The organism is Mesobacillus maritimus, from assembly GCF_019749255.1.
Classification (GTDB): domain Bacteria; phylum Bacillota; class Bacilli; order Bacillales; family Cytobacillaceae; genus Mesobacillus_B; species Mesobacillus_B maritimus_A.
Genome location: NZ_JACWFH010000014.1, coordinates 1 through 96,197, shown reverse-complemented (window position 1 = coordinate 96,197; position 96,197 = coordinate 1). Strand labels below are relative to the sequence as shown.

Here is a 96,197-nt window from a genome sequence, read left to right as displayed (position 1 = left end):
GATTCCAGCGTGCCCAAAATAAGGAGAATCATGCAAAAGGGAACGGTGGAGATTCCAGCGTGCCCAAAATAAGGAGAACATCATGCAAAAGGGAACGGTGGAGATTCCAGCCCAATTATCATTACTATAGGCACTGTCCCGACTTCTCGTTTCCCTTACTTCATCCTTTTTCATCACAATCGCCACTAGATGCTCTGAGCCTTCCCCATTGTTCGCAACCTTTACGGATTAGGCAAAAATAAAAAAAACAGAGGTTAGTCGTATACGACTTCCTCTGTTTCGTTATTTTCTGCTTCAGAATCACTCTCTGATGGTTCATTTGCAGTTTCTTTGTTATCGTCACTTTTCTTCTCCGACTCTTTAGCTTCAGTTTGCTGAAGTGGAGTGCTAAGCTCTACAATTAAATACTCCCCGCCACTTACAATCGTTCCTGGCTTAATACTTTGTTTTGTGACAAAGCCATTTCCAGCTTTGTTCAATTTTAACTCTGCAAGTTTAGCGAACTTCATTACATCTCTAAACGACCAATCCGTCATATCGGGAACCTTGATTTCATTCCCTGATGTTCTTAACAAGATCCGTTCGCCTTCAAGCGTGTTAACACCTGCTTCTGGAAGCTGGCTAACTATTTTGTCACCATTGCCAACTACAACCGGATTTAACCCTGACTCTTGAAGTTGTTTGACTGATTCGTCGATTCCCTTTCCTTTGACATCAGGAATCTCATCTGAGGTAACCTTCCCTTGGGAAGCAGGTTGAATATTTAAATATTGCAAGCTGCTTTTCATAACTGGATTAAAGATCATTGAAACAGGAACGGAACCATTTGTACTTTCATCAAGTTTGGGCTGCTGGACAGCCACGTAGACAATCAGTTCCGGATTTTCTGTCGGAGCCATCCCTAAAAAGGAGAACAGAAAATTCTCACGACCTGTTAAGTATTTTCCATCATCCCCTGGAATCTGTGCGGTACCAGTTTTTCCAGCAACATTATAGCCTTCGATTCGATAATTTCCCCCGGTACCATGGTCTTCATTTGTAACCGTAGTTTCGAGAATCTCTCGGACCTTTTTCGCTGTTTCAGGAGAAATAGGTGTGCCTGCAACTTTAGGTTCACTCTGTTCAATGACCTTTCCAGTCGTAGAATCAACAATCTTGTCAATGATTCTAGGCTTCATCATTTTTCCGTTATTCGCAATAGCTGTAGTTGCCTGAACTAGCTGCAAGGGGGTCATCGTTGTCCCTTGTCCAAATGATGTGGTTACTTTCTCAATCGGCCATTCATATTGAATCTTTCCAGTTACTTCATTGGGAAGTTCAATACCTGTCGTTTTATCAAATCCAAATTCCGTTAAATAGTTTCTAAAGGTGTCTACACCCATTTTTTCATTTACCAATTTTGCAACAGCAACATTGGACGAACGTTGAATTCCTTCTAGGTACGAAATCTCACCCCAACCTCTCCCATAGTTGTGATCACGAATGGGGACTGATTTAGGCGTTACTCGATAAGAACCCGATTGAAACGTTTCATTTGGGTTAAAGACATTTTCCTCTACAGCAGCAGCCAACGTAAAGGTCTTCATGGTTGACCCCGGCTCAATCGTGGTTTCAATAATTTCATTATGCCAGCTATTTTCGATCCCCTCCCTTGTTTGAGGGTGAAATGTCGGCCTTTGGCCCATTGCTAGGATATCTCCCGTTTTCGGGTCCGCAACAATCGCAATGATTTTTTCTGGCTCATATTCCTCATCGACCCGGTTCATTGCATCTTCAAGAAACGTCTGTATTTTTTTATCAATTGTTAAGTAGAGGTTATCGCCATTTTCTGCAGGTGTTACTTTCTTTTCCGCATCTGGTAACAAGAACCCCCAGAGGTCACTTTCAACTTTCAAAGAGCCATTTTTTCCTGTCAGGAGTTTATTGTAACTTTGCTCTATCCCAAGTTTCCCACTCGTTTCGGACCGACCATCCTCGTTTTCCTTTTTCTCCACAAAGCCAATTAAATGGGAGGAAAATACACCGTTTGGGTAAAACCGTTTAGATCCTTTAGTAAAAATAATGCCCGGAAGTTTCTCTTTTTCTATTTCACTCTTAATTTGATGAGAGATATCCCTGCCTGCGACACCAAATTCGACCTGGAATGCTCCATCCTTCGATAAGCGCTGTAAGATCTCTGACTCATCCATATTAATATATTTCGCTAAAACCATCGCTGTTTTTTCTGGATCGACCACATGTTTTGGTTCTTTTGGATTCGTGGTCATATCTTCATCGAGGATGGCTACGAGTGTATAGGCGCTTGCATCCTCTGCTATTACTTCATCATTTCGGTCGAAAATTGTCCCTCTAACAGCCTCAATCACTGTCTCATTTGAGTACTTTTGTTGAGCCTTCGCTGCAAGTACCTGACCATCGGCCTCACCAGTGATTTGAATAGATAAGAAACGATAAATTAAGATAAAAAAGAGCAGGCTGAATACTAAAAACAATCCAGCTGCTCCCACATTCATATTTGGTTGCTTCTTGTTCATTGTCACTGCACAACCTTAACATTGTTTTCATTTAGGCTTAAGCCAAGTTTTTCAGCTTGTTCCTTAATCCGTTCATAGCGGCTCAACTCGCTGATTTGCATTTCTAAATCACTATTAACTTTATGTTGGTCTTGAATAGTGCTTTCTACAAGCTGAATTTCTTTATTCACTTGATAAACGTCAGCTTGTTTAGAAATGATAAAGGCTGCTCCAATACAGAACAAAACACCAAATGAAAAAATTAAGATTCTTTCTCCAGGGGACAGCCAGTTGAATTTTCTTGGTGCGACCGGTTTCGGTGCAATTGATGGTTGCTGATGCGAATGGTGCTGTTCTTCCTGCTGAATTTTTTTAGCAAGATTGCTCATCCTATTTCCTCCTGTTTATTGGTTTTGTTCTGTCGTTCCGCACAATAGTTACAACTTTTCAGCAATTCTTAACTTCGCAGATCGCGCTCGATTATTGGCTTCGAGTTCTTCCTCAGAAGGTAGAATTGGCTTTCTTGTGATTAATTTTACCGTTGGCTTAAATTCCTCAGGAATAATTGGTAAACCCGGTGGCAGTGGTGGTGTCTCACTGGCTTTCTTCATGGTTACCTTGCAAATTCTGTCTTCTAAAGAATGGAAAGTAATTACGCTAATTCTTCCACCTTCGCCCAATATTTCCATGGCTTGTTCCAAAGAATCCTCAAAGACTTGAAGCTCATCATTAACAGCGATTCTAATCGCTTGAAAGGTTCTCTTCGCAGGGTGTCCACCCGTTCTTCTAGCCGGGGCAGGAATTGCGTCTTTGATTAACTCCACCAGTTCACCGGTTGTCTTAATCGGTTGTACTTCCCGTGCCGCTTCGATTTTCCTTGCTATTTGTTTCGAAAACTTCTCTTCTCCATATCGAAAGAAGATTTTCACTAACTGCTCATACGTCCATTTGTTGACTACATCATAGGCTGAAACCTCAGCATCTTGATCCATTCTCATATCTAGAGGGGCATCGTGATGATAACTAAATCCACGTTCGGGATTATCGAGCTGTGGCGATGAAACACCAAGATCATAAAGCACCCCGTCAACCTTATAAACTCCCCGTTGTTCTAATTCTCTTTTTAAATGAAGGAAATTACTTTTGATGATGGTTAACCGATCACCAAATCTCGCCAACTTTTCTCGGGCATTTTGGATCGCTGTATCATCCTGGTCAAATGCATATAACTTTCCATTGTCAGAGAGCCTCGACAGAATCAACTCGCTATGCCCAGCACCTCCGAGAGTACAATCCACATAAATTCCATCCGGCTTAATATCTAGCCCCGAAACGGCTTCTTCAAGTAAAACTGTTGTATGTTTAAACATGTCTTTCCCCTTTCCAATCGTCAGGTGATATTATCAGAATAATATTACCTTTAAATATCGAACCCAATCATATTTTCCGCAATTTCAGCAAAAGATTCCTCTGATTGTACGAAATATTCTTCCCAAATGGCTTTGCTCCATATTTCAATCCGATTGGAAACACCTAAAATGACACATTCCTTTTCCAGTTTGGCATATTGAAGAAGCGTAGATGGTATATTGATTCTTCCTTGCTTGTCAATCTCACTCTCGGTAGCACCTGAAAAGAAAAATCGGGTGAATGCACGTGCATCTTTTTTTGTTAGTGGGAGGCCTTTAAGCTTGTCCTCAATCACAGCCCATTCAGAGACGGGATACCCAAACAAACATTGGTCTAGTCCACGAGTAATAATGAACATTTCACCTAGACCATCTCGCAGTTTCGCGGGAACGATTAGGCGACCTTTGATATCAATGTTATGATGGTATTCGCCCATGAACATACCCATTAACCCCACTTTCTAAAACAAATGTACCACAATCCCCCACTTTCCTCCACATATTTTTAAATATTCTCCCCCACTATCCTGATTCCTGCAAAAAGGCCCTATTTCTCAAGGGATTTTTCATCTACAAATCCATTGGTTTTTCAACAAAAAAAAGACTCCAATCAGGAGTCTAAACTTTGATAACCTTATGGGTACCGTCAAATTTAAAAGATAATGTCAAAACAGCAGAGAAAAAGTCAATCCCATGCTTATTTAAATAATAGAAGGGATTCCATAATCTTTCTTGCGGCGATCCATTTGGTCTAAGTGCATTTTCCACTCTAGAGAACTTTTTCAAAACATGATCATGTTTTCGGCAGACAGATTCGTAAACCTTTTTCTCCATAAATTCAATCTGCTTTAAAATGATTTTTTCGTTCTTTTCAACTAATGGAAGCAATGCCTTGTCAACATGTGCAGATTTCGAACGGATTAACTCATATTGAGTCTTGAGTTGATTCTTAGCTTCATTCAATAAGTCTTCTAGTTCTCGGTCCTTCATCGAATCAATAAACTTCAACTCATGTTGATTAGTACCGTGTTCTAAAACCTCCTGAAGGTCTAGGTCTAATTCATCTAAATCCGTTTCAATTGAACGGTCCAAGATTGTAATATTTAGTCTTGGTACTAAAGGTGGCATTTTCATATTAAAATGCTCAAAGACTGTTTTAAGTTCCGCCCAATAAGCTATTTCTCCAGGTCCCCCAATAAAAGCTATGGTTGGAAATAACCATTCTTGCATTAAAGGTCTAGTGACAACATTGTTACTAAGCCTTTCAGGAAACTCTGTTGCGATTGTGAGCAATTCATCTTTCGTTAACGAAACTTCACCATTTTTACCAAAGAAAACCCCATTGATAGGCTCATACTGAAGCAATACTCGTTCATTTGTAATCGGATCTGTGTAAAACAAATTCGCTGCATCTTCACCGATATCAATTGCAGGCTTAAAACCAGCCTTGGAGATGATTTGTTGCTGATTCTTAACTTTAATTGTAATTTCTGCGTGTTGATTTAATTGCTTAATAAAAAATTCACTCTCGTACCGCCGAAGCTCCCTATCTCCTGAATCAATGATGAGCAACCCATGGTCTTTAAACATTTCCATAATAATCATGGCAAAAAAATCGACAAAGGTTTCTGATACGTCCAAAGCCTTCTTGGTAAATTCCCGAATACTATTGGTATAGTGTGTTTCCCCAAACGACTCGATAATATCCTCAACCCAAGATAAACACTTTTCGCGATTTAACATGGTATCAGAAATCATACATTTTTGAAGATTTTTTTCAGGGTAGAGGATCTTTTCTGGCTTGTCATTTCTTAATGCATAAACGTGATTGACCTCTTGGTAATCATGATCTTCGCCTGCAATCCAAAATACGGGGACCACTGGTACTCCAAGCTCCTGTTCCTTTTGTTCAGCAAGTTTAATGATGGAGATTACCTTATGAACAGAATAAAGAGGACCTGTAAGCAGACCTGCTTGCTGTCCGCCTATTACAGCAACACTATTTTTGAGCTTTAGTTTTTCAATATTTTTCATTACCTGATCTGAAGAAGGAAAACGAGACATGAAATGTTCAATATGTTGAGCTATTTCTTGTCTATAGAATTTTCTAGTTGATAATTCTTCTAAACGGGTTTTATAATCCGAATCCATCTGATAATTATAATGAAAGAAGCTCTGGATTTCTGCATCACCTTCAAGATAACCTGTAGCAAATCGGTTAGCTGCCGGGAGCGAGAGATTCAAAATCTCCATGTAAAAGTCTTCCTTTCTCGTTAACAGTTTTCACTCTTTGTAGTATAGCATTGTTAGTTTCGAAAAGAAAAAGACTTTGATTGAAGAATGTGGGAATAATGGACAAATTACAATATTGCCACTACCCCAGAGACCCGTTGTACAATCCCATAAATAATTAGGACAACATAGGATAAGAAGAAGAGTAAAAAGTTCATCCGCCAGTAGCCTTTAAATACACGAGTGTATTCAATTTCCTGGCGAACCTTCCAATGATAAAGAACAAAAATAATCGCTAAAGCAATTAAAATAAGGAGAATTAACCAAAGAAATGATTTTCCCCAAATAACCATGATTAGAAAATGATTCGAAATAATGAATAAAAAAGTGCTGAAATCTATCGCTCTTTGAACAGAGCGCTTATGATTTTTAGTAAGTTGTTTGCTGAAAATAAACATGAGAAGATAGCCAACCAATGGCAATGTCACAAGTGTAGCTGCAGCAACAGAAAGGATACCCGTCACCTAAAATCCTCCTCTTTGAATTCTTTCCCTTTAATTAGATTGTAGTAGTTGTGGGTTAACGGAGCTTGCATTTGTTTTCGATTTGCCTCCTCTAGGACATATCCTAAAATGGCATCGATTTCTGTCTCCCTACCAGCCGCTATGTCCTTTAACATCGAAGATTGATTAGCCGTTGTCTTTTGACAGACAGAGAGTACATTTGCAAAGTGTTCCTCCCGATTATGTATGTTTAGAATATTTACAATTTCTTCAAAAAGACTAGTCACAATTAGATAATAATAAGGATTGCTTACAAGTGTACCATTTGTAACCTGAAAGGTAGCTGTTAATGGATTGATAATACAATTGACAATCAGCTTGGTAAGCAAAATCGCTTGATAATCATCCTCTAGGGATATTGGAAAACGAGCTTGAGTTGCACCGACTAATGACCTTAAGTGATCTTCACTCCCACGATAGACCGCAACCTTCGTTAAACCATACCCATTATGGGAAACTGTATGCTCATTCAATCTTGCAGCACCATGTTCAACAGATCCAAGATAGATTCTAGGTGCCTTAAGTTCAGAAAGCCACTTAAGGTGCCCCATTCCATTTTGTAGAAACAATAAACTACCCCAATCGTTAATCTGATTAGTTAATACTGGCAGAATTGTTGGAAGGTGATACTGCTTTACCGTTATGATTGTTAGGTCTTCTGAGCCTGTCCAAAGTTCAAATGGAACAGCCTCCACACGAACTATATTTGTTGTTTCCCCATCCATTAAACAGATTCCTTTTGATTGGATGAGTTCAGCCTGCCTTTTTGAACGGGTATAAATGGTTATTTGATTTTTCTCACTAAGATAATATGAAAATAATAAACCAATTGCCCCTGCTCCAATAATCCCGATTTTCATCTTTAAACCCCTATTTTAGACTTTAGTTATATTTTAACAGATACCTATTCCCCTTTGGGATTTTTTCAGCATAGAAGGATAGAATTTAAAAGAGACAATTGAAGCGAAGGCTCTTAGTATGTGATATTTTTATACTAGGAACATCGAACCATATATTAATGCTCCCTCATTCTCCACACGAGAGATGGACCTTGATCATAATTTCTATCTATTAAGAACTCTAATAAAACGAGACTAGTACTGACAAGCATACTAGAGTAGAAGATTTGAAGTGTATCCCTTCTTTAAAAAAGTCCAGCTTAATGTTGCAAGCACGACTCTACAATCGAAACGTACTACATACGAGAACATAGCGAATTCCCCGAGAGTCTCCAGCTGTTATCAATGACTGTTCAAGTACCTTGCATATGCATGTCCTAGTGGATAATGTTTATGTTCAGGAACATTTCATGAAGGAAGAGTTGTATACCTTAGAAGGGTTTTCATGAGTAGAAAGTCATAACTTTATTACGGAGGTTGAAAGAAGGACAGGAGTGTAATTGTACCTTTTCTTGTGAAAATATTGGAAAGCGCTTTCTGAATGATAAATGCAGAACTTTTCCTTTATTTATAATATAATAAAAATAGGCACTTAAAAACCGCTATAATTTAGGGAGGAGACCTCTGAATTAGCGGAAAGCAGTAAAATAGGGGGATTGACTGTGACGCATAAAGTAGTAAAACTTAAAATAAACTATAAAACTCTTGAAGAGTTTAAAAGGTTTAAACAGTATGGTCGTCAGGAGTTGTCCATGTTAGAAGATTTAGAAGCAAATATGATTGAAAACGATAGTGACTCGCCATTTTATGGCGTCTATTTTGGTGATAGGCTTGTTGCTAGGATGAGCCTCTATCAAATTGATGCAAAATTTGACCGATATTTTAACCCTCCTCAGGATTATTTGGAGCTATGGAAACTCGAAGTTCTACCTGAATACCAGCAGAAAGGGTACGGTCGAGCACTAGTCGAGTTTGCAAAATCCCAAGGGCTTCCAATTAAAACAAACGGAAGAATCAATTCTTCTGATTTCTGGACAACCATGGGGTTTGCAACAGCAACCTATGAGGTTGAACGAGATCGAGGAGAGAATCCGTTTGTCTGGTTTCCAGACGGTGTAACTGAGCAAGTACATGATGAATGAATAGTGTAGCGCCTATGGTGGTTTGCCATAGGCGCTTTTTTTCCTTTTCCCCATCATGTTTTCATCTACCTAACAGCCCCTTTAATTTTCCTTACTCCCCACCATTTTTCTCGCTCGATCCATAATGTCGACTAAAGCACGATGATCGCCTTCTATGGTTTTTAATTCTTCCTTAAGCCTTTCATTCTCAGTAGATAAGTAAGTGACCTTCTTCTCAAGTTCCTTTACTCGTTGATCATACTTGGAAAGATCATCCTGATGAACACTGGCCCTTTCTACCTTTTCTTGTAAATCATCTAGGAAGCTTTTTACAGCCTCAATTGTAAGGCTTTCTACTTCATTAAGGTCTGCAGCATCTTCAATTGCCTTTTCAATAACCGGCTCATCTTCTACTTTCTTGGACTGCTTTTTTAATTCTTTTCGTTGTTTCTTTGCAAGTTCAATACCGGATTGATATTGTTTGCGCACAAAAGAATTCCACCGGAAGCCACAAGCTGCACCTGTCCGAGAAAGTTTTTTTCCAACCTCTTCAAAAGCCCTAAGCTGAGTTCCACCTTCTCTTATATGTCGTAACACCGTTTCAGCGAGCATTAAATCTTCATCATCGGTCCAAGCATCTTGACGAGTAATAGGCATATGAATATCCCTCCTAGTTTTTTATTCATTCATATGCATCTACTAGGAAAGATAGAATATAGCTTTTATTTTTTATCTGTTACGATTTATTTAAAAATTCCTCCACTTTCTGATGATGTATTTCTTTTCCCCAGAGGATTGCACATTGTACAGCCTCTTGTTCTATTCTTTCTATGAGAGATGCCTCCGACCATTTTCTCCGCAAGATTGCGACATAAGCTGACAAAACTCCTACTTCTTTTTCAAGTAATTTACCAAGAAACTCAGTACAATTGCGATATGGATCCCCCTCATAAACGTGGTCAAGATAGCCCATATTTAATAGCTCATCAGCAGATAGCATAGACCCATCCGTTAGCATTTTTAATGCCGTGGAAGCTGGGAACTTTTCACATAAAATTGAACCACCTCCCCAGCCAGTTGTGATGGCCAAGTTTCCTTGAACAAAACCTGCTTTCATCCCCTTTCTCCCAAGACGAAAGTCACAAGCAGTCGCAATTTCACACCCTCCTCCAATCGCAACTCCGTTCATTAGAGCGACAGTTGGTTTCGGCATTAAGAGCAATTTACCAATAATCTTTGCCATTTTAGAAAGCATCGGATATGCTTCCTCCTTCGTCTTTAACCGATGAAAAACGGATAGATCCCCACCAGAACAAAACGCCCTGTCACCTGCACCAGTAATAACAAGGGCTTTAACATCCTCCGCTTCAGCCAGTGAAATGGCCTTTTCAAGACCGTCCATGATCTCATCATTCACAGCATTTCTTTTTTCTGGTCTGTTGATAGTATAAAATAATAAACCGCTTGCATCTTTTGATATAAGGTATGACTCCATTTCTTCACCTATCCCCTTGGTCATTATATAAATCCAATGTTCATAATTATTTTACCAATTTAAAAGGCTCTTTTCTCATACTTTATTGAAATAGTGAATAATAAAGAACGGTTGCTTGACCTCTACTCAAAATAGCGTAAACCTGGGATAAAGGAGCTTGTAAACTACTTATTTAACGCAAAAAAGCACAGGAGCTAGTCCTGTGCTTTTTTAGGAAAAAATTAGTCGTTTACGACTTCTTTCCCTTTGTATGTTCCGCATTCTTTACAAACACGGTGAGCTAGTTTCATTTCACCGCAGTTTGGGCATGCAACCATGCCTGGAACTTGCAATTTGAAATGAGTACGGCGTTTTCTCTTCGCAGTTTTAGACGTTCTTCTAAATGGTACAGCCATTCTTCCCACCTCCTTAAAGAGAGTTAAAGGTAGTTTTAGTCAAACCCCACATTGGAAGTCTCACCTTATCAAGCCAGTCAGAACTGAGCTTCATAATTTTGTTTAGATGATTTACTTTTCACTTGAATCATCTTGTTCAAAAAATTTCGCGAGGCCAGCAAGTCTAGGATCTACCTTTTGTTGCTTTTCTTCACCGTGAATTACTTCCCAGTCCTTACCTGACTGAGGAGCTCCATCCTTGCTTTGGACATCCTCACAATAAACTTGCATCGGAACCTCAAGCAAGAGGATTTCTCTTATCACAGGCATCAGGTCAATCACATCACCTTGTACTTGATGCATTTCCTCCTCTGTTTCATACTCTGGAGTATCAAGTAGGAAGGTTTCAGTTGTTTCGACATTCACTGGATATTTGACATCAACCAATGTACGAGAACAAGGAAGGATAAGATAACCCTCAATACGAATATGAAAGGTCACTTTCGTTGCACTGATGTCAACCCGGCCCTTTATATGCATCGGTGACACCTCACGAATAGATGGATCAACTTCTTTAATCTCATCTACTCTGATGATTTCGTCAACCGAAAAGTCCTTGTTTCGATATTTTTGTAACTGACTCATTGTCCATTTCATAGAATCACCCCAAGGCAACAAAGGTAATTATAGCTTTCGCTTACCTATTTGTCAATATTTTTTCTTTACAGTATAATGTAGACGTTGTCACATGAATTTAAACCCTTTGTACGGGTTGTTCAATTTAGTATAAAGCATAATGTTCCTCTTAGGAACCAAAATCAATTCGGGATCTCCCGTTAGATAAAAAGGTGAAAAAATGAAAGCAGTCGGGGTAATTGTTGAATATAACCCATTTCATAATGGTCACAAGTTTCATCTTGATCAAACAAAAAAACAATCTGGTGCTGAAGTAGTCATTGCCGTGATGAGTGGGAACTTTCTCCAGAGAGGGGAACCAGCACTAGTATCTAAATGGGCAAGAACAGAAATGGCTCTAAACGGTGGAGCGGATATTGTTTTTGAACTTCCCTACTTTTTCGCAACCCAAAATGCAGACATCTTTGCAACCGGTGCAGTTTCACTTCTGGCAGCCGTCAATTGTCACTCCTTATGTTTTGGCAGCGAAGCCGGTGATATACATACCTTTAGAGAAACTCTAGACTTTCTAAATGAAAAAAATGATGAATTTCAAGAAAAAATTAAGGAATTTAGTAGCCAAGGTGTAAGCTATCCGAAGGCCTTATCTTTAAGTTTTGAAGCTCTTTCACCCGGAAAACATTTACTTGATTTATCAAAACCAAATAATATTCTAGGCCTACAATATGTTGCCGCAATTCAGCAGCAAAAGTTCGCTATTCAACCGCTAACAATTACCAGAAAAAATGCAAATTATCACGATCAGCATTTTGCTTCGTCCTCTATCGCAAGCGCAACCAGCATCAGAAAAGCCCTATTTTCTGTAAACGGTTCGATTGAAGGAATACATTCGTATCTTCCACAAACAACCTATGATTTACTCCATAACTATAAAAAAGAGTACAGACAATTTCATACATGGGAAGATTACTGGGACCTATTAAAATATAAGCTCCTTCTGAGCAGTCCCGAGGAATTGAGAGGGATTCACGAAGTTGAGGAGGGCCTCGAAAATAGATTGCAGCATGCTGCACTTAAAGCTAATTCGTTTCAGGATTTTATGGAACAAATCAAAACGAAGCGCTATACCTGGACAAGGTTACAACGTGTATCTCTCCATATTTTAATGAATGTAAAAAAAGCTGAAATGACACCTAAAAAACAACCCGAATATTTAAGGCTACTGGGAATGAGCGCAAAGGGTCGAGAATATTTGCGAAAAGAGAAAAAGAACCTTCACCTTCCGCTTATCTCAAAGTTGTCATCTAATAAACAATTACTTGAACTCGATCTTCGCGCTGCCAGACTGTATGCATTAGGATTAAAAAGCAAAAATGAACAAGAACGTTTACTATCTCTTGATTTCAAACAACACCCTATACAACTTTAGCGAAGGCTGTTTTCGTAAAAGATTGGGTTTTAGGACCTAGTTGATGGTTTTTACGCAAGTGCGAGTGAAATAGTCTACACGCTCTTTTTTCACAAATTACTCCGAAGTAACAACAAAAGCAACTAATGATGTAAAAAAAGCCAAAAACAAACAAACCCCGAAGACAGCTCCTCAGCCTGTTTTCGGGGTTAAGTTTTCTAAATAGTGCACGGCATCTTCAAACGTATCGATTGGAATAATCTTCATCCTTGTATCGATATCCTCCGCTGTTCGAACAGCTGCTTGATAGTTCGAATCTTCGGCTCCCTTTTCATTTGGAGCTAAAAAGAATTCTGCTCCAGCCTTATCTGCTGCTACCACTTTCTTTTCAATTCCACCAATTCGACCAACCGTCCCGTCGGGAGAAATTGTCCCTGTTCCCGCAATTTCATACCCTTTTGTCAAATCTGTTTCAATTAACTGATTGTAAATTTCAAGTGAAAACATTAAACCAGCTGATGGTCCACCAATTTCATCTGTTTCGACATCCACCTTAGGAGAAACTTTTATTTCTTTGTCATCAACTAGAGAAATGCCAATTCCTACTCTTTCGCTCAGCTCATCAAACTGCTTAATTCCCAGAATAACTTTGCTTTCTTTCTCTTTTTTCTCAACTGTTAAGGTTACTTCATCTCCTGCTTGTTTCTCTCCTACATATTCAATAAATTCTGCCGAGGAATTAAACCTTTGCCCATCAATTTCAACAATTCGGTCTCCAGGGGTCAACTTCCCCTCTGCAGGCATACCTGGAACCACTTGTAATACATATACGCCGTTATAGTCATAATCGATTGGATAACCGGCTTTCTTATACGCAACCTCTATTGCACTGGTTTTTGAACTATCCATCATATGAAGCTGTCTCATCGTGTATTCTTCATCCGTTTCGTTTTCTCCCCTAATTTCTTCAACAGGGTGGATTTCTTGATAATCACTTAAATGAGCTAGTAAATAGGAATAAATATTGGCCCTTCCCATTCTTATTGTTGTGAGCATAAAGCTTCCTTCTTCCTCAAACCCACCCTCTACCTCAATTATTGGCTCTAGTTCCTTTGCCATTCCTGGCTTAGATACATAAAAAGGTAAATAATAAAAAGAACTTGCAAATAGGAGAATCGCAATTAAAAGAGTTAGTCGAAAAGATCCTATTTTTTTCATGGTGATTGGGGCTCCTTCCATTGCTCAATAACTTGCTTGATTTTTACGATTTGTTTTTTTGCTTCTTCCTCACCAATTGCAATAATTTCATCAATATTCGTAAATGCTCTTGAACTATAGCTTTCAACTCTGGGTCTTAACATGATATCAGAGGCAACTTCCCGATTTGTTACAAGTTCCATTTGCATAATATCAATACTTTGCATGATAACGTCAAATATAGATGTGATTTCCGAGTTTGTATTAACATGCGAAACATCCACGGCAATCACAATATCTGCTTCCATTTCTTTTACAACTGAAACAGGAATTCGGTCTACGACACCGCCATCAATTAATAACCGACCATTTAATTTCTCGGGGGTAAATATTCCTGGGATTGCGATACTTGCCCTAACTGCATCCGCAGCTGGGCCGTCTTTAAAAACGACCTTCTCGCCTGACACTAAATCGGTCGCGACTACTGCAATGGGAATGTCTAACTCTTGAATTTGCTTTCCATGTGTGAAAATCCGGATTAATTCCTTAACCCTTTTTCCAGCGATAAACCCCATTTTGGGAACTGTGAAATCTAAATAATACTTTCGTTTAAATGCCTTTGAAAGCTTATAAAGCCGGTCAATATCCAGCCCAGCTCCATAAAAACAACCAACCATAGCTCCCATACTACTTCCAGCTATCATATCAATAGGGATTCCTTCATCCTTCAACACTTTAATGACTCCAAGGTGGGCAAACCCTCGAGCTCCTCCAGACCCTAGAGCTAAACCTACTTTTGGACGCCGCAAACGATTTCCTCCTTTGTTTAAATCAAACATATTGATTTTCATCCCCCATCTTCCAATTAACCCGTGAATCCTAAAGTGAGGAGATAACACGATAAAGTGAAACTTCCATCAGTGGGGGGGGGCTATCCCCCACTGATGGTTAGTTGAACCAATCGGGCATTTACGGGCAGTTAACCGGCCACTTTTCCTTCGCGATTCCTCTAAGTCTTGAATTCGGGTTTTACTGCCCGTTAATCTGCGATAAACTTTTGGTCTAATTTCCATACTTGTTAGCATATTGATTTTATATGAGGACAAGGTATTACGTGGTTTAAACAGCTTTGTTGTTTATATATGGTTGACCTTACTTCAACAGAACAACACATATTGCCAAGCAACCAAACCCAATATCGTATGATGAATATTCCTTATTTTATCACTGTTTAATTAGGTTTTACAGCAGTAGACCTGCGGAGGGAGGATTTACGTGCTAAAGTCAAAAATAAAAACGGGGGTGCTCGCGACTTCCGTTACAGGTATGGCCGTCTCAATGATTATTTTTCCGCAGGAATCATTAGACGCTTCAATAAGAGGCTTAAATATGTGGTGGGAAATAGTATTTCCCTCTTTGTTGCCTTTCTTTGTCGTATCGGAACTGCTAATTGGCTTTGGGGTGGTTAAATTTATTGGGGTTCTACTTGAACCACTTATGCGCCCCTTGTTCCGAGTACCAGGAGTAGGCGGCTTTGTCTGGGCAATGAGCATGGCTTCTGGGACACCATCTGGGGCCAAGTTGACAGCGCGACTCCGGAAGGATGGACAGATTACAAAAATAGAAGCAGAAAGACTCGTTTCTTTTACCAATGCTTCAAGCCCTATCTTTATCTTTGGAGCAGTAGCGGTAGGTTTCTTCCATAATGCACAACTGGGTGTACTTCTAGCCATTGCCCACTATCTAGGGATCATAACAGTTGGGTTAGCAATGAGGTTTTATGGAAAAAACGAGGTACCAAAGGCACAAGATAAGAAAAAACGAATCACCATTGGCGATGCTTTTGCAGCCCTACATAATAGCCGTATCAAGGATGACCGTCCAGTTGGGCAACTACTTGGGGATGCCGTTATGTCGTCGATTCAAACTCTTTTAATGATAGGCGGCTTTATCATTATCTTTTCAGTCATCAATAAATTGTTATACTTACTAGGAGCTACCGCGTTTCTCGCTAGCTTTATTGAGTATCTTTTAAGTTTAATTGGTCTTGACAGGACATTGAGTATGGCCACAATTTCTGGACTTTTTGAAATAACAATGGGCAGCCAAATGGCGAGTCAAGTGCAAGATGTAACCTTGCTTCATCAGGCTATCATTACAAGCTTCTTCCTTGGCTTCAGCGGTTTTAGCATTCAAGCTCAAGTGGCAAGCCTACTTTCACAGACGGACATCCGATTTCAACCATTCTTTTTTGCGAGAATTCTACACGGGCTTACAGCCGGGATTTATGCACTGCTATTATGGGAACCTATCTATCTTAGACTTCTACAAAATGAACAGCCGTCCAACGCAATGCCTGTCATGAACAGAATCTATGAAGAAGGGACAAAGCTAGCTGATTTCCATTTTTCAATCACCCAGGTTGGTCCACTGATTACAATTGGTTTTCTTTGTCTATATATCTTTATTTATTATAAGAGAATAACGAACAAATAAAAGCGAGCCGCTTTAGGCTCGCTTTTGCTTATTTTGGAAATTTGCTATTTAACGCTTCTTCCACCTCAGGTGGAACTAATTCAGAAATTTCACCATGGTACTGCGCAACTTCTTTTACAATACTCGAGCTTAGGAAAGAGTATTGGTTATTCGTCATGATAAAAAAAGTCTCTATCCCTTTATCTAATAATCGGTTCATTGAAGTAATCTGCATCTCATATTCAAAATCCGAAACTGCCCTTAATCCGCGGACAATCGCACTTGCATTAACTGTTGCAGCATACTCGACTAGTAGACCATGGAAAGTATCTACTTTTACATTTGGGATGTCTTTTGTAACTTGCTTAATAAGTTCCATTCTTTCTTCTACAGTAAATAATGGGCTCTTAGATGAGTTATTCAAAACAGAAATATAAATCTCATCAAAAACCTTAGCTGCTCTTGTAATGATATCCAAGTGCCCATAGGTAATTGGATCAAAGCTCCCTGGAACGACGGCAATGCTAGTCATTTAAATTTTCCCCCTCATTGTTCATGTTATATGTAAATACTGTAATTCCAATAATACCATATTCTTCATGCCTCTTTTGCTTAAATCTACCAATTTTAATAGGGAGTTGTGTTTCAGAACCATGTTCGCAAACGATGACCCCATTGTCACTCAACAAGGTGGCGGAATCCATCATTTCCATCAGCTTAATTAATTGTTGTTTTTTATAAGGTGGATCTAGAAAGATATAATCAAAGCAAATATCTCTTTTACTCACTGCCTTAAGTGCTCTAGACGCCTCATTTCGATATACTTCAGCCTGATCTTCTAACTGACAATCACGTAAGTTTTCTTTAATCGTCTGTATTGCCTTTCGGTCTAAATCGACGAAAATAACTTTTTCTAAGCCGCGACTGAGCCCTTCTATTCCAAGACCACCGCTACCTGCAAATAAGTCCAAACCGATTCCACCATTAAAGTACGGTCCAATCATATTAAATATCGCTTCTTTTACCTTATCGGTAGTTGGTCTTGTAGAGTTCCCCGGGACTGCTTTCAATCCCCGTCCTTTTAAGACGCCTGATACAACCCTCATTTACTAAACCCCTTCATTCCTTAAGTCATTTCTACCTTATCCTACCACATGTGAAAAAATATAATCAAAAAGTGTATAAGCTGGTCCTTTATGGAAATAATGTAAGTAACAACATCAATTTGAGGATGTTGTTGCCAACCGCGGAGAAGACTTACGTTTCCCCATAAGTTCTTCCTCCGGTTTCTCCTCTCCCTTTGCCTTCTATCCCAATAGAGGGATATAGAAGGACCCTGCAGATTATGCAGGGTTTCTTTTTTTTCTTTAAATATCTCAACAAACGTCGACAGGAGAAGTGTCATCAGTAAAAAAGCGCAAGCTCTTCGTCTATTGGACGAACGCCTAGCGCTTCATTAGATTCCCATCTTATAGTCATATTCTTTTGCTTTGTCTGGAGCCTTGTTTTCAAACTGTACCTTTAAATAGGGCTTATAGGATGGCTCAACCTTTTTAACAAAGGAGTATGCACTAATTTTCTGTATAAGTGCATCCGTGTCCTCAAGATCACAATATAATACAACATACTTAAGCTTTCTCGACACATAATGAACATTTCCAAATCTTCTTAACATCTTGGCTTGTTTTAACGAATAAAGCCAGACGATAATTCCTTGTCTTTGACCTATCATATTCTTTCCCCTTCAGAACACGCTTTTCCATAGTTTAGCATACAGGACCTTACTTTTACAATCACTCTAAGGAAGAATACGATCATACAAAGAAGAGCGGTAACGCCCTGTTCAGCGCATATATCCTAGAGTATCTCAACTGAGAAAGCCCGAACCGGACAAAAAAAGAGTATGGAAATAATCCATACTCAAGAACAACCACAGCTTCCGCCACTTCCGCAGCCACCACCGCATGAGGAGCCTGTGTCAAAAAATGGATTCCCCGTAGGGACCTTAACACTTTCAGACACAGAGCGACCAACAAGAACACTAATTTCATCTAATAGGCCTTGTAGATCATTTTCTGCTCTCTTAAATTCGGCCACAGCATCATCCAAATCTACTTCTCGTTTAAGAACACGGATTTGGCCCATCACCTCTTTATAATCAGGATGATATCTACCGAATCTCTGAACCTCTTCATAGCGTTCTTTCATCTTAACAAAAGCTTTCACTTTTGCTTGTGTTTCCTTGCTTGATTTTACTCTATATAAACATTGCCGATAGTTCTCAGCTATATCCGAATCTAGGACCATTTGAACAAGCTCTTCTGCTTTTTCCAAAAGTTCAATTCTTTCGATTGTAGCAAGCACGATTCGCCCACCTCCGTTTCATATTTTACCATGAAAGAGTATGAAAAGCGAAGGTTTCAATTAAAAGATAAACCTATTCACCCATAAACCGATATTAATAAAAGAAATAAGCTTCTTTTGCAGCAAAGAAGCTTAAGATTGTGAATTCATATTGGCAAACATATGCATCATCATGGAAGCCATTTGAACACTATTAGTAAATTTTTGTACTTGATGAGGAATCGTCTTTTCATAAAAATGGAGTGATGCAATTTCCATTGTATAGAGCTCCCTCGGGTCTCTTGCCAATTTCCGATACCAATTCGGATGTATTCGGATAAATTCATGTAAATCCTTTTGTTTTTGGATATGTTCAAGCACATCTTTTCTCATTTCGGACTCCTTTAATCTTTTCTAAACGAAAATGGGCTTTGAGGAGCATCACGTTTAGCTGGAGGTTTAGATGGCTGATTTCCCTGAAACTGCGAGAGCACCCCTTGTATTGCAGCAATCGCTTGACTAATGTTTCCAATTTGGCCTTGGAGTTGCTCTTGATCCATGTTTTTAACTGTATTGATAATTTTCGACATCCACTCTCCGCTTTTTTCCTGTTCCTTGGTGTCTTCTTGCTTTTGACTTACCTGATTCCCCTCACGGTATGAGTCCCACTTAGAATCCTCTTCTCCTAGCAAATACCATTCTTCATAGAGCTCTTGCCAAGTCACATTTCCATTTCTTACTTCCTTTATTAGCCCAGGATTTTCTTTGACAAACATTTTAAATTGCTGAATAGATGGATGTATCACTTTACCTTTATTGGTCATGTTCGTCACCTCACCTCGTTACACTTGCCTACCATAATTTATGTGTTCCTGTAAAAAATGTGAATGTAGACCCTTTTTTCTTCACTATGAGTTTTACCTACCCGTGAATCTAGGATAAAATGTTCAATGAGTTTTGTACAAAAGTACATATAAGAAAGAGGGTATCAGATGAAAAATCAAGCGTTACATCAACTTTTAGACGATTGCTTGCAAATAGCAGATGAAAATGATACAAAAATCATTGAGGACATCCTTTCCGGTGTCAAAAGAAAACTTGAAAGTGAGAACGGAACTTACATCGGACATATTTTACAAATGAAGCGGAATCCTGAAAGAGATACATTTGAACTTACCCTTCCACTTTCATCACTAGTGAACAACAATCTTGATATTCTCCATGGGGGAATCACTGCAACTGTCCTAGATACAGCAATGGGAATAATGGTTAATAAGGTACTACCGGAAGGACAAGCGGCTGTCACGAACCAACTAAACATCCATTACCTTGCTCCCGGTATCGGAAGCCATATTACTTGTAAGGCTAGAATTGTTCATCGCGGGTCTAAGACAATGGTTATGGAAGCCGAGGTAGAACGTGATGACGGGAAGAAGATTGCACATGCTACAGGAAGTTTTTTTATCATAAAAAAATAGCGAATGGTTTAACCATTCGCTTCACTCATTTCTATGCAAGAACCCATCCTAAAGGAGTAACCCCACTTAGCACTCGTCCCTTGTGGCCTTGCCTATTTCACCACTTTCTACTACGCTTGCCCTTCAACATCATGAGCTACACCTTATTAGAAGGCAAAAGAACAACTTTCTTCAGGAGTTTAAGCCGAACCGTCCAGAGTGTTAAAGAACCGCTTTCTAGACGTATCGTCTAATCCTCCGCACACGGAACAGCACTATTTCATCTACTGAAGCTGGTTTTGATCATGTTCGGATATCTCAGATAGTGCGACTTCAGCTTGATTATCCATTTTAGGGTTAATGGCAAAATCACCAAGAGCGACTATGCCCACGAGTTTATCTCCTTCAACAATTGGTAATCGGCGAATTTGATGCTCTGCCATTACCCTTCCTGCCTCTTCGGTAGACGTATCAGGAGTAATCGTCACTAAGTGTTCACTCATGACTACTTCAACCTTAGAAGACGGTGGCTTCTTTTCAGCAATTCCGCGAAGTACGATATCTCGATCTGTGATCATCCCCACTAATTTTTCTCCATCCACAATTGGGATAGCTCCTACGTTATTTTCTTTCATTTTCACTGCAACTTCATATACATTGTCAAGTAATGTGCAAGTTTCCACATCCGTGGTCATAATCTCACGAATTTTACCCATTTCTATCATCCCCTCGCATAATATTATCTACTTCTTTTAGATTCTCCGTTAAAAAACGATTTATGCCCGCTTAATACATTGCAACTTTTGATTATTTTTACTATTATTGATAAGGAGATGGGTTTACCATTATGTAGCATATTGCTTCTATGTGTTTTAGGAGGGTTGAGGATGATTTTTGAAAAGACCGGATTGGAAAATTTAAAAGCCGATCTAAACAGGTTAGACGAAGTATTGCCTGATTATGGACTAGAGCGTCATGGGCAATGGGATTATGAAAGAGTCACTTATGACCGTAGGTTTGATTTAAAAGAGGGTACATACTATCTTCGCCTGCAAGGGTATGCAGTTGAAGGAGATGTTGGTGCTCATAAAGCTGTCATTCAGTTAATGGAGCCACTTCTTGGGAAACATTATTACCCACACGGTGTTGAGTATGGAGAGAACGAACACTTCCCTAAATCACTTGTAAGTCAGTGTGAAAAGGTCCTTAAGGACGTAAAAGAAGCAGTAGAGAAATTTGCTCTTTAAACTCAAAAAGAAAGACGCAGAGATGCGTCTTTCTTTTTGAGTTTTTCAGATAATGTATGCTTATCTGAAAAGTTCATGGCGTATTAATTAAAATAATACTATAATAAAGGTACTCATAAAATTTTATAAAAGTTAACCTATCGTTTAGAAAGGGGTCCAACTTGACTAGATTTGTTACAAAAAGGAATATATCCATTCTAATCGCTATTATCCTAATAGCCTTACTTTTCTACATTATACTCCCTGTTTCTGTTCCATTGATTAGTGCGTTATTTACAGCAATCATTCTTGAACCACTGGTTCGTTTTATCAAAAGGAGAACAAATATCGGCCGCAAGTTTGCCGTTATCATCATCTTTATTGGTTTTCTAATCTTGATTGGTTTATCAGGGTATTTTATTACAACCAAAGTTATTACCGAGGCAATAAATATTGTCGAAAATGCACCAAGGTACATCAATGATATTACGAATGCTTGGTTTGATGCACAAGATCGATTTGTTGAAGCAGCTAAAGATTTCCCAGATGAATTGGTACATGAGGTTAACGACCGTGGCGAGGAATTTTTACTGAATGCAAGAGATGATTTACTTGCCTTTATTAACATCAATAATTTGAAAGCTCTTCTTACAAACATTCCGAACTTTCTAGTTAGCTTTTTAGTTTATTTAATTGCCCTATTCCTGTTCCTTCTTGACTTACCGAGACTTAGGAATGGTTTCTATAGCTTTTTGTCAGAAAGAACTGCTGAAAAGGTTAATTTCATGACATCGCGTCTCTCCAATGTAATTACCGGTTTCTTTAAAGCTCAATTCCTAGTGAGTGTCATTATCTTTGTGGTGTCTTTTTTAGGACTTTTATTGATAGTCCCTGAACTCGCTTTATTTATGTCACTGATTATTTGGCTAATAGACTTCATTCCTATCATTGGGTCCATTGTTATACTGGGTCCTTGGGCTATATTCCATCTTTTAGCTGGAGACATTGTGATTGGTACCAAGCTTGCTATCTTGGCTGCCGTTCTTTTAATTATTCGGAGAACTGTAGAACCTAAGGTAATGGGAACACATATTGGTTTATCTCCACTTGCAACTTTAATTGCGATGTACCTAGGTTTAAAACTGATAGGTATGGCTGGATTTATTGTCGGTCCACTATTGATTATTGCCTTTAACACAGCCAGAGAAGCCGGCATTATCAAAATGAATTTTAAAATATAAAACCGGACTTAATGTCCGGTTCTTTTTTATGCAAAAAAAAAACTGCCATTTGGCAGCATTTTTAATAACCACACTATTCTATTAACCACCCAATATCGCTTTAATAAGAGAGGTTGTCTCTCCTCCATGATAAAAAACATACAATAGTAAATAAACCGCAACACCTGTGATTCCAGTAAAAAACCAGACAATGCTCGTCACTGGTCCTAATTTTCGGTGGAAGCCAAGTCGCTGTTTATACCCAGTCCAAAGGGAAGTAATACCTAAGACCGCCCCCACAGTAGCAAGCGAAATATGGAAAATTAGGAACACCGTGTAATAGATTTTTATATCATCTGGACCCCCGAAGGAAGTATTGCCTAAGAACAAGGTTCTAGAAGCGTAAATTATAAAGAAAATGACCGCAAAGATTCCTGCTAGTGTCATTGTTTTCCTGTGCTTCTCTATTTCTCGCTGTTTAATTTGCCACCAGCCAATCGCGACTGTGATCGCACTTAACACAATAAACGTAGTGCTAATAGTTGGAAGAATTGGAAGGTTCCCCATACTTATTTTCCTCTTTCTTTCGTTGTAATATTTTTCTTTCTGATTTACTCTGTTGGCTGTGGATGCTGTTGACGGTATAGTGCTAGTTCCTCTTTTTCCTTTTCCTGTTCACTGTTGTACCAGTTAAAGAAGGCATACGCAAGGACAACTCCATACACGATTTCCTGAATAATCTTCATCACAACTCCGCCAAGACGCTGGTCCTCTAGTAAGGAGAGTGAACTAAACATCTCCGGACCACTAAGGTTCAACATAGATAGTGTCGAAGCAGGTACGCAGAGAGCCAGTGCTTGTGCCCATGCATTGGGATCTGAAAAAGTTGCGTATATTGGTGTATCAGCAAAGATAATTAATGCACATGCAGGTGTTAATAGAATGCCATCTGCAAAAATATACCCTACCTTCTTCAAGCCTGATAGAGATTGTTGTTCAGGTAAAACATTAAGCAATGGCCACCACATCACAATGGCTAACACAAATAACAGCGTAGTATAACCGGCATGCAACCACATATCCGTTTTTATCACATCAAATATTAACGGAATATGATAAAAAGAAAATATCCCATTAAACAATACCAGTGCTATCAAGGGCTTAGTCATAAGCGAAAATAATGGTTTTATAATAGGTTTATTGATAATTCCTCTCCAAATCCAGTTAGGCAAACCAAATATGAGCAATGGCGGAATAACAAGATATAGTGTAGCCATTTGAATCATATGAGCATAAAAGGTGATATGCCCTAGTAAGTCTAGTGGAGACCCTTTCACTCCGTAGAGTAGGATAATTCCAGTTGTAAAGAACAAAGACTGTTTCAATGTTCCTCTTTCGCTATCTTTAAAACGTGGATAGTATTTAAACACCAGTAGGTAATAAATAGCCAAAATAATTATTAGACTAGCTAAATAAAAAGGGCTCCAGTTTGCTCTAAAACCAAACAAATCAAGAGAAAACATTATAAATCACCTCATAATTAATAGAAAAGCTTTTTCATTCATTATACCTGTTCTAACTAAGTAACCGCAATGAAACAGAGTTGTTTTTCTTTTTCAAGAGCGTAAGTCAAGGTAATGAAAAAAAATCGGCATGGTTGCCGATTTTTTTCCTATTTTCCCTATTTACCACCAAATGATTGTCATAAAAGCTAGGACCGTAATGAACCCTACAAGTACTCCTGAATAAAGGAATAGTTGTGGAGCTTCATGACCCTTATGGCTCATATGCATAAAATAATACAGTTGAAAAATTACTTGAACGACCGCCAAGAGCAGGATGAATGGTACTACGAACCAGTTGGATAGATCACCAAATCCGACTGCTGCGAACGCAATTAACGTTAGAAAAATCATTAGAGAAAAGGTAATAACCTGGTATCTCATATCCTCAGCATTTTTTTTGCGTCGATAGTCAAGGTCAACTCTTGGGTTTTCTGAAGTAGACTGTTGATTTGCCATCAGTTTATCCCACCATTCCCATTAAGTATACGACTGTAAAGATAAATACCCAAACAACATCGATAAAGTGCCAGTAAAGACTAGCTAAATAAAATTTTGGTGCATTGTATAAGCTTAATCCTCGCTTCGAGTTGCGAATCATTAAGACAATAATCCATAACAAACCGAAGGCAACGTGACCACCGTGGAAGCCTACTAGTGTATAAAATGCCGATCCGAATGCGCTACTAGTAAAGCTATGATGATATTCATGTACGTAGTGATTAAACTCATAAATCTCAAAACCAAGGAAAGCAAGCCCTAACAGAACAGTAATACCTAACCAAAGCTGCATTTTCTTAAACTCAAAGTTTTTCATATGGTGCATTGCATAAACACTTGTTAGTGAACTTGTTAAAAGCAACATGGTCATAAGAAAAACGAGTGGCATCTCAAACAAATCTTTGGAAAGTGCGTGATCTGCTGTAGGAACCTTATCCTTTAAGGCTAGGTAGGTTGCGAAGAGAGAGGCGAATAATACTGTCTCTCCCCCCAAAAAGAACCAGAACCCTAAAAATTTATTTTTCGCTTCAAGGGTTGCTTTCTCAGGCGACGCAGGCCATGTTTCATTTGTCATTTTTTCTTCAGCGTGCATTATGCCTTCCTCCCCTTATCTTCATCAATCAGGTCTTCTTTATGAATATGAAAACCGTGGTCATCCTTGATTGAACGTGTGAACATAGAAAGCAATGTAACTAGCAATCCAAGGATTAAAACTGGAAGTCCCCATGAATAATCCAAACGGTACATCGCTCCAAAGGCAGCAATGAATAATCCAAGTGAAATCATAAATGGAATAAAGGAGTTATTTGGCATATGAATATCCCCAAGTGGCTCTGCGGGAGTCATCTCTTTCTTCCCTTCCATTTTTTCAATCCAATACGGATCCAATCCACGAACTAACGGAAGCTGCTTGAAGTTATAAAATGGTGGTGGTGAAGCAATCGCCCATTCAAGCGAACGTCCATCTCCCCATGGGTCATTTCCTACCTTAACGTTCTTAACACTAGTAATAACAATATTAATTAACAAGATGATAACTGCAATGGCCATGAAAAAGGCACCAACAGTTGAAACAACGTTTCCTACCTCAAGTCCTTGATTCGGAAGGAATGTAAAAATACGACGTGGCATCCCCATCAATCCAAGGAAGTGTTGAATAAAGAATGTCAAATGGAAACCAATTAGGAATAACCAGAAAGTAATTTTTCCTAAGAATTCATTTAACATTGTTCCAAACATCTTTGGCCAATAAAAATGGGTTGCAGCAAGGATCGCAAGAACAACACCACCTACAATAACGTAGTGAAAGTGAGCTACAACAAAGTAAGTATCATGGTATTGGTAGTCTGCCGCAGCAACAGCAAGCATAACACCTGTTACTCCCCCCAATAGGAACGATGGTACAAATGAAACAGCGTACAACATAGGAGTGGTGAATCTAATACTGCCTCCCCACATCGTAAACAACCAGTTAAAAATCTTAATTCCAGTCGGTACAGCAATTGCCATTGTCGCTACTGCAAAAATGGAGTTTGCAATCGGACCTAATCCAGTTGTAAACATATGGTGAGCCCAAACCATGAATCCTAAGAATCCAATCAATACTGTCGCAAAGACCATTGATGAATATCCAAACAGACGCTTTCTAGAGAATGTTGAAATAATCTCAGAAAAAATACCAAATGCTGGTAAAATTAGAATGTAAACTTCTGGGTGACCGAAAATCCAAAATAGATGCTCCCAAATGACTGTGTTTCCACCCATAGTCGGGTCAAAGAAATTTGCCCCAAACAAACGGTCAAAGGTTAAAAAGAAAATTCCGACTGTTAGTGGCGGGAACGCAAATAAGATTAATGCAGATGCCACAAAAGTAGTCCATGTGAACAATGGCATCCTCATATAAGTCATACCTGGTGCACGCATATTAATAATGGTTACCAGGAAGTTGATTCCACCAATCAAGGTCCCAAAACCTGAAATTTGCAAACCAAGTGCATAAAAGTCAATTCCGTGTCCTTCGGAAGCAAGTGATAAGGATGCATATGACGTCCAACCTGCATCCGGTGCTCCACCTAGGAACCACGAAAGATTTAGGAATAACCCTCCAAATAAAAACAGCCAAAATCCTAATGCATTTAGGAATGGGAACGCAACATCACGTGCCCCAATTTGCAATGGCATAACTGCATTCATAAATCCAAGTAGAATCGGCATTGCAGCAAGGAATATCATTGTCGTTCCATGCATGGTTAAAACTTCATTATAAAAACCTGCACTTACAAAGTTATTATCTGGTATAGCTAACTGGATTCGGATTACCATTGCTTCCAATCCACCGAGCACAAAGAAAAATCCACCAGCTATCAAATAAAGGATAGCAATTTTCTTATGGTCGACAGTGGTTAAATAGTCCCATAAAACAGCGCCTACCCCTTTTTTCTGAGCATAGGTACTCACAGTTTTACCTCCATTTCTTCCTCTGTTATTCTTGGACCTTCAAGCCCATTAAGTATTGAGTTACCGCATCAATTTCCTCATCAGACAAGTTATATTTGCCAGTCATCTTATTCCCCGGCTTCACACTTTCAGGATCTTTCAGCCAATTTTTAATGTTTTCTTCATTATGCTCTAGAATTCCCGCCACAAGGGTACGATTACCAAAGTCAGTTAAGTTAGGACCCATACGAGCTTGTTCTGGAGTAGTGTTTGCAGGTGTTACAGCGTGACACCCAATACAGCTGTTATTAAAGATCTCTTGTCCTGCTTGTGCATCTGCAGTTTCCGCCTGAACTGGCTCTGTAACGGATTGCATATCTGCTATCCATTGATCAAATTCCGCACGTGGAAGAGCTTTCACTTTAAAATCCATCAATGCATGTGAAGGTCCACAAAGTTCAGCACATTTACCATAGAAGATGCCTCCAGCTTCATCAGCCTTAGCAGGGTCAAATTCAAGCCAGAACTTGTTTACATTATCAGTATTTGTATCCATTTTCCCACCAACAGGAGGAATCCAGAATGAATGCTTAACATCTGATGCTTTTAGATTAAAGTAAACCTTTTCACCAGTTGGCACCACTAAATCTTGACTTGTGACAATTTCCTCATTAGGATATTCAAATTCCCACCAATAAAGATTCGCACGCACATTCACAACAAGCGCATCCGATTTTCCGTCTTCGTTCTTTTTCTCCATTGAAGAAACATCAGCAAGTTTAAATGTTGCCGATACAGTAGGAACAGCCAGAACTAATAATAATAAGATTGGAATAACCGTCCAAAGAATCTCCAATGTGTGACTTCCCTCAACCTGTTTAGGGATTTCATCTTTACTTTTCCGACGGAAACGTACCATTACAACAATAAATATTACAGTTACAATTGCAATTACTCCTACCATGATTAAAGTACTTAGCACCATTAAATCATATTGCATTTGTGCAACTTCACCTGCCGGCTGTAGTGCGGACAGGAAAGGTTCACCGCACCCGGCTAGTAGTGCTATGACCGCAATCAAAGGTAGCAAACGCCATTTCCCAAGCCTTTTCATAGCTTTTTAAACCCCTCTTTCATAAATAATTCATTAAATGATTCTGAAAATAATATATGGATAAATTCTCCCCGTCCCACAACGAGGAAAATGTCCCAGCAAATCTGACTAGTCCCTTAATTGGACTTAAATACCATTATATGAGTGTGACAATTACCATAGCTACGAATAAAATCGTCAGGTATTGTAATGAGTAGACAAACATTAGTTTTGCCCATTTAATGTCATCTTTAAATTTACGAGCGTAAAAACCTAAGACCAACCAACCAATATTCAATGCCGAAGCCAATATCAGAAATGGTACTCCTAATTCCGATAGAAGAAACGGTAGTGGTAGGAGAGCTATAATCCAAAGGATGATCGACTTTTTGGTTCTCGCAAACCCCTTGACTACTGGCAACATAGGTATACTAGCAGCACGATATTCCTCTGCTCTTCTCATAGCAAGCGCATAGAAGTGTGGAGGTTGCCAGAAAAACATAATTAAAAACAACACCCATGCCATCATACTAAGGTTACCATCAACAGCTGCCCATCCAATTAATGGCGGAACAGCACCTGAAATGCTCCCAACAATTGTATTAGAGACATATAGACGCTTAGACCACATACTATAAAGAACTACATAACTGAAAACCCCGATTAAGCCAATAATCCCGGCTGTTATCGTGGTCATAAACAATAGAACTGATCCAATCCCAATAAACAAGAACCCTAGGATAGCCACTTTTGCAGGCTGTATTTTCCCTGTAACAGTGGGTCTTCCTTTCGTCCTCTCCATTAGGGGATCGATGTCCCGGTCTATGTAATTATTTAAACTACAAGAACCCGCAATAATTAATGATGAACCAATCAATGTTAAAAAAACAATGTCTAGGTTCCCCAAAAAGCGCATCCCACTGAAATGTAGAGCGAGCCATAGTCCAGTAAATGTCGTAATTGCATTTGAGTTAACAATTCCAACTTTTATTAGAGCTAGAAAATCTTTAACTACTGATGTTTCGCCCACACCAGCGTTAAGAGATTGCTGATTCCCATCCATGACAGCCCCATCATAAGCTTTTGGACTCGACATTCCCTCTCCTCCTTCTTTATTAAATTCTTATTTTAATCGAATTGGCAAAATTAATCCAGAAAAGACTGTTTCTCGAAACTTAGTTTATACTATTTACACCGTAAAAAAGGTGTTAAATGTTTGTGTAGGAAAGTAAAGTCTCTTTGTGTATATTAAATCACACTTTGGACTTTTTTTGTGTACTTTTTTTGAACAAAATCAATTGATTTAAGAAAAGTGTGGTGAAAAGTCTTTATTTTACAGGGTTTTCCTTTTTCGAACGTTTTTTTGAAAATTATCCCTCGCTATAAACCTCAAACCATATAGCTCTTAGGTTATCCCGAGTATTATTATTCTTTAGAAATTTTTGAATCGATAACTTCCTCTATATTACTAACAAATACTTGCTCTTGAAGCAATCTTTTTGCCCAGATTTAGGTAGTTTTCTTTTCATATTGAATAATAGGATTAGTTTGTGTAGTATCATTTAGGGGCACAGTGTGGCTTTCTATCTTTTTATTCTTAAATCAGCTATGATAGATTTGAATTACTCAAATGTGATCATTCATCACCAAATTATACTCGAGTAATAATTATATGACAAATTTGAATATTTAAACAAGCAGGTGAATGTATTGAAACGCTCTTTAAAATGGTTGGCAGTCTTAACGACGATTGGTATGCTTTTCGTTTTACTAGGTGGTGCACTTGTTACAAAAACAGATTCTGGAATGGGTTGCGGCCGTTCATGGCCTTTATGTAATGGAGAGTTTGTTCCCACTGATATCACTCCGGAATTAGTGATTGAATTGGCACACCGTTTAGTATCAGGCGCACTCGGATTCATGGTATTAGTTCTTGCCATTTGGTCTTGGAAGGCTATTGGACATATACGAGAAACAAAGTTTTTAGCCTTTTTATCCTTCTTTTTTATTCTCCTTCAGGGCCTTATTGGAGCAGCAGCTGTAGTTTGGGGCCAAAATGACTTTGTGCTTGCTGCACATTTTGGGATTTCATTAATTTCTTTTGCTGCTGTATTCCTTTTAACACTATTGATTTTTGAAATTGATAAAAAGTTCAATGCAGAAAAAGTAATTATTGATAAAAGGATGAATTTTCACATTATCGGAATCACTATTTATAGTTTTATTGTTGTATATACCGGGGCCCTTGTTCGACATACCAACTCTAGTTTAGTTTGTCCTGACTGGCCACTATGTGTAAACACCTCGCCTAGCCTACCAGATAATTTATATCAATGGGTCCAAATGGGGCACAGGGCTGCGGCGGGTTTAATATTTATTTGGATCGCATATGCAACCTTCGTGGCCGTCCGGCATTATAAACACCAACCTGTTGTTTACTGGTCATGGATTTCGTCTTTTGTTCTTGTATCCCTGCAAGTCATCGCAGGCGCATTGGTTATCTTTTCTAGACTAAACTTGTATATCGCACTTGCACACGCCTTTTTCATCTCTTGTTTATTTGGAGTTCTCAGCTACCTAATCTTGCTCGTCTCTCGTAACAAGAAAAACGCAATCGCTTTATTGAAACAAGACAAAGTCGATGCTGAATCACGCAAATATATACCACCAGCGCAATAAAAGATCATTAATGCGACATTGGCTCGTTATACACAATGTTAGTGATAAGACATAACAATACGCAAAAAGCTGCAGTCCATAGACTGCAGCTTTTTATTATGATTTAAAATTGAATTTTTGTCCCGACGCCTCAGTTTGCACTGAGGTGGTAGCTTGTGTTTTTTTAGGTTTGTACTTTTCTTCGTATTGAACGAACATAGACACATTTACCAGAATTCCCATTGAAATCGCCATTTGTAGAAGCGATGAGCCTCCGTAGCTTACAAATGGAAGAGGTACCCCCGTTAATGGTATTACGCCTGTTGCACCACCGAGATTAATAAATGCCTGAATCCCAACCATACTCGATATCCCAATCGCTAACAAGCTTCCAAACGGGTCCTTACACTTCAGACCAATAAAAATCCCTCTCAAGACAATATATCCTAAACACAATAAGACAAATCCAACACCAAATATCCCCAGCTCTTCTGCAATAATCGCAATGATAAAATCAGTATGCGCTTCTGGTAAGTACCCAAGCTTTTGAACACTTTGTCCAAGACCTAACCCTGTTAATCCACCAGAACCGATAGCATAATAGGAATTTGCCAGCTGATATCCAGTGTCTAATTCATCAGCAAATGGATCGCTGTATGAAGTCAATCGATTGATTCTTGTTTCTGAGAAAATCTCATCTTTCATCACTAGCGATACTGGAGCAACTAAACAAGCAGCAATAATGACGAGTTTCATGATATTCTTCATACTCATTCCTGAAGACAAAATAATGGTTGAAGCAATTAAAAAGATAATACCTGCTGTTCCAAAATCAGGCTGTACCGCGACCAGGATGACCACTAGCGCTAGGTACACTAATGGTGGAGCGACACCTTTATCAAACTCATTGATATACGATTGTTTTTTGGCATAAACAGCAGACAAATAGATTATGACACCAAGTTTAGCAAATTCTGCAGGCTGAATGCTTCGCGCACCCACCTCGATCCAACTTAACGCATTGTTAGCTACCTTTCCCACTATAAACAACCCTGCAAGACCAAAAAGAGACAGAACCACCATCGGCAAAAGAAATTTGGTGTTTTTCATTATTTTGTAAGGGAACAGTGCTGTTATAATGAAAAACATCCCAGCAACCAATAAGTTCAATCGTTGTTTGTCAAAGAAAAAATCACTTGGAACCTCGTAGCGCGTCACAAGGCTAGCACTATAAACCATCACTAGTCCAAATATAGACAAGAGGGCAACTACTATGATTAAAGAATAATCATAGGACTTAATAATTTTTTTTACCATTATCTCTTCCCCATCTTCTATGTTGTAATATGTATTCTAATTATCCCTATGAATATCCTGCTTACGGGAAGGAAAGTTTAAAAAAAACTCAAACAATTCTCTAGAACTGTTTGAGTTTTTAGCTATCTTATTTTCTCGTGGAAGCTTCATGAAGAGCAGATAACTCTCTCTCAAGCTCACCGAGGATTGTTTTCCCTTCCGCTTCCTCTATTAAGCCGAGTCTAACTGCAAAATCTATCTCCCTCGATAACCCAAACATTTGCGTGTCCAAAACTTCTTCATAGAGAGGACATTGAGGCATAGTTAGGTTATCCATTTGCACTTTAATCAGCTTTAATATCTTATCAGCGTCAGCCTTCAATAAGGCATGGGCTTTTTCTTGGTGATTAATTATCATTTCAGACGCCAACATTGATCCCCCCGTTTCCGAGCATTAACCAATCTATCTATAAATTTTACCCTTAAGCATCCAAAAATGCAAGAATAATAAGGATTCAGAAAACTTATTCCCTCATTCTAGAAATAGAGATATGACATTTACAAAGATTAAAGATATACTTGGGAAGAACATTTTTTTATAGGGGGAAAAGGCGTGGAATTAATCATTCATATCACTGGTAAAGTAAACTATCAAATCACCCTAGATCCTAGTGTCTGGATTTTTGACGACCGAAAAGTGGATTTAGATACATATTTCCAAGAGAACAAAGATAAAAAAGATGAACTTGAGGAGTATACCAAATCTATTTCTAAACATTGGGATAGAGAAATCATGGAAGGTGCTGTGTTTCCACCGACCCTTAAAAGTGAACGGAAGTACGAAAAGCAAAGAATGATGGAAGGTACTTTCGGAATTCCTTTTGAGCCCTTCATTCTAAATGCAGAGCCACAAGAAGGCGCAAAGACACTCTTGATTGAACATAGTGAAGGAGCTACAGAATTACCTCTCAATGAAGCTTTAAAACTAATTCTTGGCTTCTCTAAAAATGGGAAACAGCTGACCGATGGTGGTCCTGTCCATGTTTATTACGGGGATGGTACAAACCAGCAAAGCCCACTAAAAGGGATAAAGCAATTTATTATAAAATAACTCTCACTCGTTTTTGTAATTCAAACTGGCTTGCTGATATCCGTTTCAAACAGCCATGTATTAAGAGAGCTAAAATAAAAAACAGGCGAGGAAATCGCCTGTTTTTTATTTTAGAATGTCTGCTGCTAATTGTGCTAGTGCAGACCTTTCTCCTTTTATTAATTTAACATGGCCTGCAATCTGTTGGTCTTTAAACTTTTCGACCACGTATGTAAGGCCATTATTATACGCATCAAGATAAGGATGGTCTATTTGATCGGGGTCTCCCATTAACACGATCTTACTTCTCTCTCCGACTCGTGTTAAAATGGTTTTTACTTCATGCTTGGTTAAATTTTGGGCCTCATCGATGATGATGAACTGCTCCGGAATGCTACGTCCTCTTATATACGTCAGAGCTTCAACCTCAATAGACCCCATCCCTGCTAATATAGCATCCAGTTCCCCTGGTTTTTTCGTATTAAATAAAAACTCAAGATTATCAAAAATAGGTTGCATCCACGGTCGAAGCTTTTCCTGTTTTTCTCCTGGCAGAAACCCTAAATCCTTTCCTACTGGTACGATAGGCCGTGCAACAACCAGTTTTTTATATTCTCCTAAATCCTCTGTTTGAAAAAGTCCCGTTGCTAGGGTTAGTAACGTTTTTCCTGTTCCAGCTCTTCCTGTCAACGTAACAAGTGGAATGTCATCACGTAACAATAGCTCTAACGCCATAATTTGTTGGACATTTCTCGCCCTAATTCCCCAGATTTGTTTTCCTTCTTGATCGAAAACTAGCTTTTTTACAAATTTCTTTTTCTTGTCCACCATTCCAATAGCGGAAGAAGAACTACCTAAACTGTCTTTAAGAATGACAAATTGATTTGGATATAACTTTGGTCCACTAATCTCCGTTAGCTCTAGTTCTCCTTTTACATAAAAACGGTTTAATAACTCTCCTGCAACGTATATTTCCTCAAACCCCGTATACAAATCATTCACTTCTATCACTCGATCACTCAGAAAATCCTCCGAGGCTAGCCCGATTGCATCTGCCTTTACCCTGACAAGCGCATCTTTACTTACCAAAATAACTGGACGACCGTCCTCTTTCGTTTGTTCCTCTAAAGACAAGTTTTTCGCAACAGCTAGGATTCGATTATCATTTGTCTTTTCAACAAAGACCTCTTGAAGCTGATGGAAGGAACGATGATTTAATTCAATTCTAACTGATCCGCCGTTATCGAGAGGGATTTTTTCATGCAATTTACCGGTTTCCCTAAGCCCATCAATAATTCTAGATACCTGCCTAGCATTACGCCCAATCTCGTCCATATTACGTTTTTTAGAATCAACTTCTTCTAGAACTACGGCAGGAATAACTACCTCGTTGTCTTGAAATGAAAAAATGGAATATGGGTCCTGTAGCAGGACATTTGTATCAAGTACATATATTTTTGTCAAAATCTTGCCTCCCACCTTCTTGTTTTTCTGGCGCCGCCAAATCACCATCAGCAGAGACTTTGGTAAAATATATGTTTTCCTGTATAAAGATAGAATTTATTTTACACAATACATGTAAGCAATACTTTTTTATTGTTGATTTTCGGGCGGTATTCCTACACCAAATGCTTTAAACAACTAAGAATGTACTGCCCGTTAATTACCTAGGGGCATTAGCCCCTAGAACTTTTCAACACCTTGCATCTGCGGGGTTGCAAGTACCTAAAGATAAAAAGGATCAAATTTAACTTTAAAAGGTTCTTATCCATCACATCTTTCACAAAGTAAATTTTTTCGGGGGTGTTCTAACAAGTGAAAAAAATCATTAGTTTGTTTTGTTTACTTTTTGTAATCACAGGCTGTGGGGCAGGGAACAATGCCTCCCAAGATGAACAAGACGATAGAGTCAAAGTGCAAAACAGCACAGAAGAAACCGTTAACCGCAAAGAAAGTGAAGACAAATCTAATCACCTTGCAGAATTGGCTGAACGGATACCTGAAGTGAAGGATGCCACTGCACTAGTCATTGGGGACTTTGCCGTTGTAGGAATTGATGTTAAAGATGATTTAGAACGTTCTGAAGTTGGGTCGATTAAATATGCTGTTTCAGAGAGTATGAAGGATGACCCACATGGTGCGAATGCAATGGTAGTTGCAGATCCCGACCTAACAGCTAGACTAAAGGAAGTTGCAAAAGACTTTCGAAATGGCCACCCAATCAAAGGAATAATGAATGAACTTGCTGATATAACCGGAAGGATTATCCCTGAGGTTCCTGCTGATAATCTTGAACCGCTCCCTAAAGATCCAGAGCCAACTGATAGTTCTAACGAGAAACTATCTGAAAAGGAAGAGAAACAGCTTGATAAAACCCAGAATCGTCAGTCTAATTATGAAAAAGAGAAACGGGAAAATTAATTTTATATGCCAACGTGGATTTTAACGCAAAATAAGCTGTTTCGTACGGTTTTCACGCTCTTTTCCATTATCAAACGGAAATCAGTAGTGAAACTGAGGGAAATCCCACTTATCTAAGCAAACGTTCAAGAAAAGAGACATTAAAAAGGCTTAGTCGCTGACTAAGCTTTTTTTAATGTCTCCATTACTTGTTGATCTAATTTTGTAGCTGCTGTCGGATCATAAATTTTATCATACATTGGCTCTGTAACAATTTTCGACCCATAGAACATGACGTCTCTCACTTCATCAATTTCCAGTTTAACCATTGATAGTTTTAGCGGGATTCCATCTATTCTTCCTGTGGTCACTTCTGCTTTTCCTTGAATGGAATAAGTGGACTCATTCGCAACAAGAGTGATGGCAACAAAACGATTCCCTTTAATATTTTCGATGATCCGCGAACGACTATCGGCAGCAAATAATATTGTTTTTTCATCCTTCGCTAACAGCCATGAAAGTGCACTGACATTTGGCCCACCTGTTTCATGGTCTATTGTAGCAATCGTAACATAACGCTCGGTTTGTAATTCTTCGAACAACTCTTTAATTAATTGTGGTTCGACTTCGTTTGCCATAAAACCATCCTCCTTACACTATCATCATCTTACTATGTATGCATTATCAGAGCAAATAGACAACTATAACTTCAAATCCAATCCATGATATACTATAAAGAATCATACGAAAGATAATTTGAGGTGTGAACATGAGAGTTAAATGTGTAATCTGTGACAAAATTGAAACCATTAATGATGAAACCCTTCAAGCAAAGCAACTAAGAAATCGCCCGATTCACACATATATGTGCAATGATTGTCATATACGAATTGCTGAAAATACTAAGAAACGAATTCAAACCGGACAGTTTCGTCTTTACAAGTCACCAGTCGAGAAGGATGATTGGTAGAAAGAAATGACTAACTAGCTACCTCAGGGAAATAGGAAAGGCCGCCTAAAAAGAGGCGGCCTTTCCTTTTTTGATGATTGAAACAAGTGTTGAATGGAAGAAAGCCACATAATGTACGCTTACCTTTTTTCCATCCCCTTGTCCATTCTATTTTTCTGGATAATTCACATATTTCTCAGGCTCATCGCTAATTTGATCTAACATGACCTCAATTAATTCACGTGGAAACCGATATGTTTTCTGTTGTTCATCACTTTTTACTGCAATATAGTACATGTCCTCATCCACCGTAACTTCAGGGCTCTTGATACCATTTTCATCTGCAAGAAGTTGCTCAAACATATTCATTGTATCCCTAGCCGCAGTATCCTCAGGTCTGGCATCGACAACTACCTTAATAGTTAGCCAGTTATAAAGTTTGTCTTGTAAAGACATCATCATCCTTCACCTCAGCTAACATCCATTTCTTGTTTTTGATGAAAGTGCCGACGAATCTTATAAATAATTAAAATTAACGCCGCGACAACAAGACCCTCTGCTATCGGAAGAAAAATACCAAGAAAACTCAAAAATGTACATCCAAAACCAAGAAACAAATAGATTAGAATTGATTTTCCGATTGGTAGCTTCTTAGCAAAGCCCATTTTATAAACGGCTATACTTAATAGAAGAATAGTCAAGTAGAGCATCCACATACCCAAGTCTGGATTTTCATCCACTTTGAAAAGTGCTGCAAAAAAAGTCAACCTCTGGCTAACATCTATACTACCCATCCTACTTCCCCCTACTTCTGCTCATATAAAAAACTTTTCATGGATAGGAAGGAAAAAACCTTCCCTTCCATGAAACGACTCTTATAATTCTGCGTATTTCTTTTTCTTAGCAACCCGTTCGCGCTCACTCTTATCAAGAACTTTTTTACGCAGGCGAATGGATTCTGGTGTCACTTCACAATATTCATCATCATTTAGGTATTCAAGTGATTCCTCCAAAGTCATAATTCTTGGCTTTTTAATGACATTGGTTTGATCCTTATTAGCAGAACGAATATTGGTTGCATGTTTTACTTTCGTAATGTTAACGGTGATATCATTTTCACGTGTATGCTCGCCAACAATCATACCTTCGTATATTTCCGTACCTGGATCAACAAAGATTGTTCCACGATCTTCTACTCCCATAATACCATAAGTTGTCGCTTTTCCGGATTCCATGGATACAAGAACACCTTGTCTTCTTCCACCCACTTGACCAGTTGCCATTGGCTTATAGCTATCAAATGTATGGTTGATAATCCCGAAACCACGAGTAAGTGTTAAAAATTCAGTCGTATATCCAATTAACCCACGAGCCGGTACATTGAATATTAAGCGGACCTGACCTGTACCACTGTTAATCATATCAAGCATTTCGCCTTTCCTAGCACCGATGGACTCCATAACCGCCCCAGTATTTTCCTCAGGAACATCAATTTGAACCCGTTCTACTGGTTCACAACGTACACCATCAATTTCTTTTACAATAACCTCAGGTTTTGACACTTGGAGCTCATAACCCTCACGACGCATGTTTTCGATTAAAATAGATAGATGTAGTTCTCCACGACCAGACACAATCCAAGCATCAGGAGAATCTGTGTTATCAACACGAAGACTGACATCCGTTTGTAATTGTGCACGAAGTCTTTCTTCAATTTTTCTTGAAGTCAAGTACTTTCCTTCTCTACCTGCAAATGGACTGTTATTTACAAGGAATGTCATTTGAAGGGTTGGCTCATCGATACGAAGAATTGGAAGAGCATCCTGATGTTCGATAGGACAAACTGTTTCCCCAACGTTAATATCTTCCATACCGGATACGGCAATTAAATCGCCCGCTTTTGCTTCTTGTATTTCTTCACGTTTTAATCCAAAGAAACCAAACATCTTTGTTACCCTAAACTGTTTAATAGAACCATCTATTTTCATCAAGGCAACCTGTTGTCCAACCTTCATTGTCCCACGGAACACACGACCAATCCCGATACGACCTACATAATCATTGTAATCAAGTAGTGCCACTTGGAATTGTAATGGCTCCTCACGGTTATCCACTGGCGCTGGGATATGCTCAAGAATTGACTCATAAAGAACTTGCATGTTTTCATCCTGCTTATCAGGCGATAAACTTGCAGTACCATTGATTGCTGAAGCATAAACAACTGGGAATTCTAATTGATCTTCATTCGCACCTAATTCAATAAACAAGTCAAGAACCTCATCAACCACTTCTTCTGGTCGAGCAAAGTCACGGTCAATTTTATTTACTACTACAATTGGTGTGATATTTTGTTCTAGGGCTTTTTTCAGAACGAAGCGTGTTTGTGGCATACATCCTTCATAAGCATCTACCACAAGGAGAACACCATCTACCATTTTCATGATTCGTTCAACTTCTCCGCCAAAATCCGCATGTCCCGGAGTGTCAAGAATGTTAATTCGAGTGTCTTTATATTTAATCCCTGTGTTTTTGGCAAGGATGGTAATTCCGCGTTCTCTTTCAATATCATTTGAATCCATTGCTCGTTCTTCGACATTTTCATTTGCTCGGAATGTGCCGGCTTGTCTTAGCAGCTCATCCACTAGTGTCGTTTTCCCATGGTCAACGTGCGCAATAATTGCTATATTTCTTATATCTTCTCTTAATTTCAAAAAAGTCAACCGCCTTTATCTTAAATATGTTATCATTTTTTTATAACTGAGTTATTATAACACAACAATAGGTGAAACCGTATATTTTCAAAAAATATAATGCAAGGGGATTGAAAAATCAAATGGGAACAATTAAATGGCCACTATTATTTTTAGCAATTGCGGCTGCAGTATGTATTATGGGGCTTGGAGTTGCCATCGGCGAGGAAAGTCTCTTAGGGGCTGTAGCATCCATAGTTGCTACGATTATAACAATGGGCTTTGGGTTTAAAATAAAGAAAAAACTTCGCGAAAGCGGAGAACTATAGAGGGCCGCCAACGCGGCCTTCCTCTTTTTACCATCTTCCATCCTTCAAATACCGGTGCATGATTTCGCTATGCACACCTGGTCTAGCCACAAACACTGAACTTTGATTCAACAAATCAAGAGCCTCTCCTCTTAAATCGGTTGCAATTCCACCCAATTCTTCAATCATAATGATTCCCGCAGCAAAGTCCCAAGGAGCCAGCCTAGGGGTGATATAGGCATCTATTCTACCTGATGCTAAATACACCATTTCTAAAGCTGCTGAACCATACGACCTTGTACCGCGAGCTTCCTTAACAAGTGGTGAGAGTAATTCAGGAGGGAGTCGACGATTCTCCGTTACCCAAGTAGCATTTAAGGCGATTATGGATTCTGAGACTGACTTCGATTCTAAGATTTGCAACTCCTCACCATTCACAAATACACCTTGCCCTTTCACTACATGATAGAGTTCATCTAGAACAACATCATAAATAAGGCCAATTTTCCCTACACCATCTTCATAAATACCAATTGAAATTGCAAAGTTCCGCTGTTGATGGATAAAATTCATGGTTCCATCAATTGGATCAATGATCCAGACCACTCCAGAAAGATCGGTTAGTTTATCTCCATACCCTTCTTCGCCGAGAATTTTATGGTCTGGATAGGTTGTTTTTATTTTTTCAATAAAATATTGTTCTGTTTCTTGATCAATATTCGTTACGAGGTCATTGGGATTCGATTTTGTCTTGATGTTTAATGTGTTGGGAAAGGAAGCGCGAATTCGTTCCCCAGCTTCTTTAATCCATTGCTTTGCATATGTATCAATCTCGTGCATATTCGCCATCATTCTTCCCCCTATTTTTTCATTTTCAATTCGGTTCTTAAGGTTAAATTTAGCTTATAGGAATTGTTGTGCCGCTTCAAGTATTTCCCTCTATTACACCCTATTATTAGCACAAAAACGAACTCCTTTATATATAGGAGTTCGTTTTCATTTTCCCCTGATGTTTGTTTTATCATGAATCATTTCACTATACCTTCGCATTTCACCTTGGCGTTAAAGAGCCTTTAATGCTACTAGCTCTTTGCGAATTCGTTCAAGATTCTTTTTACAAGCGGTTATCTTTGTTTTATTGGATTCTCCCATTGCTTCAAAAAGAGTTGCTAATTCATAATCCATTTCCAATCTTAAAACAGCTTTTCTTTGCTTTTCTCCTGGCTTTCCCTCCATAAAATCCATTAATTGTTTCAATTTTATACACTCCTTGGGTAATTTTCAAAATATTTTTATTTTTTATATTCTATGAAAAGATAATGGACGTTGCAACAAATATGTGCTAAAACCTAAAAGCAAATTCCTCGTACTTCAACATTTACTTCTTGTTTGTTACAATACTTACAAAGGTCTAGGAGGTTATAGAGATGGCATTTTCAGGTTTTACAAACGAAGACTTTAACGTTTTTACAATAGAGGGATTAGACGAACGTATGGAGGCCCTTAAACAACATATTCGACCAAAACTAGAGGATCTCGGAAAACAATTTACTCCAGAGTTATCAAGTCTAACCGGAGATGAGATGTTTTACCATGTTGCCAAACATGCTCGTAGAACAAAAAATCCTCCAAAGGATACATGGGTTGCCTATGCCGCCAATCCCCGCGGTTATAAAATGATGCCCCATTTTCAAATCGGGCTTTGGGAAACGCACGTATTCATTTGGTTCGCTTTAATATACGAAGCGCCTAATAAAGAAGAGTTCGGAAAAGTACTAGAAAGAAATGTCGAAAAGCTACTTGTTGAAACTCCTAAAGAATTTGTCTGGTCTACTGACCATACAAAGCCTGATGTGGTCGAACACAATGGATTATCTAAGACTGAACTTCAAAAGATGTTTAACCGTCTGCAAACTGTTAAAAAAGCAGAAATTCTATGTGGATATAATATTCCCCGGGAAACTGCAGTCCAAATGAGCCCACAGGAATTCGTGGATAAAGTAGACTATGTGTTTAAAACTTTAATACCCCTATATAAATTATCCTAAACGTTAAAAAACGGCCTTTGGCCGTTTTTTTAACGTTTACCTATAAGGCAAGAGAGAGTCATTGAGGCTTTCTTGTTCTGCCGGGTGTTTTATCCTATTTCATCTTTACTTTCTCGCCTGCGGGCGCCTCTTTGGCCTTTTTTACAGTTTGATAAGATGAGTATCCACTTTCCTCTTCAAATTGATTAAATAGTTTTTTCTCCTCAGACTTACTAGGAACAATTTCCTTAAAGCGACGGTAGGAGTCCATTAACATCTCCCGACTAACCCCTTTTTCATATGCATGTTCTACATGCTCAAAAAAATGAATGACGTCGATAATTTCATCCGTTGTCCAAGTATGGTCAATTGGGTATTGATATTCCATTTTATAAACACCTGCTTTTAATAGACTATATTTTTTGATTGTACACATAGATGCACTGCAGGTGCAAATAAGAAAATTATCTCATAGTCCACTTTTCTCTTATTCCTTCACCCTGTAGAATAATCCTTTCCACTAATTCCTTAACTGTTGGCACATCATTGATGAGACCCATAACTTGTCCAGCCCAAGCAAACCCTTTCTCTTCGCTTCCTTTATAGATATATTCTTTATTTGCCTCTCCACTAATAAAGTCTTTCAAAGATTCATAGTCTCCATATCTCTCTTCTAATTCCAAAATTTTCGATGTCCACTCGTTCGCAATCGCACGAGCTGGAGCGCCAATTGAACGTTTGATAATTACCGTATCATTTTCAGTTCCACTTACTAGCCTTTGTTTATACGCATGATTCGCATGAATACATTCCTGCGTAGCAATAAACCGTGTCCCCATTTCAATTCCTTCTGCTCCTAAGCTAAGAGCAGCCATTAGTCCACGACCATCTCCTATTCCGCCTGATGCAATAACAGGGATATTAACAGCATCGACAACACTAGGAATCAGCACCATTGTCCCAGTATCATTTTTCCCAAGATGTCCTCCACCTTCTTGTCCGACAACCATTACGGCATCAGCACCTAGTTCTTCTGCTTTTTGTGCTTGTCTTTTTGCAGCCACCAGCACTAATTTTTTTACATCCACTCCCTTTAGTTGATTAAATATTGGAGCAGGATTCCCTCCTGTCATTGTAATAACAGGTACATTTTCACTGATAGCTACATCGAGGAATTCAGAATATGGTCTTCCATGTTGACCAATCGCAAAATTTACCCCATAAGGTTGATTCGTTAATTCCTTTAGCCTTCTGATTTCTTTTCTCAACGCATCTGGACTTTCTAGTGACATAGCCGTAATTTGCCCAAGCCCTCCAGCATTACTAACGGCTGCAGCCAAATCGGAATAAGCTAGATAAGCTAAGCCCCCCTGAATAATCGGGTATTTAATTCCTAATAATTTTGTAATTTTCGTTTCCCAATTCATCCTTCCATCTCCTCTCTCGAATAGATATTCTCGATTTATGTGAAGTTTCCTTTTTATTCATCCACAACTTGGGAATAGATAAGAAAGAAGTTTGTTAACTCAACTAGTCGATTTTCTTTTCTATGCAAAGGATATGAATAATGCTATAATTCTTTTGTTTTTGGTAAAAATACGTAAAGTAATATGAAGTAAAGAGGTGTACCTGCTATTGTTGTCTCAGAATGAAACACCATTATTTAGTGCATTAATCCAGCATGCTAAAAAGAACCCCGTTCAATTCCATATACCTGGACATAAAAAAGGGACTGGAATGGACCCAGAATTCAGAGAATTCATTGGGGACAATGCTTTATCAATCGATTTAATAAACATCGGTCCACTTGATGATTTACATTCCCCTAAAGGAATCATTAAAGAAGCTCAAGATTTGGCAGCAAAAGCTTTTGGCGCTGATCATACCTTCTTCTCTGTCCAAGGGACAAGTGGAGCCATTATGACGATGATTATGACAGTTTGTGGACCTGGGGATAAAATTATCGTTCCAAGAAATGTCCATAAATCCGTTATGTCTGCCATTGTCTTTTCAGGAGCAGTGCCTATTTTTATCCACCCGGAAATCGACTCAAAACTTGGAATTTCTCACGGGATTACCACTGATTCCGTGGAAAAGGCATTAGAGCAGCACCCTGATGCAAAAGGTGTGCTCGTCATCAACCCGACCTACTTTGGAGTAGCTGCCGACCTGAAGAAAATTGTTGAAGTGGCCCATTCCTATGATGTTCCCGTTCTGGTGGATGAGGCACATGGTGTTCACATTCATTTTCATGATAACCTCCCGTTATCTGCGATGCAGGCAGGAGCAGATTTGGCCGCGACAAGTGTTCACAAGCTTGGCGGTTCAATGACGCAAAGTTCCATCCTGAATGTAAGGGACGGACTTGTTTCCTACAAGCGTGTTCAGTCGATCATTTCGATGCTTACAACAACCTCTACCTCCTATCTCCTGCTTGCGTCTCTTGATGTAGCAAGAAGAAGGCTAGTGACGGAGGGAAGGGAATTAATCGACCGAACCATTAACCTTGCTAATTCTCTAAGGGAACGCATCAACAAGATTGAACATCTTTACTGTGTTGGAGAAGAGATTCTTGGGACGAAGGCAACTTACAACTATGATCCAACAAAGCTCATTATTTCCATTAAAAACCTCGGTATTACGGGTTATGATGTAGAAAAATGGCTGCGTGAGAAATATAATATTGAGGTTGAACTTTCAGATTTATATAACCTCCTTTGCTTAATTACACCTGGGGATACACAGGCAGAAGGCGATTTGCTTGTTAAAGCGCTAGAAGAGCTTTCAGCGGAGTTTCATGAACGTGCAGAAAGAATCCACGCACAGGTCATGCTCCCAGATATCCCTTTGCTGGCATTAACGCCTAGGGATGCCTTTTATTCCGAAACCGAAGTCATCCCATTTGCTGAATCAGAAGGTAGAATTATTGCAGAATTTGTTATGGTCTATCCTCCAGGGATTCCAATTTTTATTCCTGGTGAAATTATTACGGAAGAAAATCTTCGTTATATAAAAATGAATATGGAAGCGGGTCTCCCTGTTCAAGGTCCAGAAGATGACAGTCTAAAGATGATCCGTGTGATAAAAGAACATAAAGCGATTAGGTAATTAGTTAATTTCTGAGTTACTACGAATAACAAAAAAAGAGGGTATGCGGACGAACATCCGCATACCCATTTTATATGGTTACTTTTCTTGTTTATAATCTTTTTGGTGGCAGCTACAATTGTTTGAATAAAGAACCGTAACTTTTTCATCCTCAAAATGTTCAATTGTTGAGTTGCAAGTTTGACATACGATTGTTCCCATCATTTCAAACCCCTTTTCCCACATTTTTAATTAGTTGAAAGCGCTTATAAAGTATCTAAATCAATAATAATATAACACTATTAAAAATTCAAGCCTTATTTGTATAACACATTAATGTTTTTTTCTTTATTATTAGACAAAAATCATAAGAATATATCTATTTATTACTCATAAGAAAAACCAGGCCTAAACAAGACCTGGTTTCTTTCTACTCATATTGTGGTTGAAACGGAATAATCGGAAGTTCAGACTGAAAAAATTCAGCTAGATCAGCTGCTTGTTTGGTTTCCTTAATGTGGAATGCCTTTTGTAGATACTCAATATTATCAAGGTCGGCCGGGTCGAGGAGGGCTGACCGTCCAGTTTGCATACAGACGATTAGCGGTTTACCGAAGAAAAAATTTGTATAAATGACACCAAAATCATAACGTGTATCTTCTGTAGTGAATCCTGTGAATCTTACTTGTACCTTTTCATGTTCATCATATAATTTTTCGAACAAACCCATCAATCATCTCCTCCTTTATTTGAATCTTAAGAAAATTATAAACTAAGTGATTTTATTATTCAAGGTGACTCACCTTTAAATTGTTACAATCTGTTGTCGCTTATTTTCCCAGATGCTATCATGATAGTGATAGATTAGAATATTAGGGGGTTGGACCATGGCTGAAAATGCGTATATTAAACTAGTCCCGTCATCGAGTCAACAAACAATTACTACTGACGAGATTAAATCTTTGTTTTCCTACTATAAAGAAATAACAGCAAAAACAGGAACCCAATTAGATTGGGACTATGAGTACTCCGCTTTCCCTTATGAAATAAAGGAAACAGCAGATGGTGAAGGCATCTGGTTTTACCTTAAATCAGATCATGATCGCTACAATGCGATTGCTTTAGGAATTGACCGCGAAACGATTGTTGATGAAGATGGAAATCAACGAGATCAAATGTACATACAAATAACACTGCCTGATAGTGCAACACACGGAGACAAAGGAAAAGCAAATGAGTTCTGCAAATTTCTGGGTAAAAAACTCAAAGGTGAACTTCATCTTTTCAATGGGAGAATTATGTATTACTACCCAAGGAAGTGAAAGCAAATGACCTCACAGTGAGGTCATTTTTTATGCCTTTAATAAGGAAAATTAAAATAGAGCCATCACGAGGTAAAAGGAAACATATATACTCAAACTCATTAATGTAGTAAATAAGGTTTTTGGGATTGATTTTATAATATAATTTCCACTTTTGATTGCAAGATAAAGAAATATCATAAACATCATTCCATTATATAAAGGATGGTCATGCTTTGATAACCATTCTGTAAAAGTATAGCCACTCCAAATTCCCCATTGGAGTAAAAGGACCAAGTAAATTTTCAAATTTCTCCACCACCATTTAGCAGATGCCATCCCTTCATTTATACCCCTTCATTAACAGTATATGTTAGGAATTTGGGGTTATTTTTCATTTCTATAACATTTGAATGACAGACCGAATTTTCGGAAAATCCTGTGATAAAATGACGTTAACAGATATGGATCGTTCTTTCATTGCAGCTGAATTAAAGAAATCTCGTAAAGTGAGGGAAGAAGATGAAAGGCCTGTCAATGATTTTAACAGCTACTTTCCTGATATTCACATCTTCCTGTAGCAGTACAAACAAATACGAGGAATTAGGATTGGAGTATGATGTAAAACAAATTATTTTCTTTTCCGATGATGCAAATTACAATTATGAAGCACCTTATTATGATGCTATTATTGAATTAAAGCGGGAATTCCCCGAAGAGTTTAAGGATATGATGGTTTTATCAGGGAATAAAGCTAGCAAGTACGACAGTCTTCTAAAAGTAGAAAAACAACCAGCTTTAGTTATTTTTTATCAAGATAAAGTGGCAGTAAAGATTCATGGATTCGTTTCAAAAGATGAAATCATCAAGCCGATAACCGATTTTCTTTCGAAAGATGAGCTTGCTACAACACACTAAATTTAGGTACAAAGAAAAGCCCTTCCCGATTTACGGGAAGGGCTTTTGGTTAAAAATTATTTAATGATATGGATTGGGTTCCCCAATGCTACTTCAGCAGCTTCCATCGTAATTTCACCTAAAGTTGGATGAGCGTGGATGGTCATTGCTAAGTCTTCAGCTGTCATACCAGTTTCAATCGCTAATCCTAATTCAGCAATCATATCAGATGCCCCTGCTCCGGCAATTTGAGCACCAATGATCAGGCCATCTTCTTTTCTTGTAACAAGTTTCATAAATCCATCAGATTCATTCAAAGAAAGAGCGCGTCCGTTTGCTGCAAATGGGAATTTAGCAGCAACTATATCGATGCCTTCTTCTTTAGCCAACGCCTCTGTATATCCAACTGAAGCCAATTCAGGATCAGAGAATACAACAGCAGGAATTCCAAGATAATCAATCTCTGAAGCATGTCCAGCAATCGCTTCTGCCGCAATTTTACCTTCATAAGAAGCTTTATGTGCAAGTGGTGGTCCAGGAACGATATCACCAATAGCATAAATATTGCTGATATTGGTTCTGCATTGCTTATCCACTTTAATAACGCCGCGCTCACCAATTTCGATTCCTACCTGCTCAAGACCCATTTCTTCAGTATTCGGCTTACGTCCAATCATGACAAATACATAATCAGCATCAACGCTCTTCGCTTCGCCTTTTACCTCATAATTAACAGTTACGCCATCTTCTCTTTCCTCTACATTCTTAGCAAGGGCATTCGTGATAACTTCTGCACCTTTCTTCTTAAGCTTACGCTTAACAAGGGATGACATTTGCTTCTCAAATCCATTAAGAATCTCGTCAGTTCCTTCAAGAATGGTTACCTTAGTACCAAAGCTTGCATATGCACCACCAAGTTCAGTACCGATATATCCACCGCCAATGACCACAATACTCTCAGGAAGCTCTTTTAGGTTTAAAGCACCTGTAGAATCAAGGATTCGCTTAGAATATTTGAATGCAGGTATTTCTAAAGGAGTAGAACCTGTTGCGATAATTGCATTCTTAAATGTATAAGATTGAGATGAGTTATCATCCATTACGCGTAAAGTGTTAGCATCTACGAAAAATGCTTCTCCCTTAACGATATCTACCTTATTCCCTTTTAGCAAACCTTCAACGCCGCCAGTTAATTTCTTAACAACGCCTTCTTTAAACTTTTGAACTTTAGAAAAGTCTAAAGTAACATTCTCAGCAACGACACCCATATCCTCTGAATGCTTTGCATTTTCAAAGCGGTGGCCAGCAGAGATTAGCGCTTTAGAAGGGATACATCCAACATTTAAACAAACTCCTCCAACTGTACCTCTCTCAACGATTGTTACTTTTTGACCTAATTGAGCTGCACGAATTGCTGCTACGTACCCACCAGGGCCCGCACCAATTACTATAGTATCTGTTTCAATCGGAAAATCTCCAACTACCATTTTTTTACGCCTCCATTAGCAATAATTCTGGATCGTTCAATAAACGTTTAATATGATTCATTGCATTTTGAGCTGTTGCACCGTCAATCATACGATGGTCAAAGCTTAAAGATAAAGCAAGAACTGGAGCAGCTACAATTTCTCCATCTTTTACAATTGGCTTCTCAGCAATACGGCCAATACCAAGAATAGCTACTTCTGGATGGTTAATAACTGGAGTGAACCATTGTCCACCAGCAGAACCAATGTTACTAATTGTGCATGATGCACCCTTCATTTCATCTGGAGCTAATTTACCATCACGAGCTTTCACTGCTAACTGATTAATTTCATCAGAAATTGTAAAGACAGATTTTCTATCTGCATCTTTTACAACTGGTACAAGTAAACCTTTTTCAGTATCTGCTGCAATACCAATATTATAGTAGTGCTTATGAACAATTTCACTTGTTGCATCATCTAGTGAAGTGTTTAATGCTGGGTACTCACGTAATGCACTTGTCAAAGCTTTTACTACATATGGTAAGAATGTAAGCTTAATTCCTTTTTGAGCAGCCACTTCTTTGAAATTCTTACGATGTGCCACAAGCTTTGCCACATCGATTTCATCCATTAGAGTAACGTGTGGAGCTGTGTGTTTAGAATTAACCATCGCTTTAGCAATTGCCTTACGAATTCCACTCATTTTTTCACGAGTCTCTGGATATTGTCCTTGTGGAATTGGTTGTGGTGCTGCCGCTTTTTCAGCCACTGGAGCTTCTGTTTGTTGAGCAGCTGGTGCCTCAGTTGCAGCTCCACCATTTTTGAACTGGTCAATATCTTCTTTTAACACTCGACCATTTTTCCCAGAACCTGATACTTGACGAATATCCACACCATTATCACGAGCATATTTACGTACAGATGGCATTGCGATCACTCGACGGTTTGGATCTACTTCTACTTCATCTCCTGATGTTGCTTCGCCTGTTGGTACTTTTGGCTGTTCTGTTGCCGCCTCAGTCTTCGCTTCTTCAGCAGGGGCGTCCTCGTCATCACCCTTGAACTTCAAGTTTTCATAACCTGGTGCATCAAACGAAATCAAGGTTTGTCCTACAGTTGCAACAGTACCTTCTTCAACATGAATTTCTTCTACTGTTCCCGCAACTGGAGAAGGAATTTCTACGACTGCTTTATCATTTTGCACTTCACAAAGAACGTCATCTTCCTGAACTTTGTCACCGGCTTTTACAAACCACTTGACGATTTCTCCTTCATGAATACCTTCACCGATATCTGGCATTTTAAATTGGAATGACACTGATATCACCCTCCTATTAGTTAGAGTGTAAGCACCATAAAAAAGGCTATCGGATTCTAGTCCTAGCAAACCTATTCATGGTACTGACACTTGATAAATCTAAGTTGTATTGTATTTACATTATTCGCGTTTACGTATTAAAAAGTTAGGACTTTCTTTGCTGTTTCAATAACATCTTTGTAATTTGGTAACCAAACTGTTTCCGCTTGTGGGAACGGGAAGACAGTATCAGGTGCAGCTACACGTAATACAGGTGCTTCCAATGTAAGAATGGCACGATCATTAATTTCTGCAACAACATTAGCTGCAACACCAGCTTGTTTTTGTGCTTCTTGAACAACAATTGCACGGCCTGTTTTTTCAACAGAAGCAATAATTGTCTCCATATCAAGTGGACTAACTGTACGTAGGTCAATTACCTCAGCGGAATAACCTTCTTTTTCAAGCTCTTCTGCAGCTTTTAAGGATTCATGTACCATTGCACCATAAGTGACAATCGTTACATCGGTTCCTTCACGCTTCACATCCGCTTTTCCTAGTGGAATTGTATATTCTCCCTCAGGAACTTCTTGACGGAATGAACGATATAATTTCATATGCTCAAGGAAAACGACCGTGTCATTGTCACGGATTGATGAAATAAGAAGTCCTTTCGCATCATATGGAGTTGAAGGAATGACAACCTTAACTCCAGGTGTTTGAGCCATAAGTCCTTCTAAACTATCCGCGTGCATATCAGGAGTATGTACTCCTCCACCAAATGGTGAGCGAATGGTTACAGGAGAAGTATATCTGCCACCAGAACGATAACGCATACGAGCTAACTGACCGGCAATAGAATCAAACACTTCAAACACAAAACCAAAGAATTGAATTTCAGGTACTGGACGGAACCCTTGTAGAGCTAGTCCAACAGCTAATCCACCAATTCCGGATTCTGCTAGTGGAGTATCAAACACACGATCTTCTCCGAATTCTTTTTGAAGGCCTTCAGTTGCACGGAATACGCCGCCATTTACGCCCACATCTTCACCGAATACTAACACATTCGGATCATTTCCCAATTCTGTGCGCAGTGCATCAGTAATTGCTTGAATCATTGTCATTTGCGCCATGGCTTACTTCGACTCCTTTGCTTTGTACATTTCATATTGTTCTTTTAAGTTTTGAGGCATCTCTTCTTCATACATAATTGACATTAAATCCGTAACCTTTTGCTTAGGTGCGGCATCAGCCGTTTTAATAGCTTCTTTAATGTCTTCTTTAGCCTTTTCGATTACCTCAGTTTCTTGTTCTTCGCTCCAGATACCTTTCTTCTCAAGGAACTTACGGAAACGAACAAGTGGATCTTTCTTCTCCCATTCATTATCAAGGTCTGCCGTACGATAACGAGTTGGATCGTCACCAGCCATTGTGTGTGGACCATAACGGTATGTTAACGTCTCAATAAGTGTCGGTCCTTCACCATTAATTGCACGTTCACGAGCTTGACGAGTCGCAGCATAAACTGCTAACGGGTCCATTCCATCAACTTGAACTCCCGGGATTCCAGCAGCAACAGCCTTTTGAGCCAATGTTTTTGCTGCAGTTTGTTTTTCTACAGGCGTAGAAATTGCAAACTGATTGTTTTGCACAACAAAAATGGCCGGAGCTTTGTATGCACCCGCAAAGTTGATTCCTTCATAGAAATCACCTTGAGATGTACCACCATCACCTGTGTAAGTAATTGCAACCGATTTAGCTCCACGCTTCTTCATTCCAAGTGCAACTCCAGCAGTTTGTACATACTGAGCACCAATGATGATTTGCGGATGAAGTACATTTACACCCTCAGGAATATTCATTCCTTCAAAATGACCTCTTGACCATAGGAAAGCTTGGGACAATGGGAGACCATGCCAAATGATTTGTGGAACATCACGATACCCAGGAAGAATAAAGTCTTCTTTCTCTAAAGCAAACTGAGTAGCCAATTGGGAAGCTTCTTGTCCAGCAGTAGGAGCATAGAAACCTAAACGCCCTTGACGGTTTAAGGAAATAGAACGTTGATCTAAAATCCTTGTGTATACCATTCTCTTCATTAATTCTTGGAGTTGTTCATCCGAAATATCCGGCATTGCAGCTTCGTTGACTACTTCTCCTTCTTCATTCAAAATTTGCAGTGTCTCAAACTGGTCTTCAATTTTACTTAGATTCGCAACAGAATCAAGTGGAGTAGTTTTTGTTTTCGATGCCATCTATCGTCACCTCTTCCTTTCTTATACACAATTTAATTATTATCCATAATAGAGTACCCAAAAGCAGGTGAAACTTCCCTTTTGGAGTTGAAATTATTTTGTTCGAGTTCAATAAATGAACGGCTGTTGATTTGGTCGGACAGAACTCGCTGCACAACTAAATAATCAATACCTTTATGTAGTTTCCCCATAGCATCAGTTCTAAAAACAAGTTTTTTTATTCCCCATACTATTGAGCTTAACACAAAACTGTATTAATAATTTATTTCGCTCGATTGATACAATCAACTCTTACATTACTCAGTTTACAACACATAAAAAGATTACGTCAAATACTATGTTTAGTATTATCATAAGTTTTTTTACTATCGGGGTATTATAAACCATTTTTCTTCTGTACTATAAAAATAGAGTGTCTGTACCATAACATTCTTCTATACCCGAAATATTCAACCCTAAAATACTTTTTCGATAAAATAAAAAACCGACCTCTACCTGGATCGGTTCTCTCCTCAATCTATTACTCTTTATTGTTAATCTCTATTCCTGCTGCTTCATAGAACTCTAATTTTTTTTGATTATATTCTTCGGTTACTTCATTGAATTTGTTGTTCAAATCAATCACTTTTTCATAAGCAGCATTCACTTTATTAATTTGTTCTCCTAACTGATCGAGTTCCAGTTCTTTGTCCTTGAATAAATTATATAATTGGATATCATTTTCAAGGCCATCAGAATAGGCATTATATAATTCTTCGTGAATCTTATACCGATCTTGCATTAGATTGTACAGATTTGTCGCCTTCTCTTTTAATTCTACTTCATCTATTTCATCAACGATATCTGGTATCGTCTCAAACGCTGCCTTTGATTCATTCATACTCTCCCGTTCTTTATTGATATGTTCTTTTCTTTTCTCAGTAATCGTAATCGCTTCATCTGCTAATCGAACCACTTCATCATATTCCTGCATATTTAATTCAATGATGGATTGATAAATTTCTTTTTCCTTCTTCTCTAATTCAATTAAGGGGGTTTGTTGGGCTTCAAAGGTTTTTTCAATCTGTACCACTTCTTCTAATTTATTGAACATTTCTTCAGCAGGTGATTGTTTATTCATACAACCAGAAAGGAACAACCCCCCAAAAAAAATCAAGAAAACTAGGGGGAAATTTCGTGAATTCAACAAAATAAAACCTCCTCTCATCATTCTATTTCACTATAGCGATTCCTTATATCATTTACAATATTTCCTAGACCTTTTAATACAATAGTCCACAGACTTACATTTATAGATTAGGCTAACAGCTAGATCTTCATCCACCTTCCTTCATAAGTAATCGTAAAAAACCTTATGAAGAAGTGAATTATAGGTATGTTTAATTACCTAATTAACTTTTCGATATACTTTTGATAGACTATTGAATAGAATAATAAAAAAAATGAAATTAGAGGTGACCCTGAAGATGTTAACAATGGATGACATCGTTCGTGACGGACACCCTTCACTGCGCAAGCCAGCTGATGAGGTTATCCTACCCGCTTCGGATGAAGATAAAGAGATTCTTAATAAAATGTTAGAATTTGTTAAAAACAGCCAAAATCCCGAGCTAGCTGAAAAATTCGGATTACGACCTGGTATAGGTCTAGCTGCACCACAAATCAATGTCTCGAAAAGAATGATCGCTGTTCATGTTCACGATGACAAAGGCAATCTATATAGCTATGCACTATTCAACCCAAAAATTATTAGCCATTCCATCGAGCGCGCCTACCTTCCTGGGGGAGAAGGGTGTTTGTCTGTCGACGAACAAATCCCTGGTTATGTCCCAAGATATGCAAGAATTACGGTTACCGCCACGAATGTGGATGGCGAAAAGATAAAGCTTCGATTAAAGGGGCTTCCTGCCATTGTCTTCCAACATGAAATTGACCATTTAAACGGCGTCATGTTCTATGACCACATAAACAAAGAAGATCCATTTGCAGAAATTCAAGATGCGAATCCACTGTCTAATTGAATTAATAAGAAGACGTTGGTGGCAATACGAATAGCACATCTTAACGAAAAGAGCAGCTAATAGGTTTTGATACCCTTAGCTGCTCTTTTCATATAATTGGTTTGGCTTAGAAATGCCTTTCTCTTCAATCTGGAAAAGTGCCAACGACGAAACTCCTAGGACTGAGTGTGTTAAATAAGAGCTAGATGTTTTAAGCCCTTAAAAATCCCATCTTCCCCAACATCAGCAGTGATGTGGTCTGCATGTTGCTTTAATACATCTGGTGCATTTCCCATTACAACACCAGTGCCCACTGTTTTAATCATTTCCATGTCATTTAAACCATCCCCAAATGCATATACATCCTTCAAATTAAAACCGAGTTTCTTAATCAATTTCTGTATCCCTACCGCTTTAGAACCGTTTGCAGGTAATATGTCTGTTGAAACAGGATGCCATCTAATAAATTTAAATTCAGGATAATTTCCTACGTAGTTTTTTTCCTGATTTTCATCGCAAAATAATAGTGTTTGAAAAACTGGATGTTTTTTAAAAAATTCTTTATCTTCTTCTGGGTGTGGGAATTCTAGGCTTCCCAAACTAGTCTCAATATGTTCATGATGATTTACAGACGCTTTCATGGTTTGGTTGTTCATGAAAACCAATGGATGACCATTTTTCTCACTCACCGTAAGGAGCCTTTCGAGCTGATTTGGAGCTAAAGGATTCTGGTAGATCACTTCATCCTCGAAAACAACATACTGTCCATTAAAACTAACAAATGTATTAATACCTAGTTCTTCTCTTAGATTTTTGAACATAAATGGGGCACGTCCCGTCGCAATTGCTACATACATCCCTTTTTCTTGAAGAGATTTAATCGCTTGCTTTGTAGAATCAGGTAGTTTCTTATCATGATTTAATAAGGTACCATCAATATCAAAAAAAATAATTTTACTCATAAAATAACCCCTTGTATCCCTTAATCTTCACCTCATAATTCAGAGATGTATCTACAATTTAACACTAAGCGTTTCCTATATTTATGTCAATTTGGCAGAATAAAAATCCCATATTTATCCACGAGGAAATCTAGAAACCTTACACATAATACTAATATATAAAAGGGGTTAGCAGGATTCTGTGATAAAGTTTTCCAAGTCTGCTTTCCCTTTGGACAAGTATAGAGTAAAATAAAGGTAAGGAGATGATCCACAATGTTAAAGAAGCTAAGACGGAAGCTTTTTAGACAGTGGAAAGATATGCTTCGAAAAAAAACAATCGCTTAAATTTTGGGCCCTTCAAACTTGCGAAGGGCTCCTTGCTTATTGTACATTGGTAAAAGCGGAAAAAATCGGCATTTATATCCTAACACCTTTAATTCATTCATGAAAACAATGAAAAAAATGCAAATTTTTAATATAATAAAAAAAGTTATGTTAATTAAGGAGAGAGAGTTTAATGATTTATAAAGTATATTATCAAGAGAAAATTACGGAAGTACCTGTTAGAGAGAACACTCAAACATTATATGTTGAGGCTAATTCAGAGCGAGAAGTACGTAAGAAACTTTCTGATCGCCCTATTAATATTGAACGGATTCAATCAGTAGAAGGGCAGTATCTTGAATATGAGCGCCAGAAAGAATATTTTGAAGTATTGGAGATTGAGTAATTTATGAAATTTGTTAAAAATGATCAAACAGCTGTTTTCGCCTTGGGAGGATTAGGCGAAATAGGGAAAAACACGTATGCTGTGCAGTTCCAGGACGAAATTATCCTTATTGATGCTGGCATAAAATTCCCAGAAGATGAATTACTTGGCATAGATTATGTCATTCCTGATTATGCCTACCTTGTAAAAAACGAGGATAAAATTAAAGGTCTATTTGTAACCCACGGACACGAAGACCATATCGGCGGGATTCCTTACCTATTAAAACAAATTAATGTCCCTATCTATGGTGGTAAGCTCGCGCTCGGATTGATTCGTAATAAGTTAGAAGAGCATGGGTTATTGCGTCAAACAAAACTTATTGAGATTAAAGAAGATGACATCATTAAGTTCCGAAAGACGTCTGTAACTTTCTTTAGAACGACTCATAGTATTCCTGATTCTTATGGAATAGTTGTAAAAACTCCTCCAGGACAAGTGGTGCATACTGGAGATTTTAAGTTTGATTTCACCCCCGTTGGTGAACCAGCAAACCTAACAAAGATGGCTGAGATTGGTAAAGAAGGAGTCTTATGTCTTCTTTCTGATAGTACGAACGCAGAAGTACCTAATTTCACGATGTCTGAAAGACGTGTCGGCGATAGCATTCATGATATTTTCCGGAAAGTTGAAGGACGAGTTATCTTTGCTACCTTTGCTTCAAACATTCACCGTCTGCAACAGGTAACAGAAGCTGCCGTCTCAAACGGTCGGAAAATTGCTGTTTTTGGACGAAGCATGGAAGCTGCCATTTCTATCGGACAAGATCTAGGCTATATTCGCGCTCCTAAGGATACTTTTATTGAGCCACAGCAGATTAACCGACTTCCAGCTAACAAAGTAACGATTCTTTGTACTGGTAGCCAAGGTGAGCCAATGGCTGCCTTGTCAAGAATTGCAAATGGTACACATCGACAAATTCAAATTATCCCTGGCGATACAGTTGTATTTTCTTCTTCGCCAATCCCAGGTAATACACTTAGTGTAAACAGAACAATCAACATGCTTTCCCGTGCTGGGGCAGAGGTTATCCATGGAAAGCTAAGTGACATTCATACTTCTGGGCATGGAGGACAAGAAGAACAAAAGCTGATGCTTAGACTCATTAAGCCCAAGTTCTTTATGCCGATTCATGGTGAATTCAGAATGCAAAAGGTACATGCTAAACTTGCTGTAGATTGTGGTGTCCCAGAGGAAAATTGCTTCATAATGGATAACGGTGATGTTCTTGCTTTAAGTGATAGCGAAGCACAGGTTGCAGGGAAAATCCCATCAGGTTCAGTCTATATTGATGGAAGCGGTATTGGAGATATCGGTAATATCGTACTCCGAGATCGCCGAATCCTTTCTGAGGAAGGTCTCGTAGTGGTCGTTGTCAGCATTAATATGAAGGAATTCAAAATCTCTGCTGGGCCAGATTTAATTTCTCGTGGATTCGTTTATATGAGGGAATCTGGAGACCTGATTAATGATGCGCAAAACCTGATCTCTAAACATTTAAACAAAGTGATGGAACGCAAGACAACCCAGTGGTCTGAAATCAAAAATGAAATTACAGATACTCTTGCTCCATTCTTATATGAAAAAACAAAACGTCGTCCAATGATTTTACCTATCATTATGGAAGTCTAATTCCAGATCGATGTGATAAAAAAGACCAGCTGAAAGTTCAGCTGGTCTTTTAGTGTTCATTAAAACAAGGATGTTTAAGGTTTAGTAGCATAGTCAGCATTTTTATAATGCCTTTTTCTCAAAACGATTAATATCCGCATCTGCTCCAATAATAATGAGGATATCTCCATTTTGAATGATTTCATTGGCTTGTGGAGATACCAAGATGTCGTTCCCTCTTTTAATTGCAACGATATTAATACCGTATTTTGCTCTTATATTCAAATCTATAATTGAATGACCACCAAGCTTATTGCTCGCAACAACCTCAGCGATACTATGTTCATCAGATAACTCCAGATAGTCTAAGACATTATTGGAGACCATATTATGCGCAATCCTTCTGCCCATATCTCGTTCTGGGTGAACAATTACGTCTGCTCCTATTTTCATCAAAACTTTTTCATGATAATCATTTTGAGCTTTCACAGTAATTTTGTTCACACCAAGCTCTTTTAAGATAAGAGTCGTTAATATACTTGCTTGGATATCATCACCTATCGCCACAATGACATGGTCAAAATTTCTGATTCCTAATTCTTTTAACACCTTTTCTTCGGTTGTATCTGCACATACAGCATGAGAAGCGATGGCAGCAAATTTATTTACGCGGTCTTCCTTATGGTCAATGGCGAGCACAGGCATCCCTAACTCTGCAAGTTCCTGACAAATACTTCCTCCAAACCGACCAAGACCAATAACAGCAAATTCTTTTTTCATAATGCTCCCCCTAAAACGCGCCAGTTTCATTTCCTATTTTAGCATAATCCTTTGGTTTGAACTTAGTTTCTTTGGAACGATTCCCCTACTCCATTACTTTTTTTCTTCATTACGGACGTTTCTTCGTTTTCTCAGGATAACGAGTGGTATCCCTATCACCAAAGCCAAAAGGATAATAATTGGTAAGTTCCCAGCTATTAGCACGATTGAGCCTGAGAGAAATGATAAGAGCCAATTAATATTAACTACGAGCTGTTTTTTAACCTTCTGCCAGGTATTTAACTCTTTATTATCTATTCCAGGGACAAGGATGCTATTTTCTTCTAGTGTAATGGTAACCGTTGAATAAGCAGTTTGATTTTGTAAATAGTTCATTCTGCCAGTTAGTTGCTCAATCTCTTCTTGAACTTTGGATAAGTCTGATGAAATTTTTAATAAATCCTCTGTTTTTTCTGCTTCTTCTAAGAAGCTCTGAAGTCTAGCTTCAACAGCCTTTTTTGATCGTAGCCTTGATTCTAAGTCAACAAATTCCTCGGTAACATCCTGCCCACTTACATGTCTATTAGTCACTTCTGCAGCAGCTTCCTCCGCACTCTGTAAAAAGGAGGAGAAATGTTGTTGTGGAATTCTAAAAACCATCATTCCACTCAGTTGTTCCTCACCGTATCTATTTGTAGTATCCTCAACAAGGTATCCTCCTATTTCAGCTGCTTTACGCTCTAGTTCTGTCCGTGCTTTTTCGTAGTTTTTAACAGTTAACTGAATGTCTGCATTGTAGATAACCATTCGTTCAGAGGGTAGCGATGTTGAAGAATTAATTGCCTGATTATCGCTATTTTGATCTTGTTTTTCTACATTTTCCATTGATGATTTGTTCTCTGTAAACCCGAATGAAGCTTCGGTATTTTCAGAATTCTGATCTAAAGCCATCTCAGAGGTAACATCACCTGCTGAACTATCCTTTGACTCCCCTTGCCCACTGCAACTTATTAACACAAAGCAGGCGAGAGTAAACAACAAAGTAAACATCCCTTTTACCTTCATAAACAGACACCCCTTTTCTATTTAATTAATTGGACGGGAAATGGTGAAAAAGGTTACTGAAGTTCCCTTTCTCTAAGACGAAGGGAAGGAAAAACAGCACTATCTTTCTTGTCACTCAATCAATAAAGAACAACAAAAAAACACGACCTCCTATCGGAAAGGCCGTGTTTTCATATTGACAGCTTACTTTCTGTTATTCTGATTTCCCCTCTTCATTGAACATCCGAATGACCCGCTTCTCAAGCATGTTCATGCCACTTCCACCTATCTGGAAATGACGAAGCTTGCCTTCTCGATCAAATAAATAATAAGAAGGTACATATTGATTTTCAAACCGATTTGTAACCGTATGGTTATCACCATCAACATAGATTGGTTGAGTCATATCATGCTCGACTGCTTTCTGTTTTATTTCCTCGAGGTTACGGTCCTCTTCGGACCTTGGCATATGAATGGCAATGACATTTAATTTCCCTTTATACTTATCACGTAATTCATTTACCTGTGGCATCGCCTTTTTACACAAATGACAGCTGATGGACCAGAAATGAATCAAGGTCGGAATTTCCCCAACAAGGTCCTCTCTCGTTACTTCACCGTTAAGCCAAACTGTTGCATCTGATAGGTCTGGCATGGGCTCACGTAATTTCATTATGTACACCTCATCATAAAGGGTCTAAGAAAGTTATTCCTTTCCCTTATATTCAATATATCTTATCAGTAGAGCAATAGCTGTTTCAATGGCACGCTCATTGGGTTTCAGCTTCGAGTGATGTAGACCATATTCAGAACTCACTCCTAGCCAAAACATCAACCCTGGGATTTCTTTTAACATATACCCAAAGTCTTCCCCCGTCATAGCCTCTTTACATTCAACCAATTCGACCTCATTCATCCTACTAACAAATTCCATAAATTCTTTTGTTAGAGTGGATTCGTTGTATACCTGATGATACATCGCCCCATAATCAATGCTGGCTTTACATTCATAGCCAACTTCAATTCCATTTACGATTGCTTCAAGGCGCCTCTTCACTTTTATCATAGACTCTGGGGATAGTGTACGGATGGTGCCCTCTATCCTCGCATTCTCAGCGATAATATTCTGCACAGTTCCTCCAGTAATCTTCCCTACGGTTACAACAGCACTGTCTAATGGGTCAACATTCCGTGCAACAATCGTCTGTAACTGGGTAACGAGACTGCAAGCAGCTACAATCATATCATTTGTTAGATGAGGATAAGCCGCATGGCCACCTTTTCCCTTTAAGTCAATATATAGTTCAGACGTATTCGCAAACAATAAGCCCTCTTTCGTTGCAATGGTACCCACCGGATACTCAGGAGCAATGTGTAAAGCTAGTACGAGGTCAGGTTTCCATTCCTTCATAATATCAGTACGTAGCATCGGTTCCGCACCACCAGGTCCCTCTTCGGCAGGCTGAAACATAAAAACAAGGTCATCCATAACAGGGTGTTGAGCAAAATGAGTAATCAAGCCCAAAGCAATGGTCATATGAAAATCATGACCACAAGCATGCATTTGCCCAGCATGTTCTGATGTAAATTCATATCCGGTTTCTTCCGTTATCGGTAATCCGTCCATATCTGCTCGGTAGCCAATTGTTTTACGTGGAGATTGTCCTTTGATTTTCACAAAGATCCCTGTTTTCCATGTTCGAATCTCAAGGTTCTCTTGAGGAAGATTTTTTAGATAAGCTAGCAAATACTTTTGTGTTTTGTATTCTTGATAACCAAGCTCTGGGATTTTATGGAGATCCCTTCTGACTTGTATAAATGAATCCATCAATATAATCCCCCTTATAAAATAGCAAGAAAGCGCGGAGTTTATCCACGCTTTACTAAAGGTACTATAATTGTCTAAGCTCTTGTTTGATCTCAGTTTTTGATTTTGTCTTCTCATCAATTTCTTTGATTACACGTGCTGGCGTTCCTGCCACTACAGTATATGGAGGAACATCGTCAATCACAATTGCTCCTGCAGCTACAACTGCTCCTTTTCCAACCGTTACTCCTTCAAGAACTACCGCATTGGCACCGATCACAACATCATCTTCTACGATGACTGGCTTCGCGGACGGTGGCTCGATTACTCCCGCTAAAACCGTTCCTGCACCAATATGACAGTTCTTCCCTACGGTAGCACGACCACCAAGGACTACATTCATATCAATCATCGTACCTTCTCCGATAACAGCTCCAATATTGATGGAAGCGCCCATCATAATAACAGCGTTATCGCCAATTTCTACCTGGTCGCGGATGATTGCACCTGGCTCAATACGCGCCTTAATATTTTTCATATCTAATAAAGGAATAGCAGAATTTCTGCGGTCATTCTCAACCACATAATCTTCAATTTTTTCTTGATTTGTTTCAATGGCTGCTTTGATTTCAGACCATTCTCCAAAAACTACCCCAGTATTCCCTGTAATAAAAGTTTTAGCGCTTGACCCAAAATCCACTCCATCAAGGTCACCTTTCACATAAACCTTAACAGGTGTTGATTTTGTACTATTTTGAATAAAAGAGATAATTTCATTCGCATCCATCATCTTCATTATTTCCCCTCCAACAATATGTATTTTCACTGAAATTACTTTACCAAACAAAGAAAGGCAAGACAAGTAATAGAACATTATAATTTAAAATTTTCAATATTTTCCTTCACCACATCGATAAAAGCCTTAACTTGTTTTAGCTGGAATGCCGATTCATATCCTATCAACCACGTATCCCTTTTAAGGGGGATCCCTGACTCATCAAGTAGTGGTATTTTAGAAATTTTTTCACCTATGCCATTTAAAGTGATTTCCGGTAGTATTGCGTACCCTATTCCATTAATCGTCATCTGCTTACAGGTTTCAATTTGGTCCACAATAATGGTTCGTTTAGGGGATGTTTGGAAATTACGCATCCACCAATCCTGTATTTCTTGATAGTAATTAGAATCACTTTTAAATTGGATAAAAGGTCGATCGGTTTCTAGCACTTGTTCTGGTCGGGAAATGACTGTATCTACAAGATATAAACCATCCTCAAACAAATGCATTTTTACACCCTTCCAATCGGGTGTTCCTCTAACAATGCCGATATGTGCTTGGTCCTCATAAAGTGATTTTGAAATTTCACTACTCCACCCTGTAACTAAGGAAATTTTAGCTTGTGGGTGCTTATGAACAAATTCTTTTAAAACTTGCGGAAGCCAATTTTGTCCCACAATGGAGGCTACAGCGATTTTAAGCGTCCCATACACCTCTGAATCCATGGCTGAAATCGTTTCCCGAACCTTTTCTTCCTTCACAAGCATCTCATTCGCAAACTGAACGACCAACTCCCCCGCCGGTGTTAAGGAAAGCCCTTTTTGTGATCGAATAAATAATTTTGTTCCCCATTCTTTTTCTATCGTTTGCAAGCGTTGTGATAAAGCAGGTTGTGAAACGAATAGGCGCTCGGCAGCCTTTCTCATATTCATCTCCTGAGCAAGGATCGAGAGTAGATGGACCTCTGATAAAGCAGACATGAACGCCCTTCCTTTCATTATTGAATCATGAGTTACAAACAACCAAACCTCACTTGAAACTAGTCTTTTTTTGGCAACATAGCCACGAGTAACATACTTATAACAGCAAAGACAAGGACGACTATATACACAGTGTGTAAGGATTCCGTCAAAGTACCTTGGAGGAGCACCTTCACATTATGAGTTAATTGGTTCCGCTCTGCCTCGCTTAAAAGAATATTGAGAGAATCTAGTGATAGATTATCCCCAAACTCGCTATGTCCTGTTAAATTTGCTTTTATCGTACTATTTAAGACTCCTCCTAAAAGGGCAGCTCCAATCGTATTGCCAAGGTTTCTCATAAACGAATTACTTGCCGTTGCAACACCTCTTTGCTCCCAAGAAACAGTGCTCTGAATGGAAACGATAAAGGCTGTGGTAGTTAACCCCATCCCTATGCCAATCATAAAAGAACCTAAAGCCGCCCATAGGGGGCCCGCTTCTGGGGAAAGCGTTGCAAACAGGATACTCCCAAGGATCAAAGCTCCACCACCGATTAAGGAAGTCGTTCTGAACCCAATTGTTAAAAGTAGCTTTCCAGAAAACGTACTCGCAATCGGCCAACCTATCGACATTGCTGTTAGCGTAAACCCTGCAATGATTGGCGGTCTTTCCATCACACCTTGAACAAAGGCGGGCAAGAAACTAGAGATCCCAATTAAGATGATACCTGTCGTTAGCGATGTGAGATTTGCAATGAGAATAGACTTTTCCTTCCAGACTGAAAAGGGCATCATCGGTTCAACAGCTTTATTCTCGATATAAATAAATATGCTGAAAGCAAGTAAACAGGTTAGCCCAAGACCCACAGCGACCGGTGATAACCAGGCAATGTTCACGCCACCTTCTACCAAAAGAATCATTAGCGAAGTAACCGAGATCGTTAATAATATGGCACCTTTGTAATCAATCTCATGTTTCTTCTTTTCAATCTTTTCATGTAAGAAAGTCATTATACCCAAAATGGCTAAAATTCCGAGGGGAAGATTAATCCAGAAAACATACCGCCAGCTCACATACTCCACAAGTAGGCCCCCAATTGCAGGTCCTGAAACAGCGGAAATTCCCCATACACTTGATAAATAACCTTGAATTTTTGCTCTTTCTTCCTTCGTGTAAATATCTCCTATAATTGTTGTCGCAACAGGGGTAACAGCACCTGCGCCAAACCCTTGTATCAAACGAAAAACAATTAACAGCTCCATCGAAGTGGCTAGCCCACATAAAATAGAGCCGATAAGGAAAATGCTTATCCCAAAAATAAGAATTGGCTTTCGTCCATACAAGTCTGCTAACTTCCCGTATATTAGGACTGTAACTGCATTCATTAATAAGTATGCTGAAAACACCCAACTATACAGTGAGAAGCCACCAAGCTCTCCTACAATTTCTGGCATCGCTGTCGAGACGATTGTCGCCTCAATCGCTCCCATAAAGGTCGCCAACATAACAGAGACTAGCACAAATGTTTTTTTCGTCTCTCGACGGTCTTTTGGCTGAGATTGGAGAGACTTTGAAGCCTTCCCCATGTATAATCCCCCCTCCTGAAAACGGAAACCCCCGATTAGCCGGGGGTTTTCATATTAATCTATTGGGCATCGTCTAGTTGTTTTAGAACAGCTCTTCTCGTCAAAATCCCTTCAAAGTACCCGTTTTTATCTTCCACACATAGAAAAGGATAGTCCACAAGGTAACTCAAGGTTGTTTGGAGGGTCTCCTCTATATTGACCCTAGGAATCTTTTTGTTCATAACTTCTTCAACTTTTCTTTGTTCGAGTAATTCAAATTCTATTCTTTCTAGCCCTAAAATTGAATCCATAATAATTGGGGTACTAATCAACCCATGTAGACGATATTGAGGGTCAAGCACAGGAATAGCCGTATACCCGCTCCTTGTTAAAACTAGCAATGCATGTTCGAGGCTGTTTCCAACCTGTACATGTGCTACCCTTTCAGAAGGAATTATTAAATCTTTTATGTACACTTGGAAAAGTCCTCCGCTTCTCAAACTTAACATCCCCGAAAACTCCCTGCTTTCGAATTCTATCCTCTACATTTTAACATAATTTTTTCTATCATGCTTTTAACAGCAGAGAATCTTAACGCATGAATAAGAAAAAGTAAGAGGAAAAAGTACACAAAAAGAGGACCTCACAGGGCCCTCAATTGTTATTGAATTAAATCGAATATTTCAATGGTAATCATATCAATATTATCAAATTGGTATTTCTTTGGCTTTTCTTTCTCGTTGTAAACCTCTAGCTCATACGTTTCCGTTTTTGGATGATATGTAACCTGACATTTGCGCTCGCCGTTCACCTCAAAAAAACGTTGGGCAGGCTCACCATTAGCCGCTTGTTCTTGTAAGTTTTTTAACCTTGTAATAATACCTTGAAGCTGTGACATCCAATTCCTCTCCTTTCAGCAAAAACAATTTATAACTAGGTTTCACCATAGACATGATTCTATCCATCAGAAATAAATTCTGAATATTCCAGTTCCTATTCCTTTACATGCCAATATTAACAGAATAAAATAATGACATGCATTGTACAAGCAAAAGGTACGGAAAGGGGCGAAATTTGTTGAAAAAACCAGTACGATTAGCCAAAAACATTTATCTTATTGATGGTCTTGACTTAGGGACAGAAGAGCGCACAGGTGCTTATGTTCTAAAAGAACGTGATATCACCCTTATCGAAACTTCCGCTAGCCCATCGGTTCCGTATATCCTCGAAGGGCTAAAAGAATTGGGTATTGCACCGGACGAAGTAAAATATGTTATCGTTACCCATATCCACTTAGATCATTCGGGAGGAGCAGGACTCTTCCTCGAGCATTGCCCGAATGCCCAAGTGATCGTTCACCCGAAGGGAGCGCGGCATCTTGCAAACCCATCGAAATTAATTGCGAGTGCAAAAGCAGTTTATAGAGAGAAATTTAATTCTCTATTTGACCCAATCTTACCAATTGCTGAAAATCGAATCCTAATTAAAGAGGATCAAGAAACATTAGAGATTAGCGAGAATTGCTTACTTACTTTTTACGATTCTCCAGGACATGCCAATCACCATTTTAGTATTTACCATCCTGGTGTTGCTGGAATATTCATCGGAGACACTGCGGGTATTTATTATCCGCAACTGAAACGAAAAGGAATAGAGTTTTACATCCCTTCCACTTCACCAAACCAATTTGATCCTGATAAAATGCTACACTCACTAACCTTATTTAAGAAGTTAAAGGCAGAACGTCTCTTTTTTGGTCATTATGGGATGTCGGATAACCCATCTGAGACCTTTAGACAGGTTGAATACTGGCTACCTATTTTTATGACCGAAGCAAAAAGTGCTTATGAGGAAGAAGATAATTTTGATTCCCGTATGAAGCTTACAACACAGCGTCTGTTCCATAAACTAAAAGCATATCTACTAGAAAGAGGAATTAAAGAGGACGATCCAATTCTCGATATTCTTGCCCTTGACCTTGAAGTGAGCAGCATGGGCCTAATTGATTATGTAACAAAGAACTATTCGTAACGGAGGAAACACCTTATGACTAAGCCAACAATCTATACTCAGAACGACTGCCCCCCCTGTAAAATCGTTAAAATGTTTCTTAATGAGTATAAAATAGATTTCGTTGAAAAAAACATTACCCAAGATCAGAAAGCTAGAGATGAGCTGACCAAGGTTTACGGAGCATTCTCCACCCCAACTGTCGTTGTTAATGATGAAGTCATCATTGGCTTTGACCTAAAGCGATTAGCAAAAGCACTTAAGATTGAAGATTGATTTCAAGAAGGAGTCCCGGTATGGACATACGGGCTATCTTTTGATGTGCAAAAGGCAAAGAAAAAGCAGGGCAACCAATGGAATATGCCCTGCACTTTTCCTTATTCTACTTGCCCTTGTTCCATCACCTTTTAGAAATTCAAAACCTCTTCAGGGATATTTTCATACCATATTTTTGTTACTTTTAATCCCTTTTCTTCCCTTTCCATTTCTACTGCTTGAAAATGCCCCTCGTAGTTCACTGGACCTTCCGTAACAGCAGGGAAATATTCAACCACAAAGATTGAGTCATTATGATTTACAACTCTGGTTTTATCCGAATAGGAATAAAACGGGATATAATAAGGCGCAAAATCAGAACCATATGTTAAATACTGTCCGCTTTCTTCTACAATATTTTCATTCAGAAAGAGTTCAATAAACGAGTTACTAAAATATGGTTCTAGGATAAGACCCACTTCTTTTAGACTTCTTCCTTTTTCACTCAACGATACTTGAGCCATAAAAGCGGACTTTAGGTGTTCAAAAATTCCTTGTTTGTCTTGAATGAAGTCTTCAGATTGCTTTTCTTCCACACCAATTTTTTGAATGACAGTTTCGTTCGAATCATAATCATGCACTTCTGTTTTAATTGTGTCTACAACCTGTATTTCCTTTTCAGTTGCACTTTCAAGCTGCAACTCTTTTTCTGATTTCACTTGTAGCGGCAATACGATGATCAAACTCAATACACAAAAAATGAAGACTTTAAGTCGCTTGTCCATTATTGTCCTCCTCATCCCCACTGTATAATAACCATTCTAACAATAGGAAAGGGTGGTTTTAACTTAAATCTTTCGTAAAATACCTTTATAGTTTGACACAATACGACTAAAAATGAACCTTCACTTAAAACCCCTGCAATTCGGGGCTTGATACCCATTTTTTTAAAATAAGCCTTCCCTCGCAAATAAGTAGGAAGATGATAGGTCAATAAATAAAAACTCCTGGGAATTAATTGGGAGACAAAATGTTCTAATTGCTACCGCTGTTTCGATATCATTGTACCGATCTGATAATATCCCTTTTCTTTCATTTCTCATCTTTATGATATTCTCAAGAAAATAAGGTCGCCAACTCCAATTTTTCTCTACATATTCAGGTTGGATAATCCATTCATTCTGCTCTTTAAAGAGATTCGGGGATTTTTGGAATCCATCCTCATCACAAATATACATCCTAAAAGCCATCTCATCTAATTCCTTAGCAAGAATTTCTAACAGCTCGGTATATCCTTCGATTTTTCGATTGCGGTTAAGGGTTTCCTGAACCTTTCCTTGAAATTCATCCCGCAATGAAAATAAGGTTTCGATTTTTTTCTTTTCCGATAAGATAAATTCATGACACTCTTGTTTTAGTCGTTCCTTCAATATCCCTCTGTCTAAAAAATCAGCTTGAGGCTCTTTAAGATAGAATCCCTGGTAATATCTTCCGCCATTCCTCCAGGCAAATTGAAGCTGAAAAACCGTTTCAATATTTTCAAAGAGCAGGGCAGCCCCTATCTTACGAGCCAACATTGAAAGTGAAAATAAAATATTTTGGTAAGCTGGGCCAGCCGCAGTTGATTTCATAACCTGAAGATCTACCTTGAGTATATCCGGTTCAAGCTGACTAATCCGGTCCAAATGACTACTGTCATTTCCCATTTTATCAATCGCAATTTTCAGGCCGTAGGTTCGGTAATATCGTAACAAATGATCCAAATCCTCTAGTTCACCATCCGCATTCCGTTCACACACCTCAAGAACGATTTGCCTTGGACTTAACCCCTGTTCGCCGTAGGATAATATAAGTTCTAATAGCCTTTCGTCTTCATCATGTATCAGTAACTCAGCGTCACGATTGATAAAATATAGAATATCTTTTTCTAGATGAACCGCCTTTTTAAATGCTTTCTCTAGGACCGTCAAATCAACTTCAAGTCGATATTCATCTGGTATTTCTTTATCTTGAAAAAATGGTCCTAGACTGATTGGACCATCTTCTGTTTGGTATCGACCGAGAATTTCGTAAGCAATGATTCGATGTTCGTCCGCGCTAAAAATCGGCTGAAAGAACGGAATCACATTCTCTAAATCGGTAAGAATATCTAATGCATCCATATATCCCTCTCCCTGTTTTATCCAATTATTACAGGTGCCTGTTTATTCACACTTTACACTCTTTTTTCACTATTTTACCACTTAACGCTCCTTCACTCCATGTTCAATAATTCAATATAACCTAGTTAACTACTTCTTTTTTTGTTAAATATCTGATAGTATAAAGGGATATTTTAAATAGGTTGGTAATATGATATGGCCAAAAATTTAACAAGGCGTTCATTTATTAAGCGTATATTTGGAGGAGCTCTTGCATTAGGTGGTATCAGTACAGGGGGGTACTATTATGCACACGAGATTGAACCTCATATGCTCGATATCACACGTCACAATCTCCCAAGCGCCCTACTCCCCAATGGATTTAATGGATTTAAAATCGTTCAGTTTAGTGACACTCATCTTGGATTTCACTATAATCTTGAACAGTTTCACAAGTTAATAAAAAAAATAAACGAATTAGAACCAGACATGATTGTTTTTACGGGAGATCTTATGGATAACCCTAATGAATTTAAAGAAACTCAGCAAATCGTTCAAGCATTAACTAAGCTACAAGCTCCATTTGGAAAGTTTGCAGTCTACGGGAATCATGATCACGGGGGCTACGGATCAGATATTTATCGAAAGATTATCCAAGAGGCAGAATTTACACTTCTAGTTAACGAAGCCAAGACCGTAACTTTGCTAAATGGAAGTTTCATCCATGTTGCTGGAGTCGATGATTCTATGCTAGGTCATCCAGATGTTGAATCCGCCATCAGTGGTCTTCCTGAAAACTCATACACAATCCTTCTTTCCCATGCACCAGATTTTGCTAGTGAAGCCTCAAGTTACAATATCCAATTACAGCTAAGCGGTCATAGCCATGGTGGGCAGATACAGATCCCTTTTTTTGGTCCGGTTGTTACACCACCTCATGGTGAATTGTTCCCTGAAGGTTTCTATTATTTAGGCGATAATCATGGATTAACACTTTATGTGAACCGCGGCCTTGGTACCACTAGATTACCTTTTCGTTTTTTATCGAAACCGGAGCTAACCTTGTTTACTCTTACTAGAGAAGGGTAAGGAACAAAGGTTGATAGAAGTTCATTCCCAACTTGAATGTAAATCTCGCCCACACCTTAACACTGCATTCAAGTTGTCTTCCTAGCTTTCTGTTTTTTTCTACCATAATTAAGGGTATAATATATATATTACGTTGTTTTAGAGAAAGGAGCCTTTATATTGAAAAGCGAAAGGCAACAATATTCCTCGTTAAGTCCAACTATAGAAAACCTCTCCCAGGCAATCTACATTGTCAACCGTCATGCAAAGACTGCTCCAAATCCGAAATTCTTATATCATCTTAAGCATGAAGCGCTTATGAAACTATTAAGAGAAGGGAAAGCGAATAAAGTTGGGCTACATTTTTCCCAAAACCCTAGATTAAGTCAGCAGCAATCGGATGTACTGGTGGCTTGCGGGAAATATACCTTCCACATCCCGCCCACAAAAAATGATTTTGAGGCCCTTCCACACCTCGGAAAATTGAATAGTTCCGTTCGAAACCCTAAGTCAAATCTTTCCCTAACACAGGCAAAGAAACTATTACTTTCATACACAGGCCTAAAGGAAGCTCCCCCACAGTCAGCAAACAAGAAAAAGGCTTACCAAAAACCTGTCTTTAAGAAACTTGGAGAAAGTTATTTTTAAAAAACTGTTTTCGTAAAATCGTTGTTAAAATCCAAGAGAGCTGATTTTAACGTACTTATTAAGTAGTTGTTAGATTCTATACAGGTTGCATGCTCTTTTCTCAACGGATGGAAACTAGGCTAGCACTGGCCTAGTTTTTTATTTTACAGCCTTCGTGAAACACATGATAAAATGAGCACATACGATTTAACGATTAAAGGAGATAGAGAATTTGGAACATTTAATCAATAAAAAAGTAAAAGAGATTGAAATATCAGGGATACGTAAATTTTTTAATTTAGTGGCTGGTGTGGAAGGAATGATTTCCTTAACAATTGGTCAACCCGATTTCCCTACTCCTCCTCATGTGAAGGAAGCGGGGAAACTTGCCATTGATCAAAATCAGACGACTTATACCCATAACGCTGGCTATAAAGAACTAAGGGAAGCAGCAGCTAGTTTTTACAAAGAAAAATATCAATTATCTTATTCACCAGAATCTGAAATTATCGTGACCACTGGAGCTAGTGAAGCCATTGATATCGTTTTTAGGTCCATCCTTGAACAGGATGTAGAAGTCATTTTACCTGGTCCCGTTTATCCGGGATATGAACCAATTATTAAACTTTGCGGGGCAAAACCAGTATATGTGGATATTAGAGAGAATGATTTTCGCTTTACAGCGGACCTTATTGCACAGCATATGACGGAAAAAACGAGATGCATTGTCCTTCCTTATCCATCAAATCCTACTGGGGTTAGCCTTGAACAAAAAGAACTTAAGGCAATTGCTGATCTTGTGAAAGGAAAGGATATCTTTATTCTTGCTGACGAAATTTATAGTGAGCTTTCATATGAAAACACTCATACTTCTATTGCACGTTTCCTACCTGAACAGACGATTGTGATTAATGGATTATCTAAGTCACATTCCATGACGGGTTGGCGAATTGGTTTATTATTCGCGCCAGAGGCCATTACAAAGCATCTATTAAAAGTTCACCAATACAATGTTACCTGCGCTTCTTCAATATCGCAGGCTGCGGCTATTGCTGCGCTAACAGTAGGAAAAAACGATGCAGATGAGATGAAAACAGAATATATGAAGCGCAGGGAATATGTTTATACTCGGTTGATTAAAATGGGGCTTGATGTGGTCAAACCTGATGGCGCGTTTTACTTTTTCGTGAAAATTCCCGACCACACGACTACTACTTCCTTTGCCTTTGCTCTCGATTTAGTTGAGAAAGCAAAGGTTGCTGTCGTACCTGGTAGCGCATTTTCTGACTTCGGAGAAGGTTATTTCCGACTTTCATACGCCTATTCAATGGAAATGCTCACTGAAGGTCTAAACCGTATAGAATCTTATCTGAGTCAAACTAATAGTCTCGGTTAATGTCGTTTTGATACAAAAAATCGTTCCCCGAAAGGAACGATTTTTTGTGTTATCCTTGATGCCATAATTTATATAAGGCTTGTGTTCCCAAATCACTTAAACCTTCATCCGCCAATTTCTTATACAAAGATTGCGCCAATGCAAGTCCTGGAAGGTCCATTCCCATTTTCTCTGCTTCCTCAAGCGCGATCCCCATGTCTTTAATAAAATGCTTAATCATGAATCCTGGTTCGAAATCTCCAGTAAGAACTCTTGGTGCGAGATTAGACAAGGACCAACTTCCAGCGGCACCAGTTGTAATCGTCTTTAATACATTCTCTGGATTTAAACCAGCCTTTTCTGCATAAACGATTGATTCTATTACACCAAGCATATTAGAGGCAATCGCGATTTGATTGCACATTTTTGTATGTTGGCCAGCACCGGCTTTACCCTGCAAGATGATATTCGATCCCATTACCTGTAAGATGGGTTCAACCTGCTTAAAGGCTTCCTCATCTCCTCCAACCATAATGGCTAATCTGGCTTCTTTTGCTCCGATATCTCCACCCGATACTGGAGCGTCTAAAGAATAGATTCCTTTCTTACTAGCTTCTTCGTTAATTCTCTCTGCCAGGCTAGGCGTCGAGGTGGTCATATCTATGACATATGTATTTTCACGACCGTTCGTGACAAGTCCATCCTTTCCAAGATAGACTTCTTCAACATCTGTCGGATATCCCACAATCGTGATAATTACATTAGCTTTCTCAGCCATTTCCTTTGGGGTGGAAGCCCATGAAGCTCCCAGGTCTAGCAATTCCTTTGCTTTCTCCTTTGTTCTAGTATAGATGTATAGCGGATAACCAGCTTTTAATAAATGCCCGGCCATACTTTTTCCCATCACGCCAGTACCAATAAAACCAATGATTGTGTTTTCTTTTGTCAGCATTCTATATCCTCCTATGCAAATACTAATTTATATTGATTTTACCAATCCACCATCTACAAGAAAGGAACTCCCTGTCATATAAGAGTTGGCATCAGATGCCAAGAAAGCCACTACTTTAGCAAACTCTTCTGGTTGTCCATACCTTTTTAACGGGATTCTGTTGATTGCATTTTGTTCTAATTCTTCTTCGCTGATTCCTAGTTTTTCAGCATTATATTGATTAAGATGTTTCAACCGATCGGTCGCTATATTGCCAGGAGCCACCGTATTAATCAGTACATTATAGGGAGCGAGCTCCTGAGAAAGAGTCTTTGTTAATCCCACCATCCCTGTTCTAAACGTATTTGATAAAATCAATCCTGGGATAGGTTCCTTAATGGAGGAGGAAGCTATATTAATAATTTTACCTCCATTCACTTTTAAGAATGGCAGCGTCTCGCGAATTAACCTGATATAGGATAAGAGGTTTAATTCAAATGAATCTATCCAATCCTGGTCAGAGAGTACTTCAAATGAACCTGCTGGAGGTCCTCCTGCATTATTGATTAATATATCGATCCTTCCAAATTTCTCAACGGCCATGTTTATCAAACTTTTTATATCTTCAGGTTTTGTGATATCCGTTTGTTTATAGGCAACTTCACCGTATGCTTGAAGCTCAGTTGCAACACGTCTAAGTTTGCTTTCATCTCTACCAGATATAACTACATTTGCCCCTTCTTGTAAGAGCACCTCGGCAACAGCTCGCCCCAGCCCCTGACTTGACGCAACAACCACCGCGGTCTTCCCTGTAAGGTGTAAATCCATTCTAATCCCCTCCTACCATCATTAGTATAATTATAAATCACTCTTAATCAGAATACATTTAATTTAGAGAAATTTATACGAAAGTACATAAGCGCTAGCTCCCGTTAAGCAAGTGCACCAGCCCTTGAATCTGAGCCCCCTCACAAAAAAAGACCGGTTGTCAGAGACAACCGGCCAAGTCTGGGGGAAAATGAGAATGATTAGCTTACCTTTAGTTTTACCAAAGTGCTTACTTATTTATACCCGCAAACATAAAAATAAAACAAATATAATGTTACAATTATATTACAGTGATGTTACAGATTTAACAGCCTCAATTACTTCTTCAGTTGTCCCCATATCGAGTACTCTAGAAGCTAAGTCTTCCATATCCGCTTTTGTAAGACCTCTTATTTGAGAGCGTGCTTTTAAAATTGAAGAGGCGCTCATGGAAAATTCATCTAGTCCCAATCCTAAAAGTATTGGGATAGCAATTTCGTCACCAGCCATTTCTCCACACATACCAGCCCATTTTCCTTCTTTATGAGCAGCATCTATGACCATTTTAACAAGTCGAAGAATCGATGGATTATAAGGTTGATACAAGTACGATACCTGTTGATTCATCCGATCTGCAGCCATTGTATATTGAATTAAATCATTCGTTCCAATGCTAAAGAAATCCACCTCTTTAGCAAATTGATCCGCAATGATGGCAGTAGATGGTATTTCAACCATAATGCCTAATTCAATTTTCTCTGCAACCTCAATGCCCTCACTATCAAGCTTTTGTTTTTCTTCTTCAAGGATGGCTTTAGCCTCCCTAAATTCAGCTAAAGTAGCAATCATTGGGAACATCACTTTTAGATTTCCATATACACTTGCACGAAGTAACGCACGAAGCTGGGTACGGAAAATATCCTGCTCTTCAAGGCATAAACGAATCGCTCTAAATCCTAAGAAAGGGTTCATCTCTTTAGGGAGATTTAAATAAGGTAACTCCTTATCTCCACCAATATCGAGGGTTCGAACGACAACAGGCTTGCCTTCCATGCCTTCAAGAACCGCTTTATAGGCTGTGAATTGTTCTTCCTCGGTTGGAAGTTGATCACGGTCCATATAAAGGAATTCTGTACGATAAAGACCAACTGCTTCTCCACCATTTTCAACTACGCCTTTAAGGTCTTTAGGAGTCCCAATATTCGCAGCAAGTTCTACATGGTGTTGATCCGCAGTAATTGTCTTTTCATGAACAAGCTTTGCCCACTCTGCCTTTTGTTTAGCAAAGTCTTCTTGTTGCTTTTTATATTCGTCTAACCTTTCAGGCGTCGGATTAATATGAACCTCGCCATTAAGTCCGTCTATAACCACTAGGTCGCCATTGGTAATTTCAGCAGTAGCATTCTTTGTTCCAACTACAGCAGGAATCTCCATAGAACGCGCCATAATGGCAGAATGTGAAGTTCGACCACCGATATCTGTAGTGAAGCCTAACACATATTTACGGTTTAACTGTGCAGTATCAGACGGTGTTAAGTCTTCTGCAACAATGATCACTTCTTCCTGCACCATACTTGGATTAGGAATTTGAATACCTAATAAATGAGCTAGAACACGCTTGGTAACATCACGGATATCGGCTGCGCGTTCCTTCATGTATTCATTATCCATTGATTCAAACATTGAAACAAACATATCTGCTATTTCTTTAAGAGCAAGTTCAGCATTTACCTTTTCGGACTTTATTTTATCTTCTATTGGTGAAATAAGTTCTGGATCACTTAATACAAGTAAATGTGCTTCAAAGATAGCTGCTTTATCCGCACCTAACTCTTTTTCAGCCCGATCACGTATTTGCTCAAGCTCACCTTTTGCTGTGCTAAGTGCATCTTGAAAACGCGCTACTTCCGTCTCTGGTGAGTCTACTGTTTTTTTATCAAAAGAAAAATCCGGTTCAACTAGGCGGTACGCCTTCGCAATAGCAATACCGTTGGAAGCAGCAATACCACGAAGAAAGCTCATTATTCAGCTAACCCTTCTTTTTTAAGTGTTTCTTCAATTGTGTTTAAAGCATCACTTTCATCACTACCTTCAGTAATGATTGTAATCTCTGCACCTTGGCCAATCCCTAGAGACATAACGCCCATGATGGATTTTAAATTAACTTTCTTTTCCTTGTATTGAAGATGAATTTCAGAATCAAATTTGCTTGCTGCTTGTACCAAAAGTGTCGCTGGGCGAGCATGAATACCTGTTTCTGCAATAACTTTAAAGCTTTTTTCCATAAGAAATCAAACTCCTTTATAAAAAATATATAGGTGATATACATGATGCTCATCATCCCATAGTCAAACTCAGGCTATCTTTTAAAGATTAGTAGTAGTTTACCCAAATTTGACAATCAAATCACACCAGATATATTTCCAATCGTTTCCTGAAAGATTTATGTAAAATGCAATCAATACCATTCAAACGACGATTATCACCATGAACAGAATATCATGGTTATGATTAGTAAAACAACAAAAAAAACTTGATTTAGACAGGTTTAATCTCCAAATTGAAATAAAGCGTTTTCAACCAAGAACATTCAATCTCTTTCAAATATAGCCAAATTCTGTTAACTCCGAGCGGTTTCAATATACTGATACAACACTTCCCCCCCACGTTGGGCAATCCCCCGAAAATGTTTGAAATCTTCTCTACTTACGAGCACTTGACGGAAAGATAGGAATTCTTCCTTTTTAACATGATACTCAGTAAGTTCACCTTTTTTTAACTGATCCAATATCGCATTCACTTCTTCACTTGTCATCAAACCACTCCTAAATGAATATTTTTTCATCATCATACATACAGAAATTATTATTGTCCATATAATTGTCAATTTTATAAAGCGTTTTCAAAAAAACCATTGAATAATTGGCAATTTTTAGATATGGTAGTAATAATTATTAAACCGCAATGATTTGGTATGTAGAAATAGAAAAAAATTACCAATTATTAGTAGGATTTGCGGAAAATGACTAGATAAGGAGAGAGGTTCTTTGAAAAAAGCACAAGTGGGGAATGTGATTGAATTCAGACAAGGGTTGCAGGGGATTGTTGAAAAAGTAAACGAAAATTCTGTTATTGTTGATTTAACTTATATGGATAATTACAGAGATCTTGAATTAGATCAAAGAACTGTTATTAACCATAAAAACTATACAGTCGTTAAAGAAACTGCCCTACAATAAATCGGAAAGGCAGTTTGAAAAAGCCTTCATTGAGGTTGTATATTTCTGAAAGTTTAAACTCTTTATCATTTTTCTATAAAATAAGAAAAGACAGAAATAGCTAGTATGTGCTACTTTTTGTCTTTTCTTATTTTATTGATTCATTTTTCAGACTGTAAACAGCCCATACACCATTGTTCTTTTTCACACCCTTATTATCTGATACAATAATGGGTGTTTGTAGAAAGGAGTGGCTTGTTTGAGAAAATTGATCACTGACCGTCGCTTACTTTTTGGTTATATATTGGCGCACCTATTCATTTTTTTCACATTTGAGCAAGAAAAAGTCTTTTGGTATATTTTCACTGCAACGATGCTGATACTAATCAGTTATTCTATTCTGGATGAAACTGAACAACGAGAATCAAGAAAATTCCATTTGTTCATTGGTATTCTATCAGGGGCACTCTTATATGGCGTGTTTTGGATTGGAGACATACTGATTGATCTACTAAAACTTCCTTTGAGTAATCAGATTACAGCCTTATTCAAGCTATTTTCACCAGAGCTAACCTGGCATTACTTGGTTTTATTTTTAATTATCGTTCCTGGTGAAGAAATATTCTGGAGAGGCTTTATCCAAAAAAAACTATTAACTCACACCAATCCTTGGACAAGTATTGTATTGTCTACACTTCTATATGCATCTGTTCAAATCCATTCTGGTGAGTTTGTACTCATTTTAGCTGGACTAACTGGTGGTTTTGTCTGGGGCATTTTGTATGCCTGGAAACGAAGTATCCGGCTTGTGATTATCTCCCATCTTGTATTTGACTTGTTGTTATTTTGGCTTTTTCCTTTACGTTAAGCAGACAAGCAAATATCACTGAAAAGGGCACGGCAGCAGCCGGCCCTTTTCTTGTTTACTTATTACCTGGCTTTCCACCGTTCGGTTTAAAGGGCTTCATCCATAAAAGAACAATGAAGATTAAGCTGATGTTTCCGAATAATGGATATAAATAAGAGAGTAATGTACTATAATCAAATTGACTAACGAGATAACAGACAATAAAAATTCCAATGACAATCATAACACTTGGAATATTTACGTATTTTTTTATCTGTCGTTCTAGCCCAAAAATATTTCCAATTACTGACGTGAAAATTTCTCCATAGATGACCATAATAAAAATCCAATAGAGTCCTGAAGCAAGGGTCTTCATGATGGTCGCCATCGGGATTTCATATGACTCAAGTCCTGGTAGCATGATTAAAGTGAAATGTCCCATTAATAGAATGAGCGTTAGCGCTATTCCCCCGAGAATCCCGCCCCATTTAACTGTCTGATCATCTTTGATTTCCGCAGCAACGGGGACCAATACTGCCTGCGCAAGTGAAAGATTAAAGGCCGTATATGTAAATGGGGCAACCACCGATTTCCAGCCTTCCTCGGAAGCTGGAATAAAAAGGGCTTGTTCCATGAAACCAGGCAACTTAATTGAAAGGTAAAAAAGTATAAAACTAAAAACAATCATAATCGGTACAACAAATGAATTAACGGCAAACAACCCTTTTATTCCTACAATCATAACCAAAATGGATAAACCGATTGTAATTAAGATTCCAATATTCTTTGAGATTCCTAGCTGTTCCTGAAAAACTGCCCCCGCGCCTGAAAGCATGACAGCACTAACCCCTAATAACATAAAGAGCATAATAAAATTTATAATCCGACCCAGTTTCTCTCCAAATAAGTACTCATTAAATTGTTCATAAGAGTTCGCGCCAATCTGAGCCGCTATTCTCATAAGCTTTGACCCCATAAATATAAGTAAATATCCGCTCATTAAGATTCCAATTAATCCGACGAAGCCGAAACGGGAAAAGAATTCTACTATTTCTCTGCCTGTAGCAAAACCGGCCCCGACCACCGTACCTACATATACGGCTGCAATCTGAAACGCGGCTCCCCAGTTTGTCCTCACACAACTCCCTCCTTGTTTCAAATATATGAGGATAGAGACAAACCATGACAAGCTTTTTCCTAGAGACTCCCATTTGCCATTGGAAAAATTTTATATAGGCAAAAACCTTGAAAGTCAAAGAAGGTCAGACTATAATAAAATCAAAATTAGTCAAAGATAGTCAAAGTCAAATCTTCACAACAATAATCCTAAGGAGGAATTTAAATGCTTTGTCAACAATGTCTAGAGAATCAAGCAAAGATCCAATTGAAAGTAAATCTTAATGGCAGCCAGAAGCATTTGATGCTCTGTGAGGACTGCTATAAAAAAGAACGGAAAAAGCTTGGGACCTCATTCGGACCTTCCTTTTCTGGTTTCCAAGGTTTTCCTAATCATGAATTTCCTGATATTTTCAAGTCATTATCAGGACAATCCGAAAATCCGATGTTTCACGTATCTTCCGAACAAAAAACAGCTGGAGGCGGAAATGGCTTTATTGACCAATTTGGACGAAATCTTACCCAGGCCGCAAAGGCGGGGCTAATTGATCCTGTCATCGGTCGGGACGAAGAGGTTAACCGTGTGATTGAAATCCTTAACCGTCGTAATAAAAATAATCCTGTTTTAATAGGCGAACCTGGTGTCGGAAAAACCGCAGTTGCAGAAGGGTTTGCGTTAAAAATTGCCGAAGGCCACGTACCAAATAAGCTAAAAAACAAAGAAGTCTACCTTCTCGATGTTGCTTCTCTTGTAGCGAATACAGGAATTCGCGGCCAGTTCGAGGAACGTATGAAGCAATTAATTTCAGAACTACAAAAAAGAAAGAATATTATTCTATTCATAGATGAAATACACCTAGTAGTTGGAGCTGGTTCTGCTGAGGGTTCTATGGATGCTGGGAATATCTTAAAACCCGCGTTAGCACGTGGTGAACTTCAGGTGATTGGGGCCACTACATTAGCGGAATATCGCAAAATTGAAAAGGATCCTGCTTTAGAAAGACGCTTTCAGCCAGTCCACGTGCATGAGCCTTCCTTAGAGAAGTCGATAGAAATTTTAAAAGGGATTCAATCCAAATACGAAAAATACCATGAAGTTACCTTTACGGAAGAGGCGATTACTGCTTGTGTCCAGTTATCACACCGTTATATACAAGACCGTTTCCTTCCTGATAAGGCAATTGATTTAATGGATGAAGCGGGGTCTAAGCTCAATCTTGAAGCTGGCTATACAGATAAAGAACAAGTAGAAGAACGTTTGACCGCCATTTCTAAAGAAAAAGAGGCTGCTTTAGCAAACGAAGATTATGAAAAGGCAGCAAAACTTCGCGATGAAGAGGCTGCACTTGAAAAGGATCTAAAATCTGATTCAGGTCATGCACGCCCACTGGTCACTGTCGAACAAATACAACAGCTCATTGAAAAGAAAACGGGGATTCCTGTGGGAAAACTCCACTCAGAAGAACAAGGAAAAATGAGGCACTTAGCAGAGAACCTCGCAAACAAAGTAATTGGTCAAGAAGAAGCCGTGAAAAAAGTTTCAAAGGCCATTCGTCGCAGCCGTGCCGGACTTAAATCAAAACATCGCCCTATCGGTTCCTTCCTATTTGTTGGCCCTACAGGAGTCGGGAAAACAGAGTTAACAAAAACACTTGCCGAGGAACTATTTGGTTCTAGTGATTCAATGATTCGCCTTGATATGAGTGAATATATGGAGAAGCATAGCGTTTCGAAAATTATTGGCTCTCCCCCAGGATATGTTGGTCATGATGAGGCAGGACAATTAACGGAAAAAGTACGCCGTAATCCATACAGTATTATCCTGCTAGATGAGATAGAAAAGGCACACCCTGACGTACAGCATATGTTCCTGCAAATATTAGAAGACGGTCGTCTTACAGATAGTCAGGGACGTACAGTTAGCTTTAAGGATACGGTGATCATTATGACAAGTAATGCTGGGGTCGGTCATCGGAGTATTAAAGTTGGTTTTGGACAAAATAACGGTATTAACGAAGCTAGTATCCTTGATTCACTAGGGAATTTCTTCAAACCTGAATTCCTAAATCGCTTTGATAGTATCATTGAATTCAAAGCCCTTGAGAAAGACCACCTTCTGCAAATTGTTGAGCTTATGTTAGCACAATTAACAGAATTACTTTCAGAGCAGTCCTTAACATTAGAAATAACGAACGAGGTAAAAGAAAAGCTAACACAACTAGGTTACCATCCTACGTTTGGTGCCCGTCCACTACGACGAGTCATTCAGGAACAGCTAGAGGATCAACTAGCCGATTATATCCTTGAAGAACCTGAAACCACTGCTTTAGTAGCCAAGCTGCACGATGGAGAAATAGTGATTACGAAGAAATAATAATAACGCCCGGTTCATGCGAACCGGGCGTTATTAGTTATTATTTATCGAAAAAAACAGCTACAAAGGATATTCGCTTTACAGTTTTTTATCGTCAACAGAATTCAGCCATGCTTCAATTTCACTAACAACTGACTGAACACACCCATCTTCAAATGGAGAAATCAGGTTAGCTTCTTTGACTAACTCGGTAAACGGTAGACTGCCCCCAAGCTTGCATAATTTAAGATAGTCTTCCCACGCAGCTTCCTTATTCTCTCTCGAACGTTTCCAGAACTGGAAAGCACAAATCTGTGCAAGCGTATAATCAATATAATAAAAAGGATCGTTATAAATATGACCCTGACGTTGCCAGAATCCTCCCGCCTCAAGGTAACTATTCCCCGAATAATTTCGATGGGGCAAATACTTTTTCTCAATCTCACGCCATTGGTGCTTTCTTTCAGCTGGTGTAGCCTCTGGATGTTCGTAAACCCAATGCTGGAATTCATCAACAGATACTCCATAAGGTAAGAAAAGGAGCGCATCACTTAAGTGGGAAAACTTATATTTATCGCTATCTTCTTTAAAAAACAACTCCATCCATGGCCATGTAAAAAACTCCATACTCATCGAATGAATTTCACAAGCTTCATAAGTTGGCCAGTAGTATTCAGGAATATCAAAATGGCGACTAGAGTAGACCTGAAACGCATGTCCCGCCTCATGGGTTAATACATCGATATCGCCTGAGGTACCATTAAAGTTAGAGAAAATAAACGGTGTTTTATAGTCCTCCACGTATGTACAGTAACCACCGCTTGCCTTCCCTTTTTTTGCAACCAGGTCCATTAAATTGTTTTCAACCATAAACGAGAAGAAACTTCCAGTCTCAGGAGAAAGCTCATCATACATTTTTTGCCCATTTTTAATGATCCACTCCGGACTTCCCTTTGGTACTGGGTTCCCCGTTTGAAAGTTAAACGGTTCATCATAATAAGTTAGAGTGGAAACCCCTATTCGCTCTTGTTGTCTTTCTTTCAACTTAAAGGCAATTGGAACAATATACTTCTCCACTTGTTTCCTAAAATTTGCAACCATTTCAGCATTATAGTCGGTTCTATACAATCGATAATAAGCTAGCTCAACAAAGTTACTGTAGCCTAATTTTTTTGCAATTTCATGACGAACCTTAACAAGTTCATCGTAAATGGTATCAAATTCACTTTCATGATTTGCAAAAAAGCCAAATCTTGCTTCTGACGCCTTCTTACGCATCACACGGTCCTTTAACTGTGTAAAAGGTTCAAGTTGTGCTAGAGTTCTTTCCTCACCCTCGAACTGAATTTTTGCTGACGCCACTAATTTCGTATACTCAGATGATAGCTTATTTTCCTTTTGTAGCAGTGGAACAATATCAGGTTTAAAGGTTTTCAACTGTGCCTCAGCAAGCGCAAATAATTGTTTTCCCCACTTTGCCTCCAGCTCTTTTCGAAAAGGAGATTGTAGCAAAGACTCATAATACTTGGTGACTAAGCCTTCTATATTTGGAGCGAGTTCATCAAGATAGTCTTGTTCAGCCTTATAAAACTCATCATTCGTATCGATAGAGTGACGAATATAGCAGATATTAAACATTGTATCTACTTCATTCCGAATCCTATTTATCTCACTCATTGCTTCGCTTTGCTCACTAACGGATTGAGAACCATTGAACATCTTGAGCGCATTTTCAAACGCGGTGCTTACCTCTTCAAAAATAGGTCGTTTGTATGTAAACTCTTCAAATCGCATTGAAATCCTCCACTCCTTTTACCATTAATTCTGTAACTAGTACTTCCCTACTGATAACCCAACCTTTTTCAGCAGGTCAATAGCTGTTTGTTTTTCTTCAGGCGAGAGAACATCCATTAATTCATTGATTCGCTGACTGTGCTCAGGAAAAATCTCCTCGATTAATGCTTTACCTTCATCAGTAATTTGCGCATATGTGACCCTACGGTCCTTTGGGCACCCATTTCTCCTTAAATAGCCTTTTTGTTCTAGCTTGTCAACGACGTAGGTGATGCTACCACTGGCAAGTAGGATCTTTCCACCTATTTGCTGTAAAGGTTGATCGCCTTTATGATACAGCAGCTCCAAGACAGCAAATTCAGTTGGGTTTAGCCCTCTTTGTTGAATAACCTTATTTACTTCCTCGTTCAGTGCACGATAAGCCCTTGATAGGACAATAAAAAGCTTCAACGATTGATTTATTTGTTCATCTTTCATGAAATATTCAGTCCTTTATCACTATTGATACTTAATTATAAACGAAAATACAAGATTTAACAGCAATTCTAGTCTAATGAGTTTATATTAACAGCTGTTATTCGGTGGTGCTTATTATGCACTACTAATCATGTATCTAAAATGAACATTGTACTTTAACATAAAATAAATATTGCTTCGATTTCTTCATCCACCTCCACTCTTAACTTGAATTTTGGTAAGATAACATATGTACCACTTAAATTCAGAACAAAGAAGGCGATTGTATTGAACCAAGGTGCGGCAGCTGTCCACGCAACCCCTAAGAGGGAAGAGACCACAGCCTACAAAATATTATTTATCATTGGCTTATGTCACCTATTAAATGACTCGATTCAATCCGTAATACCAGCGATGTTTCCAGTCCTTGAAAAATCAATGGGGCTTTCATTTACCCAATTAGGCCTCATAGCCTTTTCTTTGAATATCGTCTCTTCTATTATGCAACCAGTTATCGGGATTATCGCAGATAAGAAATCATTGCCTTTTGCTCTTCCAATTGGACTGACCTTTACATTAGTAGGAATTTTAGGTTTAGCTTTTGCACCAAGATATGAGTGGATTATTGTTTCAGTACTATTAATTGGACTAGGATCTGCTATCTTCCATCCAGAAGGATCACGTGTTGCCTTTATGGCGGCAGGACCACGGAGAGGGCTTGCTCAGTCCATTTATCAAGTTGGGGGAAATTCCGGGCAAGCACTTGCACCGCTAATTACTGCCCTCATCTTGGTACCTCTAGGGCAAAAAGGAGCAGCTTTGTTCGCCATAGTTGCTGCACTTGCAGTAGGGTTATTAATTTATATTGCAAACTGGTACTCTAAAAAGCTAAAATACTCCAGCACTCAAAAAAAAGTAAAAAGAGCCATGAAACAGATAGACCATCAAGTTTCTAAATCCATTAAATCAGCCTTAATTCTAGTCTTATTTTTAATCTTCGCTAGATCCTGGTATACGTCAGGTATGACCAATTACTATGCATTCTATGCAATTGAAAAATATGCATTAACGATAAAAGAATCGCAAATGTTTCTATTTGCTTTCCTGGTGTTTGGTGCACTTGGAACATTTTTCGGTGGTCCACTTGCAGACCGTTTTGGGAAAAAAAATATTATCTTTTTTTCCATGCTAGGAGCAGCACCTCTTTCTGCTTTTATCCCTTTTGTCCCAGCTACACTAGCGTTTATCATGCTCTCAGTCGCAGGTTTTATCCTAATGTTAAGCTTCTCCGTTACCGTTGTTTATGCTCAAGAACTTATTCCAGGCAAAATTGGTACAATGGCCGGTTTAACCGTCGGCTTTGCATTTGGAATGGGAGCTGTTGGCTCAATAGGTTTAGGCTATTTAGCAGACTTAATAGGATTACCTCTGACGATTATGCTTACAGGTTTTCTCCCACTTCTAGGATTATTCACTCTTTTTCTACCATCTGATAAAACACTTTCAAGCTGGCACCAATAAAGGAAAGATAGAAATGAAAAAGGAGAGACATTAATCTCTCCTTTTTCATTTCTATTTAATTATATTTATTCTTTCTAAAAGCTCTTGTTTTTCTTCATCCTTGAGCATTCTTTCAGCCATCGGGAACAAGACATTTTCTTCTTTAGAGAAATGATCCACTAATGTATAATTGGCTTCTTTAACCAGAGCAACATCCTGTTTCATTTTTTCCTCAGTATAATCTTCAAGCCCTTTTTCGGTGTTTTTAAGGAATGTTTTGATAAGGGATTTTGCGCGATCATGCTCATATTCCATGACAGCAATCGGTCCTGTTTCTCTTCCGATATAAACAGCCATCATTTCAAATAATACGCCTTCCTCTCGTTCTGAATGAAGAGCTAGCTCATCAAAAAATTCAATTACTGAAGGGCGGAGGATTGCAAAACTTTCACTTGTATTCTCCCCGTTTTCAACTTTTAAACAAAGTTTCAATAATTCATCTAGTTTCTTTAATAAAGGAGGATGCTCACTCTTTAACTGATGCAACCCCTCACTTAATTGTACTGGTGTATTCCCTAGCATTGAACTCATACAAGCCTCCATTGGTTCCTACCCCTTTTCACGTTAAGTATAAGTAGAGTATAGGGTCTAAGGAACTCTTATGTAGTGACCTTTATCACAAGACAATGCCCCATTTATATTCGATTTACAATGATGCAAAAGCCCAAAAATTCATTTTTTTCTTTTTTAGGTTTAGTTTTTACTTTAAGGGGTAAAGAGTAAGAGAGTATCAGAACTCCGTTACCCAAAGGCTCTAATTGTAGTTGGTTTAAGCTTGACGTTGTTCCCCTGCTGTAGCCATACTTTCTAGTCAAACCTTCTTGGTAAATACAAAATAAACCACTGATAGAAATTATCAGTGGCATCTGAAAAAACGTACTTATACTTAAAAGAACAACTTATGCTTCAACGCTGCCGGCTGCTTTTTGTGGATGTTGGAAAAACCATAAAAAATTTCTAAATTGAAGTTTGTCCTTCGCTTTATTCGTAAGTGGTGCTTGCATCGAGATTTGATATTCATAAATTAACTTATCTAATTCTTGACTACAGCTAATGGTCTCCATGCTATTAAATCCTGTTTGCTGTGCATATGCAAACATCTCTTCTTTCTTTGTTTGAATCTGCACAAGTAAAGGATTGTTGTTCTCCCGCACTTCCCATTCCCCCTAATCCGATCCCTTTCCCTTTCACTCTATTAATAGAATGACCTGGTTACTAAAGCAGTATTACAGATATTTAATTTATTGTAAATAGATTCGCAAAATTAGACATTTTTCTTAAATAATAATTTCCCTTCGACACTTTTCAAAAATGAAAAATCTAGTAATCTGACAAAATCACCTAAACCTCACACAATGGTAATTTTTTCAATTAAAATAAACATTTTACTAATAAAGTGCTTTCATTGTTGAGTATTATTTAAAAAAAATAAATCCACGAGGGATTTATGCTTTTCGCTTATCAGCTTTAAATGAAGCACCTTCTAGGCAAAGCAGACGATCTTTTATTTCTACCCGTGTTCCAGCATACCCTGTGAGCGTTTGATTTTTACCAATTACACGATGACAAGGGATAATAATTGGAAGCTTATTTGCCTTATTGGCTTGTCCTATTGCCCTAACTGCTTTTGGCCTTCCCACCGCTTGAGCAATTTCCTGATAACTTTTTGTTTTCCCATAGGGAATTTCATCAAGTTTCTTCCACACTTCCATCTGAAAAACCGTACCGTTCTGCTCTAGAGGCAAGGTAAAGTTCGTTCTTTCTCCAGCGAAATATTCATTTATCTGTTCAACACTCTCCAGCAATAAAGGGTCTTCCAACTTTTTACGAGTATGCGCAATATCCTCATTGGCATAAAAATCCTCTTCCCCTATATGGATGGCAGAAAGCCTTTGGTTCTCAGCAACGATGAAAAGCTTTCCAATGTCTGTTTCTACCGTTGTATACATTCGCATTGATATCATTCCCTTCTTAATTAATATACGTGATAAAAAAGAAGAAGCAAAGAGGCACTTTGCTTCTTCTTTTCTTACCTAATAATAACGCTTCATGAAAAATTCCTATGATATGAGCTTTCTCAATCGGACTATGTAGTCAAATTTCTGTGTCTGGGTCACAAAACGGATAAAATTTTTAACTGGGTATCCCTTTTTCTCTGATCCAAAGGAAGCGAAATTAGCAGCATTCAACCCTGAACCGAACACACCTGCTTCAGCAAGCATCTTTCCAGCAAGGCTGGCACCTAAGCCCCTATTGATTCCAGCCTAATCTCCTAATCCATTCTTATTCGGTAAGATAGACATACTTTCCCCCTGCACTGTATGTAAAATATTGTAAATTTTTCCTTGGTTTTATGCTTGTTGAAAAGTTTCCGCTGTGGTATATATCATAGTATTCTAATTTCACTAGTACAGATTGTTAAACAGGATGTATTTCCAAATATTACTTAGGTAAAACCGTTCTAAAACTTATATAATCGAATCATCCCTTCTGTATATCAACATTTAGCAAAAAAACCTATTACAGAATTGAGAGAAAGATTACAAAGTATGAGTCGTTATTTACTTTTGAATTACATTACGCTCTTTCTACTATCAGCCTAGTTTTCTTTCCGTTACAATGGGTAAAGGATAAAAAGGGGGCTATCAAAAGGAGGAAGTATGACACAGCGCGATTACTATTTTGATAACGCCAAGTTTATTCTGATATTTTTTGTCGTTTTTGGACACTTGATTCAGTCGTTCATTCAAGACAATGAACTAGTCTACACTCTTTATAAAGTGATTTATACTTTTCATATGCCGGCATTTATCTTAATATCAGGTTTCTTTGCCCGAGGAATCTACGATAAAGGCTATATAAAAAAGATTGCAAAAAAATTAATTATCCCTTATCTTATCTTTCAGCTTGTCTATTCTATTTTTTACTATTTTCTATACAATGAATCCCAATTTACGATAGACCCCCTTAATCCACATTGGTCCTTGTGGTTTTTAATTAGTCTATTTTTCTGGCATTTGATGCTTCTGGGTTTTTCACGGTTAAAACCACTACTGGGTTTAACTCTAGCCATTCTCATTGGACTTGGAGTTGGCTACATTGATTGGGTGTCCAATTATCTCAGCTTATCAAGAACCTTTGTATTTTTCCCGATGTTTCTCCTTGGTTTCTATTTAACTAGAGAACATATTCACTTGTTGCAAAAGCCAGCTATCAGAATGTTAACGATTTGTGTTTTTATCATTGCATTTGTATTTTATTACTTTTACCCTGATATGAACTATCAGTGGCTCTTTGGATCTAAATCTTATAGTGCTTTGAACTCATCTCCTGTGATTGGAATGATGATTCGATTAGGATTGTATTTTTTAAGTACCATTATGGTTTTCAGTTTTCTCGCCATTGTCCCTAGGAATCAATACTTCTTTACGAACCTAGGCAGAAACACCTTGTATGTATATTTACTTCACGGTTTTTTTATCCGGGTATTTAGAGAAAGTAAAGTAACCAATTATCTTAGTGATACAGAGAATCTTTTCTTACTTGCGCTGGCTTCTTTAACGCTCACCTTATTTCTTTCGAGTCGGTTTGCTACAGCACTTGCTCAACCCTTCATCGAATTAAGGGTAACCCTTCTTGCAAAATATAAAGCACGAGTACAGGGGCAAATCAAATTGTATAAAAATAAACTTTTCAGCCAATAGACTTTAAGGACCTATCCATTTGGATGGGTCCTTTGTATTTGGGCTAGAATGAGGTATAATGATATGTTGTTTTGGTACCCACTATTGAAGGAGAAATTATATGAACATTATTTGTGCAACATTAAATGCAAAATATATCCATACAAATATCGCAATACGTTATTTAAAAGCTTACGCAGCGCCTGAATATGATATCGCTCTTGCCGAATATACGATTAAGGATCCAATCATCAATATCGTATCTGATTTAATCCAAAAACAGCCCCAAGTCATTGGATTCAGCTGCTACATTTGGAATATTGAAGAAACCATAAAAGTAATTAAAATGATTAAAAAGATTGATTCCTCAATCACGATTGTTGTTGGTGGACCAGAAGTTACTTATGACTATATTGATTGGATGAATCAAGTAAAAGAATTTGATTACATTGTTATCGGTGAAGGGGAACACACCTTTAAACAACTTCTAACTGCCATTGATACCAAGCAAGGAATAAAAGAAGTGAGTGGAATCGTCTATCGGGAAGAAGGGGGTGTAAAATTCAATCCCCAGATAAATAAACTTGATTTAAAATTGCTTCCATCACCACACAGGTTGATTGAAGATATCCCCCATTTGTCTAAACGCGTCATTTATATTGAGACAAGCCGCGGCTGCCCATTTAGCTGTCAGTTCTGTCTCTCCTCAATTGAAGTGGGGGTGCGGTATTTTGATCGAGAAAAGGTTAAAGAAGATATTCGGTATTTAATGAAAAACGGGGCAAAAACAATTAAGTTTGTGGATCGTACCTTTAACATTAGCCGAAGCTACGCAATGGAAATGTTTCAATTTCTCATTGATGAGCATCTCCCAGGAACCGTTTTCCAATTTGAAATTACCGCGGATATCATGAGACCTGAAGTCATTGATTTCCTTAACAAAAATGCTCCTGCCGGTTTATTTCGATTTGAAATTGGCGTTCAATCGACGAATGACTATACAAATGAGCTCGTAATGAGAAAACAAAATTTTGATAAATTAACACGAACGGTCACCATGGTAAAAGAAGGTGGAAAAATTGATCAGCACCTAGATTTAATTGCTGGGCTTCCTGAAGAGGATTATACATCCTTCAAAAAGACATTTAATGATGTATTTGCCATGCGTCCTGAAGAATTACAACTTGGTTTTCTTAAAATGCTTCGAGGTACTGGTCTAAGACTTCGTGCCAAGGAGCATGACTATATTTATATGGATCACTCTCCATATGAGATACTTGGCAATAATGTTCTTTCTTTTCATGACATCATCCGCATCAAACAAGTAGAAGACGTACTAGAAAAATACTGGAATGACCATAGAATGAATGCAACGATCGAGTATTTAGTCACACAAACCTTCCCAACCCCATTTGATTTCTTTCAGGATTTTGGGGCTTATTGGGAGAAGCAAGGATGGTCACGAATCGGGCACCAACTTGAGGATTTGTTTCGTCGACTTTATCAATTCCTAAAAGATCGAAACACAGAAAATCTAATGGTTATTGAGGGTTTGATGAAGTATGATTATTTAGCAGGGAAAAAGCAAAAGCCGAGAAAGCCATGGTGGGAGCTAGACAAGGATAAAAAAGAAAGAGCCGAACTATATAAAAAAGTGATAGCGGGCGGTATCTTACCTGAGCCTCTTACCTTCGCTGAAAAGGACTTTTATAAATATTCAGTGATTGAAGAGCTTGCCTTCGACCTTGATAAATACTTAAATACCGGAGAAATAGATACAATTCCGTCTATATTAGTTGTTTATTTTCATCCATCCCTGGATCAGGCTACAGTGTATTCTTATAATGAACATAAGTAAAGCCGGCAGAAGCCGGCTTTACTTATGTCTTTTTTACTTTTTCGTCTTGTTCTTTTTTTGAGGGAAAGGCCTTTCATACATTTTCGCAGCGTTTAAGTCACCGAATTCCACACCAAATTCAACATTTGCTGTTTCCTTCTGTTCCTTAGTTTTCTTTTTACTCATTAGGCTCTCCCCTCCCGTCCTTGCTTTGAATTCCGGTTTGCAAATTTCCCTGCATCTTCTCCATGTGAAAATTCAGCAGAGAATTCCGTCTCATGGTTGTTTTTATGCGGTGTTTTTGTATATTTTTCAACAGCATTTCTTTCTGCTTTGCGCTTTGCCATTTAACCCACCTCCATTGAATGAAGCAATCTTATTTTTCACGTTTTCCCTTTGTTTATGTATACGTTAGGTTTCCTTATTTTACTTGAGGAAAACCATCATAAATTGACTTAATCAACAGAAAATAGATTAAAGAGGTGAGTGGAAAATGGGTAAAGAAAAAAGGATTGAACAAAAGCTTGATATTGACAATACCTTGCCACACCAAATTAGTGCCCCAAGTTTTAAAGGGACTGGAATAAATATTCAGCCTCCTTTTAGAAATGAGCAAGGAGTGATTATTGGGGATAGCCATTACTCCTCATTCAATTCACCTTTGGAAAATTGGAGTGAAGATACAGACCCAGCCATCATGTCAGGGGACCAGTGGGTTCATCCTACGAATGATATTGGATGGAATACTGCTGAAAACCAAGAATTGCTTGAGGAAAAGCGGAAACCCCAAGCCTATCCCTTCATGCACCCGACAATTGATGTAAGCAAAGGGCAAGATTAAAAATAAAAGCGCAAGCGCACTGCTTTAGCAGTGAAAAATCTCTAACTAAAAATCCGGGGGTTTCCCGGATTTTTAAAATTGGCATCCATTGCATGGTCATTACCCAATAATTACTTTTTCCTTCGGATAATGGATTTGAGTTTTGTCTCCTTTTCCACCGATAAATAGTAAAAAGATCACGAGACCAACACGTCCAATAAACATTAGTATGATAATAACAAATTTTCCCATCGTGCTTAAATCTGGAGTAATCCCCATTGAGAGACCACTTGTACCGAAGGCAGAAGATACCTCAAAAAGAATCGCAATTAATTCATGTTCTTCTGTTATCCTTAAGATTACGACTGCAGTAAAACAAATCAAAATAGCTAAGGTTGTGACCACTAGCGATTTTGTTACATCTTCGTCCGTTAGTTCCCTTTTAAAGATTTTTATTGAACGATTCCCTCTCGCAAAATGGTAGAGAAATAACAAGTTAAGGGCAAATGTTGTTGTACGAATCCCTCCACCAACTGAACTAGGAGACGCGCCGATAAACATGAGAGAACTCATGACAAGAAGCGTCGACTCTGTGAAATCATTAATATTTAGCGTGGCAAACCCACCACTCCTAGTTGCTGCAGATTGGAAAAGAGCATAGAAAAAAGATTGATGCCAGTTTTTATCTGCTAGAAAATGATTATGCTCTAAAATAAGGATAATTAGCGTTCCAAAAACCAATAATCCTAAAAAGGTAACTGTTGTAATTTTCGTAAAGAGTGAAAATCTAAATAGATGCTTATTTTTATTTCTTTGGGTCAGATACTCTTTCGTTTCTATTAATACTGGAAACCCGATAGCTCCTAGAGCCATTAAAATAACACTAACCAGTTGGACAAAATAATCGTTTGCATATGGAATCATAGACGCTCCAGTGATATCAAAGCCTGCATTGGTTGTTGCACTTACAGACAAAAATAGCCCTTGCATGAAGGCCTGATGCCAGTTTGGATAATAATTAAGAAAGTGTACCCCCAATAGTAGAGCACCAAAAAGTTCGATGATCGTAATAATTAGCAGAATTCCTTTTAACATCTTGACCACACCAGACAAACCTGTCTGATTTTGATCGGCCATAATTAATTGACGCTCTTTTAGCCCTATCTTCTTCCCAATAATTAACCAAAAAAAAGTTCCTAAAGCCATGATTCCAATCCCGCCAAATTGAAAAATAAACATTAGGATGTAGCTCCCGGTTGCAGTAAAGGTTTCGCTAATATTTACTGTCGTGAGTCCTGTTACACTAACGGCACTAACAGCGACAAAGAGAGCATCCATAAATGTAAAACTGACTCCTGGCTTTGTTGCTAATGGCAAACTAAGTAAGCTGACCGAAACCAACACTGCTATTGAATAATAAACAACAATCATTTGTGCTGGTGTAAGGTTACTTAGCTTCTTTCTTAGATTGTTAAACATCAAATTTTTCCTTTCTTTCTCTAAATACCCTATTAGAATAGATCAAGCACCCTGTAAAGCGGGAAATGGCCTAGAGCACCAAAGCACGCCCTTGCATAGTGTGGTCTTAGAAAGGCCTTATGTCTCCCGGATTCCTTAGGACAGGAGCTAGACAAGCTTACAAGCCCATAAACTAAAGCTAGATATAGACAAGCCTCTAAGATAAAACGTTATACGGTCTTGTATTCTAAAATATCAAAGCAAAGGGAAGAAGTAAATATCTAACTCACCACTAACATTCTTACAATGTATTTTGGCGTAACTAAACTTTTCCATACATAGATTGATGCAAAATGAAAAAACTAATCATGCAGATAAAAAAACTGCAAACACAGCAAGGAGTTGACGAAATGGCTAGAAACTCAAACAAACTACTAGTTCCAGGAGTCGAGCAGTTCCTAGATCAAGTTAAGTATGAAATTGCTCAAGAATTTGGTGTACAGCTAGGGGCAAATACAGTATCAAGATCAAACGGTTCCGTTGGCGGAGAAATAACCAAGCGCCTTGTTCAACAAGCACAGGCCGAATTATCTGGGAGAAACCAAGGTCAATCATAATAACTAAAACTTCATAGCATTGGAATAATAAAAGTCCGGCAATACCTTGCCGGACTTTGTTATTTAGACTGTTATTAATGATGACATATTCAACGTTAAAATAACCTACATGAAAACTACTTTATTAGTAGTCCCTGTTTAATTTTTTTCATTTGAGGCATTTCCGTTCCCTCTGTTTTTGCTTTCATGATGGTTGTCTTTATGTTGGTTGTTGTTATGATGATTGTTTTTCGGATTGTTGTCATCATACTGGTTATTTTTATTATGGCTGTTTTTCGGCTTATGCTTATCTTGATAATGTTGGTTTTTTTCCTTTATTCGGTTATTGTTATTCTGTTTATTTTCATCTTTTTTGCTTTTTTTCTCATTATTTGTGTTCTTTCCTTTATTGCTGATGTTCCCATGATTGTCTTTCTTTTCTTTTTTACTGTTGTTTCCATGATTGTTGTTCTTTTCTTTTTTACTGTTGTTCCCATGATTATTGTTCTTTTCTTTTTTACTGTTGTTCCCTTTATTGTTGTTTTTCACATTATTTTGTTCTTTTTCTTTCTTTCGTGCAGTGTCATTGTTCTCCCCTTTACCACTCTTCTGACCATTCTGAGAGTGATCTACCTCTGGCGAACGATCCTTTCCTTTAGTTCCGGGTTGGTTTGATTTATCTTTCCTATTGGTCCCTTTATTACTAGTAGGATTTTCATTCTTAGGTTCCTGGTTTTGTTTATACACACCCGTAGTTAACCCTTGTATAACCGCATTTTCCCTTTCCTCAGGGGTTGCCGTAACGACTGTTACAATCAGCTCATCCTCATCTGTTACCTTCTGTATTTCCTCTACGGTTTCTTCAAGTTCTATATCCGTTGATTGATTCTCAATATTAACTGTTGAAATGAGTACCTCTCTTTCTTGGTTGAGGTAACCCTGCCCTTCTATTTCATTCAGTATCTGTTTTGCCACAATAGCTGCTTTTTCTTGTTTCCAGTCTGTTACCTTTTCAAGAATCTCCTCCCCTTCTTGATTAAATGCTACGATACTAACCACAAGAAGCTTCTCATTCAACCCCATTTCAATACTAGGATTTACATCAATAGACATATACGCATAAGCTCGTCGGCTTTCATTAACAGGAAAAAGGAAGACAGTTAGAAACATAACGAAGGAAAGGAGGATTAATCTCCCCTTCATTCCTTTAAGACTTGTTAAGAATGTTGCTTTACCTTCTTCTCTTTCAATAGGATAAAAATATAATTCCTCACCTATTTGGTAGTCCTGTTGGAGTTTACGGGTTTTCATGAATTCGCCATCGGGTGTCACTAAAGTAACATAACGTTCTTTAACTTCAAGGATTACTCCCTTTTTCATTCCTCTAGCACTCCTTTTAAATACTCCCTCAGATACATATAATCACCCAAAAAAACTAAGGAGATGGCGATAATATATTTCCTGTTTCTCTCGATGGTTTTTCGACTTAAACTTACTAGCTTCTCTAGTTGTTTAATTGGCAATCTCTTTTTATCCAACAAGTGTTGTTTCAAGTCTTCATTTTCAATAATAATCTTGGCAACCTCAATAGCGTTCTTTCGAGCATCTGCATGTTTAGGAGACTGTTGCACAATATCATCAAAAGACAATCCAAACTCAAGTAGGACCTGCCGAAATTGGACAATCTCTTCCCTTCTTTGTTGGTCTTCCAGCCTTTTCCGATAGTCATCTAATGAAATTTCATCCTCGATGGTCGTACGTGCTCCTTCTTCTTCGAGAAGCTCACTCTCAAAATTCACCGATACAGTCTGAGGATTCCTAGCCTGTTGGCGGATATAATCAATTACTTTCCTTTTAATTAGAATATCCGCAAAACTAAGTAAGGAGTTCCCTTTATCACTAGAAAACTTTTCAATTGCTTCGTTAAAAGCAATGAGTCCAATGCTAAATTCATCGTCGTTTTCATTGATATACCTTTTGCAGATAGAAGAAACAGTTTTCGCAATAAATGGCTTATATGCAAGAATTAAGTCATCGCGTAGTTTAACATCACCCTGTTGAATTAAAAGAACTTTTTCTTCAAGCGTTTTCGGTTTTCTTTTGGCCATAAACAATAAACTTAGCATTAGTCTCACCTCATTTCTCCCAAAAGTATATCATAACCTGTCAATTATGATGGTTGAAGAAAGAGGTAGACAAAGTGCCCAATTCAAATGAAGAAACTTGCCATAATGCAACTATTTTTATAGATTATGAAGATTTCGTTCACTTAAAGGCTACGGAGAGGATTGTACGTTTTTGGGGGTTTTTAAATGGAATTTTGAGGAAGGCAATATTAACTAGATAACCTTCTATCCGTATGCGAATAAAATGTACAAGATCATCACTCCTTTCTTGAAGTTTTATTTATGATCACTTTTATGATATATCCAATTAAAAGACCCGGTACTAGAAAGAGCATTGGCAAAAAAACAGGTCCTAATGAAACACTAAACAACTTTATTTTCGGAGAAAGCATTAAACCTACAGTTACAAAATAAGCGCCAAACACAAAGGGTAAATAGGTTCCATTAATTTTGTTATCTAATGTATGGCGATATGCATCCCACATTGAAAACATATACACACAAGGATAAAACATCAACCATTGGTAGTCGACCACCTTAAAAGCATTCTCTATTTCCCATAGAAAACTATACATGATTGCCCGGTTGAAATTACTATTTACATTAATAACAAATTCAAGCAATACCAATAATGCCCCTTTGAGGAATTGTCCTGATAGTAGTTGGGGAAAGCCAGGAAGGGCAATGGACCAAAGAATTGCTTCAGATTTACTTAGTCGCCTCATAGCATGATGTCATTCCTTTATAACATTTAATTTTTCTAAGAACGGAACATCCACCATGACTTAATTAATAAAATTAATTAATGGAGTTCACTGCTTCCTTATATTTTCCTTAAACCACAAAAATATTACCATTAAATTGGAAAAAGTGATTCCTTATACAAACCTATTGATTTGGATTTCACAAGAGTACCTATATAGGTTTTCCTAAAACAATAAAAAAAACACTGCCATAATAATAAAATGTACCCTATAGAGTAGACACGTAAAA

105 protein-coding genes and 1 pseudogene are annotated in these 96,197 nt (G+C 38.3%); 31 read left to right on the top strand and 75 right to left on the bottom strand.

Annotated elements, in window-relative coordinates:
• Positions 1 to 254 precede the first annotated feature (254 nt).
• From H0185_RS13340 to H0185_RS13310, 7 genes are all read right to left on the bottom strand, one after another.
• A complete protein-coding gene (locus H0185_RS13340) occupies positions 255 to 2,534 on the bottom strand; it encodes a penicillin-binding protein (RefSeq protein WP_221873991.1) in 2,280 nt (759 codons plus the stop codon).
• A gap of 2 nt (positions 2,535 to 2,536) precedes the next feature.
• The gene (gene ftsL / locus H0185_RS13335; protein ID WP_221873990.1) at positions 2,537 to 2,902 is read right to left on the bottom strand and encodes a cell division protein FtsL; all 366 of its coding nucleotides are present in this window, start codon (positions 2,900 to 2,902) and stop codon (positions 2,537 to 2,539) included.
• A gap of 48 nt (positions 2,903 to 2,950) precedes the next feature.
• Positions 2,951 to 3,883, bottom strand: coding sequence for a 16S rRNA (cytosine(1402)-N(4))-methyltransferase RsmH (gene rsmH / locus H0185_RS13330; RefSeq protein WP_221873989.1), 933 nt, complete (start codon positions 3,881 to 3,883; stop codon positions 2,951 to 2,953).
• 50 nt (positions 3,884 to 3,933) lie between these two features.
• A complete protein-coding gene (gene mraZ / locus H0185_RS13325; protein WP_221873988.1) occupies positions 3,934 to 4,365 on the bottom strand; it encodes a division/cell wall cluster transcriptional repressor MraZ in 432 nt (143 codons plus the stop codon).
• Between the two features lie 175 nt (positions 4,366 to 4,540).
• A complete protein-coding gene (gene bshC / locus H0185_RS13320; protein WP_221873987.1) occupies positions 4,541 to 6,175 on the bottom strand; it encodes a bacillithiol biosynthesis cysteine-adding enzyme BshC in 1,635 nt (544 codons plus the stop codon).
• A 107-nt stretch (positions 6,176 to 6,282) separates the two neighbouring features.
• The gene (locus H0185_RS13315) at positions 6,283 to 6,678 is read right to left on the bottom strand and encodes a DUF3397 domain-containing protein (RefSeq protein WP_343223148.1); all 396 of its coding nucleotides are present in this window, start codon (positions 6,676 to 6,678) and stop codon (positions 6,283 to 6,285) included.
• Positions 6,675 to 7,577, bottom strand: coding sequence for a 2-dehydropantoate 2-reductase (locus H0185_RS13310; RefSeq protein WP_221873986.1), 903 nt, complete (start codon positions 7,575 to 7,577; stop codon positions 6,675 to 6,677). Before H0185_RS13310 ends, H0185_RS13315 begins: the two co-directional genes overlap by 4 nt.
• 701 nt (positions 7,578 to 8,278) lie before the next feature.
• On the opposite strand from H0185_RS13310, the gene H0185_RS13305 reads away from it, so the two are divergent.
• Complete coding sequence (locus tag H0185_RS13305; protein ID WP_221873985.1) at positions 8,279 to 8,758, top strand: N-acetyltransferase; 480 nt, start codon at positions 8,279 to 8,281, stop codon at positions 8,756 to 8,758.
• A gap of 81 nt (positions 8,759 to 8,839) precedes the next feature.
• Here H0185_RS13305 and H0185_RS13300 read toward each other — a convergent pair whose 3' ends face one another.
• The 4 genes from H0185_RS13300 to H0185_RS13285 form a co-directional block, all read right to left on the bottom strand.
• Positions 8,840 to 9,394 (bottom strand): RsfA family transcriptional regulator, encoded by a 555-nt coding sequence (locus tag H0185_RS13300; RefSeq protein ID WP_221873984.1) that lies wholly within the window; start codon positions 9,392 to 9,394, stop codon positions 8,840 to 8,842.
• 79 nt (positions 9,395 to 9,473) lie between these two features.
• The gene (locus tag H0185_RS13295; protein WP_221873983.1) at positions 9,474 to 10,232 is read right to left on the bottom strand and encodes an enoyl-CoA hydratase/isomerase family protein; all 759 of its coding nucleotides are present in this window, start codon (positions 10,230 to 10,232) and stop codon (positions 9,474 to 9,476) included.
• Between the two features lie 221 nt (positions 10,233 to 10,453).
• Positions 10,454 to 10,627, bottom strand: a complete 174-nt coding sequence (gene rpmF, locus H0185_RS13290; RefSeq protein WP_046522242.1) for a 50S ribosomal protein L32 — start codon at positions 10,625 to 10,627, stop codon at positions 10,454 to 10,456.
• A gap of 111 nt (positions 10,628 to 10,738) precedes the next feature.
• Positions 10,739 to 11,263: a YceD family protein gene (locus tag H0185_RS13285; RefSeq protein ID WP_221873982.1), complete on the bottom strand. Its 525-nt coding sequence runs from the start codon at positions 11,261 to 11,263 to the stop codon at positions 10,739 to 10,741.
• A gap of 199 nt (positions 11,264 to 11,462) precedes the next feature.
• Between H0185_RS13285 and H0185_RS13280 the strand changes: the two genes are divergently transcribed.
• On the top strand, positions 11,463 to 12,671 hold the full coding sequence (locus tag H0185_RS13280; RefSeq protein WP_221873981.1) for a nucleotidyltransferase: 1,209 nt from the start codon (positions 11,463 to 11,465) through the stop codon (positions 12,669 to 12,671).
• 171 nt (positions 12,672 to 12,842) lie between these two features.
• Here the strand turns inward: H0185_RS13280 and H0185_RS13275 are convergent, their stop codons facing one another.
• Both H0185_RS13275 and H0185_RS13270 read right to left on the bottom strand, forming a co-directional pair.
• Entirely contained in the window at positions 12,843 to 13,868 is a 1,026-nt protein-coding gene (locus H0185_RS13275) for a SepM family pheromone-processing serine protease (RefSeq protein ID WP_221873980.1), read from the bottom strand.
• The gene (locus H0185_RS13270) at positions 13,865 to 14,686 is read right to left on the bottom strand and encodes a patatin-like phospholipase family protein (protein ID WP_221874002.1); all 822 of its coding nucleotides are present in this window, start codon (positions 14,684 to 14,686) and stop codon (positions 13,865 to 13,867) included. Before H0185_RS13270 ends, H0185_RS13275 begins: the two co-directional genes overlap by 4 nt.
• 436 nt (positions 14,687 to 15,122) lie before the next feature.
• On the opposite strand from H0185_RS13270, the gene ylbJ reads away from it, so the two are divergent.
• On the top strand, positions 15,123 to 16,343 hold the full coding sequence (gene ylbJ / locus H0185_RS13265; RefSeq protein WP_221873979.1) for a sporulation integral membrane protein YlbJ: 1,221 nt from the start codon (positions 15,123 to 15,125) through the stop codon (positions 16,341 to 16,343).
• A gap of 28 nt (positions 16,344 to 16,371) precedes the next feature.
• Here ylbJ and coaD read toward each other — a convergent pair whose 3' ends face one another.
• The 6 genes from coaD to H0185_RS13235 all read right to left on the bottom strand — a co-directional run bounded on the left by coaD (position 16,372) and on the right by H0185_RS13235 (position 19,489).
• Complete coding sequence (coaD, locus tag H0185_RS13260; RefSeq protein ID WP_221873978.1) at positions 16,372 to 16,854, bottom strand: pantetheine-phosphate adenylyltransferase; 483 nt, start codon at positions 16,852 to 16,854, stop codon at positions 16,372 to 16,374.
• Positions 16,847 to 17,428 carry a 16S rRNA (guanine(966)-N(2))-methyltransferase RsmD gene (rsmD, locus tag H0185_RS13255; protein WP_221873977.1) on the bottom strand — a complete coding sequence of 194 codons (582 nt, stop codon included), beginning with the start codon at positions 17,426 to 17,428 and terminating at the stop codon, positions 16,847 to 16,849. Before rsmD ends, coaD begins: the two co-directional genes overlap by 8 nt.
• A 350-nt stretch (positions 17,429 to 17,778) precedes the next feature.
• Positions 17,779 to 18,054: a YlbG family protein gene (locus H0185_RS13250; protein WP_221873976.1), complete on the bottom strand. Its 276-nt coding sequence runs from the start codon at positions 18,052 to 18,054 to the stop codon at positions 17,779 to 17,781.
• Positions 18,055 to 18,242: 188 nt separating this feature from the next.
• Positions 18,243 to 18,686 (bottom strand): YlbF/YmcA family competence regulator, encoded by a 444-nt coding sequence (locus H0185_RS13245; RefSeq protein WP_221873975.1) that lies wholly within the window; start codon positions 18,684 to 18,686, stop codon positions 18,243 to 18,245.
• 132 nt (positions 18,687 to 18,818) lie between these two features.
• A complete protein-coding gene (locus H0185_RS13240; protein WP_221873974.1) occupies positions 18,819 to 19,058 on the bottom strand; it encodes a YlbE-like family protein in 240 nt (79 codons plus the stop codon).
• An 11-nt stretch (positions 19,059 to 19,069) separates the two neighbouring features.
• A complete protein-coding gene (locus H0185_RS13235) occupies positions 19,070 to 19,489 on the bottom strand; it encodes a YlbD family protein (protein WP_221873973.1) in 420 nt (139 codons plus the stop codon).
• 168 nt (positions 19,490 to 19,657) lie between these two features.
• Between H0185_RS13235 and H0185_RS13230 the strand changes: the two genes are divergently transcribed.
• Positions 19,658 to 20,143: a PaaI family thioesterase gene (locus H0185_RS13230; protein WP_221873972.1), complete on the top strand. Its 486-nt coding sequence runs from the start codon at positions 19,658 to 19,660 to the stop codon at positions 20,141 to 20,143.
• A 263-nt stretch (positions 20,144 to 20,406) separates the two neighbouring features.
• Here H0185_RS13230 and H0185_RS13225 read toward each other — a convergent pair whose 3' ends face one another.
• Complete coding sequence (locus H0185_RS13225) at positions 20,407 to 20,838, bottom strand: CBS domain-containing protein (protein WP_221873971.1); 432 nt, start codon at positions 20,836 to 20,838, stop codon at positions 20,407 to 20,409.
• A 171-nt stretch (positions 20,839 to 21,009) separates the two neighbouring features.
• Between H0185_RS13225 and H0185_RS13220 the strand changes: the two genes are divergently transcribed.
• Both H0185_RS13220 and ytvI read left to right on the top strand, forming a co-directional pair.
• On the top strand, positions 21,010 to 21,369 hold the full coding sequence (locus H0185_RS13220; protein WP_221873970.1) for a YugN family protein: 360 nt from the start codon (positions 21,010 to 21,012) through the stop codon (positions 21,367 to 21,369).
• A 161-nt stretch (positions 21,370 to 21,530) separates the two neighbouring features.
• Positions 21,531 to 22,589 (top strand): sporulation integral membrane protein YtvI, encoded by a 1,059-nt coding sequence (ytvI, locus tag H0185_RS13215; RefSeq protein ID WP_221873969.1) that lies wholly within the window; start codon positions 21,531 to 21,533, stop codon positions 22,587 to 22,589.
• A gap of 81 nt (positions 22,590 to 22,670) precedes the next feature.
• Here the strand turns inward: ytvI and H0185_RS13210 are convergent, their stop codons facing one another.
• The 7 genes from H0185_RS13210 to cyoE form a co-directional block, all read right to left on the bottom strand.
• Positions 22,671 to 23,135 carry a DUF420 domain-containing protein gene (locus H0185_RS13210; protein WP_221873968.1) on the bottom strand — a complete coding sequence of 155 codons (465 nt, stop codon included), beginning with the start codon at positions 23,133 to 23,135 and terminating at the stop codon, positions 22,671 to 22,673.
• Between the two features lie 44 nt (positions 23,136 to 23,179).
• Entirely contained in the window at positions 23,180 to 24,091 is a 912-nt protein-coding gene (ctaG, locus tag H0185_RS13205; RefSeq protein ID WP_221873967.1) for a cytochrome c oxidase assembly factor CtaG, read from the bottom strand.
• 162 nt (positions 24,092 to 24,253) lie between these two features.
• Positions 24,254 to 24,589 (bottom strand): cytochrome c oxidase subunit IVB, encoded by a 336-nt coding sequence (ctaF, locus tag H0185_RS13200; RefSeq protein WP_221873966.1) that lies wholly within the window; start codon positions 24,587 to 24,589, stop codon positions 24,254 to 24,256.
• 4 nt (positions 24,590 to 24,593) lie between these two features.
• Positions 24,594 to 25,223: a cytochrome (ubi)quinol oxidase subunit III gene (locus H0185_RS13195; RefSeq protein ID WP_221873965.1), complete on the bottom strand. Its 630-nt coding sequence runs from the start codon at positions 25,221 to 25,223 to the stop codon at positions 24,594 to 24,596.
• The gene (ctaD, locus tag H0185_RS13190; RefSeq protein WP_221873964.1) at positions 25,223 to 27,088 is read right to left on the bottom strand and encodes a cytochrome c oxidase subunit I; all 1,866 of its coding nucleotides are present in this window, start codon (positions 27,086 to 27,088) and stop codon (positions 25,223 to 25,225) included. Before ctaD ends, H0185_RS13195 begins: the two co-directional genes overlap by 1 nt.
• A 25-nt stretch (positions 27,089 to 27,113) precedes the next feature.
• The gene (gene coxB, locus H0185_RS13185; protein WP_221873963.1) at positions 27,114 to 28,181 is read right to left on the bottom strand and encodes a cytochrome c oxidase subunit II; all 1,068 of its coding nucleotides are present in this window, start codon (positions 28,179 to 28,181) and stop codon (positions 27,114 to 27,116) included.
• 136 nt (positions 28,182 to 28,317) lie between these two features.
• Entirely contained in the window at positions 28,318 to 29,256 is a 939-nt protein-coding gene (gene cyoE / locus H0185_RS13180) for a heme o synthase (RefSeq protein WP_221873962.1), read from the bottom strand.
• Positions 29,257 to 29,870: 614 nt separating this feature from the next.
• Here cyoE and H0185_RS13175 point away from each other — a divergent pair.
• Positions 29,871 to 30,839, top strand: coding sequence for a COX15/CtaA family protein (locus H0185_RS13175; RefSeq protein WP_221873961.1), 969 nt, complete (start codon positions 29,871 to 29,873; stop codon positions 30,837 to 30,839).
• 96 nt (positions 30,840 to 30,935) lie between these two features.
• On the opposite strand, the gene H0185_RS13170 is transcribed toward H0185_RS13175, so the two are convergent.
• Positions 30,936 to 32,135 carry an FtsW/RodA/SpoVE family cell cycle protein gene (locus tag H0185_RS13170; RefSeq protein ID WP_221873960.1) on the bottom strand — a complete coding sequence of 400 codons (1,200 nt, stop codon included), beginning with the start codon at positions 32,133 to 32,135 and terminating at the stop codon, positions 30,936 to 30,938.
• A gap of 127 nt (positions 32,136 to 32,262) precedes the next feature.
• Complete coding sequence (locus tag H0185_RS13165; protein WP_221874001.1) at positions 32,263 to 32,544, bottom strand: Fpa/YlaN family protein; 282 nt, start codon at positions 32,542 to 32,544, stop codon at positions 32,263 to 32,265.
• A gap of 183 nt (positions 32,545 to 32,727) precedes the next feature.
• On the opposite strand from H0185_RS13165, the gene H0185_RS13160 reads away from it, so the two are divergent.
• Entirely contained in the window at positions 32,728 to 33,225 is a 498-nt protein-coding gene (locus H0185_RS13160) for a peptidyl-prolyl cis-trans isomerase (protein WP_221873959.1), read from the top strand.
• Between the two features lie 105 nt (positions 33,226 to 33,330).
• On the opposite strand, the gene H0185_RS13155 is transcribed toward H0185_RS13160, so the two are convergent.
• The gene (locus H0185_RS13155) at positions 33,331 to 34,716 is read right to left on the bottom strand and encodes a PhoH family protein (protein WP_246629176.1); all 1,386 of its coding nucleotides are present in this window, start codon (positions 34,714 to 34,716) and stop codon (positions 33,331 to 33,333) included.
• 303 nt (positions 34,717 to 35,019) lie between these two features.
• Between H0185_RS13155 and H0185_RS13150 the strand changes: the two genes are divergently transcribed.
• Complete coding sequence (locus H0185_RS13150; RefSeq protein WP_221873958.1) at positions 35,020 to 35,625, top strand: YhcN/YlaJ family sporulation lipoprotein; 606 nt, start codon at positions 35,020 to 35,022, stop codon at positions 35,623 to 35,625.
• Between the two features lie 161 nt (positions 35,626 to 35,786).
• On the opposite strand, the gene H0185_RS13145 is transcribed toward H0185_RS13150, so the two are convergent.
• Entirely contained in the window at positions 35,787 to 36,242 is a 456-nt protein-coding gene (locus H0185_RS13145) for a pyridoxamine 5'-phosphate oxidase family protein (RefSeq protein WP_221873957.1), read from the bottom strand.
• A gap of 131 nt (positions 36,243 to 36,373) precedes the next feature.
• Here H0185_RS13145 and H0185_RS13140 point away from each other — a divergent pair, with 131 nt between their 5' ends.
• A complete protein-coding gene (locus tag H0185_RS13140; protein ID WP_221873956.1) occupies positions 36,374 to 36,574 on the top strand; it encodes a YlaI family protein in 201 nt (66 codons plus the stop codon).
• Between the two features lie 147 nt (positions 36,575 to 36,721).
• On the opposite strand, the gene H0185_RS13135 is transcribed toward H0185_RS13140, so the two are convergent.
• The 3 genes from H0185_RS13135 to typA all read right to left on the bottom strand — a co-directional run bounded on the left by H0185_RS13135 (position 36,722) and on the right by typA (position 39,264).
• Positions 36,722 to 37,009 (bottom strand): hypothetical protein, encoded by a 288-nt coding sequence (locus tag H0185_RS13135; RefSeq protein WP_425515827.1) that lies wholly within the window; start codon positions 37,007 to 37,009, stop codon positions 36,722 to 36,724.
• Positions 37,010 to 37,023: 14 nt separating this feature from the next.
• Entirely contained in the window at positions 37,024 to 37,347 is a 324-nt protein-coding gene (locus H0185_RS13130; RefSeq protein ID WP_221873955.1) for a YlaH-like family protein, read from the bottom strand.
• A gap of 81 nt (positions 37,348 to 37,428) precedes the next feature.
• On the bottom strand, positions 37,429 to 39,264 hold the full coding sequence (gene typA / locus H0185_RS13125; RefSeq protein WP_221873954.1) for a translational GTPase TypA: 1,836 nt from the start codon (positions 39,262 to 39,264) through the stop codon (positions 37,429 to 37,431).
• A 122-nt stretch (positions 39,265 to 39,386) separates the two neighbouring features.
• Between typA and H0185_RS13120 the strand changes: the two genes are divergently transcribed.
• Positions 39,387 to 39,572 (top strand): YlaF family protein, encoded by a 186-nt coding sequence (locus tag H0185_RS13120; RefSeq protein WP_221873953.1) that lies wholly within the window; start codon positions 39,387 to 39,389, stop codon positions 39,570 to 39,572.
• A 27-nt stretch (positions 39,573 to 39,599) separates the two neighbouring features.
• Here H0185_RS13120 and H0185_RS13115 read toward each other — a convergent pair whose 3' ends face one another.
• Entirely contained in the window at positions 39,600 to 40,403 is an 804-nt protein-coding gene (locus H0185_RS13115; RefSeq protein WP_425515826.1) for an inositol monophosphatase family protein, read from the bottom strand.
• 210 nt (positions 40,404 to 40,613) lie between these two features.
• The gene (locus H0185_RS13110; RefSeq protein ID WP_221873952.1) at positions 40,614 to 40,808 is read right to left on the bottom strand and encodes a hypothetical protein; all 195 of its coding nucleotides are present in this window, start codon (positions 40,806 to 40,808) and stop codon (positions 40,614 to 40,616) included.
• 170 nt (positions 40,809 to 40,978) lie between these two features.
• Here H0185_RS13110 and H0185_RS13105 point away from each other — a divergent pair, with 170 nt between their 5' ends.
• On the top strand, positions 40,979 to 41,599 hold the full coding sequence (locus H0185_RS13105; RefSeq protein WP_221873951.1) for a YktB family protein: 621 nt from the start codon (positions 40,979 to 40,981) through the stop codon (positions 41,597 to 41,599).
• A 94-nt stretch (positions 41,600 to 41,693) separates the two neighbouring features.
• Here H0185_RS13105 and H0185_RS13100 read toward each other — a convergent pair whose 3' ends face one another.
• On the bottom strand, positions 41,694 to 41,966 hold the full coding sequence (locus H0185_RS13100) for a UPF0223 family protein (protein WP_221873950.1): 273 nt from the start codon (positions 41,964 to 41,966) through the stop codon (positions 41,694 to 41,696).
• Positions 41,967 to 42,042: 76 nt separating this feature from the next.
• Positions 42,043 to 43,005, bottom strand: coding sequence for an NAD(P)H-dependent flavin oxidoreductase (locus H0185_RS13095; protein WP_221873949.1), 963 nt, complete (start codon positions 43,003 to 43,005; stop codon positions 42,043 to 42,045).
• 211 nt (positions 43,006 to 43,216) lie between these two features.
• On the opposite strand from H0185_RS13095, the gene H0185_RS13090 reads away from it, so the two are divergent.
• Entirely contained in the window at positions 43,217 to 44,686 is a 1,470-nt protein-coding gene (locus H0185_RS13090; protein ID WP_221873997.1) for an aminotransferase class I/II-fold pyridoxal phosphate-dependent enzyme, read from the top strand.
• Between the two features lie 78 nt (positions 44,687 to 44,764).
• Here the strand turns inward: H0185_RS13090 and H0185_RS13085 are convergent, their stop codons facing one another.
• A complete protein-coding gene (locus H0185_RS13085) occupies positions 44,765 to 44,887 on the bottom strand; it encodes a GapA-binding peptide SR1P (protein WP_221873996.1) in 123 nt (40 codons plus the stop codon).
• A 208-nt stretch (positions 44,888 to 45,095) separates the two neighbouring features.
• Positions 45,096 to 45,395, bottom strand: a complete 300-nt coding sequence (locus tag H0185_RS13080; RefSeq protein WP_221873948.1) for a DUF3055 domain-containing protein — start codon at positions 45,393 to 45,395, stop codon at positions 45,096 to 45,098.
• Between the two features lie 157 nt (positions 45,396 to 45,552).
• Between H0185_RS13080 and H0185_RS13075 the strand changes: the two genes are divergently transcribed.
• Positions 45,553 to 45,987: a DUF1885 family protein gene (locus tag H0185_RS13075; protein WP_221873947.1), complete on the top strand. Its 435-nt coding sequence runs from the start codon at positions 45,553 to 45,555 to the stop codon at positions 45,985 to 45,987.
• Positions 45,988 to 46,488: 501 nt separating this feature from the next.
• Complete coding sequence (locus H0185_RS13070) at positions 46,489 to 46,884, top strand: small peptidoglycan-associated lipoprotein (protein ID WP_221873946.1); 396 nt, start codon at positions 46,489 to 46,491, stop codon at positions 46,882 to 46,884.
• Between the two features lie 56 nt (positions 46,885 to 46,940).
• Here H0185_RS13070 and lpdA read toward each other — a convergent pair whose 3' ends face one another.
• From lpdA to H0185_RS13045, 5 genes are all read right to left on the bottom strand, one after another.
• A complete protein-coding gene (lpdA, locus tag H0185_RS13065; protein ID WP_221873945.1) occupies positions 46,941 to 48,350 on the bottom strand; it encodes a dihydrolipoyl dehydrogenase in 1,410 nt (469 codons plus the stop codon).
• Between the two features lie 4 nt (positions 48,351 to 48,354).
• A complete protein-coding gene (locus tag H0185_RS13060) occupies positions 48,355 to 49,650 on the bottom strand; it encodes a dihydrolipoamide acetyltransferase family protein (RefSeq protein WP_221873944.1) in 1,296 nt (431 codons plus the stop codon).
• 137 nt (positions 49,651 to 49,787) lie between these two features.
• Positions 49,788 to 50,765: an alpha-ketoacid dehydrogenase subunit beta gene (locus H0185_RS13055; protein ID WP_221873943.1), complete on the bottom strand. Its 978-nt coding sequence runs from the start codon at positions 50,763 to 50,765 to the stop codon at positions 49,788 to 49,790.
• A gap of 3 nt (positions 50,766 to 50,768) precedes the next feature.
• Positions 50,769 to 51,887: a pyruvate dehydrogenase (acetyl-transferring) E1 component subunit alpha gene (gene pdhA / locus H0185_RS13050; protein WP_221873942.1), complete on the bottom strand. Its 1,119-nt coding sequence runs from the start codon at positions 51,885 to 51,887 to the stop codon at positions 50,769 to 50,771.
• A 520-nt stretch (positions 51,888 to 52,407) separates the two neighbouring features.
• The gene (locus tag H0185_RS13045) at positions 52,408 to 53,076 is read right to left on the bottom strand and encodes a YkyA family protein (RefSeq protein ID WP_246629175.1); all 669 of its coding nucleotides are present in this window, start codon (positions 53,074 to 53,076) and stop codon (positions 52,408 to 52,410) included.
• Positions 53,077 to 53,353: 277 nt separating this feature from the next.
• Between H0185_RS13045 and def the strand changes: the two genes are divergently transcribed.
• A complete protein-coding gene (gene def / locus H0185_RS13040) occupies positions 53,354 to 53,908 on the top strand; it encodes a peptide deformylase (RefSeq protein ID WP_221873941.1) in 555 nt (184 codons plus the stop codon).
• A gap of 170 nt (positions 53,909 to 54,078) precedes the next feature.
• On the opposite strand, the gene H0185_RS13035 is transcribed toward def, so the two are convergent.
• Positions 54,079 to 54,849 carry a Cof-type HAD-IIB family hydrolase gene (locus H0185_RS13035; protein WP_221873940.1) on the bottom strand — a complete coding sequence of 257 codons (771 nt, stop codon included), beginning with the start codon at positions 54,847 to 54,849 and terminating at the stop codon, positions 54,079 to 54,081.
• Positions 54,850 to 55,348: 499 nt separating this feature from the next.
• Here H0185_RS13035 and H0185_RS13030 point away from each other — a divergent pair, with 499 nt between their 5' ends.
• Both H0185_RS13030 and rnjA read left to right on the top strand, forming a co-directional pair.
• Positions 55,349 to 55,561: a DNA-dependent RNA polymerase subunit epsilon gene (locus tag H0185_RS13030; RefSeq protein ID WP_221873939.1), complete on the top strand. Its 213-nt coding sequence runs from the start codon at positions 55,349 to 55,351 to the stop codon at positions 55,559 to 55,561.
• Positions 55,562 to 55,564: 3 nt separating this feature from the next.
• On the top strand, positions 55,565 to 57,232 hold the full coding sequence (gene rnjA / locus H0185_RS13025) for a ribonuclease J1 (RefSeq protein ID WP_221873938.1): 1,668 nt from the start codon (positions 55,565 to 55,567) through the stop codon (positions 57,230 to 57,232).
• A gap of 102 nt (positions 57,233 to 57,334) precedes the next feature.
• Here rnjA and H0185_RS13020 read toward each other — a convergent pair whose 3' ends face one another.
• From H0185_RS13020 to H0185_RS12980, 9 genes are all read right to left on the bottom strand, one after another.
• Positions 57,335 to 57,991 carry a potassium channel family protein gene (locus H0185_RS13020; protein ID WP_221873937.1) on the bottom strand — a complete coding sequence of 219 codons (657 nt, stop codon included), beginning with the start codon at positions 57,989 to 57,991 and terminating at the stop codon, positions 57,335 to 57,337.
• Between the two features lie 93 nt (positions 57,992 to 58,084).
• Complete coding sequence (locus tag H0185_RS13015) at positions 58,085 to 59,035, bottom strand: DUF4349 domain-containing protein (RefSeq protein ID WP_246629174.1); 951 nt, start codon at positions 59,033 to 59,035, stop codon at positions 58,085 to 58,087.
• A gap of 193 nt (positions 59,036 to 59,228) precedes the next feature.
• Positions 59,229 to 59,687, bottom strand: coding sequence for a TlpA family protein disulfide reductase (locus H0185_RS13010; RefSeq protein WP_221873936.1), 459 nt, complete (start codon positions 59,685 to 59,687; stop codon positions 59,229 to 59,231).
• A gap of 33 nt (positions 59,688 to 59,720) precedes the next feature.
• Positions 59,721 to 60,842 carry an N-acetyldiaminopimelate deacetylase gene (locus tag H0185_RS13005; RefSeq protein WP_221873935.1) on the bottom strand — a complete coding sequence of 374 codons (1,122 nt, stop codon included), beginning with the start codon at positions 60,840 to 60,842 and terminating at the stop codon, positions 59,721 to 59,723.
• A gap of 64 nt (positions 60,843 to 60,906) precedes the next feature.
• Positions 60,907 to 61,617: a 2,3,4,5-tetrahydropyridine-2,6-dicarboxylate N-acetyltransferase gene (dapD, locus tag H0185_RS13000; RefSeq protein WP_221873934.1), complete on the bottom strand. Its 711-nt coding sequence runs from the start codon at positions 61,615 to 61,617 to the stop codon at positions 60,907 to 60,909.
• A 77-nt stretch (positions 61,618 to 61,694) separates the two neighbouring features.
• Positions 61,695 to 62,579 (bottom strand): transcriptional regulator CcpC, encoded by an 885-nt coding sequence (gene ccpC / locus H0185_RS12995; RefSeq protein WP_221873933.1) that lies wholly within the window; start codon positions 62,577 to 62,579, stop codon positions 61,695 to 61,697.
• Between the two features lie 59 nt (positions 62,580 to 62,638).
• On the bottom strand, positions 62,639 to 64,147 hold the full coding sequence (locus H0185_RS12990; protein WP_221873932.1) for an MDR family MFS transporter: 1,509 nt from the start codon (positions 64,145 to 64,147) through the stop codon (positions 62,639 to 62,641).
• Between the two features lie 59 nt (positions 64,148 to 64,206).
• Positions 64,207 to 64,635, bottom strand: coding sequence for a cyclic-di-AMP-binding protein CbpB (cbpB, locus tag H0185_RS12985; RefSeq protein ID WP_221873931.1), 429 nt, complete (start codon positions 64,633 to 64,635; stop codon positions 64,207 to 64,209).
• 152 nt (positions 64,636 to 64,787) lie between these two features.
• Entirely contained in the window at positions 64,788 to 65,024 is a 237-nt protein-coding gene (locus H0185_RS12980) for a YkuJ family protein (protein WP_090747719.1), read from the bottom strand.
• A 179-nt stretch (positions 65,025 to 65,203) separates the two neighbouring features.
• On the opposite strand from H0185_RS12980, the gene H0185_RS12975 reads away from it, so the two are divergent.
• Both H0185_RS12975 and H0185_RS12970 read left to right on the top strand, forming a co-directional pair.
• Positions 65,204 to 66,157 (top strand): MBL fold metallo-hydrolase, encoded by a 954-nt coding sequence (locus H0185_RS12975; RefSeq protein WP_221873930.1) that lies wholly within the window; start codon positions 65,204 to 65,206, stop codon positions 66,155 to 66,157.
• Between the two features lie 15 nt (positions 66,158 to 66,172).
• The gene (locus H0185_RS12970) at positions 66,173 to 66,412 is read left to right on the top strand and encodes a glutaredoxin family protein (protein WP_221873929.1); all 240 of its coding nucleotides are present in this window, start codon (positions 66,173 to 66,175) and stop codon (positions 66,410 to 66,412) included.
• 131 nt (positions 66,413 to 66,543) lie between these two features.
• Here H0185_RS12970 and H0185_RS12965 read toward each other — a convergent pair whose 3' ends face one another.
• Positions 66,544 to 67,176, bottom strand: coding sequence for a DUF3993 domain-containing protein (locus tag H0185_RS12965; RefSeq protein WP_221873928.1), 633 nt, complete (start codon positions 67,174 to 67,176; stop codon positions 66,544 to 66,546).
• Positions 67,177 to 67,338: 162 nt separating this feature from the next.
• Positions 67,339 to 68,553 carry an EAL domain-containing protein gene (locus tag H0185_RS12960; protein ID WP_221873927.1) on the bottom strand — a complete coding sequence of 405 codons (1,215 nt, stop codon included), beginning with the start codon at positions 68,551 to 68,553 and terminating at the stop codon, positions 67,339 to 67,341.
• Positions 68,554 to 68,748: 195 nt separating this feature from the next.
• Between H0185_RS12960 and H0185_RS12955 the strand changes: the two genes are divergently transcribed.
• From H0185_RS12955 to H0185_RS12945, 3 genes are all read left to right on the top strand, one after another.
• Positions 68,749 to 69,621, top strand: coding sequence for a metallophosphoesterase (locus tag H0185_RS12955; RefSeq protein WP_221873926.1), 873 nt, complete (start codon positions 68,749 to 68,751; stop codon positions 69,619 to 69,621).
• Positions 69,622 to 69,780: 159 nt separating this feature from the next.
• On the top strand, positions 69,781 to 70,248 hold the full coding sequence (locus tag H0185_RS12950; protein ID WP_221873925.1) for a YkyB family protein: 468 nt from the start codon (positions 69,781 to 69,783) through the stop codon (positions 70,246 to 70,248).
• 211 nt (positions 70,249 to 70,459) lie between these two features.
• On the top strand, positions 70,460 to 71,623 hold the full coding sequence (locus H0185_RS12945; RefSeq protein WP_221873924.1) for an aminotransferase A: 1,164 nt from the start codon (positions 70,460 to 70,462) through the stop codon (positions 71,621 to 71,623).
• Between the two features lie 49 nt (positions 71,624 to 71,672).
• On the opposite strand, the gene H0185_RS12940 is transcribed toward H0185_RS12945, so the two are convergent.
• The 5 genes from H0185_RS12940 to H0185_RS12920 form a co-directional block, all read right to left on the bottom strand.
• Positions 71,673 to 72,554, bottom strand: a complete 882-nt coding sequence (locus H0185_RS12940; RefSeq protein WP_221873923.1) for an NAD(P)-dependent oxidoreductase — start codon at positions 72,552 to 72,554, stop codon at positions 71,673 to 71,675.
• A 27-nt stretch (positions 72,555 to 72,581) separates the two neighbouring features.
• On the bottom strand, positions 72,582 to 73,361 hold the full coding sequence (locus tag H0185_RS12935) for an SDR family oxidoreductase (RefSeq protein ID WP_221873922.1): 780 nt from the start codon (positions 73,359 to 73,361) through the stop codon (positions 72,582 to 72,584).
• Between the two features lie 285 nt (positions 73,362 to 73,646).
• Positions 73,647 to 75,362 (bottom strand): phosphoenolpyruvate--protein phosphotransferase, encoded by a 1,716-nt coding sequence (ptsP, locus tag H0185_RS12930; RefSeq protein ID WP_221873921.1) that lies wholly within the window; start codon positions 75,360 to 75,362, stop codon positions 73,647 to 73,649.
• The gene (locus H0185_RS12925) at positions 75,362 to 75,625 is read right to left on the bottom strand and encodes a phosphocarrier protein HPr (protein WP_221873920.1); all 264 of its coding nucleotides are present in this window, start codon (positions 75,623 to 75,625) and stop codon (positions 75,362 to 75,364) included. The genes ptsP and H0185_RS12925 overlap by 1 nt, the downstream gene beginning before the upstream one ends.
• Positions 75,626 to 75,960: 335 nt before the next feature.
• Entirely contained in the window at positions 75,961 to 76,155 is a 195-nt protein-coding gene (locus H0185_RS12920; protein WP_221873919.1) for a hypothetical protein, read from the bottom strand.
• A gap of 232 nt (positions 76,156 to 76,387) precedes the next feature.
• On the opposite strand from H0185_RS12920, the gene H0185_RS12915 reads away from it, so the two are divergent.
• Together H0185_RS12915 and H0185_RS12910 are read left to right on the top strand one after the other, a co-directional pair.
• Positions 76,388 to 76,579, top strand: coding sequence for a YkvS family protein (locus tag H0185_RS12915; RefSeq protein ID WP_221873918.1), 192 nt, complete (start codon positions 76,388 to 76,390; stop codon positions 76,577 to 76,579).
• 238 nt (positions 76,580 to 76,817) lie between these two features.
• On the top strand, positions 76,818 to 77,426 hold the full coding sequence (locus H0185_RS12910) for a CPBP family intramembrane glutamic endopeptidase (protein WP_221873917.1): 609 nt from the start codon (positions 76,818 to 76,820) through the stop codon (positions 77,424 to 77,426).
• A gap of 55 nt (positions 77,427 to 77,481) precedes the next feature.
• Here the strand turns inward: H0185_RS12910 and H0185_RS12905 are convergent, their stop codons facing one another.
• Positions 77,482 to 78,543: a YkvI family membrane protein gene (locus tag H0185_RS12905; protein WP_221873916.1), complete on the bottom strand. Its 1,062-nt coding sequence runs from the start codon at positions 78,541 to 78,543 to the stop codon at positions 77,482 to 77,484.
• Between the two features lie 204 nt (positions 78,544 to 78,747).
• On the opposite strand from H0185_RS12905, the gene H0185_RS12900 reads away from it, so the two are divergent.
• Entirely contained in the window at positions 78,748 to 80,895 is a 2,148-nt protein-coding gene (locus H0185_RS12900) for an ATP-dependent Clp protease ATP-binding subunit (protein WP_221873915.1), read from the top strand.
• Positions 80,896 to 80,973: 78 nt separating this feature from the next.
• Here the strand turns inward: H0185_RS12900 and H0185_RS12895 are convergent, their stop codons facing one another.
• Both H0185_RS12895 and H0185_RS12890 read right to left on the bottom strand, forming a co-directional pair.
• Entirely contained in the window at positions 80,974 to 82,668 is a 1,695-nt protein-coding gene (locus H0185_RS12895; RefSeq protein WP_221873914.1) for a M3 family oligoendopeptidase, read from the bottom strand.
• 36 nt (positions 82,669 to 82,704) lie between these two features.
• Complete coding sequence (locus H0185_RS12890; protein ID WP_221873913.1) at positions 82,705 to 83,145, bottom strand: MarR family winged helix-turn-helix transcriptional regulator; 441 nt, start codon at positions 83,143 to 83,145, stop codon at positions 82,705 to 82,707.
• 267 nt (positions 83,146 to 83,412) lie between these two features.
• On the opposite strand from H0185_RS12890, the gene H0185_RS12885 reads away from it, so the two are divergent.
• On the top strand, positions 83,413 to 84,645 hold the full coding sequence (locus tag H0185_RS12885) for an MFS transporter (RefSeq protein WP_221873912.1): 1,233 nt from the start codon (positions 83,413 to 83,415) through the stop codon (positions 84,643 to 84,645).
• Positions 84,646 to 84,696: 51 nt separating this feature from the next.
• Here the strand turns inward: H0185_RS12885 and H0185_RS12880 are convergent, their stop codons facing one another.
• From H0185_RS12880 to H0185_RS24040, 4 genes and pseudogenes are all read right to left on the bottom strand, one after another.
• On the bottom strand, positions 84,697 to 85,215 hold the full coding sequence (locus H0185_RS12880; protein WP_221873911.1) for a hemerythrin domain-containing protein: 519 nt from the start codon (positions 85,213 to 85,215) through the stop codon (positions 84,697 to 84,699).
• A gap of 368 nt (positions 85,216 to 85,583) precedes the next feature.
• The gene (locus tag H0185_RS12875) at positions 85,584 to 85,838 is read right to left on the bottom strand and encodes an aspartyl-phosphate phosphatase Spo0E family protein (RefSeq protein ID WP_343223147.1); all 255 of its coding nucleotides are present in this window, start codon (positions 85,836 to 85,838) and stop codon (positions 85,584 to 85,586) included.
• A 291-nt stretch (positions 85,839 to 86,129) separates the two neighbouring features.
• Positions 86,130 to 86,639, bottom strand: a complete 510-nt coding sequence (locus H0185_RS12870) for a methylated-DNA--[protein]-cysteine S-methyltransferase (RefSeq protein WP_221873910.1) — start codon at positions 86,637 to 86,639, stop codon at positions 86,130 to 86,132.
• Between the two features lie 142 nt (positions 86,640 to 86,781).
• Positions 86,782 to 86,987 (bottom strand): annotated as a pseudogene (locus H0185_RS24040) (2-oxoacid:acceptor oxidoreductase family protein); the annotation flags it as partial.
• Positions 86,988 to 87,344: 357 nt separating this feature from the next.
• On the opposite strand from H0185_RS24040, the gene H0185_RS12865 reads away from it, so the two are divergent.
• Together H0185_RS12865 and H0185_RS12860 are read left to right on the top strand one after the other, a co-directional pair.
• Positions 87,345 to 88,388: an acyltransferase family protein gene (locus tag H0185_RS12865; protein ID WP_221873909.1), complete on the top strand. Its 1,044-nt coding sequence runs from the start codon at positions 87,345 to 87,347 to the stop codon at positions 88,386 to 88,388.
• A gap of 100 nt (positions 88,389 to 88,488) precedes the next feature.
• Entirely contained in the window at positions 88,489 to 90,225 is a 1,737-nt protein-coding gene (locus tag H0185_RS12860; RefSeq protein ID WP_221873908.1) for a B12-binding domain-containing radical SAM protein, read from the top strand.
• Between the two features lie 33 nt (positions 90,226 to 90,258).
• Here the strand turns inward: H0185_RS12860 and H0185_RS24290 are convergent, their stop codons facing one another.
• Positions 90,259 to 90,390, bottom strand: a complete 132-nt coding sequence (locus tag H0185_RS24290; protein ID WP_281427613.1) for a hypothetical protein — start codon at positions 90,388 to 90,390, stop codon at positions 90,259 to 90,261.
• Positions 90,390 to 90,551 (bottom strand): hypothetical protein, encoded by a 162-nt coding sequence (locus H0185_RS12855; protein ID WP_221873907.1) that lies wholly within the window; start codon positions 90,549 to 90,551, stop codon positions 90,390 to 90,392. Before H0185_RS12855 ends, H0185_RS24290 begins: the two co-directional genes overlap by 1 nt.
• 146 nt (positions 90,552 to 90,697) lie before the next feature.
• On the opposite strand from H0185_RS12855, the gene H0185_RS12850 reads away from it, so the two are divergent.
• Positions 90,698 to 91,045 (top strand): DUF3905 domain-containing protein, encoded by a 348-nt coding sequence (locus H0185_RS12850; RefSeq protein WP_221873906.1) that lies wholly within the window; start codon positions 90,698 to 90,700, stop codon positions 91,043 to 91,045.
• Positions 91,046 to 91,144: 99 nt separating this feature from the next.
• On the opposite strand, the gene H0185_RS12845 is transcribed toward H0185_RS12850, so the two are convergent.
• Positions 91,145 to 92,503 (bottom strand): TrkH family potassium uptake protein, encoded by a 1,359-nt coding sequence (locus tag H0185_RS12845; RefSeq protein ID WP_221873905.1) that lies wholly within the window; start codon positions 92,501 to 92,503, stop codon positions 91,145 to 91,147.
• A gap of 389 nt (positions 92,504 to 92,892) precedes the next feature.
• On the opposite strand from H0185_RS12845, the gene H0185_RS12840 reads away from it, so the two are divergent.
• On the top strand, positions 92,893 to 93,099 hold the full coding sequence (locus H0185_RS12840) for an alpha/beta-type small acid-soluble spore protein (protein ID WP_221873904.1): 207 nt from the start codon (positions 92,893 to 92,895) through the stop codon (positions 93,097 to 93,099).
• Between the two features lie 138 nt (positions 93,100 to 93,237).
• Here H0185_RS12840 and H0185_RS12835 read toward each other — a convergent pair whose 3' ends face one another.
• The 3 genes from H0185_RS12835 to H0185_RS12825 form a co-directional block, all read right to left on the bottom strand.
• Complete coding sequence (locus tag H0185_RS12835; RefSeq protein WP_221873903.1) at positions 93,238 to 94,458, bottom strand: anti-sigma factor domain-containing protein; 1,221 nt, start codon at positions 94,456 to 94,458, stop codon at positions 93,238 to 93,240.
• The gene (gene sigI / locus H0185_RS12830) at positions 94,455 to 95,213 is read right to left on the bottom strand and encodes an RNA polymerase sigma factor SigI (RefSeq protein ID WP_343223146.1); all 759 of its coding nucleotides are present in this window, start codon (positions 95,211 to 95,213) and stop codon (positions 94,455 to 94,457) included. Before sigI ends, H0185_RS12835 begins: the two co-directional genes overlap by 4 nt.
• 248 nt (positions 95,214 to 95,461) lie before the next feature.
• Positions 95,462 to 95,929, bottom strand: coding sequence for a hypothetical protein (locus H0185_RS12825; protein WP_221873902.1), 468 nt, complete (start codon positions 95,927 to 95,929; stop codon positions 95,462 to 95,464).
• Between the last annotated feature and the right edge of the window lie 268 nt (positions 95,930 to 96,197).

Bases quoted from the DNA above. Each gene is read 5' to 3' on its own strand.
- H0185_RS13170 (WP_221873960.1), bottom strand. From the start codon at position 32,135: ATGGTAAAAAAAATTATTAAGTCCTATGATTATTCTTTAATCATAGTA.
- dapD (WP_221873934.1), bottom strand. From the start codon at position 61,617: ATGAAGATGATGGATGCGAATGAAATTATCTCTTTTATTCAAAATAGT.
- H0185_RS13275 (WP_221873980.1), bottom strand. From the start codon at position 13,868: ATGAAAAAAATAGGATCTTTTCGACTAACTCTTTTAATTGCGATTCTC.
- H0185_RS13130 (WP_221873955.1), bottom strand. From the start codon at position 37,347: ATGGGTAGTATAGATGTTAGCCAGAGGTTGACTTTTTTTGCAGCACTT.
- cyoE (WP_221873962.1), bottom strand. From the start codon at position 29,256: ATGTCGAGTCCAAAAGCTTATGATGGGGCTGTCATGGATGGGAATCAG.
- H0185_RS13030 (WP_221873939.1), top strand. From the start codon at position 55,349: ATGATTTATAAAGTATATTATCAAGAGAAAATTACGGAAGTACCTGTT.
- H0185_RS12935 (WP_221873922.1), bottom strand. From the start codon at position 73,361: ATGGATTTACACCTTACAGGGAAGACCGCGGTGGTTGTTGCGTCAAGT.
- H0185_RS13070 (WP_221873946.1), top strand. From the start codon at position 46,489: ATGAAAGGCCTGTCAATGATTTTAACAGCTACTTTCCTGATATTCACA.
- H0185_RS13140 (WP_221873956.1), top strand. From the start codon at position 36,374: ATGAGAGTTAAATGTGTAATCTGTGACAAAATTGAAACCATTAATGAT.
- H0185_RS12835 (WP_221873903.1), bottom strand. From the start codon at position 94,458: ATGAAAAAGGGAGTAATCCTTGAAGTTAAAGAACGTTATGTTACTTTA.
- H0185_RS12980 (WP_090747719.1), bottom strand. From the start codon at position 65,024: ATGTCACAGCTTCAAGGTATTATTACAAGGTTAAAAAACTTACAAGAA.
- H0185_RS12970 (WP_221873929.1), top strand. From the start codon at position 66,173: ATGACTAAGCCAACAATCTATACTCAGAACGACTGCCCCCCCTGTAAA.
- rnjA (WP_221873938.1), top strand. From the start codon at position 55,565: ATGAAATTTGTTAAAAATGATCAAACAGCTGTTTTCGCCTTGGGAGGA.
- H0185_RS13210 (WP_221873968.1), bottom strand. From the start codon at position 23,135: ATGGGGAACCTTCCAATTCTTCCAACTATTAGCACTACGTTTATTGTG.
- bshC (WP_221873987.1), bottom strand. From the start codon at position 6,175: ATGGAGATTTTGAATCTCTCGCTCCCGGCAGCTAACCGATTTGCTACA.
- H0185_RS12865 (WP_221873909.1), top strand. From the start codon at position 87,345: ATGACACAGCGCGATTACTATTTTGATAACGCCAAGTTTATTCTGATA.
- H0185_RS12855 (WP_221873907.1), bottom strand. From the start codon at position 90,551: ATGGCAAAGCGCAAAGCAGAAAGAAATGCTGTTGAAAAATATACAAAA.
- H0185_RS12845 (WP_221873905.1), bottom strand. From the start codon at position 92,503: ATGTTTAACAATCTAAGAAAGAAGCTAAGTAACCTTACACCAGCACAA.
- H0185_RS13075 (WP_221873947.1), top strand. From the start codon at position 45,553: ATGGCTGAAAATGCGTATATTAAACTAGTCCCGTCATCGAGTCAACAA.
- def (WP_221873941.1), top strand. From the start codon at position 53,354: ATGTTAACAATGGATGACATCGTTCGTGACGGACACCCTTCACTGCGC.
- H0185_RS13280 (WP_221873981.1), top strand. From the start codon at position 11,463: ATGAAAGCAGTCGGGGTAATTGTTGAATATAACCCATTTCATAATGGT.
- H0185_RS13100 (WP_221873950.1), bottom strand. From the start codon at position 41,966: ATGGAATATCAATACCCAATTGACCATACTTGGACAACGGATGAAATT.
- mraZ (WP_221873988.1), bottom strand. From the start codon at position 4,365: ATGTTCATGGGCGAATACCATCATAACATTGATATCAAAGGTCGCCTA.
- H0185_RS13285 (WP_221873982.1), bottom strand. From the start codon at position 11,263: ATGAAATGGACAATGAGTCAGTTACAAAAATATCGAAACAAGGACTTT.
- H0185_RS13225 (WP_221873971.1), bottom strand. From the start codon at position 20,838: ATGGGTAAAATTCGTGAGATTATGACCACGGATGTGGAAACTTGCACA.
- H0185_RS12880 (WP_221873911.1), bottom strand. From the start codon at position 85,215: ATGAGTTCAATGCTAGGGAATACACCAGTACAATTAAGTGAGGGGTTG.
- H0185_RS13080 (WP_221873948.1), bottom strand. From the start codon at position 45,395: ATGGGTTTGTTCGAAAAATTATATGATGAACATGAAAAGGTACAAGTA.
- H0185_RS12840 (WP_221873904.1), top strand. From the start codon at position 92,893: ATGGCTAGAAACTCAAACAAACTACTAGTTCCAGGAGTCGAGCAGTTC.
- H0185_RS13005 (WP_221873935.1), bottom strand. From the start codon at position 60,842: ATGGATTCATTTATACAAGTCAGAAGGGATCTCCATAAAATCCCAGAG.
- H0185_RS13230 (WP_221873972.1), top strand. From the start codon at position 19,658: ATGAAAAATCAAGCGTTACATCAACTTTTAGACGATTGCTTGCAAATA.
- coxB (WP_221873963.1), bottom strand. From the start codon at position 28,181: ATGAAAAGGCTTGGGAAATGGCGTTTGCTACCTTTGATTGCGGTCATA.
- pdhA (WP_221873942.1), bottom strand. From the start codon at position 51,887: ATGGCATCGAAAACAAAAACTACTCCACTTGATTCTGTTGCGAATCTA.
- H0185_RS12825 (WP_221873902.1), bottom strand. From the start codon at position 95,929: ATGAGGCGACTAAGTAAATCTGAAGCAATTCTTTGGTCCATTGCCCTT.
- H0185_RS12920 (WP_221873919.1), bottom strand. From the start codon at position 76,155: ATGACAAGTGAAGAAGTGAATGCGATATTGGATCAGTTAAAAAAAGGT.
- H0185_RS13270 (WP_221874002.1), bottom strand. From the start codon at position 14,686: ATGTTTGATTTAAACAAAGGAGGAAATCGTTTGCGGCGTCCAAAAGTA.
- H0185_RS12965 (WP_221873928.1), bottom strand. From the start codon at position 67,176: ATGGACAAGCGACTTAAAGTCTTCATTTTTTGTGTATTGAGTTTGATC.
- lpdA (WP_221873945.1), bottom strand. From the start codon at position 48,350: ATGGTAGTTGGAGATTTTCCGATTGAAACAGATACTATAGTAATTGGT.
- H0185_RS13015 (WP_246629174.1), bottom strand. From the start codon at position 59,035: ATGAAGGTAAAAGGGATGTTTACTTTGTTGTTTACTCTCGCCTGCTTT.
- H0185_RS13120 (WP_221873953.1), top strand. From the start codon at position 39,387: ATGGGAACAATTAAATGGCCACTATTATTTTTAGCAATTGCGGCTGCA.
- ctaG (WP_221873967.1), bottom strand. From the start codon at position 24,091: ATGTTTTCTCTTGATTTGTTTGGTTTTAGAGCAAACTGGAGCCCTTTT.
- H0185_RS12850 (WP_221873906.1), top strand. From the start codon at position 90,698: ATGGGTAAAGAAAAAAGGATTGAACAAAAGCTTGATATTGACAATACC.
- H0185_RS12925 (WP_221873920.1), bottom strand. From the start codon at position 75,625: ATGGAAAAAAGCTTTAAAGTTATTGCAGAAACAGGTATTCATGCTCGC.
- ctaF (WP_221873966.1), bottom strand. From the start codon at position 24,589: ATGGCAAATCAACAGTCTACTTCAGAAAACCCAAGAGTTGACCTTGAC.
- H0185_RS12895 (WP_221873914.1), bottom strand. From the start codon at position 82,668: ATGCGATTTGAAGAGTTTACATACAAACGACCTATTTTTGAAGAGGTA.
- H0185_RS13235 (WP_221873973.1), bottom strand. From the start codon at position 19,489: ATGACCAATAAAGGTAAAGTGATACATCCATCTATTCAGCAATTTAAA.
- H0185_RS12860 (WP_221873908.1), top strand. From the start codon at position 88,489: ATGAACATTATTTGTGCAACATTAAATGCAAAATATATCCATACAAAT.
- H0185_RS12960 (WP_221873927.1), bottom strand. From the start codon at position 68,553: ATGGATGCATTAGATATTCTTACCGATTTAGAGAATGTGATTCCGTTC.
- H0185_RS13095 (WP_221873949.1), bottom strand. From the start codon at position 43,005: ATGAATTGGGAAACGAAAATTACAAAATTATTAGGAATTAAATACCCG.
- H0185_RS13300 (WP_221873984.1), bottom strand. From the start codon at position 9,394: ATGCCTATTACTCGTCAAGATGCTTGGACCGATGATGAAGATTTAATG.
- H0185_RS13295 (WP_221873983.1), bottom strand. From the start codon at position 10,232: ATGGAGTCATACCTTATATCAAAAGATGCAAGCGGTTTATTATTTTAT.
- cbpB (WP_221873931.1), bottom strand. From the start codon at position 64,635: ATGTTAAGTTTGAGAAGCGGAGGACTTTTCCAAGTGTACATAAAAGAT.
- ftsL (WP_221873990.1), bottom strand. From the start codon at position 2,902: ATGAGCAATCTTGCTAAAAAAATTCAGCAGGAAGAACAGCACCATTCG.
- H0185_RS13145 (WP_221873957.1), bottom strand. From the start codon at position 36,242: ATGGCAAACGAAGTCGAACCACAATTAATTAAAGAGTTGTTCGAAGAA.
- rsmH (WP_221873989.1), bottom strand. From the start codon at position 3,883: ATGTTTAAACATACAACAGTTTTACTTGAAGAAGCCGTTTCGGGGCTA.
- H0185_RS13250 (WP_221873976.1), bottom strand. From the start codon at position 18,054: ATGATAGGTCAAAGACAAGGAATTATCGTCTGGCTTTATTCGTTAAAA.
- H0185_RS12870 (WP_221873910.1), bottom strand. From the start codon at position 86,639: ATGCGAATGTATACAACGGTAGAAACAGACATTGGAAAGCTTTTCATC.
- rsmD (WP_221873977.1), bottom strand. From the start codon at position 17,428: ATGAGGGTTGTATCAGGCGTCTTAAAAGGACGGGGATTGAAAGCAGTC.
- ptsP (WP_221873921.1), bottom strand. From the start codon at position 75,362: ATGAGCTTTCTTCGTGGTATTGCTGCTTCCAACGGTATTGCTATTGCG.
- H0185_RS12990 (WP_221873932.1), bottom strand. From the start codon at position 64,147: ATGGGGAAGGCTTCAAAGTCTCTCCAATCTCAGCCAAAAGACCGTCGA.
- H0185_RS13010 (WP_221873936.1), bottom strand. From the start codon at position 59,687: ATGAAATTACGTGAGCCCATGCCAGACCTATCAGATGCAACAGTTTGG.
- coaD (WP_221873978.1), bottom strand. From the start codon at position 16,854: ATGACTAGCATTGCCGTCGTTCCAGGGAGCTTTGATCCAATTACCTAT.
- H0185_RS12940 (WP_221873923.1), bottom strand. From the start codon at position 72,554: ATGCTGACAAAAGAAAACACAATCATTGGTTTTATTGGTACTGGCGTG.
- H0185_RS13085 (WP_221873996.1), bottom strand. From the start codon at position 44,887: ATGGGAACAATCGTATGTCAAACTTGCAACTCAACAATTGAACATTTT.
- H0185_RS13240 (WP_221873974.1), bottom strand. From the start codon at position 19,058: ATGAGAAAAGATGTGCTTGAACATATCCAAAAACAAAAGGATTTACAT.
- ccpC (WP_221873933.1), bottom strand. From the start codon at position 62,579: ATGTCTGCTTTATCAGAGGTCCATCTACTCTCGATCCTTGCTCAGGAG.
- H0185_RS13310 (WP_221873986.1), bottom strand. From the start codon at position 7,577: ATGAAAATCGGGATTATTGGAGCAGGGGCAATTGGTTTATTATTTTCA.
- H0185_RS13155 (WP_246629176.1), bottom strand. From the start codon at position 34,716: ATGGTGATTTGGCGGCGCCAGAAAAACAAGAAGGTGGGAGGCAAGATT.
- H0185_RS13055 (WP_221873943.1), bottom strand. From the start codon at position 50,765: ATGGCGCAAATGACAATGATTCAAGCAATTACTGATGCACTGCGCACA.
- H0185_RS13115 (WP_425515826.1), bottom strand. From the start codon at position 40,403: ATGATGGCGAATATGCACGAGATTGATACATATGCAAAGCAATGGATT.
- H0185_RS13340 (WP_221873991.1), bottom strand. From the start codon at position 2,534: ATGAACAAGAAGCAACCAAATATGAATGTGGGAGCAGCTGGATTGTTT.
- H0185_RS13105 (WP_221873951.1), top strand. From the start codon at position 40,979: ATGGCATTTTCAGGTTTTACAAACGAAGACTTTAACGTTTTTACAATA.
- rpmF (WP_046522242.1), bottom strand. From the start codon at position 10,627: ATGGCTGTACCATTTAGAAGAACGTCTAAAACTGCGAAGAGAAAACGC.
- H0185_RS24290 (WP_281427613.1), bottom strand. From the start codon at position 90,390: ATGAGTAAAAAGAAAACTAAGGAACAGAAGGAAACAGCAAATGTTGAA.
- H0185_RS12955 (WP_221873926.1), top strand. From the start codon at position 68,749: ATGGCCAAAAATTTAACAAGGCGTTCATTTATTAAGCGTATATTTGGA.
- H0185_RS12900 (WP_221873915.1), top strand. From the start codon at position 78,748: ATGCTTTGTCAACAATGTCTAGAGAATCAAGCAAAGATCCAATTGAAA.
- H0185_RS13020 (WP_221873937.1), bottom strand. From the start codon at position 57,991: ATGAAAAAAGAATTTGCTGTTATTGGTCTTGGTCGGTTTGGAGGAAGT.
- H0185_RS13035 (WP_221873940.1), bottom strand. From the start codon at position 54,849: ATGAGTAAAATTATTTTTTTTGATATTGATGGTACCTTATTAAATCAT.
- H0185_RS13220 (WP_221873970.1), top strand. From the start codon at position 21,010: ATGATTTTTGAAAAGACCGGATTGGAAAATTTAAAAGCCGATCTAAAC.
- H0185_RS13195 (WP_221873965.1), bottom strand. From the start codon at position 25,223: ATGCACGCTGAAGAAAAAATGACAAATGAAACATGGCCTGCGTCGCCT.
- H0185_RS13135 (WP_425515827.1), bottom strand. From the start codon at position 37,009: ATGTCTTTACAAGACAAACTTTATAACTGGCTAACTATTAAGGTAGTT.
- H0185_RS12890 (WP_221873913.1), bottom strand. From the start codon at position 83,145: ATGAAAGATGAACAAATAAATCAATCGTTGAAGCTTTTTATTGTCCTA.